Below are 115,343 nucleotides of genomic sequence, written 5' to 3' on the forward strand. Positions count from 1 at the left end.
GGAAACGGGCAACTGGTATCCCGAACTGTTGGATAACGTGGAACCCAGCTTTGTCTGGGCGAATGACTCCTGGACATTTTATTATGTTCGCAAGCATCCAGTGACGTTGTTGCCGTATCAGGTCTGGCGGCATGCCATTGGCACTCCAGCATCTGAAGACAAACTGATTTACGAAGAAAAAGACGATACCTTTTACGTCAGCCTACATAAAACGACGTCGAAACACTATGTGGTTATTCATCTTGCCAGCGCCACTACCAGCGAAGTTCGGCTGCTGGATGCAGAGCTGGCCGATGCCGAGCCGTTTGTCTTTTTACCGCGTCGCAAAGATCACGAATACAGTCTTGATCACTACCAGCATCGGTTTTATCTGCGCTCCAACCGCAACGGCAAAAATTTTGGCTTATACCGTACCCGTATGCGTGATGAGCAAGAGTGGGAAGAGTTAATCCCACCGCGCGATAACATCATGCTCGAAGGCTTTACGCTGTTTACTGACTGGTTGGTGGTTGAAGAGCGTCAGCGTGGGTTAACCAGTCTGCGGCAAATCAACCGCAAAACGCGGGAGGTTATCGGCATTGCCTTTGATGATCCGGCTTACGTTACCTGGATTGCCTATAACCCGGAACCTGAAACCTCACGATTGCGTTATGGCTATTCCTCCATGACTACGCCAGATACATTGTTTGAACTGGATATGGATACTGGAGAGCGTCGGGTATTAAAACAAACGGAAGTCCCCGGTTTCGATGCGGCGAATTATCGCAGCGAACACTTGTGGATCACTGCCCGTGATGGCGTCGAAGTGCCTGTTTCGCTGGTCTATCATCGCAAGCATTTCCAGAAAGGCCACAACCCGCTGCTGGTATATGGATATGGCTCTTACGGCGCAAGCATTGATGCCGATTTTAGTTTTAGCCGCCTAAGTTTGTTGGATCGCGGTTTTGTCTACGCCATTGTCCATGTCCGTGGCGGCGGTGAGCTGGGGCAGCAATGGTACGAAGACGGTAAATTCCTGAAAAAGAAAAATACCTTTAATGACTATCTCGATGCCTGCGACGCATTGTTAAAACTGGGCTACGGTTCACCTTCACTCTGTTATGCGATGGGGGGCAGTGCTGGCGGTATGTTGATGGGCGTTGCAATTAATAAGCGCCCCGAGTTATTCCACGGCGTGATTGCCCAGGTACCGTTTGTTGATGTTGTTACAACGATGCTTGATGAGTCGATTCCTCTTACTACCGGCGAATTTGAAGAGTGGGGAAATCCGCAGGATCCGCAATATTATGAGTATATGAAAAGCTACAGCCCGTATGACAATGTCACGGCTCAGGCTTATCCGCATCTGCTGGTAACGACCGGATTACACGATTCACAGGTGCAATACTGGGAACCGGCAAAATGGGTGGCTAAGCTGCGCGAGCTTAAAACTGATAACCATCTATTATTGCTTTGTACCGACATGGATTCAGGGCATGGCGGTAAATCCGGACGTTTTAAATCCTACGAAGGTGTGGCGATGGAATATGCTTTTCTGATAGCCCTGGCGCAGGGGACATTACCAGGCCAATCAGCGGGTTAAACACTCTCCAGATAATGCTTCAAGGTTAAACGTAACTCCGGGCTCATACTGTCAAGGTTGTTAAACAACCAGCGCAGATAGCCCGGATCGCGCTTTGCAACGTCTGATACGGCTTTACCGCGATACTTGCCAAACGTGAACGTCGTCAACAACGACGGCCGCCCGGTGATATCCGCCATCTGCTCCGCCGTCCAGCCTGATGTGTTCATAATATCGATAAGCAGGGCTGCGGTAATATAGCAATCATACAGCGCGCGGTGGTGATGCAGACCCGATGGTGTCTGGACATTCAGCTTGCGTGATTTATACAGTGCCATATTGCTGTACTTGATTCCTGGCCACAAACGACGAGCCAGTTTCATGGTGCAAATCCACTCACCGGGCATTTCTGGCAACACCCGGCGGTCAAAGCTGGCATTGTGGGCGACATACCATTCGCTACCGTAATAGTGCGGGATAACTTCTTCAATCCACGGTTTGTCAGCAACCATGGACTCTGTAATACGGTGAATCGCCATGGCTTGTGGACTGATGGGGCGGTCGGGACGCACTAGGTGGCTCATAGGGTTGACGATTTTCCCGTTAACAACATCAACAGAGGCAATTTCAACGATCCCTCCCTGCAAACCGCAGGTTTCTGTATCGATAATGCGCAACATGGTCATGCTCCAGGAAGAAAACGCCTAGCGTAATGGAATGATATCGCCTTGCCAACCCTGCGAAGAGCGCTGACCAACCAACAAAAGAGAACCGCGATCGGCGCGAACAATAAGACGGCCATGTTCATCCCACAGTGCGCTGTTACCACGGGCGTTCGCCATTAGCACAGCGATGGAGTATTGATGTGAGAAAAACTCTAAGCGTCGGGTCGAAGCCAACAGGTCAGGTTCACCGATGCATTGCCCGGTTGTAAAGAGTGAACAACTCGGGTCCATATCAATACCTTCCGGTTGGCCATCCACTACAGTGATGGTTTCGGAACGTTGACCCAGGCATGCACCATGACTTTGATGATAAATTCCTGGCGTTTTCATCCAGGGGGCGAATACTGCAATACCGCGAATAAACCGCTCATTATATTCAACGGGAAGGCCAGCAATAATGGTCATTCGCGAGGTTGTTGCTGCATAACAAAGCGGGTCTAAAAGCGAGAGATCGGGCGGAGACGGAAGCGGACGACGTTTGTAATCGCATCCCAGTAGAGAAAGTGAGGGAAAAACCAACAGTTCGCACTGGTGCTTGGCGGCAGCCCTCACGAACTCCAGATGACGGGCTACCTGTTCAGTGAGTGAAGCATTACGAGGCTCATATTGTGCTGCTGCAACTTTCCAGTACGACATGATGACTTCCTTTTCATAGTGTCTGCGAATAATGGCGTGTATGAGAAAATACTTATAATTTAGCAGGCACCATGTAAGAAAGTGTAACTTAATATAAGGTTTATTTAAGTTTTGGCTCGTAAGGTAAACGTGACAGATTTACAGAGGCGAGACGGTGGGCGATAAGGCGCTCACGAAACCAGCCACGCAAGTGCTCCGGTTGTTCACGTTCAACCGCTTCAGCAATCACCGGCATATTGTACCGTTCTTTAAATGCCACTCCGGCAGCGGCCAGATCGACATTTACTTTATCCATTTCAGTTTGATCCAGTTTGGCCAGATTCTTCAGCATACGGTGTCTCCTCGTTAATTGCGGGCAAAAGTTACTAAGAGTCAGCCAGGATGGCAAGCCTGAATTGATGATCCTCGACTCTCTCATTAGACAAGGTTATGCTCTGTAAAAAACTCATTACAAAAAGGAATAGATAATATGGTTTCAACTGCGCGTTCTCTTCGTTATACACTGGCAATAATTGCCGGTTCGCTGGCGGCCCCTTCCGTCTGGGCTCATGCGCACCTGACTCACCAGTATCCTGCGGCGAATGCGGCGGTCACCGCTGCCCCACAGGCCATTACTTTAAATTTCTCTGAAGGTATTGAACCTGGATTCAGTGGGGCCAAAATCATCGGCCCGAAGAATGAAAATGTTAAAACATTACCCGCGAAACGTAATGAACAAGACAAAAAGCAATTGATCGTTCCGCTTGCCGATGCCCTGAATCCCGGAAGTTATACCGTTGACTGGCATGTTGTTTCGGTGGACGGACATAAAACCAAAGGGCAGTACACCTTTACAGTGAAATAAAGCATGCTAGCGCTTACCTGGGTCACACTGCGATTTATCCATTTTATCTCTCTGATGCTGGTTTTTGGCTTCGCGATGTACGGGGCATGGTTGGCACCAGTGACGATTCGTCGATTATTGACGAAGCGTTTTTTGCGTTTACAACAGCACGTAGCCGCATGGAGTTTGATCAGTGCCGCAGCGATGTTCGCCGTTCAGGGTGGGTTGATGGGCGCGGGATGGCCAGATGTCGTTTCGCTGAGCATCTGGCAGTCGGTGTTACAAACGCACTTCGGAGGCGTCTGGATCTGGCAAATCGTTCTCGCTCTCGTTACGTTGACCGTCGTTCTGATGCAACCACGGAATATGTTGCGGTTACTGTTCATGCTGACTACCGCGCAATTTATCCTGATGGCGGGTATGGGACACGCGACATTAAATGAAGGATTAACCGCAAAAATTCATCAGACCAATCATGCCGTACATCTTATCTGTGCTGCAGCATGGTTTGGAGGGCTACTGCCGGTTGTCTGGTGTATGCGGCTGGTGAAAGGGCGCTGGAGACGTCCGGCCATTCATGCGCTGATGCGTTTTTCCTGGTGCGGACATTTTGCTGTCATTGGCGTGCTAGTAAGTGGTGTGCTCAATGCATTACTAATCACGGGATTTCCCCCCACGCTTGCCACTTACTGGGGCCAGCTCTTATTGCTCAAAGTCATACTGGTAATGATTATGGTGGTTATCGCGCTGGCAAATCGTTATGTTCTGGTCCCGAGAATGCGGCATGATGAAGTCCGGGCTGTTCCCTGGTTTGTATGGATGACTCAACTCGAATGGGCGATAGGCGCGGTGGTACTGGTGATTATCAGCCTGCTAGCGACTCTGGAACCGTTTTGATGGATTACGATAAATGATGAAAAAAAGTATATTGGCGTTTTTGTTGCTCACCAGTTCCACTGCGGCGCTGGCGGCTCCTCAGGTGATTACCGTCAGCCGTTTTGAAATTGGCAAAGACAAATGGGCGTTTAATCGCGAAGAAGTGATGTTGACATGCCGACCAGGTAATGCGCTGTATGTCATTAACCCCAGCACCCTGGTGCAATACCCTTTGAACGATGTTGCGCAAAAAGAGGTTTCCAGTGGGAAGACTAAGGCCCAGCCTATTTCAGTGATCCAGATTGAAGATCCCAACAAACCCGGTGAAAAAATGAGCCTGATGCCATTTATAGAACGAGCTGAAAAACTTTGCTGATTACCTGAATTAGTCTTTTGATTTGCCAAAAAAAAACGCCCAGGATCTTTTATCAGATTGGGCGTTTTTTTTATTTTTAAAACGATGATTAAGACGCTTTTTTCTGACCACTTTTCGTGTGGACTGGAAAACCTGGCGTCGTCATCTATTCTTAAAGGGCTAGGCAACTAAGCCTGCATTAATGCCAACTTTTAGCGCACGGCTCTCTCCCAAGAGCCATTTCCCTGGACCGAATACAGGAATCGTATTCGGTCTCTTTTTATCTATTAAGCCAGCGGATGAATACATCACTGTTTTCCCTGTGCTGACTTCACAATCAACCATAACACACACTCTACTGCTTCAGTCCAGCCTTTTTTAACATTTATGTTAAAATAATGTGACCTTCTGCGCGGGAGTAAAAAATTGATGAAAGAGGCAGGCCGCACCTATCAGAAAATTGATGGCAGCCATTGGCGACATATCTGGTTGGTGGGGGATATTCATGGCTGCCTTGGGCTACTGCGTATCAAATTATGGCATTGCCGTTTTGACCCGTGGCAAGACTTATTGATCTCGGTAGGTGATGTTATTGATCGTGGTCCGGAGAGTTTACGTTGTCTTCAACTACTGGAGAAACGCTGGGTCAGAGCGGTAAGAGGCAATCATGAGCAGATGGCGATAGATGCGCTGGCCGCGCAGCAGATGTCTTTATGGTATATGAACGGTGGCGACTGGTTTGCTGCGCTGGCAGATAAGCAACAGAAGCAAGCAGAAAGGGCGCTCAGCAAATGCCAGCATTTGCCTTTTATTCTTGAATTAAACAGTCGCACTGGCAAACACGTTATTGCCCATGCTGATTATCCTGACGACGTTTATCAATGGCAAAAGGACGTCGATTTGCACCAGGTATTGTGGAGTCGTTCGCGATTACGTGAAGGCCAAAAAGGGCAGGGAATTACCGGTGCTGACCATTTCTGGTTTGGACATACGCCGTTACCTCATCGAGTAGATATTGGAAACTTGCATTATATAGACACCGGCGCCGTCTTCGGAGGGACACTCACAATGGAACAACTCCAGTAATTAAAAGTCACTGTACTCCTGCGCGGGCCGCCAGAACCCATCAATAAAATCCTCAACAGGAAAGCAGCCGCCGTGGCGGATCCGTTGATCGTCCATTGAGTAGACGCACTGCTGTTCCGTGTTGTAAACATCAACAACAATATCTTCACAGCCAGCGTCCAGATAGCAAACAAAAAGTACCAGCGCGAACATTTCATCCTCGAAGTGTGGTGCCGTACCGTTAAGTTTAGGAGAGGATTTTACTTCGGGGAAATAACCAGAATAAATAACCCGTCATGCCGACGGGTTCTTTTTGGATCAGGCAAGACGCATAATCCAGGCATCAGACTTTTGATCGTAGCGGGTACGGTACAGGACAGAGTGTTCGCCGTTTAGTAGAGCTGGAATGCTGGTTTCGGCGTCCCAGGCATCAAGTTGCATACACAAATCGGGGTCAGATTTACAAGGAATTGTTAATGTTCGATCACCTGGCGATTCGCCGTGTAACTCGCCGTCATCGATTTCAAAAGCGCCTATGCGCACACTGGTTTTCATCTTCGTGCTCTCCATTTATCTGCCGGTTGTGGTACGACCAGTCCGATCGCACCATTTTTCAGCGTAGTTGAGGCAGGCGAATGTGCCAGTCAAAAAGTGCGCTTTTTTTGTGCGCTATCAGGCGTTACCGGTAAAAAGTTTCCCATCGCGCACCAGTTCACGCGGGTAACTGTTTTTCAGTCGCGAGCCAATACGTTTGGCTAAACCTATTGGCTGATGCTGGAAGGTTACCAGCACATCATCCGTAGTTGGCACGGTTTGCGGGTAAACATCGCGCCCGCGATACCACTCTTCCGCTTCCTGAGGCGTCAGTTCGAAAGCGTTCGTATGGTTGGGGGAGGCCAGGGCAATAACCGCTTCATGCTGCCAGCGATAACCTTTGTTATGCGTTTCAGCAAGCTTAATTCCCAGACGGGAAAATCGGACTTTACCGATCAGGGCTTCAATACCCGCAGGGAACAGCCAGAGTTCTTTATCGCGCTGCCAGAGGCGCAGATTTTCATCCCACTGTAAGCCAACGGCAGTCGCCGCCTGGCGAATTTGTGCGGCTTCGCGATCTTTGATTGGGCTAAACGGGAAATTACCCACTTTGTATTTCGGTGCGGGTAAGGCGGGAATCGACTGTGTTTTGCGTAACCGGGCAACGAAGAAGCCTTCGCAGTCGTAAATTTGCGGGAAAACGTGCAAAAAGCCTTCTTCGGTGAGTGCCTTGTCCGCACCAGGGAAGAGATCGCCCAGCGGTAAAAACTCTACTGCATCGGGGTAAGTCTCTTTCAGCCACAAGCAAACGGCTTCGTTTTCTTCCTTGTTTAAGGTACAGGTCGAGTAAACCAGCGTACCGCCAGGGCGTAATGCATGAAAGGCACTGTCGATCAGTTCCCGTTGGGTGGCAGCAATTTCCTGATTGCTTTCTGGTGACCAGTTTTTCAGTGCGTCGGGATCTTTACGCACCACCCCTTCGCCAGAGCAGGGGGCGTCCAGTAAAATGGCATCGAACATTTCTGGTAACGCCGCACCAAAGACGCGGCCATCAAAATGAGTCAGAGAGACGTTACGGATACCGCAGCGACTGATATTGGCATGTAACACTTTTACCCGGCTGGCGGAAAATTCATTGGCAAGAATCGCCCCTTCGTTATTCATGCGAGCGGCAATTTGTGTGGTTTTTGAACCAGGCGCGGCGGCGACATCCATCACCCGCTGTGGGGTATTATCGTCGGCAAACAATGCGGCAACGGGCAACATTGAACTGGCTTCCTGAATATAAAACAGGCCGCTTAAATGCTCGGCGGTACTGCCCAACGGCAAGGTTTCTTCATCATCGCGTTCAATCCAGAAACCTTCTTCACACCACGGAATCGGCGTTAGCGTCCAGCCGTAAGGGGCGGTTAATTGCAGGAAATCAGCAACGGAGATTTTCAGGGTATTTACGCGAATGCTGCGGCGCAACGGGCGCTGACAGGCGGCGAGAAAATCATCAAAAGAGAGCGTCGAAGGCATGGCTTCGCGCATTTGTGTCAGAAAGGCGTCCGGGAAATAAACGGTGTGTTGGGCCACGAGCATGTACCACTGGCAAAAAAACAGGCGCGCAGTTTAGCATAAACGCTCCGGCGCAGGCACGCCGGAGCAATGTGGCTTATCGGGGGAGTGCTGTTCCCCATTCACGCCACTCTTTCGGTTCACTTTCCTGCAACAGGAAGTGTTTGCCTTCCTGGGCTTTCGGTGCCAGCGGTGTACCTGGAGGCGTGGCGAAGGCGATACCCCCACGGATAAACTGGTTAAAGGTACCGGTTTTCACCACGCCGCCCGTCAGACCGAAGTCCAGACTGTAGCCCGAAGCTAGCCAGAAGACGGAATTGTTACGTACCAGGTGCTGGTAACGTTTACTGATGCGCATCGCAATCATCACGCGATCTGACAATGTCCCCAGCGTCATTCCGGTGACTGTACCTACTTCCAGACCACGGAACAGTACTGGCGTACCAACACCTAACGAACCGGCTTCCGGCGCTTCAACAATAATGCTTAAGCCATCAAGGTAACGCGAATCAGTAATGGTAGCTTCTTGCAATTCAAAGTCACGGCGAGGATTACCCCGACCTGGTTCGACGTTGATATACGGCTGGAGGATCGTATCAAGATGCTCAACGCCTGCTGCCGAAATTTGCGGTGTGACCACTGAGAAGCGTGTACCACCGCGCGCAAAGGTCTGGACATATTCAGGATAGAGCACCGCCTTTGCCTGTACTTCATTGCGCGCGGTGATCAGATCCAGAGTCTGGATTTGCCCGATATCAATACCGAGATAGCGAATTGGCATACCGACCGCCAGTTTTCCGGCATCGAAAGCGTGGAGCGTAATCTGCCCGCCAACCGCACGAGCCGCTGTTTCGGAAGCATACAAAATCCGCTTATCGCCTTTACGTTGGCTGGCGCTGGCACCGCTGAGATTATCGAAGCTGATGGCTCCCTTTAACGCCCGCGAAAGCGGTGACGCCTGAACGGTCAGGCCGCTGCCGTTAAGTTGAACTTTCGCGCCACCTTCAGCCCAGAACACGCTGTTGCTGGTCAGCAGGTTGCGATATTCCGGTTTAATGTGCAGATCGATATCGAACGCATTGGCCCGTGGACGTACGGTAATCACTTCACCGACCTCAAATTTACGGTACAGCACTACCGACCCTGCCTGCACATCCGGCAGTGTCTCCGCACTTAAACTCACGGTCGTGGTAGGTAAATCGCTAAGACTATTTTCGAGGGCTTTTTCCAGATTGGCGTACAGTGGGTAACTGGTTTTCATCTCACCTTTGTCGCCTGGCAGAATACGGATCCCGCCGTTGAGCCATTCTGAGGCGCTGGCACCGAGAAACTCGACACCATCCAGACCCACTTTCACGTCGACACGACTATTAACGACAAATTTGCTGTCGCCTTTTACCAGTTCGCGATGCTGGGGTTCGATAGCGACGGTAAATGTCACGCCTTTGCTGGTGAGTTTACGGTCGATAACCTGACCTACCTGTACGCCGTGAAGAATGAGCGGCTGACCGGCATCAATTCCATAGCTTTCTGGTGCTGTCAGGGTTAGCGTCAGAACATCGGGTTCATGCAGTAAAGCTTTCTCGCCAGGCACAACGACAAACTCTTTGCGTGGTTCGCCATCACCCGGTACCAGTTCGAACGTTTTGCCGGTCAGCAGGGCGCTGAGATTGGCGTCGCTGAGGGATAACTTCGGGTTACGTAATTCGATGCGGGTGTTTTCACGAAGCAGAGTGACGACGCTGGGATCAACGGTCATTTCTCCGGTGACTTTGCCACCTGGGTTTAAATTCAGTTTGGTCAGTTGCCCGACTTCCAGTCCCTGGTACATGAGCGGCGTTGAATCGGCGTTTAATCCGGCTCCACCTGGTAGATCCAGCTTTATGATCACCCCACGCTGGCTGTGGGCGAGATCCTCATACAGACCAAAGGTATCTTCCGGATCGGCAGGTTTCGACTCTTCTGGTGAATCGAAGGCAATCGCACCGTTAACCAGGGCAGCCAGACTTTCCAGTTTTACCTTCGCGCCACTGATACTGACATTGGCATCAACGCCGGAAACGTTCCAGAAGCGGCTGCCTTTTTTCACCAAATCGGTGAAACGCCGCTCAATCAGGACATCAATCACCACGCCTTGCTTATTGGGATTGATCGCATAGTCATAGACGCGTCCCACCGGAATTTTACGGAAATAGACCAGCGAACCGCTGTTCAATGAACCGAGATCGGGGGCTTGCAGGTGGATCATCAGATCACCATTATCCAGCCGATACTTTGGCTGGGTATCGAGCGCCACAAAATGATCTTGCTCTTTACCTTTGCCCGGCATCATGCCGATATAGTTACCGCCGACCAGCGCATCCAGCCCGGAAACACCTGCCAGTGAGGCTTTCGGCGTCACCAGCCAGAACTGCGTCTCTTCGCGCAGCGCATCTTTCATATCGGACTTGATGCTGACCTTGACTTCAATCTTTCGTAGATCGTCGCTGAGGCTGACATCCTGCACCGTGCCGACTTCAACGCCCTGATAACGAACAGGCGTGCGACCCGGAACAATGCCATCTGCCGACATAAAGTCGATGGTGACGGTATTGCCTCTATCCTGATAACTACCCCAAATCAGCCAACCGGCAATCATTAGCGCGATGAACGGCAACAGCCAGAAAGGTGAGATACGGCGTTTAGTTTTAATTTGCGCTTCAGTCGTCGAAGCGGGCGTTTCCTGACTCATGTGCATCCCAAAGTAAGCGGCTGTCCAGCCATTCCACAGCAAGAATAGTCAAAATAACCGCTGCGCCGAAATAAAACGCAGCGGGTCCCATAGTAAAAGCGAGGATCTGATCGCGATTAATCAGCGACATGGTTAATGAAATGACAAATAGATCGAGCATCGACCAACGGCCAATCCAGGTCACCATCCGCAATAGCAAAATCCGCGTGCGTAAGCCTTGCTGGCAGTTAAAATGAATGCTTACCAGTAAAGTAAACATGACGATCACTTTGGTGAACGGCACCAGGATACTGGCGATAAAAACAATTCCGGCAACTGCAATATTGCTGTTCGCCAGCGACATAATTCCGGAAAGAATCGTATCTTCTTGTCGTCCACCGTTCAGGTAGATGATCGAAATAGGCAGCAGGTTGGCAGGTAACAATAAGACAATTGAAGCCAAAAGCGCCGCCCAGCATTTTTGAATACTATGATGGCGACGCAAGCGAAGTGGGATATGGCAACGGGGACAACGACCGCGCGGATCGGGATAGCCGGTAAAGTGACAACCCATGCAAACGCGTAATTTCTCGTCCCTACGCGTGGCAGGGTGCTGCGGATAAAATCGCTCCCACAGCTGTTCAACATTAAGATGTGACAATGTCACTGTTGTTAAAATCACCAGCGCGAAAAAAGAGAATAGCCCGACGCCCGCCTGGATATGGGCGTAATCCTGTACCTTTATAGAAGCAACGCCAATGCCGACCAGATAGATATCCAGCATTACCCACTCTTTTAGTCGCTCCAGCATCAGCAATACCGGGCGTAAATTCATTCCCAGCCGATTGCCAAACCATAAATAAGCAATAGAGGTCACCAGTATGAGAGGTGCACCTATAACGCAGAAAAACACCATTGCGCCGGTTATCGCATCGCCCTGTTTGGTCATTTGCCAGATGCCTTGCATTACATTGGCGTCGATACGGATACCTAACAGCCAGATATGTAATAGAGGTTCGCCCCAGGCAAACGGCATAAGCAACAACATAGTAAAAGCCATTGCAGCCAGCCTTGTGAGCGACCAGTCACGCCCATCGCGAATTTTCGCCTGACAGCGCGGGCAATAGGCACTCTGGTGAGAATTTATCTCGGGCAGGCTAAACAGCATGTCACATTGCGGGCAACGCTGATAATCACCACACGGTAGTGCCTCGCCAATTGCGCTCACTGTTATCTTTTTTGTCGGCGTAATTTGTGGGGTGTTAAGAGCCATGACATGCCAAATGTAATAAGAATTAACATTTATCTTAACCCATGATGGGAATGATCTTGAGCATTAACGCATTTAATGCTTATTTTAATAGGCTGGCAGTTCCAGGTAAGACAACCAAGTGATTATATAATGAACAAAACAGAATTTTACGCGGACTTAAACCGTGACTTTAATGCGTTGATGGCGGGAGAAACCAGCTTTCTGGCAACGCTGGCGAATACCAGTGCTTTGTTATACGAGCGTCTGACTGACGTAAACTGGGCTGGGTTTTATTTACTTGAGGACGATACGCTGGTACTCGGGCCGTTTCAGGGCAAAATTGCCTGCGTACGGATCCCGGTAGGGCGTGGCGTGTGTGGGACTGCAGTTGCCCGCAATGAAGTACAGCGAATCGAGGATGTTCACGCCTTTGATGGGCATATCGCCTGTGATGCGGCGAGTAATTCTGAAATCGTTCTGCCGTTGGTGGTGAAAAATCAGATTATTGGCGTTCTCGATATCGACAGTACTGTCTTCGGTCGCTTTACAGACGAGGACGAGCAAGGCTTACGTCAGCTTGTGGCACAGCTTGAAAAGGTGCTTGCAACGACGGATTACAAAAAATTCTTTGCGAGCGTCGCAGGATAATCAACGGATAACGTAGCATTTACTGATGACGTCATTATAATGACGCCTGTTCATGCCTGCGCTTGTTGGCTACGTCCGTTGTAATCAGGAAATTTCATGGAAAATCAACCTAAGTTGAATAGCAGTAAAGAAGTAATCGCGTTTCTGGCCGAACGTTTTCCCCACTGTTTCAGTGCGGAAGGTGAAGCGCGTCCGCTGAAAATCGGTATTTTTCAGGATTTGGTCGATCGCGTTGCTGGGGAAATGAACCTTAGCAAAACGCAACTGCGATCCGCTTTACGTCTCTACACTTCAAGCTGGCGCTATCTGTATGGCGTTAAACCAGGCGCGACGCGTGTCGATCTCGACGGCAACCCATGCGGTGAGCTGGACGAGCAGCATGTAGAACATGCTCGCAAGCAGCTTGAAGAAGCGAAAGCGCGCGTCCAGGCGCAGCGTGCCGAACAGCAGGCGAAAAAACGCGAAGCTGCCGCAGCTGCAGGTGAGAAAGAAGACGCACCACGCCGCGAACGCAAGCCACGTCCTGCCGCGCAACGCCGTAAAGAAGGCGCCGAGCGCAAACCTCGCGCGCAGAAACCGGCTGAGAAAGCGCCAAAAACAGTAAAAGCACCTCGCGAAGAACAGCACACCCCAGTTTCTGACATTTCAGCTCTGACTGTCGGACAAGCCCTGAAGGTGAAAGCTGGTCAAAATGCGATGGATGCCACCGTATTAGAAATCACCAAAGACGGCGTCCGCGTCCAGCTGAATTCGGGTATGTCTTTGATTGTGCGCGCAGAACACCTGGTGTTCTGAAACGGAGGCCGGGCCAGGCATGAACATGTTTTTTAGGCTTACCGCGTTAGCTGGCCTGCTTGCAATAGCAGGCCAGACCTTCGCAGTAGAAGATATTACGCGTGCTGATCAGATTCCGGTATTAAAGGAAGAGACGCAGCATGCGACGGTGAGTGAGCGCGTAACGTCGCGCTTTACCCGCTCCCATTATCGCCAGTTCGACCTCGATCAGGCATTCTCGGCCAAAATCTTTGACCGCTACCTGAACCTGCTTGATTACAGCCACAATGTGCTGCTGGCAAGCGATGTTGAACAGTTCGCGAAAAAGAAAAATGAGCTGGGCGATGAACTGCGCTCCGGTAAACTTGACGTTTTCTACGATCTTTACAATCTGGCGCAAAAACGCCGTTTTGAACGTTACCAGTACGCCTTATCGGTACTGGAAAAACCGATGGATTTTACCGGCAACGACACTTATAACCTGGACCGCAGCAAAGCGCCCTGGCCGAAAAACGAGGCCGAGTTGAACGCGCTGTGGGACAGCAAAGTCAAATTCGACGAGTTAAGTCTGAAGCTGACAGGAAAAACGGATAAAGAAATTCGTGAAACCCTGACTCGTCGCTATAAATTTGCCATTCGTCGTCTGGCGCAAACTAACAGCGAAGATGTGTTCTCGCTGGCAATGACGGCGTTTGCGCGCGAAATTGATCCGCATACCAACTACCTTTCCCCGCGTAATACCGAACAGTTCAATACTGAAATGAGCTTGTCGTTGGAAGGTATTGGAGCGGTGCTGCAAATGGATGATGACTACACCGTTATCAATTCGATGGTGGCAGGTGGCCCGGCTGCGAAGAGTAAGGCTATCAGCGTTGGTGACAAAATTGTCGGTGTTGGTCAAACCGGCAAGCCGATGGTTGACGTGATTGGCTGGCGTCTTGATGATGTCGTTGCCTTAATCAAAGGGCCGAAAGGCAGTAAAGTTCGTTTAGAAATTTTACCAGCCGGTAAAGGGACTAAAACCCGTACGGTAACACTGACGCGTGAACGCATTCGTCTGGAAGACCGCGCAGTTAAAATGTCCGTGAAGACTGTCGGCAAAGAAAAAGTGGGCGTACTGGATATTCCCGGCTTCTATGTTGGCTTGACAGACGATGTCAAAGTTCAGTTGCAGAAGCTGGAAAAACAGAATGTCAGCAGCGTCGTCATCGACCTGCGTAGCAATGGCGGCGGGGCGCTGACCGAGGCAGTATCGCTCTCTGGTTTGTTCATTCCTTCCGGTCCGATTGTTCAGGTCCGTGATAACAATGGTAAAGTCCGCGAGGACAGTGATACCGACGGCCAGGTGTTCTATAAAGGCCCGCTGGTGGTATTGGTTGACCGATTCAGTGCTTCGGCTTCAGAAATCTTTGCCGCCGCGATGCAGGATTACGGTCGCGCGCTGGTTGTGGGCGAACCAACATTCGGCAAAGGCACTGTCCAGCAGTATCGTTCTCTGAATCGTATCTACGATCAGATGTTACGTCCTGAATGGCCGGCGCTGGGGTCAGTGCAGTATACAATCCAGAAATTCTATCGCGTTAACGGTGGCAGTACCCAACGTAAGGGGGTGACGCCTGATATCATCATGCCGACGGGCAATGAAGAGACGGAAACGGGAGAGAAATTCGAAGATAACGCGCTGCCGTGGGATAGCATTGATGCTGCAACTTATGTGAAATTTGGCGATTTATCGGCGTTTGAGCCGGAATTGCTGAAGGAACATAATGCGCGCATCGCGAAGGATCCTGAATTCCAGAACATCATGAAGGATATTGCTCGTTTCAATGCCATGAAGGACAAACGCAATATTGTTTCTCTGAATTACGCTGTGCGTGAGAAAGAGAACAATGAAGATGATGCGATGCGTCTGGCGCGCTTGAACGATCGCTTTAAACGCGAAGGAAAACCGGAGTTGAAGAAACTGGATGATTTGCCAAAAGATTACAAGGAGCCAGATCCGTATCTGGACGAGACAGTGAATATCGCACTCGATCTGGCGAAGCTGGAAAAATCCAGACCAGCGGAACAGCCCGCTCCCGTCAAGTAACATCAATCAGGCACAAGAAATTGTGCCTGATTTTTTAACAGTGGCAAGATGCCGTAAATCAGATGCTACAAAATGTAAAGTTGTGTCTTTCTGGTGACTTACGCTCTATCCAGACTTGAAAATAGTCGCGTAACCCATACGATGTGGGTATCGCATATTGCGTTTTGTTAAACTGAGGTAAAAAGAAAATTATGATGCGAATCGCGCTCTTCCTGCTAACGAACCTGGCCGTTATGGTCGTTTTCGGGCTGGTACTGAGCCTGACAGGGATACAGTCGAGCAGCGTTCAGGGGCTGATGATTATGGCCTTGCTGTTCGGTTTTGGTGGTTCCTTCGTTTCGCTTCTGATGTCCAAATGGATGGCATTACGATCTGTTGGCGGGGAAGTGATCGAGCAACCGCGTAACGAAAGGGAACGTTGGCTGGTCAATACTGTAGCAACCCAGGCCCGTCAGGCGGGGATTGCTATGCCGCAAGTAGCTATCTACCATGCGCCGGATATCAACGCCTTTGCGACAGGTGCTCGTCGTGATGCCTCTCTGGTTGCTGTCAGCACCGGTTTGCTGCAGAACATGAGCCCGGATGAAGCCGAGGCGGTAATTGCCCACGAAATTAGCCATATTGCGAATGGTGACATGGTTACCATGACGCTGATTCAGGGCGTGGTAAACACCTTCGTTATCTTTATTTCACGTATTCTGGCGCAGCTTGCCGCGGGCTTTATGGGCGGTAACCGTGATGAAGGTGAAGAGAGCAACGGTAACCCGCTGATCTACTTTGCGGTTGCGACGGTTCTGGAGCTGGTATTTGGTATTCTGGCGAGCATTATCACCATGTGGTTCTCGCGTCACCGTGAATTCCATGCCGATGCAGGTTCAGCCAAACTGGTTGGTCGTGAGAAAATGATTGCTGCGCTGCAGCGTCTGAAAACCAGCTATGAGCCGCAGGAAGCAACCAGCATGATGGCTTTTTGTATCAATGGTAAGTCCAAATCGCTGAGTGAGCTGTTCATGACTCACCCGCCGCTGGATAAACGTATTGAAGCCCTGCGTACCGGTGAATACCTGAAGTAATTTGCAGTAAATTATAAAAAAGCGCGTCCTGGTTGACGCGCTTTTTTTTTAGCCTTGTGCGCGCGGTTGGGTAATGCGTAAACCACTGACACAGGCGGCGATCACTGCCAGAATAGCCGCAGCCGTCAGCGAGACGTGCGTACCATTATCACCAAACTGATTCAACATCAGCGCCACCAGAGCTGCACCGCTACTCTGACCAAGCAGACGCGCTGTACCCAACATTCCACTGGCACCACCGCTACGCTCACGCGGGGCGGAGGTAATAATGGTGTGATTATTGGGGGACTGGAATAACCCAAAGCCTGCACCGCATAAGATCATCGGCCAGATGATATTGATATCGGCAGGCGAAGCTGGCAACAGGACCAGAGAAAAAAGTCCCGCGGCCATGATGAACAGCCCTAAAGCACCAAGCAATCCTGCATGGACGCGCTCTATCAAATAACCTGCCAGCGGAGCCATTACCATCGTTGCCAACGGCCACGGGGTCAGGAGCAAACCTGTCTCAACTTCACTACGTCCAAGTACGGTTTGCAAATAAAAAGGCAGGGAAACCATCGCCAGCATTTGCGCGCAGAAAGAACAAATGGAGGTACAAATTGATAGTGTAAACAGCGGAATACGCAGTAAATCCACCGGTAGCAGTGGAACAGGAAGGGAAAGCTGGCGGCGAATAAAGAAAATACCAACAATAATCATTACTGCCAGTTCAGCACCGATCAGCGTCAGTGATTGCCCCTGAGCAAAACCACTCAATGCAGTAATAAGCAGGCCAAATGTCAGCGCATTCATCACGGCGCTGGGCAGGTCAAACCGCGGCTTACTGGCACGAGAACCATTTGGCGGCAGAAAACGCATTGCCAGGAGTAGGGCGATAATACCCAACGGTACATTAATTAAAAATAACCACTTCCAGGACGCAATTGAAAGGATTGCGGCGGCGATCGTCGGCCCGGCAGCGGAGGAGACGGCGACGATAAAAGAGTTAATTCCCATCCCTCGCCCCAGAAAACGTTGTGGGTAGATTAAGCGGATGAGTGCAGTATTGACGCTCATTAACGCCGCGCCGCCAAAACCTTGTATTACACGCGCCAGGGTTAGCATTTGCAGTGAATCAGAAAGAGCGCAGAACAACGATGAGAGCAGAAAAACCACCAGACCGAATTTATAAATTCGTCGATAGCCAAACATATCGCCCAAAAAAGAGAACGAGAGTAAGGAGATAACAATCGCGATTTGGTAGGCATTCACCACCCAGATGGAACTGGCTGGTGTGGCGTGGAGATCGGTTGCAATGGTTGGCAAGGCGACATTAGCGATAGCGCCGTCGAGAACCGCCATCGAAATACCAATAATAATGGTTAATATTGCGCCGTACCGCTGAGGCAACGGCAGGCCATCGGCCTGAACTTTTGGCATAGGAATTTTATATCTTTTGGTAATAATCAACAGGGGTATGATTTTAGCACTGATATTCACGGTGAATGTCGCAGAATTGTAACTAACCGGCAAAAGATGGATTGCGACCACCCTGGCGCGAAATTATAATAAAAAACAGTTCTAATTTTTATAAAACACTCGCAATGAGGTGATAAATGGCTAACGCAGATCTGGATAAACAACCTGATTCTGTATCTTCCGTACTGAAGGTTTTTGGCATTTTGCAGGCGCTGGGCGAAGAGCGCGAAATAGGGATAACCGAGCTGTCACAGCGCGTCATGATGTCAAAAAGCACCGTTTATCGCTTTTTACAGACCATGAAAACCTTGGGCTATGTCGCGCAGGAAGGGGAGTCGGAGAAATACTCTCTGACCCTGAAATTATTTGAGCTGGGCGCTCGTGCGCTACAAAACGTCGATCTTATTCGCAGTGCTGATATCCAGATGCGTGAGATCTCCCGTTTGACCAAAGAAACCATTCATCTTGGCGCACTGGATGAAGACAGTATCGTTTACATCCACAAAATTGACTCTATGTACAATTTGCGCATGTATTCACGGATTGGCCGTCGTAATCCGCTGTACAGCACTGCGATTGGTAAGGTGCTGCTGGCATGGCGCGATCGCGATGAAGTGAAGCAAATCCTTGAAGGCGTGGAATATAAACGCAGCACCGATCGGACCATCACTAGCACAGAGGCTTTATTACCCGTGTTAGATCAGGTCCGTGAGCAGGGATACGGCGAAGATAACGAAGAACAGGAAGAAGGACTGCGCTGCATCGCCGTTCCGGTGTTTGACCGCTTTGGCGTGGTGATTGCCGGCTTGAGTATTTCCTTCCCGACGCTGCGTTTTTCTGAAGAACGTTTGCAGGAGTATGTGGCTATGTTGCATACGGCAGCGCGCAAAATATCCGCACAAATGGGGTATCACGACTATCCATTCTGATTAAAATAAGAACCTGTCTGCATAAAATTCAGACAGGTTCTTCATTTAGCGTGGATTAAATAATGTTAATAGTGATATCGTTCGGGCAGAAGATGAAAGTACTTTATATCCATTAGTTTTGATGTGGATATTTGTACCGTTATCTATCAATCATTATCGACGACGATATTGCTTTTACGTAGCAGCGGGCAATCTGTAATCCCCAAAAATCCACTTTTAGTATGCAGATATTGCACCGTGTTTGTGCTTCGGGCGGTGAGATATGTGCATTGCAGCCCTAACCCGGCAGCATTTTCCTTGCTTCCAATCAGAACGCCATATCCGCTGAGTAATAATCCTGTCCATACCAGTGCTATCAAGATAATTGTGCGAATGATGAATCGCATTACGACCTCTTCTCTTTTTGTTTGCTTAATCGTAGCGGCAATATGGACTGAAGCAAGCGTATCATTCCGAAAAAGCACGAATATCGACATGGTTAGACGTTGTTTAACTAACGCATGATAGTTTAAAGGCAGAAGATAGGTTAAACGGAGATTGGAGTGAAAAAGTTTCGATGGGTCGTTCTGGTTGCCGCTGTGCTGGCTTTCTTGCTGCTATGGATGCAGGTATTCAACATAATGTGCGATCAGGATGTGCAATTTTTCAGCGGAATTTGTGCCATCAATCAGTTCATCCCATGGTGATATCATTTTTTCATCAGTAGATTTCCTTCCTGCGTAGCAGTGGTAAAATGGCGCCTCTACTTAGAGGTGGTTAAATGAACGAAGTTGTAAATTCAGGCGTGATGAACATTGCGTCTTTGGTCGTATCGGTAGTAGTTCTTATTATTGGGCCCATCTTGTGGTTTTTCATCAACCGAGCCAGTTCCCGGACTAACGAACAGATTGAACTGCTTGAGGCATTACTGGATCAGCAAAAACGGCAGAATGTACTGTTACGCCGCTTGTGCGAAGCTAACGCACCTGAAAAAGCCGATGAAAAGGTTACTGAGAACCAAAAAATGGGTGAAGATGAAGATATTATTCGTCTGGTAGCAGAACGGTAATCCTTCCTGCAATTTGAGTAACCCTGTGTTGATGGGTTACTCATCTCATCATTCTTACATGCACTATAATGATGCAATTGATTAAAATTAATCCTTTATTGGATTTTGATTATTTTCACTGTTATTTATTCATTTATTTTGACATCAGAAAAAGTTATTTTTTATACTTGCTGATTGGGATGTTTGCATCGGAATATTGATTAATTACAGCATTGTTTATAAGCGAAACGTTTCTCTTCTCATTTTTTTATCATTCATCATTTTTTCTTATTTTACATTATTAACATGCTTTGAATATGGCATCGGCATTGCATCTATGTATGTTGTTAACTGACTGTTTTATGAGATAAAGTTATATAACACTTTATCATTACATAGTATAAAAAGTGATATCACACACATTGTGGAATTAAATTGTATTTCTGAACTGGAAGATTAGAACTTATTGAACTATGTTAGAAACCACATCAGTTCAGGCATCTGTTTGTACTGGTATGCTTAAGTGTCTCGATATATCGACACGCAGTTCGTTGCATAAATGTGCAAAAAAAGTGGAAGGCGCATCGAGATTTGTGCAGCTGATCGAGACATGTTTAAAAATGGCTTGCCATAATTAACGTTGTATGTGATAACAGCTTTGGGTTAAACGAGGTACAGTTCTGTTTATGTGTGGCATTTTCAGTAAAGAAGTCCTGAGTAAACACGTTGTCGTTGAATACCGCTTCTCTGCCGAACCTTATATTAGTGCCTCAAGCAGTAATGTGTCAGTTTTATCTCTGTAATGCCTGCGGGCGAAGAAAACAATCTAAGGAATTTTTCAAATGGCAAAGATTAAAGGTCAGGTTAAGTGGTTCAACGAGTCTAAAGGTTTTGGCTTCATTACTCCGGCTGATGGCAGCAAAGATGTGTTCGTACACTTCTCCGCTATCCAGGGTAATGGCTTCAAAACTCTGGCCGAAGGCCAGAACGTTGAGTTCGAAATTCAGGACGGCCAGAAAGGTCCGGCAGCTGTTAACGTAACCGCTATCTGATCGAATTCACTGATCTGAAGTGTTAACGCACTTCAATCTCGCTATAAAGCCTCGTCGAAAAAGCGAGGCTTTTTACTTTGTTTAATGCTCCCTTACGATCTTCGAATATTTGCCCGCAGCGCGATTCGCGTTACACTTGCGGCATTTAGTATCCCGCCGGAGTTTTCATGTCGTTTTCCTGTCCACTTTGCCACCAGCCTCTATCTCTTGAAAAAAATAGCTATATCTGTCCGCAGCGGCATCAATTTGATATGGCGAAAGAGGGATATGTCAATCTGCTACCCGTTCAATATAAACGATCCCGCGATCCTGGAGACAGCGCGGAAATGATGCAGGCGCGACGTGCGTTTTTAGATGCCGGTCATTACCAGCCGCTTCGTGATGCGATAGTCGCTCAATTGCGTGGATGTCTTAATGAGCACGCAACAGCGGTACTGGATATTGGCTGTGGGGAAGGGTATTACACTCATGCTTTTGCCGATGCCTTGCCAGTAGTGACAACCTTTGGTCTTGATGTCTCTAAGGTCGCAATTAAAGCTGCGGCGAAACGCTATAAGCAGGTTACCTTTTGTGTCGCTTCCAGCCACCGTCTGCCTTTTGCCGATGCCAGTATGGATGCCATTATTCGCATCTACGCGCCATGCAAAGCAGAAGAGTTAGCGCGTGTCGTCAAACCGGGAGGGTGGGTAATTACCGTTACTCCAGGGCCACGACATTTAATGGAGTTGAAAGGGCTGATTTACGACGAAGTACTTCTGCATGCCCCCCATACTGAACAACTGGAAGGTTTTGCATTACAGCAGAGCGATGAACTGCGGTATCCGATGCGTCTTCGCGGCGATGAAGCTGTTGCATTGTTGCAGATGACGCCGTTTGCCTGGCGTGCGAAGCCTGATGTCTGGCAAACGTTGGCGGCAAAAGAAGTATTCGACTGCCAGACGGACTTTAATATTCACCTCTGGCAGCGAACAAATTAACCGTGGTAGTGCGTCCAGAGGATCTGGACGCCGATGCCGATCAGTACCAGCCCGCCGAGAATTTCCGCTTTTTTCCCAATAATTGAGCCGATAAAGCGACCAACCATCATCCCTAATGTCGACATAATCAAGGTTGCACAACCAATGGCCAATGCGGTCGCGATAATGTTGACCTGCAGGAAGGCAAGACCTACACCAACAGCCATGGCATCCAGGCTGGTGGCAATCGCGGTGGTTACCAGTAGCCAGAAACCGTGTCGACGGCGCGGTTCTTCATCTTCATCATCTGCGCCACGAAAACCCTCAATAATCATTCGCCCGCCGAGGAATATCAGCAGCACAAACGCAATCCAGTGGTTCCATTCGAGGACAAAGCGGCTGGCTAACATGCCCATACCCCAGCCGATCAGCGGCGTCAGGGTTTCGACGGCACCAAAAATAAGGCCGGTTCGCAACGCTTCAGAAAATTTCGGTTTATGGAGGGTGGCACCTTTACCGATTGATGCAGCAAATGCATCCATCGACATACCAAACGCAAGAAGAACAGTAGCAGTGATATTCATGACAACGTCCTGACCGGGGTATCCATAAAACACATCTTCGCCCCCCGCAAACATGCACACATGAACGACAAGAGGCGCTCATGCAGGCATAGCGATTGATGTGCATATGGTCTCGCCTGACTGAAAATGTTCAGTCCGTACGTGCCACGTTTTGCAACGAGTATGTTGACACGTACATTTCCGGAGTCTGGAAATCGGCTACTCCCCAAATGAGGGCGCAACCTTAACATATTTTGAGAATATAAAACAACTGTTGGAATATATTATTTCATTACTTCATTGATAACGATTTTCATTTAGATTTATATATAAATGAAACGTTAAAATAAATAACAAATGATCGAAGAGATAATATAGCCTAAGCTATGTCTGGTTATTAAAAACACACTTAACATAGCTTTGGCTAAAGATATAACCTATTGAGTTGAAACAAGAAGTTTATAAATCTTTTCCAGATCGTCGATATTTCGAACGCGGATTAACAACCGACGCTGTTCTAATTGCATAACCAGGACACCATCTTCCGATAAGTTCATTGCTTTTATCCGGCTATATTCAATCCAGACATTGGCGAAGAAAAAACCTTTCTGTTTAAAGATGATCTTCGGAACGCGGATCCAGAATATATAAAAACCCATCAGCGCTAGAGCACTTAATAACCAGGTGGTAATTTGTGCGCCATGACTGGTCACATTATTGTAGATAAGAATGACAATCAGCCCGACGAAGATAACGCTGTCGATGCGACCGCGCCGCAGCAAAGGAATTGCCAGCAGGGTGGGGCCATTGCGGCGGGGCATAATGAACTGATCGTATATCGCAAAGGCAAGCAGTGCGGCGATGAACAGAATCAGCACCAGTTCCGTGATTGTCATTAATCCTCCAGATAAAAAAACGGGGCCAAAAGGCCCCGGTAGTGTACAACAGTCTTACAGTCCAAGCAGGCCGCAAGCGTAACCAGCGATACCGATGACGAAGAAGCCAACGATGATCCACAGCGGGTTCACTTTTTTGCGCAGCAGCCACATACAGGCGAAGGTCAGCAGCAGCGGTACCAGGCCCGGCATTAACTGGTCAAGAATGGTCTGTACAGTGGTAACGTGCTCTTTACCCGTCTGGTCAGTGATGCGTGAGACGACCAGCGGGATATTGACATGTGTCCACTTGTTAACCAATGCCCCCATGACAAACAGGCCGAGAATAGACGCCCCTTCCGTCAGTTTTTGCAGGAAGCCGCCGCCCATATCTTTAACGATATCGATGCCCTTGGAGTAACCATATGCTACGCCGTAGTAACGCGTTGCCAGACGTACCAGGTTAAACAGGATAAAGAACAGCAACGGACCTAACAGGCTGCCGCTCATCGCGATACCGGCGCCCAGCGCTGCAAATACGGGACGTACCGTACCCCAGAAGATTGGGTCGCCTACACCTGCCAGCGGACCCATCAGACCTACTTTGATACCGTTGATTGCACCATCGTCGATCTCTGCACCGTTAGCACGCTGTTCTTCCAGCGCCAGGGTTACGCCCAGAATTGGCGCCGCCACGAACGGTTGGGTGTTAAAGAATTCGAGGTGACGTTTAATCGCCTGTTTACGGGCATCGTTATTTTCCGGGTAGAGGCGACGAATCGCCGGCACCATAGAGAAGCAGAAGCCCAGCGCCTGCATACGCTCGAAGTTCCATGAACCCTGGAAAAGGTTAGAACGCAGGAAGACGCCACGAATATCACTCTTAGTGAGTTTTTTCTCAGTGGTAGTTTGAGTTGTATCAACCATTTCGCTCACCTGTTAGTCCAGTTCGTTGTCGAGATCGTTGTTACCAGCAGCCTGAACTGGCGCACCGGCGACACGGTTATATTTCGGGCTCAGCTGAATGTAGAGCACCGCCATAACGGTACCGATGACACCCAGAGCAACCAGGTTAAAGTTGGTGAATGCTGCGGTTACGAAGCCGAGGTAGAAGAACGGCATCAGGTAGCCAGCACGCATCATGTTGATAACCATCGCATAACCAACTACCACGATCATGCCACCGGCAATGTTCAGACCATTGGTCACCACTTCCGGAATGGCGTTCAGCATGTTTTGAACTTCACTGGTACCAACAGAAAGCGCAACGATAACGGCCGGAATAGCCACACGCATAGCTTGCAGGAACAGAGACGAAACGTGGATCCATGAAATCGCCGTCAGGTTACCGTTTTCAGCTGCTTTATCCGCAGCGTGCTGGAAGGCAACGGTAATAGTACGAACGATAATGGTCAGCACCTGGCCTGCTGCTGCCAGAGGGATTGCCAGCGCGATACCGGCACCGATGCTCTGATGACCAGCAATAACCAGAATGGTAGAAATAATAGAAGCCAGGGCGGCGTCAGGTGCAACAGCGGCACCGATGTTCATCCAACCCAGCGCGATCATTTCAAGGGTACCACCGATAATAATACCGGTTTTCATATCCCCAAGAACGATACCCACCAGGGTACACGCGATTAGCGGACGGTGAAACTGAAATTCATCGAGGATTGATCCCATACCTGCGATACAGGCTACGATAAATACCAGCACAATTTGAAGAGCGGTAATCTCCATTGTACTTCTCCTGTTTACGTAAGACTTAAGTGTGAAAACTGAGTGATAATCAACACAATACGTTACTTATCGATTTTGCTGATCAGATCCATCATTTTCAGTTTCTGGTCGGTGGAAACCTTACGGACTTCCAGCTCGATACCGCGCGCATTCAGTTTCTTGAACGCTTCGATATCTTTTTCATCAACCGAAACCGCGTTATTCACCTGAGTTTTGCCCTGACGGAATGCCATACCACCGACGTTGACTGAGGTGATTTTCACGCCGCCTTCAACGAGACGCTCAACATCTGTCGGGTTGGTAAATAACAGCATCACGCGTTCGCCCGCATATTTCGGGTTGTTGTAGACGCGAATCATTTTGGCGACATCAACTACATGCGCTGTTACGCCGGGAGGTGCAACCTGGGTGAGCAGTGTCTTACGAACGGTATCCGCAGCCACTTCGTCACTAACTACGATGATACGGGAGACATTAGTTTCTTTGGTCCAGCGGGTAGCAACCTGACCGTGAATCAAACGATCGTCGATACGCGCGAGGCCAATTACCATATAGTCGTTTGGTCCCATCGGTTTTGCTGGTGCAGGAGCCGCTTTAGGTGCCGCTGCGACGGGGGCAGGTGCTGCTTTTTCAACTGGTTTCGCTTTCAGTGCTTTCACACCTTCGCGGCCTGTTTCTAGGGCCAGTGCTACCAGTTCGTCAAAGCTTGGGTCATCATCACGAGCCATTAACGTTTCCACTAACATTGGAATGTTAACGCCTGCGATCACTTCATAATGCTCTTTGTCGACGACAATGCGGCTGGCAGCATTGAACGGACTGCCTCCCCATGTATCAACGAGAAACAGCACGCCTTTAGTGGTGTCGAGTTTTGCCAACTGAGCGTTGTACTTTTCGATTAGCGTTTCGGCATTTTCGCCAGGAACAAAATCGATCCAGCCAACGTTTTCCTGCTCGCCTAACAGCATCTCTGCCGTTTTAAGCAACTGCTCTGCAGCCCAACCATGTGTGCCTATAACAATAGCAATGGTCACTTGCTACCTCCTTATTATTGTTAACATCTCAACGTGCCAGATGTATTTTTGAATCGTCGTCCACAATCGAATCGATTCAGATAAGGGCTACAACCAGAAACCCCCTGTGCCTCGCGATTTATTTTAGATATCGAAAAAAATATTTTATGTGATGAAGATCCGTAAATTAACTTTGAATTGACAAAATTCCGAAAGAGTAAAAAATGTTGTCACATTCATTTGCAAAGGAAGGTAAATCTTTGCCAAATCAGAGATCTCTCTGATATGTTTAACTCCCGTTTAACAACCAAGGAGTATAGGGCTGCAGCCCGCAGTATGGATCGTCACCGACGTCACTTCAGCATCAGGCCATATAGCGCCTGCCTTCCTGGCATTTTTTGCCGCACCTTTTGTTTGTATTTTCTCGTTTCGCCTGCATTATTTCTGGCGCCGATTAGCTATTCCTTAAGCAGGAGCTTGTCATGGAATTCTTAATGGATCCCTCGATTTGGGCGGGGCTGCTCACGCTTGTCGTCCTTGAAATCGTGCTGGGTATCGATAACCTGGTTTTTATCGCCATCCTTGCCGATAAACTGCCGCCGAAACAACGTGATAAAGCGCGTTTGTTGGGGCTGTCACTGGCGTTGATTATGCGCCTGGGGCTGTTATCGCTGATTTCATGGATGGTCACGCTGACCAAACCACTATTTACCGTAATGGATTTTTCTTTCTCCGGGCGCGATCTGATTATGCTGTTCGGGGGGATATTCTTGCTGTTCAAAGCGACAACCGAGTTGCATGAGCGGCTGGAAAACCGCGATCATGACTCTGGTCACGGTAAAGGTTATGCCAGTTTCTGGGTGGTCGTCACACAGATTGTCATCCTTGACGCTGTCTTCTCGCTGGATGCAGTGATTACTGCCGTAGGGATGGTCAACCATCTACCGGTAATGATGGCTGCGGTAGTGATTGCGATGGCAGTTATGTTGCTGGCATCGAAACCGCTGACGCGATTCGTTAACCAGCATCCAACAGTTGTAGTGCTCTGTTTGAGCTTCCTGTTGATGATTGGTCTGAGTCTCGTAGCTGAAGGTTTTGGTTTCCATATTCCAAAAGGCTACCTGTATGCAGCAATTGGTTTCTCGATCATCATCGAAGTGTTTAACCAGATTGCGCGGCGTAACTTTATTCGCCATCAGTCGACTTTACCGCTGCGTGCGCGTACCGCCGATGCCATTCTGCGTTTGATGGGGGGTAAACGTCAGGCAAATATTCAACACGATGCTGATAACCCGGTGCCAATTCCGGTTCCAGAAGGTGCCTTTGCCGAAGAAGAGCGTTATATGATTAACGGCGTACTGACTTTGGCGTCACGCTCTCTGCGCGGCATTATGACGCCACGCGGTGAGATCAGTTGGGTAGATGCTAACCTTGGCGTTGATGAAATCCGCCAGCAACTGCTTTCTTCACCGCACAGCCTGTTTCCGGTATGTCGTGGTGAACTGGATGAAATCATCGGTATCGTGCGTGCCAAAGAACTGCTGGTGGCACTGGAAGTCGGTGTCGACGTGACGGCAATTGCTTCTGCTTCTCCGGCGATAATCGTTCCGGAAACCCTCGACCCGATCAACCTGCTGGGCGTGTTGCGTCGTGCTCGCGGTAGTTTTGTTATCGTCACCAACGAGTTTGGTGTGGTGCAAGGTCTGGTTACGCCGCTGGATGTACTGGAAGCCATTGCTGGTGAGTTCCCTGATGCAGATGAAACGCCGGAAATTGTTATCGATGGCGACGGTTGGCTGGTAAAAGGTGGTACAGACTTACATGCCTTACAGCAGGCGCTTGATGTTGAGCACCTTACCGATGATGATGATATTGCGACGGTTGCAGGTCTGGTAATTTCGGCAAATGGTCACATTCCACGCGCAGGCGACGTGATCGATGTTGGACCGCTGCATATCACCATCGTAGAAGCCAATGATTATCGTGTTGATCTGGTTCGCATTGTTAAAGAGCAACCGGCGCACGATGAAGACGAGTAAGCGTTAACGTAACGGTATAATGGGTGTGATGCGCCCATTATGCCGGGTGGGCGGCGGTTGGCTGCCCGCCAGCCATTTCGGGAAATCACGCAGCGGCATGGGCTGCGCGTACAAATACCCTTGTAAAATATGCACGCCATGACGGCGCAAATACTTCGCTTGTTCTTGCGTTTCCACACCTTCTGCCACCAGTTCAATATTCAGTCTTTGCCCCAGCGCGATGATGATATCGGTCACCGTTGAGTTAACCGCGTCAGAACCGATAGCTGCGGTAAATGACTTATCAATTTTCAGCACGTCAGGACGTAACGTTTCCAGCCAGGAAAACGAACTGTTGCCGGTGCCGAAGTCATCAATCGCCAGTTTGACGTTTTTACGATGCAGTTCGCGGGCAATCCGATAATCAACATCCAGTAAGGCATCGCGCTCGGTAATTTCGAGGATTAGTGGCTGAATCGGGTTAGCACTAAACCAGTAACGATTGAGATCTTTTAACAATACGCCACGGCGAAAATGGCTGGGGGCGACGTTAATGCCGATGTGGAACTGACTGCTCATTGGAAAAACGTGGAGTTGACGGATGGTTTCCATCATCACATAACGGGTAAGCGGCACTATCAGGTGATGTTCTTCCGCAATGGGGATAAAAACATCCGGCGAGATCCATCCCTGACGCGGATTATTCCAGCGCAGCAATATCTCTACACCAATACATTGCTGCGAGCGCGCGTTGAGTAGAGGCTGACAAAATAACTCAAATTCGCGCTGCGCCAGCCCGAGATTTATCTCGCGTGAAAAGCTCATTCTATGGGCCGTGGCCAACCATGCGATGTACCCCACCAGTAAACTCAACAGTACCGCTAGTGGAAACTGGCTGGGAAGATATTGCAACGCCAGCGCTGTCGCACCAGGTCCACTAACGCTGATGATAAAAGGAAAATTCTGCGATGAAACCTGGTAACGTTCATTGCCATTAAGCGGAGGTAAAGAATCAACCAGACCATCATCATAGAGTAAATGGCGATCGGCTACCGTCAGGCTGGCCGTTCTTATTTGCGGTAATTGCGGCTCCAGCAACATTGCCATCAACAGGTCGATGTTGATCATCTCCATCACGCCATCTCGACCATTGCCCGGTAAAGGTGTCCACTGAATCAATACCGGGCTGTCTTTAATTAATACGCGGTCGGTAGTTAAGCGTAAAAGGGGCTGCGGCGCGGGTAAATCAGCCTGGATATCTTCAGCAGGAACATTGCGATAACCAAAAATGCTGGAACAATAAAGCGTGCCGTCTTGCACCAGGCCAATTGACCGTACAGTTTGCAGTTTTGCCGCCTGTTTGCGTAAGGGGAGATGGGCGACTGAGCAGGGGAGTCCAATCAGGGGAAGCAGTACGTTGTTACCCGCCTGAAGTGGAAGCAGGACTTTGTCTAATTCCTCAACGGCGTGATTGGCAAAGAGCACTACCCGCTGCTGATTTAAGTTCCGCTGTGAAATAAATCGCACGCTCAGTGTTGCCACAAACGTAAAGAGTGCGCAAATCGTACAAACAATCATTCGATTACGGCGATAGGTTTTAATGATCCGTTGTGCTTTTTGCATGCGGGCCACCCGGTAAGCGTATGGCGACAAACGCCTGACGCAACAGTGGAAGTGTAGTGGGGAAAATTACAGCAGACGAGAAAGCGAGGATAAATTCGCCCATCCGTTGCAGATGGGCGAGGATAAAGTATTAGTCACACTGGACTTTAATCGCCAGACCACCGCGTGAGGTTTCGCGATATTTAGCGTTCATATCCTTTCCTGTTTCGTACATCGTTTCGATGACTTTATCCAGTGAGACGCGTGGTGCACTAGTACGACGCAGAGCCATCCGCGCGGCGTTAATCGCCTTCACTGATGCAATAGCGTTACGTTCAATGCACGGAACCTGAACCTGACCCGCAACCGGGTCGCAAGTCAGACCAAGATTGTGTTCCATGCCAATTTCCGCCGCCACGCAAACCTGTTCAGGGCTACCGCCCAACAGTTCTGCAAGACCCGCCGCAGCCATTGAACAGGCAACGCCCACTTCGCCCTGGCAACCGACTTCCGCACCGGAAATAGACGCGTTCATTTTGTACAGTGCGCCAATCGCTCCGGCCGCCATAAAGTAGCGGGTATAAATATCAGGGCTGACCGATTCAATGAAGTGGTCATAGTATGCCAGCACTGCCGGAACGATGCCGCAAGCACCGTTAGTCGGTGCAGTTACCACACGCCCCCCCGCTGCGTTTTCTTCGTTAACTGCCAGCGCAAACATGTTTACCCAGTCGATGACATTCATCGGATCGTTAGACAGTTTATCGCTGGAAACCAGCATACGGCGCAGGGCAGACGCACGGCGCGGAACACGCAGCGGGCCAGGCAATACGCCTTCGGTGTTCATGCCGCGATCGATACATGCCTGCATGGTTTGCCAGACATGAGCGAAATACTCGTCGATCTCTTTCTTACTGTGCAGCGCCAGTTCGTTCTGCATTGCCAGACCGGAAAGGGAATAACCGGTTTCATTACAGTATGCCAGCAGCTCGGTGGCGGATTTAAACGGATACGGCACACTGACTTCGTTGGCGGCATCGTGACCAAAATGTTCTTCATCGACGATAAAACCGCCGCCGATGGAATAATAAGTTTTGCTGTAAACAACTGTATCGCCGTTATAGGCGTGGATTTGCATGCCGTTTTCATGCAGCGGCAGGTTACCGTTATGAAAACGCATCCCGTTGTCGCGTGGGAAATCCACTTCATGCCGTCCCTGTGCCAGCAGCAGACGTTCGCGCTCTTCTACGTCGCGAATAAAACCGGGAATACTGTCGATATCCACGGTGGCAGGTTCGTTACCTGCAAGACCCATAATAATGGCGATATCGGTGTGGTGGCCTTTACCCGTCAGCGACAGTGAACCATAAACGTCCACGGCAACGCGGGTAACGCTATCCAGTAAGCCTTTTTCGACCAGATCATCGACGAACTGTTTACCCGCCTTCATAGGCCCTACAGTATGGGAAGATGAGGGACCAATCCCCACCTTAAACATGTCGAATAGACTAATCACGATAATACTCCTGACAAGGTGACTGGACTTCCAGTAACGAACGAATAACAGCGCATAGTGTAAGAGGGAACGCGGCGACAGGCTTAACTATTCACATGAATTAAACTAATCAAAAACCGCGATTTAACTAATATTGCGATGATTGTCTCAAGTAGTGTTTTGTAGATGTAAAGATAAGTATAGTCAGGGTTTCACACCAATTTGCAGCGCCAGTTCACGAATTATGCCTGCGGTCATTCCCCATACAAAATACTGTTCGTACCAGGAAAGCCATACCCGATGCGAATCGCCACGGCGGTAGATATCCAAAGGATGATAACGGCCCAAATGTAACGCCTGGGCGAGCGGCATTTCAAATACTGCGGAGACTTCATCTTCACTGGCGCGATACGGTAAATCAGGCGGGATAATGCCGACCACGGGAGTGACCTGGTAGCCCGTTACGCTATCGACAGGGGGTAACACGCCGATAACCTCAACGGCTGAAGGCGGTATGGCGACCTCTTCTTCGGCTTCACGCAGCGCAGCGGCGATAACTGACGCGTCCGTGTCATCGACTGCACCTCCAGGGAATGCGACTTGTCCAGCATGTTTGCGCAGATGAATGGAACGCTGAGTCAGCAGCAAGCCCGGTTGCGGTCGGCGGACAATGGGGATTAACACGGCAGCCTGACGATGATTTAAGGTTTCCCGGTTAATTTGCGGACGCAATAGTTGAAATCGCGATAAAAAATCATCAAGCGTCAGGCCACGGTATTCCACGTCTTATTTCTCCAGTTGCTTCAGGATACGATTAACTTTATCAAAAGTTTCCTGATATTCCGCTTCTTCCTGGCTATCAGCAACGATGCCGCCACCAGCGGAACAGTAAATCTGCCCGTTAACCGCCGTTAGCGTGCGGATGGTGATGCTGGTATCCATATTGCCGCAGAAACTTAAATAGCCAATGCTGCCGCACCAGGCATTGCGTCGCTGCGGTTCCAGTTCATCAATAATCTCCATTGCCCGCACTTTCGGCGCGCCGGTGATTGAGCCTCCGGGAAAAGCCGCGCGCAGCAGATCGCTGGCGTGTAACTGTTCTGGTAGTCGCGCCGTTATGGTGCTGACCAGATGATGCACGGCAGGGAAGGGTTCTACTACAAACAGTTCAGGCACTTTTACTGAGCCTGGTACAGCAACGCGACCGATGTCATTGCGCATTAAATCGACAATCATCAGGTTTTCGGCGCGATCTTTCGGTGAGTTCGCCAGTTTTTCAGCTTGTTTGCTATCTTCCTGAGGATCGGACAAGCGTGGGAGCGTGCCTTTAATCGGGCGGGTCTGGATCTCACCACCATCACAAAGAATAAACCGTTCTGGTGAAAGGCTTAAAATCACACCTTGTTCCAGACGCAGGAAGGCACTGAACGGTGCGCGGTTGGCCTGATTAAGCTGAACGAACGCCTGCCATTCATCGCCAGAATAGGTCGCGTGAAAACGCTGGGCGAGATTCACCTGATAGCAATCGCCGCTGTGCAGATATTCCTGCACCTGGCGAAATTTCTCGCCATACTGCTCGCGGTTCATATTGGATTGCCAAGCGGATGTTAACTGGAAATCTTGCTGTGGTGCTATTTGCTGGCTGTCCAGCCACGCCAGACGGGCATTGACATCACGATGGCTGAGTAGCGAAATACGCTGGCGCTGGTGATCGACGATCAGCGCCCAGTCGTAGATACCAACCGCCATATCAGGCAGGTCGATATCTCTCAGCGCCACTTCCGGCAGTGACTCAAAACGGCGGCCCAGATCGTAGCCAAACAGCCCCAGTGCGCCGCCCTGAAATGGCAAATCACCATTATGCGACGGGTGAATGTTTGCTCGGTCCAGTGCCTGCTGGAGCGCTTTGAGCGGATCGTCAGTGGTCGTTGTGCTGATTTCTCCTTCACATACCACGGTTTCATTATCGTGAGTGGTTAAAGTGCAAACGGGGTCAGCCACCACAATATCAAAGCGACTATGCGGATGGTCGGCATAGCCGGAGTGCAACAACATCGCCCACGGCAGGTGGCTTAAGCGGGAGAAATAAAATTCAGCGGCGTCCTGACGCCAGGGTAAAGTAATCACAGCGGGAGATAACGTCTTCATCAGTCCTGACTCTACTGGCTATGTGCCGGGTAGCATGAAATAATTAGCGCCAACAATTTAGCAGGAGTTAACAATGTTTGCAGGTTTACCTTCACTCACCCATGAACAGCAGCAAAAAGCCGTTGAGCGTATTCAGGAACTGATGGCACAGGGGATGAGCAGTGGTCAGGCCATCGCGCTGGTGGCAGAAGAGTTGCGTGCCAACCATTCCGGTGAGCGGATTGTGGCGCGTTTTGAGGATGAAGACGAGTAACACAAAATGATCCGTATCGATTTCGTCACGGATGACGTCCTGTATCTTGATACGGATAGCCTCATCGGCTGGGATTTTTCCGGCATGAACTTACATCGTGCCATTTTTGACGGTCTGTGCCTGGACGGCGCGCGTTATGACAATGGTCCGCTGTGTTGAAACAAAAATCACGGGGCCATATCTGTTGATTAATTTTGGCTGTGTTTATGATGATGAGAAAAAAGGACGCTTTTCTGAGGTCAATGAAAGCGTCCGGATTGATTTTTAAAGCTGGAGTTTTAACTCACACAAGGGCTTTAAGTTCTTCCTGCATATAAGACGAGAAGTATTCAGGGTTTTTAATCACCACGCGTTCGCCAGAATCCATCTTTTTTGCCCATCCCACCATTTTTTCCGTGAATCCAGGATTCCAGCCTTCCTGTTCAGCTCGCGCAGTAATATCGGCGGTACTCGCGGGGACTCCCAGGTCATGCAAATATTTAAATATTCCTTTCGCCGTACTTTCATTCATCGAGCTTGGTGTTGATGCTGATACATCCATGGCACTAATGAAATCCAGGGCTTTATCTATTGCAGCAGGCATATTCTTGTCCTTAAATTAACCACGTTTTCGATAAGGCTATATATGACCTTAAATTGCATCTAATATCAAAGGGATTATAACGATATCTCATTAGTTAACCTGTTGACATTCAGGTATTTTAAAGGTAGCAGGTCATGGCGGGTTTTCTAGTGATATGGCAAAAAATTAACGGTAAATCGCCGCGCTCCAGCCAGATTGTTAAGGGCAGAAAAGTCAGAGTAAACGGCTCAGGGAGTTAACAGAATGGTTTAATTTGGGTGATTAATATCATTTTTGTATAGATGCAGTTGAAATCATAAAAATAAGTTACCTGACGGATTTCATTATTTATCTAAAGTATCCTCTTAAACACTGGCCGATTTGTTTATAACCGACCAGTATTTTCGAACAATTATCGTCTGATTTTTACTTTGATAGAACTCTTTTTCAGGAATTAAACCGCAGCGATAATCTTAATTTCAACCTTGTACTGCGGATTCATCAACCCCGCCTGCACCGTGCAGCGCACCGGCGCGTGACCCGCTACAACCCAGGCATCCCATGCTTTATTCATTGCCGCAAAGTCGTTTTTATCGGCAAGGAAAATGGTGGCATCCAGAATGCTCGATTTATTGCTGCCCTGTTTTTCCAGCACGGCGTCAATTTGCGCCAGCGTGTTGGCGGTTTGTTCAAAAGCATCGGCATCGAGGTTTTCTGGTACGCCAGTGTAGTAGAGCGTGTTGTTGTGGATCACCACATCAGACCAGCGGGCTTCAGCGTCGATACGAACGATAGTCATCATTATGTCCTCATTAACTTTCCATTTTTGTGCTGCAAAGACTGCCACAATGTGAGGTCGCCGTCACCACTTCAACTGGCGAAAACCAGCCTGGCCTGACATAATCCCTGTTCAAATCAACAGGGGGTAGTGTGACGGACGATTTTGCACCAGACGGTCAACTGGCGAAAGCGATACCAGGCTTTAAGCCGCGTGAACCACAGCGACAGATGGCAGTCGCTGTGACCCAGGCGATAGAAAAAAGCCAGCCACTGGTGGTGGAAGCGGGAACCGGTACGGGTAAAACCTATGCCTACCTTGCTCCTGCACTGCGGGCGAAAAAGAAAGTCATAATCTCAACTGGCTCAAAAGCGTTGCAGGATCAGCTCTACAGCCGCGATTTGCCGACGGTGGCAAAGGCGCTGAAATACACTGGCAACGTGGCGTTGCTGAAAGGGCGCTCAAACTACCTCTGCCTCGAACGACTGGAACAGCAGGCACTGGCGGGCGGAGATTTGCCAGTACAAACCTTAAGCGATGTGATCCTCCTGCGTTCATGGTCAAATCAGACGGTAGATGGCGATATCAGCACCTGCGTTAGCGTGGCGGAAGACTCGCAGGCGTGGCCGCTGGTCACCAGCACCAACGACAACTGTCTTGGCAGCGACTGCCCGATGTATAAAGATTGCTTTGTGGTCAAAGCGCGTAAAAAAGCGATGGATGCTGATGTGGTTGTGGTGAACCATCATCTGTTTCTGGCGGATATGGTGGTTAAAGAAAGTGGATTTGGCGAACTGATCCCGGAAGCAGACGTGATGATCTTCGACGAAGCCCACCAGCTGCCGGACATTGCCAGCCAGTACTTTGGACAGTCGCTCTCCAGCCGACAACTGCTCGATCTGGCAAAAGACATCACCATCGCCTATCGCACCGAATTAAAAGACACTCAACAGTTACAAAAATGCGCCGACCGTCTTGCCCAGAGCGCGCAGGATTTTCGTCTGCAACTCGGCGAGCCAGGTTATCGCGGTAATCTGCGCGAACTGTTAGCCAACCCACAAATTCAGCGGGCGTTTTTACTGCTCGATGACACCCTTGAACTCTGTTACGACGTGGCGAAACTGTCTTTGGGGCGTTCCGCCTTGCTGGATGCGGCATTTGAACGCGCCACGTTATATCGTACACGTCTGAAGCGGTTGAAAGAGATCAACCAACCAGGCTACAGCTACTGGTACGAATGCACTTCGCGCCATTTTACTTTGGCGCTCACGCCGCTCAGCGTGGCGGATAAATTTAAAGAGCTAATGGCGCAAAAGCCCGGAAGCTGGATCTTTACCTCGGCAACGTTGTCGGTGAATGACGATCTGCATCATTTCACCTCGCGGCTTGGCATCGAACAGGCCGAGTCGTTGCTGTTACCCAGCCCCTTTGATTACAGCCGCCAGGCGTTACTCTGTGTGCCGCGCAACCTGCCGCAAACCAACCAGCCAGGTTCCGCACGGCAACTGGCAGCAATGCTGCGACCGATCATCGAAGCCAACAACGGTCGTTGTTTTATGCTTTGCACCTCGCACGCCATGATGCGCGATCTGGCTGAGCAGTTCCGCGCCACCATGACGCTTCCCGTATTGTTGCAGGGGGAAACCAGCAAAGGGCAATTGTTGCAGCAATTTGTCAGTGCCGGTAACGCGCTTCTTGTGGCAACCAGCAGCTTCTGGGAAGGGGTGGACGTGCGTGGCGATACATTGTCATTGGTGATTATCGACAAATTGCCATTTACCTCGCCGGATGACCCACTGTTAAAAGCGCGCATGGAAGATTGCCGTTTGCGTGGTGGTGACCCGTTCGATGAAGTGCAACTACCAGATGCCGTCATTACTCTCAAACAGGGAGTAGGGCGACTGATTCGCGACGCCGACGATCGCGGCGTGCTGGTGATTTGCGACTATCGGTTGGTGATGCGCCCTTATGGCGCTACTTTCCTTGCCAGCCTGCCGCCCGCGCCGCGTACCCGTGATATTGCCCGTGCGGTTCGTTTCCTTGCGATACCATCCTCCAGGTAATTTGTGATGGAGTATGGTATGATGCGCGCCTTTTTATTGATCTAAGCACGAAGACCCATGCGAATTCTGGCTATCGATACCGCGACAGAGGCCTGCTCTGTCGCCCTGTGGAACGACGGTACTGTCAATGCTCATTTCGAGCTTTGCCCACGTGAACATACTCAACGAATCTTACCGATGGTGCAGGATATCCTGACCGCCAGCGGAACCTCCCTGACTGACATTAACGCTCTGGCTTACGGGCGCGGCCCCGGTAGTTTCACCGGCGTACGCATCGGTATTGGCATCGCGCAAGGACTGGCACTTGGTGCGGAGCTACCGATGATTGGCGTCTCCACGCTAATGACGATGGCGCAAGGGGCGTGGCGCAAAAACGGCGCAACCCGCGTGCTGGCAGCCATTGACGCGCGAATGGGCGAAGTTTACTGGGCCGAATATCAGCGTGATGAAAACGGTGTCTGGCACGGTGAAGAAACCGAAGCCGTACTCAAACCAGAACTCGTTCATGAACGGATGCAACAGCTTTCCGGTGAATGGGCGACCGTGGGTACAGGCTGGCAAGCCTGGCCGGATCTCGGTAAAGAAAGCGGTCTGGTTTTACGCGACGGAGAAGTATTACTGCCCGCTGCAGAAGATATGCTGCCGATTGCCTGTCAGATGTTTGTCGAGGGTAAAACGGTGGCGGTGGAACATGCCGAGCCGGTTTATTTGCGTAACAACGTCGCATGGAAGAAACTTCCGGGCAAAGAATGAATCTTAAGAGTATGCCCTGAGAAAAAAGGAGTCGCATCATGGCGGTTCAAAACAATGTTATCAAAGGCATACTGGCAGGTACGTTTGCGCTAATACTGAGCGGTTGTGTCACTGTGCCGGACGCCATTAAAGGCAGTAGCCCAACGCCGCAACAAGATTTAGTTCGGGTGATGAATGCGCCGCAGCTGTACGTTGGTCAGGAAGCGCGATTTGGCGGTAAAGTGGTTGCGGTGCAAAACCAGCAAGGGAAAACCCGCCTGGAGATTGCCACTGTACCACTCGACAGCGGAGCAAGACCGACGCTGGGAGAACCGTCGCGTGGGCGCATTTATGCCGATGTGAATGGTTTTCTTGATCCGGTCGATTTCCGAGGCCAGCTGGTGACAGTTGTCGGGCCAATCACCGGTACGGTTGACGGAAAAATCGGCAACACGCCATATAAATTTATGGTAATGCAGGCAACGGGTTACAAACGTTGGCATTTAACCCAGCAGGTGATTATGCCGCCACAGCCGATTGATCCCTGGTTTTATGGTGGGCGAGGCTGGCCCTATGGCTACGGCGGATGGGGCTGGTATAATCCCGGCCCCGCGAGAGTACAAACAGTTGTAACTGAATAATTGCTTGTTTTTAAAGAAAAAGAAACAGCGGCTGGTCCGCTGTTTCTGCATTCTTACGGTAAAGATAAAAATAAATAGTGACGCGCTTCGCAACCTTTTCGTTGGGTAATTATCAAGCTGGTAAGATGAGTTAATATTATGTTAACAACATGTTTATCACTTGGGGTTGCGATGACGACGAACACGCATTTTAGAGGTGAAGAATTGAAGAAGGTTTGGCTTAACCGTTATCCCGCGGACGTTCCGACGGAGATCAACCCTGACCGTTATCAATCTCTGGTAGATATGTTTGAGCAGTCGGTCACGCGCTACGCCGATCAGCCCGCGTTTATGAATATGGGGGAGGTAATGACCTTCCGCAAGCTGGAAGAACGCAGTCGCGCGTTTGCCGCTTATTTGCAACAAGGGTTGGGGCTGAAGAAAGGCGATCGCGTTGCGCTGATGATGCCTAACTTATTGCAATATCCAGTGGCGCTGTTCGGCATTTTGCGCGCCGGGATGATTGTCGTAAACGTCAACCCGTTGTATACCCCGCGCGAGCTTGAGCATCAGCTTAACGATAGTGGCGCATCGGCGATTGTTATCGTGTCTAACTTTGCTCACACCCTGGAAAAAGTGGTTGATAAAACTGCAGTCCAGCACGTTATTCTGACTCGTATGGGCGATCAACTTTCTACGGCAAAAGGCACGGTAGTCAATTTCGTTGTTAAATACATCAAGCGTCTGGTGCCGAAATACCATCTGCCAGATGCCATTTCATTTCGTAGCGCCCTGCATAACGGCTACCGGATGCAGTACGTCAAACCCGAACTGGTGCCGGAAGATTTAGCCTTCCTGCAATATACCGGCGGCACCACAGGCGTGGCGAAAGGCGCGATGCTGACTCACCGCAATATGCTGGCGAACCTGGAACAGGTCAACGCCACCTATGGGCCGTTGCTGCATCCAGGTAAAGAACTGGTAGTAACGGCACTGCCGCTCTATCACATTTTTGCACTGACCATTAACTGTCTGCTGTTTATTGAACTGGGCGGGCAGAACCTGCTTATTACTAACCCACGTGATATTCCGGGGCTGGTGAAAGAGCTGGCGAAATATCCGTTTACCGCTATCACCGGCGTAAACACCTTGTTCAATGCGTTGCTGAACAATAAAGAGTTCCAGCAACTGGATTTCTCCAGTCTGCACCTTTCTGCTGGCGGTGGGATGCCTGTTCAACAAGTGGTGGCAGAACGCTGGGTGAAACTGACCGGACAGTATCTGCTGGAAGGTTATGGCCTGACCGAGTGCGCGCCGCTGGTCAGCGTTAACCCGTATGATATTGATTATCATAGCGGTAGCATCGGTTTGCCGGTACCGTCGACGGAAGCCAAACTGGTGGATGACGACGACAACGAAGTACCACCGGGTCAACCGGGTGAGCTTTGTGTCAAAGGACCGCAGGTGATGCTGGGGTACTGGCAGCGTCCGGATGCTACCGATGAGATCATCAAAAATGGCTGGTTACACACTGGCGACATCGCGGTGATGGATGAAGAAGGATTCCTGCGCATTGTCGATCGTAAAAAAGACATGATTCTGGTTTCCGGTTTTAACGTTTATCCCAACGAGATTGAAGATGTCGTCATGCAGCACCCTGGCGTACAGGAAGTCGCGGCTGTTGGCGTACCTTCCGGCTCCAGTGGCGAAGCGGTGAAAATCTTCGTAGTGAAAAAAGATCCATCGCTTACCGAAGAGTCACTGGTGACCTTTTGTCGCCGTCAGCTCACGGGCTACAAAGTACCGAAGCTGGTGGAGTTTCGTGATGAGTTACCGAAATCTAACGTCGGAAAAATTTTGCGACGAGAATTACGTGACGAAGCGCGCGGCAAAGTGGACAATAAAGCCTGAGCGTTAAGTCAGTCGTCAGACGCCGGTTAATCCGGCGTTTTTTTTGACGCCCACTAAAGAGAATACAATTTGAATTACCAAATGATTACCACGGACGATGCGCTGGCTTCTTTGTGTGAAGCCGTCCGTGCCTTTCCGGCGATAGCCCTGGATACTGAATTTGTTCGTACGCGCACTTATTACCCGCAGCTGGGGTTGATTCAACTTTTCGATGGCGAGCATCTGGCGCTAATCGATCCGCTCGGGATCACCGACTGGTCACCGCTGAAAGCGATCCTGCGTGATCCGTCCATTACCAAATTTCTCCATGCGGGCAGTGAGGATCTGGAAGTGTTCCTCAATGTCTTTGGCGAATTACCACAACCCCTGATTGACACGCAAATCCTCGCTGCTTTCTGCGGACGCCCGATGTCGTGGGGATTTGCTTCCATGGTGGAAGAGTACACCGGCGTTACGCTCGACAAGAGTGAATCGCGCACCGACTGGGTGGCAAGACCGCTAACCGAACGTCAATGCGAATACGCGGCAGCGGACGTCTGGTATTTGTTACCGATCACCGCAAAGCTAATGGTAGAAACGGAAGCCTCTGGCTGGTTACCTGCGGCACTGGATGAATGCCGCCTGATGCAAATGCGTCGTCAGGAAGTCGTTGCGCCGGAAGATGCCTGGCGTGATATCACCAATGCCTGGCAGTTACGCACACGCCAACTGGCCTGTCTGCAACTGTTAGCCGACTGGCGCCTGCGTAAAGCGCGGGAGCGCGATCTGGCGGTTAACTTTGTCGTGCGTGAAGAGCATTTGTGGTCGGTGGCGCGTTATATGCCGGGGAGTTTGGGCGAGCTGGGCAGTCTGGGTTTATCCGGTAGCGAAATCCGCTTTCACGGTAAAACGCTGCTGGCGCTGGTGGAAAAAGCGCAGGCATTGCCGGAAGAGGCCTTACCGCAGCCGATGCTTAACCTGATGGATATGCCCGGTTATCGCAAAGCGTTTAAAGCGATTAAGTCGCTGATCACTGACGTGAGCGAAATACACAAGATCAGCGTCGAATTGCTGGCATCGCGTCGGCAAATCAACCAACTGCTGAATTGGCACTGGAAACTGAAACCGCAGAACAATTTGCCGGAGCTGATTTCCGGCTGGCGCGGTGAGCTGATGGCGGAAGCATTACACAATTTATTGCAGGAATATCCGCAATAAAACCTCCCTGAGCCGGACAGGTGCGTCCGGCTTCAGGCAAACTACAAATCCAACACCAGGCGTTTACCCTTCGCGCGTGAACAACAGATCAACATACTTTGCTGGCTGGCGCGTTCTTCATCGCTAAAATACTGGTCCCGATGGTCAGCTTCACCTTCCAGAATCGCCGTTTCGCAGGTCCCGCATACCCCTTCACGACATAAACATTCCACTTTTGCCGCTTTATTATTTTCAATAACCTGCAAAATGCTCATCTCTTCCGGCACCACAAACTCTTTACCGGAACGGGCGAGCACTAGTGTAAACGCATCGCCGGTTTTGTCTTCAATAGCAAACTGCTCAAAATGCAGCGTATCGGCGGCGATGTCCAGACGTGCAGCTTCACTTCTTACCGCTTCATTTAGCGCCTCGGGGCCACAGGTATAAACGTGTGTGCCAGGTTCGATATCCGCCAATAATCGCGCTAATTCAAGTCGCGTTCCGATCGATGAGTGATGAAAATGGATTTTATCAGTCTGCGGATGCTGGACTAGCTCATCACGAAATGCGCAACTTTCTGGATTTCGCGAGCAGTAATGTAGCTGCCAGTCGACGTCGCTGTGTTGCAACTCTGCCATATGCGACAGGAAAGGGGTGATACCAATACCGCCCGCGATAAACAGATGCTTTCTGGCCGAGGGAATTAGCGCAAACAGATTATTAGGCGTCGAAATGGTCAACTGATCGCCAGCTTTCACCTGCTGATGCAAAAAGCGCGAACCACCGCGCGAGTTTTCTTCCAGTCGAACGGCAATCTGATAATGAGTTGTATCAAGCGGCGAACTCAGCAGCGAATACGCATTGCTGTACTGGTTATCACCATCGCTCATCTGCACAATGACGTGACTTCCTCCGGTGAACGCAGGTAATGGTTTGCCATCGGTTGTCACCAGCGTGAAGCGTTTCACCTGCTCGGTAAGCGGTTCCACCTGACTCACCTGTACTTCAAACATTTGATAGTCTGACATTGCTGTACTCCATCAAAAATCAGCCCGGCGGCGGAATAGACCGCCGCCGATGTCATTAGTCCTTAAATACCTGCGCCAGCAGATTATGGAAATGGGCGATACCGTGTTCGGAAATCCCGCTACCGCTACTGTCGGCCATGATGCGCCCCTGACCACGATAGCCACGCGATTTCAGCCCTTTCTGTACGCTTTCAACCAGACGTAAATCCTCCGGACGGAACACATCGCGATACCACTCAATCAGCGATTTTTGCTCGTCGGTTAACTCTTCATTGGTGAAGTAAATATCGTAGTTTTGCAGGGTGGTTTCAGAATCCACCGGGAATTCATAAATGACCGTCATCATCCCTTTGATCGGTGTGACGTTCAGCATAGTGCACGGCCACAGCCAGAAACCGTGGAATGCCGCATCCGTACCCTCTTCAAATTTAAACGACTGTTCTGATGGTTTGGCGAAACCGTATTGCAGTGTCCAGTTACCGTGCATGGTGTGCCAGTAACGATCAACCTGAACGGAGTCGGAGAAACCTGGATGCGCCGGACCACAGTGATAGCACTCGAGATAGTTATCGACAATGTTCTTCCAGTTGGCAGGCGTGCGGGTGGTAAAGCGGGCCGCCAGTTTCAGGTCGTGGACTTCCGGGCAGGCTTCCAGCACTTTCGCGCCCAGACCGGGTAACTGATCTTCAACGCTGGTGGCGTTGGGGTCCATGTTGATGAAGACGAATCCGGCATATTCTTCCAGACGCACCGGGACCAGTTGCGCTTTGTCGCTGTCGAAATTAGCGACGTTTTCACAGTTACGTGCGTGGGCCAGGTTGCCATCGAGTTTGAATGCCCATGCGTGATACGGACAGGTAATCACATTTTTTGCTTTTCCTTCACCGCTCAACAACTGATGACCACGGTGCGGACACACGTTATAGAACGCGCGCAAAACCTTATCACGACCGCGTACCAACACGATGCTTTCGCCAATGATCTCACGCGTCACGTAATCATTAGCATTCGCCAGTTCGCTACTGTGGGCGACGCAAATCCAGCTTTTGGCGAAGACGTTCTCTTTTTCGTGTTCAAAGGCGTTCTGATCGGTATAGAAACGGGCCGGAATAGTCCATGCCTCTTGCGGGTTAGCGCAAAAATTTTCGGGTAGTACTAAGTCAGGGCTCAGATTGCTCATAGGGATACCTTTATCGTTAGGATGATGGCGTTCAGTTGTCGCCTTTGAATACCGTTCCTGCCGGGATCAGCGGATCTTTTTCCGATGCTTCTACCGGTGTCTGCGGGAGATAATGTTCAACTTGATGAGCCGGAATGTCGGCGTAATCCTGTTTCAGCCAGCGAAGAAATCCGCCGACTTTCACCAGTAAAATGACGAGGAAGGGAAGGGCTGTGAGCACGACGGTGGTTTTCATTGTTTCCAGCGACGCGCCGGTGAACAGAATTGAAAGCGGGATCAGTGTGATCACCACGCACCAGAAAAGACGCAGCCCACGGTCAGGATCGTCACCTTCCTGGAGATTTCGCGTACTGGTCGCCGCCATAGTGTAGGCCACCGCATCCATATGCGAGGCAAGGAAAATAATCATCACGCCCAGGTATGCGGCGAGGAACAATTTACCGGCTGGCAACGACATCAGAACTTGTTGAACGGCAGTTTCACCGCCCAGTGTTTCCAGCACCTGTGGGACGTTGATTACGCCATTGATAAACTGATGAATGGCATAGCTTTCCATTACACCGAAGAAGAACCAGCAACCGACGGTGCTGCCGAGGATCAAGCCCCAGATAACTTCTTTAATCTTACGACCGCGGGAAACGCGAGTGACAAACATTGCTACGCCAGGGGTGTATGAGATCCACCACAGCCAGTAGAAAACGGTCCAGTTGCGGGTAAATGAACCATCGCCAAGCGGATCGGTAAATAAGCTCATTTGCAGGAAGTTTTGCGTGGTCAGGCCGATGGCATTGATGATGCTGTTGGTAATAAATTCGGTTGGGCCGACAATCAGAACCAGCAATGGCAGCAGGAAGGCGCCCCAGCCAACCATTTTGCTCAGACGTTGCAAACCGTTGTTGATACCAATCCACGAGCTAAGGCAAAAAATGCCGCCGGAAAGCAGGATCACAAATGCCTGCACGGTGAAGTTATCCGGTAAACCGGTCAGCGCGGAAAGCCCACGGGTAAAGGTTGCGGCGGTGACGACCAGGGAAATGGTCAGTGCGCCGACAGTGGCGATCAGGAACATCAAATCGACCAGTTTTCCCCACGGACCTTGCGGGCGAACGCCGGTAATAGCAGCAATAATGCCGGAAAGGCTCAGCCCTTTATTTTTCCGCACATGAAAGTGGTAAGCCATGATTAATGAGGCCAGCGTATAAGTTGCCCAGGCGCTGATGCCCCAATGGAAGAAGGAGTAGGGAACGCTAAATTCGAGTGCCTGTTGTGAACGCGGCGCGATATTTAAACCAGGCGTTTGATAATAATAGGCCCACTCAGCAACCCCCCAATAAAGCGTAGAAGAACCTAAACCGGCACAAATAAACATAAACAGCCAGGAGAGCGTGCTGTATTCCGGTTTTCCTTCGCCAAGACGAATATTGCCGTATTTACTGGTGGCTAAATAAATCACCAGTCCCATTGCCAGCAAAACCAATACCTGTACGGCGGAACCTAACGTACGCGTGACAAAAGTGAATATTGCGTTGGCCGCGTCGGCCGATTGTTGTGGGAAAAGGCTTAATGCAGCTGCGATGAAAAGAATGGCCACCAGGCTGATGCTTATCAGCGGCACATCTTTTTTCTTAACATTGCTCATCATGAGTCATCTCCTGGGCATAAAAGCCCGTCTCTGGCTTTTGCCAGTTGTAATTATGTGCAGGGTAATGAATTGCATGTTGTGTTTAACAAATTGATTATTTGCATGTTACATAAATTAAACAATTAAGAATACGGAAAGCCATAAAACACGAAACGGAAACAATAAAAGGTGAAATGACGCAGGTTATTTACTGAAGAGAATGAATAAAAAAACCGCGTCAGTGACGCGGTTCAAATAAACTGGTTTGACCTTAACGCAAAATAATTTTGCAAATCGCGTCGGCAACCTGTGGCGTGGTGGCATTGCCTTTCATATCGGGTGTTTTCGGCCCGTGAGCAATCACTTCTTCAATCGCTGCCAGAATAGCGTTATGCGCTTGCTGGAAACGCTCATCGCCATTGCCGAGGAAATCGAGCATCATTGCACCGGCCCAAATCGTGGCGATAGGGTTAGCAATATTTTTCCCGTAGATATCCGGCGCGGAACCGTGGACAGGCTCGAAGAGCGACGGGAAAGTACGTTCCGGATTCAGGTTGGCGGATGGGGCAATGCCGATGGTGCCGGTGCAGGCCGGGCCAAGGTCGGAAAGAATATCGCCAAACAAATTGGATGCCACCACCACGTCAAAACGTTCTGGTTGCATCACAAAGCGCGCGCAGAGAATATCAATATGCTGCTTGTCCCAGCGGATCGCCGGGTAATTTTCTGCCATTGCTTCCACGCGTTCGTCCCAGTACGGCATGCTGATGGCTAAACCGTTCGATTTAGTGGCAGAAGTTAGCGTCTTACGTGGGCGGCTTTGTGCAAGTTCAAAGGCATAACGCAAAATACGGTCGACGCCACGGCGGGTAAATACCGATTCCTGGATGACAACCTCATGCTCCGTTCCTTCGTTTAGCCGTCCACCCAGAGACGAGTATTCGCCTTCCGTGTTCTCGCGCACTACGTAAAAATCGATATCGCCAGGTTGTTTCCCCGCCAGTGGGCAAGGTACGCCAGGAAAGAGGCGGACCGGACGCAGGTTAACGTATTGGTCAAATTCACGGCGAAATTTCAGCAGCGATCCCCATAACGAAATATGGTCCGGAACGGTATCCGGCCAGCCGACGGCACCAAAGTAGATAGCGTCGAAACTGCTGAGTTGTTCATGCCAGTCGTCCGGCATCATTTTGCCGTGATGGCTGTAATATTCGCAACTTGCCCATTCCATCTGCTCAAAGCTTAAGGCAAAGCCCCAGCGTTCAGCGGCAGCCTGTAACACACGAATCCCTTCAGGAAGGACTTCTTTGCCGATTCCATCCCCGGGTATTGCAGCGATCCGAAACGTTTTCATCATTGGGTTCTCACTTCCTGACCATCAAAATTGACAATACCCTCATCCTATAATTGACTGAAAAGGAATTAATCCCCGCAACTGGTGAAACATAAAACACGAATCATGAATAATTTACCGCTGCTGAACGATTTGCGCGTCTTTATGCTGGTGGCTCGCCGGGCTGGTTTTGCTGCTGTAGCAGAAGAAATGGGTGTTTCTCCGGCTTTCGTTAGCAAGCGTATCGCCTTACTGGAACAAACGCTGAACGTGGTGTTATTACACCGCACCACTCGTCGCGTGACGATCACCGAAGAAGGTGAGCGGATTTATGAGTGGGCGCAGCGCATATTGCAGGATGTCGGGCAGATGATGGATGAACTCTCCGACGTGCGCCTCGTGCCACAAGGGATGTTGCGTGTTATCAGTAGTTTTGGGTTTGGACGGCGAGTTGTAGCTCCGGCATTATCGGCGCTGGCAAAGGCTTATCCGCAACTGGAATTACGCTTTGACGTGGAAGACAGACTGGTCGACCTGGTCAATGAAGGCGTCGATCTCGATATTCGTATTGGTGATGACATTGCACCTAACTTAATCGCCCGCAAACTGGCGACCAATTACCGTATCCTCTGCGCGTCGCCGGAATTTATTGCACAACATGGTGCGCCGAAACATTTCACGGACCTTTCAGCGTTACCTTGTCTGGTTATAAAAGAGCGCGATCATCCATTTGGCGTCTGGCAATTGCGCAATAAAGAAGGAAACCACGCCATTAAAGTCACTGGCCCGCTAGCGTCTAATCATGGTGAAATAGTGCATCAATGGTGTCTCGATGGTCAGGGTATTGCGCTGCGCTCCTGGTGGGATGTCAGCGAAAATATTGCCAGTGGCCATTTGGTGCAGGTACTACCGGAGTATTATCAGCCCGCGAATGTCTGGGCGGTGTATGTATCCAGGCTGGCAACATCAGCGAAGGTGCGGATAACGGTAGAGTTTTTACGCCAGTATTTTGCCGAGCACTACCCGAATTTTTCACTGGATCACGCCTGATTAATGATTCAATTATCGGGTTATTATCAGGTTAAAACCTGATTTTCTCCTTTCTAAGCCACTACAGATTGGTTAGCATATTCACCTTTAATCGCGCATTTCCCAAAGAAAATTAAAGAGGTTAACGTGTTCGCTGAATATGGGGTTCTGAATTACTGGACCTATCTGGTTGGGGCCATTTTTATCGTGCTGGTGCCTGGGCCGAATACTTTGTTTGTGCTTAAAAATAGCGTCAGCAGTGGAGTGAAAGGTGGTTATCTTGCAGCCTGCGGCGTATTTATTGGTGATGCGGTATTAATGTTTCTGGCGTGGGCAGGTGTGGCAACGTTGATTAAGACCACACCGATATTATTCAACATCGTACGTTATCTTGGCGCGTTTTATTTGCTCTATCTTGGGGGTAAAATTCTTTACGCCACCCTGAAGGGCAACAATAGCGAGGCCAAATCGGATGAACCGCAATATGGCGCTATTTTCAAGCGCGCCTTAATATTGAGCCTGACCAACCCGAAAGCTATTTTATTCTACGTGTCATTTTTCGTGCAATTTATCGACGTTAATGCGCCACATACGGGTATTTCGTTCTTTATTCTGGCGATGACACTTGAGATAGTCAGCTTCTGTTATTTGAGCTTCCTGATTATTTCCGGCGCCTTTGTCACGCAGTACATTCGCACTAAAAAGAAACTGGCAAAACTAGGCAACTCTCTGATTGGTTTGATGTTTGTCGGTTTTGCCGCTCGACTGGCGACGCTGCAATCTTAATGCTTTCCGCCCGCGATGCCGCGGGCTTCCCTCCTGAACGCTACCGCGACTGGGCGTTGACGCAGTGCTAAAAAGTAACCAATAAATGGTATTTAAAATGCAAATTATCAGGCGTACCCTGAAACGGCTGGAATAAACGGTTTTCAGCGCATTTACCGAAGGAGGGAGAAGGATGCTACAAATCCCACAGAATTACATTCATACACGCTCAACACCTTTCTGGAATAAACAAACCGCACCTGCCGGAATATTCGAACGTCATCTTGATAAAGGAACTCGTCCCGGGGTTTACCCTCGATTGTCCGTTATGCATGGGGCGGTCAAATATCTCGGCTATGCTGATGAACACAGCACAGAACCTGATCAGGTGATCCTTATCGAAGCGGGGCAATTTGCGGTGTTCCCGCCGGAAAAATGGCACAACATTGAAGCCATGACAGACGATACTTATTTCAACATCGACTTCTTCGTTGCCCCTGAAGTCCTGATGGAAGGCGCAAAACAACGGAAAGTCATTCATACCGGGAGATGAATTATGGGCAAAGCAACGTATACCGTAACCGTCACCAATAACAGTAATGGTGTCTCTGTTGATTACGAAACAGAGACACCGATGACATTGCTGGTGCCAGAAGTTGCGGCGGAAGTGTTAAAAGATCTTGTTAACACGGTGCGCTCTTATGACACAGAAAACGAACATGATGTTTGTGGCTGGTAATTTTACCTGATAGAAAAATTCGCCATTTTATGCGCCATCGCAAAAAAAATATGCGTGATGCTCATCACAATTTTTACTTCTTTGATGTTGTGCTATGCTTTTTATTAGCGGCCAACTCGCTAATACAAAACAGATAAGGAAGGATAAAATGGGCATTCTGTCATGGATTATTTTTGGGCTTATTGCTGGTATTCTGGCGAAGTGGATTATGCCAGGTAAAGATGGTGGTGGATTCTTCATGACTATCCTGTTGGGGATTGTCGGCGCCGTGGTCGGCGGATGGATCAGTACACTGTTTGGTTTTGGTAAAGTCGATGGCTTTAACTTTGGCAGCTTCGTGGTTGCGGTGATCGGTGCGCTTGTCGTGCTGTTTATCTACAGAAAAGTCAAAAGCTAACGCTCAAATAAAACAAAGGCTGCTTTTTCGCAGCCTTTGCTATTTTTACAGGTGCTGTGTTACCACCACCCTAGCTCGGTACCAAGGACGACAATAATCGCAACACCCATCATAATAATCGTTGTTTTTTTCATCTTTATGCTCCCGGGGCAGCATAGCCGCCAATAAAAAACCACGCTAAAAATACGACTGCCGTAATAAAGATTACGACAGGGAAAATAATACCGATTCGCATGTTATCACCAATCAAAAGGATGTGAATACGCCTCAGGAATCCAGAGCTGAATGCGCGACAAAAGGTTTTTTCTCTTTGTGTTTTTTCTCCTGGTACATTGCAATATCGGCGGCATGCAGGGCGCTGTCGGCATCAGTTGTTTCAGGATCCACTTCAATAATGCCGAGGCTGGCGCCAGGATAAAACAAGTCAACATCACCTAAGTGATATTCACCGCGTATTTGCTGCTGAATACGCTCACGCAATGACGGGATATCGGCATTTTCATCGGCCAGCGACGCGACCAAAAATTCATCACCGCCGAGACGACCAATAATCTCGCTATTCTGATGTAGTGTGTTAAGGCGCTGGCCAACCTGAATAAGAAACAGATCGCCGCTATTATGACCAAAACGGTCATTGATTAATTTGAAGTTATCCAGATCGATAAAGGCAATAATGGCTTTACGTTTCAGATGCCGCGCGAGAGAAAACAGTGTCGTCAGATTATCAAAAATTGCCCTTCGATTCGGCAGTCCCGTCAAAGAGTCAGTATAAGATTGCGCAATCAACGCCGCATTAGCTTCACGCAATTGCTCAACCAGCGCCTCTTTTTGGATGTATTGTGTAATAAGCCCGGCGAATAACTGCAAAACTTGCTCCGCGCGTTCGCTCCACGGGCGTTTCTCGCTGCTGGCGGCGCAAAGCGTGCCGTAGAATGAGCCATCCGGTAAGTGAATCGGCGTGCTCAGAAATGTCGTGATCCCAAGATTGCGTGCCGCAATGCAGTCGCCCCAACGGTCAGGGACTTCATCGCTGAAAAAACAGTTCTCATCAATTGCGCGTTTGCACAATGAGTGATCCCAGGAAACGGTAAAATTCTCCGGGATGTGCATTTTCTGGCTATTACGGGCATACAAAATGTGTTGCAGGCGCGCGTCAATATCCACTTTTGTCAGATACGTCGACTCCATGTCGGTAACCATTTCTAGCATCTCCAGAAGTTGCCGGACCAGACTTTCCAGAGACTGTTCCGAGACGAGTGACTGCGAGACGCGGGCAATGATCTGATCTGACACGAAAGAACTCCAGGAGGTGGTAGGTAAAATGCTGAATATTTAATCTTTGCAGGCATGATAAAACATCATCAACGAAGATGAAACCAGACGTAATGTATTTTGAATGAATGTAAAAGAAATAGTGCTGCAAAACATAACGATACCGCGATACTCTAAAGAGTAGATAAACGAGTGAGATCACTATATGAAAATTATCCGTTTTGCTTTGCCTTGCCTGTTAGTCCTGGCGGGGTGTTCAACTGCTTCTCAACCCGATGCGCCTAAACCGCCACATGTTGGAATGGCTAATCCTGCATCGGTCTACTGCCAGCAAAAGGGAGGTACGCTTATTCCGGTACAAACAGCGCAAGGGGTCAGCAACAATTGCAAATTACCGGGCGGCGAAACGATTGATGAATGGGCATTATGGCGCAGGGATCATCCGGCTGATAGAAAATAACAACCGGATGCTGGGCGAGAATTACAAACTGCGTAGCCAATCGGCCAGCACCAGAGCATGGTTTTGCGTGGTATTTTTTGCCGAATAGAGTAGGGTTAGTGTCTGCTGGCGGGCAATATCCGCCAGTCGTTTCCCTTCTTGCTCATGCTGCGCCAGTTCTGCAAGATATTGTTCGCGAAAGGTTTCAAAATCGATCACTTCGCCGTGAAAGGCTTTGCGTAATTCCGTTGAAGGCGTGATGGTTTTGTCCCATTCATCAAGTGCTAAATCTGTTTTTTTGATACCACGCGGCCAGAGACGATCGACCAGTACGCGATAACCATCGCCTTGTTCAGCCGGATCATAGACGCGTTTACACTGAATATTCATCGTGTTTGTTCTCCCTTTCACGCAACATTGCCACGCCACTATAGCACTTTGTTTTTATGCTTATGGCGGCTGCGGCAAAAACTACTGCTTACCAATAATCAGCGAAACCAGGCCAGCAGCAATAAGCGGGCCGACGGGCACACCGCGAAAAAGCGCTACGCCTAAAACCGTACCCATCAGCAATCCGGCTACCAGTTGTGGCTGACTACCCATTAACGTGACGCCGCGTCCGCCAAGCCAGGAAACAATCACGCCTACGGCAATAGCGACTAATGATTTCCAGTTCAGAAACGAGTGAACAAGTGTTGATGGTGGCAGCGTCCCGCTGGCGATTGGCGCCATAACACCGATGGTGAGAATAATTATCCCGATACTCAACCCTTGTTTTTCAATCCAGGGGAAAAAGGTGCTCAACGGTGTGACGCGGACAATGATCAACACCAGAATTGAAACGGCGACAGTGGTGTTGTGGCTGACAAAGCCCAGCGCAGCTAATCCGAGGAGGATTAACAAAGTGACATCAAACATCGTGGTTTCCTTGCCAAAAAATAATTATCCCCCGTACTTTACGCTTGCTGAGGGCAGGAATCAGACATTAATTACACTTTTTGCATAAAAAATAGGGAGAATTGTCATCAAACTGCCATTCGCGTACGCTAACAATAACGTGAAAACAGTTATCTCCAGGGGTAAAACCATGAACGATCAAATGTTCATTGAGACACTGATTATCACGTCATCGTTTTTTGCCATTGCGGTTGTGCTGGTACTGTCAGTTTTGCTACTTGAACGGACCAGCTAGTTATACAGTACGGCGGAAATGGACCAGCTCTGGTTGCGCAATGCGTAAATAATCTGCGGTGTTAAGAATAACTGATTTATCCAGCATGCCTGCGTTGAAGGCAATTTCATCGAATCGCTCGAAGAGTAGTGGGTCAGCGACCAGTTTGAGTTTGGGGTGGAAGCTGAAAGGCGGGATGGCGCCAAAAACGCAGCCCGTGAGTTCATCGACCTCCGCCGGGCTGGCAAGCGAGGCGCGTAACCCGCCAATGTGACTGGCGAGTTGGCTCAGATCGGCCTGTTGATCGGCAGGAAGTATCGCTAATACATGTTGATTAACGCCATTACCTTTGACTTTACATACCAGCGCCTTAGCGCCCTGACCTAAAGCGGTGCCGCGAATTTCTGACACCGCTTCACATTTGCCCACCGCTTCATGGGTGACAATGCGGAAGTTAGCGCCTTCTTGTGATAATAAAGCGATTAAGCGCTGATGCGTCACGCTTCCTTTAGCCATTTCAGTCATTTCACGCTCCTGGATTTATAACTAAACAACCACAGAAGATTATCATGAACTGCTGTTTTTGTTCTGTTTATTGACATACAGACGTTCGTCGGACGCTTTATAAGCATCGTGAATCGTATCGGTTTCTTTCATCGCGTAAATACCGGAAGAGAAGCCGATCTCTTTTTGCGGCGCGATATGTTGCAGGCGTTTTTCGATACGGTCAGGCAATTGCGCAGCAATTTGTGGCGTCGAATCGACCAGGATAATGCAAAATTCATCACCGCCGAGACGGATAGCATAATCGCTTTTACGAATCGACTGTTTAATCGCCTGTGCCAATAAAGTAATCGCTAAATCACCTTCCTGGTGGCCGAGTGTGTCATTAATTTGCTTTAACTTGTCCATGTCAATAGCAATAAACATGACTGCAGAACCTGCCTGAACCAGGCGCTGCAAGCGTTGCTGCAACTCAGGAGTCAATATTTTGCGGTTATACAATCCGGTCATCGCATCGCTAATATTTTCGCGAGTCACGTTTTGGTACAAGCGGAAGTGCATGCGCACCATATTCAGTAATATCAATGCGGTCAGCAGCCAGAAGACAACGCTTTTCCATGAAGATGTAATAAAGTAAAGAATATCAATGGATAATGTAACGCGAATTCCGCCAGGTAAGTCATGGACGTAACTGACATACTGAAACAGATTGTCTTCACTCTGGTTGATAATAATGTCCCGACCCGAATCTACATCGGTAAGCGTAACATTGAGAAAACGCCAGAGGAGAGGGCGGTCATGAGTGTAAAAGATATTCCGCAGGTTGTTTTTATTGATATCCAGCAGCACTATCCCTTTAAGTTGACCTGCGAGATAAACCGGCGTCAGCAGGCTCATCACATTCTGTTTGGTACGCTGATCCTGGTAAATGCTCGATAATACGGTTCGACCGGTAAACACCTTTTCAATGTCTTTACGGTTAATGCCAATGCTTCCTGATTGCAAAAACGACCAGTTATTCATGGCGAAGTATTCAACATTGACCGGCTCATAAAAATAGACATAGCGGTCATTGAGATCGAGATAATAGTGAAATTTCTCTTCGGCCATCCCAAGACCGGAACCATATTCATCTTGATGGCGATTGCCTTCCACCGCTTGATCAAATGCGGGTAATAGCGCCGCTGCTTCCACAATTGTGTCACAGTCATCGGATGCGCTCTGTAATGTCCCGCGCAAGCCAGAATAAGTATGGGCCGTCAGATTTAATCCATGAGTATTATTGGCCGTTTCAAAAGCCTCGCAGATAGCACGTCGCTGTTCTGGCGACACCTCTGACTGCTCAGCAGCAAGTGCGCGCATGACATGTGCGGCAATACTCTGATTTTGATACTTATCATAGAGAAAGGAGGAATCCGCTTTCTGGACGATATAGCGCAAGTAGGCGCTCATCGCTCTGTCGCTGGCGACAAGTTCAAAAATAAGGAAGGAAGATGTCAGCACAATGACACTTGCGGCGATAAAATGCCGGAGCATTCTATGGTGCAATTTCATGATAAATGGCACTCCTTCGGTTAGTGAAATGAGAAAACCAGTTAAAGTTCGATTGCGGCCTGGCACAGGGGCGCTAATTATACTCATCTCTGTGCCGTTGGGGAGGAGAAATTTAGTGGTATTAGATATTAATTGTATGCAAAAGCCACGCAAAAAGCATGGCGGTGAATATTTTTGCACTCAAAGACGATGAATAATCACTTTGTTGCCTCCCTCGCTTTTCGCCTCACGTAAGGCTTTATCTGCTTCTGTCATGACAAGTGAAAGATTGTGCGTATCTCCGGTGGAAAAAACACTGCCAATGCTGATAGTCATTGGTTCAGGAACAGCATATCTGTTACTAAAGCCGGTCAGGAGTTCGACATTTTTACGCACACGTTCAGCAATAATTTTTGCCTGGGCAGCATTGAGTTCGGTAAATAGCAGGCCAAATACTTCACCCTCAAGACGGGCTAAAATGTCATCGGGGCGGATACTTTGCTGGATAATATCGACAATTGAAACCAGCACTTTATCACCCACATGATGCCCCCATTGGTCATTGATGCGTTTGAACTGGTTAATATCTACCAGCATGATACAAAAATCCTTCACAACAGGTCGCGACAATAATGACTCTACGCTGTTGAAAAAGTAACGGCGATTATAAATATTGGTCAACACATCATGAACCGCCAGTTTGCTGGAGAGTTGCAGTTCCTGAAAAATGTTATAAATCAGAAAAGCAACAACAAACAGTTTGCTGGAAACTTCGATACCACGACTGATGTACCAAATGGTGTAATTGTATTCATCCAGAGTCAGCAGAAGTAAGTTACAGCAGAGCGATGCCAGACATAATAACGCTATTGACGGCCAAAGTTCGCTTGCTAGTCGTGTGCGCATGATAATAAAGAACAGCAAAAATGCCCACAGACAAACCAAAATTTTTGTGTAGTTAATTCCCCAGCTCGCAGAATGGCTATCCGGACAGTAATCTACGACGTATAAGGAATAGTCAGGATTATAACTGCTCAGGTTGTGTGCCAGTAAGGGAAACAACATGAAAGGTATCAGCGCCAACAACAGGATGCAGGTTTTTTTCTTGTTGTTCGTTAGAATACTGTTTCGGTCATAACAGAAGAGAGCTAACGCTGTTAAGCAAATGAAACTTAGCTGGCGAAACAGATATAATATGGAAACATCATTTGATTTAGCCTGAATAAGCGTACTGTCACTGATAGGTTTATGAATAATGACAATGGTTTCAGTTAAATAGAAAATGCCACTTAAAAATGCAAGGCTTAAAATGAGTGTTGGTAAAATTTCACGGTTAGTGAAATATTTCATTAGCATGAATAGAAAAATGACGGCGTTAAGGAAAAACAAAGCCACAACAACCATCAGGTAATTCATCTGCGGGATGAGTTTTACATTGGTGTTTTCGTTATATAAGGTGGTGATGCAAAATAAAATCAATGTCAGCAGTAAACTGAAAATAAAAAAGCTTTGTGCTTTTAGCTTTTGTGTACACATAGAAATCATAAAAAGGAGAGCAATGTGAGTGCTGGATTTTATTGATGCTCGAGATATATAGTTTTGACCAGGATCAATTTTCACTATCAATAAAAAATAATTAAAGAATAACCCCGGGAAAATACGTGTTAACCGAATCATTTTTCCGAATGATTGTTTTCTGGAACTAAATTGTGTAAAGGTTGCGCTGTCATATTTAAAGCAATTGTAAGCTAACGTATGTAGTAAATTAAATAATTTACAGCAAGCTAAAAATCAGCCAGGTAATAATGACCTGGCTGATGGTATTAGTCTTTAGTAGTTGCGTTTTGCTTATGAAACAGTTCACGGAATACCGGATAAATATCATCCTGATCGCGGATATGCTGCATCGCAAAGTTTTCGAAAGTAGATTGCAGGTGCTCATATTCTCGCCACAATGTCTGATGCGCACGGCGGGTAATTTCGATATAGCTGTAATAACGAACAACTGGCAGTAATTTCTTCGCCAGTATCTCATGGCACAGCGGAGAGTCATCAGCCCAGTTGTCGCCGTCCGATGCTTGCGCAGCATAGATATTCCACTGCGCCGGGTTATAACGCTCTTTTACCACATCATCCATCAGTTTCAGTGCGCTGGAAACAATGGTGCCGCCCGTTTCCTGTGAGTAGAAAAACTCATGTTCATCAACTTCTTTCGCCTGGGTATGATGGCGAATGTAAACGACTTCTACGTTCTTGTATGTTCTGCTCAGGAACAGATACAGAAGAATGTAAAAACGTTTGGCCATATCTTTGGTGGACTGATCCATCGAGCCAGAAACGTCCATCAGGCAGAACATTACTGCCTGGCTGGAGGGATCGGGCCGTTTCTCATAATTTTTGTAGCGTAAATCGAAAGTGTCGATGAAAGGAACACGTTCAATTTTAGCTCGCAGTTCGGCAATTTCTTTGCGCAAGCGTTCCTCTTCCAGCAGTTGCGCAGGTTCAGTGTTGCTGATTATCGCTAAATCTTCTTCCAGCGCGTGCAGTTCCCGCCGCTTGCCCGCGGTCATCGCGGTACGTCGCGCCAGCGAATTTTGCAATGAGCGTACCACGCTAATATTGGCCGGAACGCCGTTAGCGGTATAACCCGCGCGATGCGTTTTAAATTCGGTCAACTGGCGTTGCTGGTTTTGTTTCAGATTTGGTAAAGCCAAATCTTCAAACAGCAGATCGAGATACTCATCTTTCGAAATCTGAAAGACGAATTCATCCTGACCTTCACCGTCCTGGCTGGCCTGGCCCTGACCGCTACCAGAACCACCGCCGCCGCCTTGAGGCCGCTCAATACGGTCGTTCTGTACGAAATGGTCGTTGCCCGGATGAACGCGATGGCGCAAGCCGCCACGCCCCTGATGAAACATTGGTTCGCTGATATCTTCCGTTGGAATGGAAACGGACTCGCCGCTGTCGACATCGGTCACCGAACGCTTATTAATGGCCTCGGAGATCGACTGTTTAATTTGCGCTTTATAACGGCGTAAAAAACGCTGGCGATTCACCATGCTTTTATTTTTGCCGTTCAGACGCCGGTCAATAAACCAGGTCATATGCCCCCCGTACTGCATTTGCCAACTGTATGCTACGCCTGTGTTGCCGCCTGTCTGGCCCACGGTTCGCTGTCGTTGTAGGCCCGGCGCATGCGCACCGGGCCGTTGTTGTTAAGACGATTTACGTACGCGCAAATACCATTCGCACAGTAAACGTACCTGTTTACGGGTGTAGCCTTTTTCCATCATACGGTCGACAAAATCGTCGTGTTTCTTCTGCTCGTCGGTTGAGGTTTTGGCGTTAAACGAAATGACCGGCAACAACTCTTCGGTATTGGAGAACATTTTCTTCTCAATGACCGTGCGCAGTTTTTCGTAACTGGTCCAGTTCGGATTGCGCCCACTGTTATTCGCTCTGGCACGCAGTACAAAGTTGACGATCTCGTTACGGAAATCTTTCGGATTGCTGATCCCCGCTGGTTTTTCGATTTTCTCCAGCTCGGCGTTCAGCGACTCGCGATCAAACAATTGACCAGTATCCGGGTCGCGATACTCCTGATCCTGAATCCAGAAATCCGCATAGGTGACATAACGGTCGAAAATGTTCTGCCCATATTCAGAATAGGATTCAAGGTAGGCCGTCTGAATCTCTTTGCCGATAAACTCGGCATATTTCGGGATCAGATAGCCTTTCAGGAACTCCAGATAGCGTTCGGCCTGTTCTTGCGGGAACTGCTCGCGTTCAATCTGCTGTTCAAGAACGTAGAACAGATGAACCGGGTTAGCCGCCACTTCCACGTGATCGAAGTTGAACACGCGGGAGAGGATCTTAAACGCGAAACGCGTAGACAGACCGTTCATCCCTTCATCGACGCCCGCGTAATCACGATATTCCTGATATGACTTGGCTTTCGGATCGGTATCTTTCAGGCTTTCGCCATCATAAACGCGCATCTTCGAATAAATGCTGGAGTTTTCTGGCTCTTTCAGGCGCGAAAGAATGGAAAAACGTGACAATGTTTCCAGCGTGCCTGGCGCGCATGGCGCGTGGGTCAATTCACTATGATTAAGTAATTTCTCGTAGATTTTGATCTCTTCGGAAATACGCAAGCAATACGGCACCTTCACGATATAGACACGGTCGAGGAAGGCTTCGTTGTTTTTATTATTACGGAAAGTCACCCATTCAGATTCGTTCGAGTGGGCGAGAATAATCCCGTTGAACGGCAGGGCGGAGATACCTTCCGTCCCGTTGTAGTTACCTTCCTGAGTGGCGGTTAACAGGGGATGCAGCACTTTAATCGGTGCTTTGAACATCTCAACAAATTCCATGATCCCCTGGTTGGCGCGGCACAGCGCACCGGAATAGCCGTAGGCATCCGGATCGTTCTGGGCGTGGTGTTCGAGTTTACGAATATCCACTTTCCCCACTAGCGCGGAAATATCCTGGTTGTTCTCATCGCCCGGTTCCGTTTTGGCAATGGCAATCTGTTGCAGAATAGACGGCCACACTTTGACCACGCGGAATTTAGTGATGTCGCCACCAAATTCATGCAGACGTTTTGCCGCCCACGGCGACATAATGGTGCCAAGGTAGCGGCGTGGAATGCCGTACTCTTTTTCAAGGATCTGCGCATCTTCCTGTGGATTGAACAGACAGAACGGATGATCGTTAACCGGGCTTCGCTCACCGTTGGCGCTCAATACATAAATAGGCACGCGTTGCATTAATGATTTCAGTCGTTCAGCAAGTGACGACTTACCCCCACCCACAGGCCCCAGCAGATACAGGATTTGTTTCTTCTCTTCCAGCCCCTGAGCCGCGTGTTTCAGATAAGAGACAATCTGTTCAATCGCGTCTTCCATGCCGTAAAACTCTTCAAATGCCGGATAACGTGCGATGACCCGGTTAGAAAAGAGTCGAGAAAGTCTGGGCTCCTGGGCTGTATCGACCATGACAGGCTCACCAATAGCCATCAATAGCCGCTCTGCCGCGTTGGCATAAGCACTGCGATCTTGCCGACAAATGGTAAGAAACTCCTGCAGTGTGAACTCTTCGTCCTTGGCAGCTTCATATCGCTGGCGATAGTGATCGAATATATTCATGGTATGCCGTCCTTTCGTTTTTTAGCACAGGTTAAGAGCCGTTCATATGAATAGTAGAGGCTCCCGGAAGAGGTAAACTGAACGACGTCTCTTGCTAAAACACAGCAACTCTCATGCCATCCTGCCGACCATGAGAACAACGTGCCCGGTGATACACCTTCAAAATTAAGCGTAGATGGCAATTGAGAAACTTGCCTGCACGGCTTTCTGAATTTCAATGGCATATCAACAACTCATCCATAAAAATTGCATAACTAATGTAAAGAATAATGCCTCCATTAACGCAAAATTCATTCAGCTGTAAGCGCCGCGTCATCAGCGTCAGGAAAATTAAACAGTTACCTTTTGAAATGAAAACGCAAAAAGTTTGGGTTTCGTTGTATTGACGGGTAAACTTTGTCGCCCGCTAAACATTTGTTTAAGGAATAATTAATTGTGACCAAACTCAAACTTCTGGCACTTGGAGTGCTTATCGCAACGTCTGCAGGCGTAGCACACGCTGAAGGTAATTTTTCCCTGGGCGCAGGCGTAGGTGTCGTTGAACACCCTTATAAAGATTACGATACCGATGTTTACCCAGTACCAGTAATCAACTACGAAGGCGATAACTTCTGGTTCCGTGGCTTAGGTGGTGGTTACTACCTGTGGAATGATGCAACGGATAAACTTTCGATTACCGCTTACTGGTCGCCGCTCTACTTCAAAGCCAAAGACAGTGGCGATCACCAAATGCGTCACCTGGATGACCGTAAGAGCACCATGATGGCTGGTCTGTCTTACGCTCACTTTACCCAGTATGGTTACCTGCGTACCACCCTGGCTGGCGATACCCTGGATAACAGCAACGGCATTGTCTGGGATACTGCCTGGTTATACCGTTACACCAATGGTGGTCTGACTCTGACCCCGGGTATCGGTGTTCAGTGGAACAGCGAAAACCATAACGAATACTATTATGGCGTATCGCGTAAAGAGTCCGCTCGCAGCGGCCTGCGTGGCTATAACCCGAATGACAGCTGGAGCCCGTATCTGGAGCTGAGCGCCAGCTACAACTTCCTCGGCGACTGGAACGTTTATGGCACCGCGCGCTATACCCGCCTGTCTGACGAAGTTACCGACAGCCCGATGGTGGATAAATCCTGGACTGGCCTGATTTCTACCGGGATCACCTACAAATTCTGATAATGCATCTTTCCAGGGCATTTTGTGCATAAAAACAGGGCGTAATGCCCTGTTTTGCATTACGGTGGTGCAAAAACTGGGAGGAAGCGATGCAACAGAAAACGATTCAATTTAGTGGCGATGTCTCACTGCCAGCCATAGGGCAGGGAACATGGTATATGGGCGAAGAGGTCAGTCAGCGTAAAACCGAAGTTGATGCACTGCGTGCGGGCATTGATCTTGGTTTAACTCTCATTGATACCGCTGAAATGTATGCCGAAGGCGGTGCCGAAAAGGTGGTTGGTGAAGCATTATCCGGCCTGCGTGATAAGGTTTTCCTCGTCTCCAAAGTCTATCCGTGGAATGCCGGCGGGCAAAAAGCCATTAACGCTTGCGAAGCCAGTTTACGTCGTCTCAATACCGATTATCTCGATCTCTACTTATTGCACTGGTCTGGCAGTTTCGCGTTTGAAGAGACTGTTGCGGCAATGGAAAAACTGATCGCCCAGGGCAAAATTCGTCGCTGGGGCGTTTCTAATCTTGATTATGCCGACATGCAGGAACTCTGGCAGGTGCCAGGGGGAAATCAATGCGCTACCAATCAGGTGCTTTATCATCTCGGCTCGCGCGGTATTGAATATGATCTGCTACCCTGGTGTCAGCAACAACATATGCCAGTGATGGCATACAGTCCATTGGCGCAGGCCGGGCGCTTACGTAATGGCTTGCTAAAAAACGCAGTGGTCAACGAAATTGCTCATGCTCACAATGTCACTGCGGCGCAAGTTCTGCTGGCGTGGGTGATCAGCCATCAGGGCGTGATGGCGATTCCGAAAGCGGCAACTGTCGCACATGTCCAACAAAATGCGGCAGTGTTGGAATTGACGCTTTCAGGGGAAGAACTGGCGATGCTGGAAAAAGCGTACCCGGCACCAAAAGGAAAAACTGCGCTGGATATGGTGTGATTTGCTGCAAGGCCGGATGCATGCATCCGGCACAGTGACTAACGCAAATTAACGTTTGGCAACGCGAATGGATTGCGCCAGATGTGAAGGTTTCTCTTTGGTGACTTTTTGAGTTTCTGAAGCGTAAGCTGTTTCCACACAAACAAATGTTTTGTAGCCATCATCCGGCATATCGCCCATGCTGACAGAAAGCGCCGGTCCTGGGTTCCAGCCAACGACGTTCAGATGATGCTGGTGGCCTACGGCGATAATACGATTTAACGCCTCGTCATTAATCACACTGCAATCCTGGGCATTCAGATACACGCGGTCGGTACGATCCGGGAATGTCTGGACCCCGTCAGTTAGTGCACCTTCTTTTGCATCATTCACTTTATCAATGTAGCGATCGCCCAGACCACTGACGCTCACCCCGGCAATATCGCCAACATTAAAGTAGGTATGCAGGGCAGAGGTGGTTTCAAATTCGCCATGTGATTCAAGATCGATTTCACAGGTTTTACCCACGCGGAAATGCGCTAATAGCGTAAAGTCGTGTGGCCAGTATTTTTTCGTCTCTTCGCTTTGTGTCAATTCGAAAGTCAGCGCCACGCCATCGGCATCTTCACTATGTGATTTCAGCGTCCACGGCAGGTTACGGGCAAAACCGTGCGCAGGCAGACCTTGTTGTGCAGCCGGACCAAACCACGGCCAGCAAACCGGTACGCCGCCGCGAATGGCGACACCATTTTTAAACGGGGTATTGTTGCTCAACCACAGAACTTCTTCCTCAGCCGCAGGTTTCCACGAGAGAAGATGAGCGCCCTGTACTGCAAAAGAGGCTTTTACCTGGGGATGATCGACCACAATAAGGTCCAGTTCATCCAGTTTACGACGGGAGAGGACAGGGGTAATTTGTTCGATGACCGGAAGGGCAAAAATTTTCTTAATCATGACGCAGTCCTTTAACTTCATTTCATCAGGTAAAAAAAAGAGCGACCGAAGTCGCTCTTTATAGATCACCGTATCATCTCAACTTATTTGGAGATGTGAGCGATCAGGTCCAGAACTTTGTTGGAGTAACCGGTTTCGTTGTCGTACCAGGATACCAGTTTCACGAAGTTGTCGTTCAGAGCGATACCTGCTTTAGCATCGAACACGGAAGTGCAAACTTCGCCGTTGAAATCGGTAGATACTACGTCATCTTCGGTGTAGCCCAGAACGCCTTTCATTTCGCCTTCAGCAGCAGCTTTAACGGCAGCTTTGATCTGCTCGTAAGTTGCAGCTTTTTCCAGACGAACGGTCAGGTCAACTACGGATACGTTCGGAGTCGGAACGCGGAACGCCATACCAGTCAGTTTGCCATTCAGTTCTGGCAGTACTTTACCTACAGCTTTAGCAGCACCGGTAGAGGACGGGATGATGTTCTGAGAAGCGCCACGGCCGCCGCGCCAGTCTTTGTGAGACGGGCCGTCAACGGTTTTCTGAGTAGCGGTGGTAGCGTGAACGGTGGTCATCAGACCTTCGATGATACCGAAGTTATCGTTGATAACTTTAGCCAGCGGAGCCAGGCAGTTGGTGGTGCAGGAAGCGTTGGAAACGATGTCCTGGCCAGCATATTTGTCGAAGTTAGCGCCTTTAACGAACATCGGAGTGTTGTCTTTAGACGGACCAGTCATAACCACTTTTTTCGCACCAGCGGTGATGTGTTTACGAGCAGTTTCGTCAGTCAGGAACAGACCAGTTGCTTCAGCGACAACGTCAACACCAACTTCGTCCCATTTCAGGTTAGCCGGATCACGTTCAGCGGTAACACGGATTTTTTTACCGTTAACGATCAGATGACCGTCTTTCACTTCAACGGTGCCGTCGAAACGACCGTGAGTGGAGTCATATTTCAGCATGTATGCCATGTAATCAGCGTCTAACAGGTCGTTGATTGCAACGATCTCGATGTCAGAACGTTTCTGAGCAGCACGGAAAACAATGCGACCGATACGGCCAAAACCGTTGATACCTACTTTGATAGTCATATATTCCACCAGCTATTTGTTAGTGAATAAAAGGTTGCCTGTAAAATTACAAAAACCTTACGCAGCGTCAAGCGGAATCGTGTCAATCATTGCGACAAATCAATCCTCTGCCTAAGCATTACGCGACTGACTTGCCTCACTCTTCCTTTGTGCCTGAAACCACATGAGGGCGGCGCCGAGAATTTTAAAGGGCAATTATGATAAAAATGTGATTTTCATCACGATTTGGGCGCTGCCATTTCGCTGAGATCAAGTTTAGGACAAATTTTTGCCAGTTGGTGTTAATGTTTTGTTAGAATTGGTCGCGTAATGTGAGCGTGATTAAAGTGAGATGTGAGCAAATGGCTAACAAACCTTCGGCAGACGAACTGAAAAAGAAATTGTCCGAGATGCAGTTTTACGTGACACAGAATCACGGGACCGAGCCGCCATTTACTGGCCGTTTACTGCACAATAAGCGTGACGGCCTTTACCACTGTTTGATCTGCGATGCCCCTCTGTTTCACTCCCAGTCTAAATATGATTCAGGTTGTGGCTGGCCGAGCTTTTACGAACCGGTGAGTGAAGATTCAATTCGTTATATCAAAGACTTGTCACATGGAATGCAGCGCATCGAGATTCGTTGCGGTAACTGTGATGCCCATCTTGGACATGTCTTTCCTGATGGGCCGCAGCCCACAGGCGAACGTTATTGTGTTAACTCAGCCTCTTTACGTTTCACTGATGGTGAAAATGGCGAAGAAATCAACGGTTGAAAAAACGATTCAGCAACTTATTCCACAGGAGCGGAAAAATCATGAATCTTGATGAAATGATCAACAGCATGACGCCTGAGGTTTATCAGCGTTTATCGACCGCTGTTGAACTGGGAAAATGGCCAGATGGCGTTGCGCTGACCGAACAACAAAAAGAGAACTGCCTGCAACTGGTCATGCTTTGGCAAGCTCGAAACAATACCGACGCGCAGCATATGACCATCGACACCAACGGTCAGATGGTGATGAAGAGCAAGCAGCAACTGAAAGAAGATTTTGGTATTACGGCGAAACCGATTGCTATGTTTAAGTGATGGAGTTATCCCCTTTACAGGTAATTAATAAAGGGGATTGCCTGAAATTAATTGTCCAATCCCTCGTCGATTTCGTTTGTAGCTTTAAACCTTTCCGGAGCTTCACGTTTGTATTAACCCCCTGAATTTTTCATCCCTGAATCCTTTCTTTCGTAAGTAGGGATCACTGCTGAATTTCCCTCTTTTGCGTACCGCCTTCCATCAATCTGTAACCCATTCTCAGGTTTTCTGCGTATTTGTGATCTAAGTTGTAAATCGCAGATCATTATCTGTGTTTTGAAGATTTAATGTTGACCTCAAAAATCATGTGGGTAAGTATGATGGTCATCTAAGCAAAACAAAACACAAAGGATGACGCAATGAAAGCACTGGCTCGGTTTGGCAAGGCCTTTGGCGGCTACAAGATGATTGATGTCCCACAGCCCATTTGTGGTCCGGAAGATGTGGTGATTGAAATTAAAGCCGCAGCTATCTGTGGCGCAGACATGAAACACTACAACGTTGATAGCGGTTCTGATGAGTTTAACTCTATCCGCGGCCATGAGTTCGCAGGTTGTATTGCGCAGGTTGGTGAAAAAGTCAAAGACTGGAAAGTGGGGCAACGCGTCGTGTCGGATAACAGCGGTCACGTTTGCGGCGTTTGTCCGGCCTGTGAACAAGGTGATTTTCTGTGTTGTACAGAAAAAGTAAACCTTGGTCTGGATAACAATACCTGGGGCGGTGGTTTTTCCAAATATTGTCTGGTTCCTGGTGAAATTCTCAAAATTCATCGTCATGCGTTGTGGGAAATCCCTGATGGTGTTGATTATGAGGACGCAGCCGTACTTGACCCTATTTGTAATGCCTACAAATCCATCGCGCAGCAATCGAAATTCCTTCCTGGTCAGGATGTGGTCGTCATCGGCACTGGCCCACTCGGGCTGTTTTCCGTACAAATGGCGCGGATTATGGGGGCGGTAAATATCGTCGTCGTTGGTCTGCAAGAAGATGTGGCGGTCCGCTTCCCGGTTGCAAAAGAACTGGGGGCAACGGCAGTAGTAAATGGTTCTACCGAAGATGTGGTGGCGCGCTGCCAGCAAATTTGTGGCAAAGACAATTTGGGACTGGTGATTGAATGCTCCGGTGCCAATATCGCATTGAAACAAGCCATCGAAATGCTCCGCCCGAATGGGGAAGTGGTACGCGTTGGAATGGGCTTCAAACCTCTTGATTTCTCGATTAATGACATTACCGCCTGGAACAAAAGCATCATTGGACATATGGCCTATGACTCCACCTCCTGGCGTAACGCTATCCGGCTATTAGCCAGCGGTGCTATCAACGTCAAACCGATGATCACGCATCGTATTGGCCTTTCGCAATGGCGCGAAGGGTTTGATGCGATGGTCGATAAAACCGCAATCAAAGTGATCATGACTTACGACTTTGATGAATAACTACTCTCCTGAAGGAACGTTATCGCATGGAACAGATAACAAAACCGCATTGTGGTGCACGGCTGGATCGCTTACCGGATTGCCGCTGGCATTCGTCAATGTTTGCCATCGTCGCGTTTGGCTTGCTTGTCTGCTGGAGTAATGCCGTTGGTGGCTTGATCCTCGCGCAGCTGAAAGAGTTGGGCTGGACAGATAATTCCACCACCGCCACATTTTCGGCAATTACGACTGCCGGAATGTTTCTCGGTGCGCTGGTGGGCGGCATTATCGGAGACAAAACCGGACGCAGAAACGCGTTCATCCTCTATGAGGCCATTCATATTGCCTCGATGGTTGTCGGTGCTTTCTCACCGAATATGGATTTCCTTATTGCCTGCCGTTTTGTGATGGGCGTTGGGTTGGGAGCTTTATTGGTTACACTGTTTGCTGGTTTCACCGAATATATGCCCGGTAGAAATCGTGGAACGTGGTCCAGTCGGGTTTCCTTTATTGGCAACTGGTCATATCCGCTCTGTTCATTGATAGCGATGGGACTCACGCCGTTGATCAGCGCAGAGTGGAACTGGCGGGTACAACTGCTTATTCCTGCAATATTGTCGCTTATCGCTACGGCGCTGGCCTGGCGCTACTTTCCTGAATCCCCGCGCTGGCTGGAATCGCGCGGACGGTATCAGGAAGCCGAGAAAGTCATGCGGAGTATAGAAGAAGGCGTCATACGCCAGACGGGTAAACCCTTACCGCCAGTGGTTATTACTGATGACGGTAAAGCGCCACAAGCGGTGCCGTATTCTGCCTTACTGACGGGAGTATTACTAAGACGCGTTATTTTAGGTTCTTGTGTACTTATTGCCATGAACGTTGTGCAGTACACGTTAATTAACTGGTTGCCAACGATATTCATGACCCAGGGAATTAATTTAAAAGACTCCATTGTCTTAAATACTATGAGTATGTTTGGCGCGCCGTTTGGCATTTTTATTGCTATGTTGGTGATGGATAAAATTCCGCGCAAAACAATGGGTGTTGGGCTATTAATTCTGATTGCGGTGCTCGGATATATCTATTCACTGCAAACCAGTATGTTGCTCATAACGTTGATTGGTTTCTTCCTGATTACTTTCGTCTATATGTACGTTTGCTATGCCTCAGCAGTGTATGTCCCTGAGATCTGGCCGACAGAGGCCAAACTCCGTGGCTCCGGTCTGGCGAATGCGGTAGGGCGAATCAGTGGTATTGCCGCACCTTATGCCGTTGCAGTGCTGCTCAGTAGTTATGGCGTAACGGGTGTCTTTATTCTTCTGGGGGCGGTTTCAATTATTGTCGCAATTGCTATCGCCACCATTGGAATTGAAACCAAAGGTGTCTCCGTTGAAAGTTTAAGTATTGATGCAGTAGCCAATAAATAATACTGGTGGATTCAAAATGAAAAATTCAAAAGCAATATTGCAGGTGCCGGGCACAATGAAAATTATTTCAGCGGAAATACCTGTGCCTAAAGAAGATGAAGTTTTGATTAAAGTAGAATATGTCGGTATTTGTGGTTCAGATGTACATGGTTTTGAATCAGGCCCGTTTATTCCGCCTAAAGACCCAAATCAAGAAATTGGCCTTGGTCATGAATGCGCCGGGACGGTTGTGGCTGTGGGAAGCCGCGTGCGCAAATTTAAACCGGGGGATCGGGTAAATATTGAACCTGGCGTTCCTTGCGGTCACTGTCGTTACTGTCTGGAAGGCAAATATAACATCTGCCCGGACGTTGATTTTATGGCGACACAACCCAACTACCGCGGCGCATTAACGCACTATCTGTGTCATCCGGAGAGCTTTACTTACAAACTGCCCGACAATATGGACACGATGGAAGGGGCGCTGGTGGAGCCTGCGGCGGTCGGGATGCACGCCGCCATGCTGGCAGATGTTAAACCGGGTAAGAAGATAATTATTCTGGGAGCAGGTTGTATTGGTTTGATGACGTTGCAAGCGTGCAAATGCCTCGGGGCAACAGAAATTGCCGTCGTTGATGTGCTGGAAAAACGTCTGGCAATGGCGGAACAGCTTGGCGCGGCAATGGTCATCAATGGCGCTAAACAAGACACTATTGCGTGCTGTCAGCAATTTACCGAAGACATGGGCGCAGATATTGTTTTTGAAACTGCGGGTTCTGCGGTAACGGTAAAACAAGCTCCCTATCTGGTGATGCGCGGTGGAAAAATTATGATTGTCGGCACAGTACCCGGCGATTCGGCCATCAACTTTCTCAAAATCAATCGGGAAGTCACCATCCAGACGGTTTTCCGCTATGCCAACCGTTATCCGGTCACGATTGAAGCTATTTCATCAGGGCGATTCGATGTGAAATCGATGGTAACGCATATTTACGATTACCAGGATGTACAACAGGCATTTGAAGAGTCGGTTAACAACAAATGCGACATTATTAAAGGCGTTATTAAACTTAGCGATTAATTACTACGGGAGAACGGAATATGCTAGCAGATATCAGATTTTGGGAAAATGATGCCACCAATAAACATTATGCTATTGCCCATTTTAATGTATGGAATGCTGAAATGTTAATGGGGGTTATCGACGCAGCAGAAGAAGCAAAATCACCGGTTATTATTTCTTTTGGTACGGGATTTGTCGGAAATACCTCATTCGAAGATTTCTCGCATATGATGGTATCAATGGCACAAAAAGCAACGGTACCGGTAATTACCCACTGGGATCATGGCCGGAGTATGGAAATTATCCATAACGCCTGGACTCATGGAATGAACTCCTTAATGCGCGATGCATCCGCGTTTGATTTCGAAGAAAATATTCGTTTAACCAAAGAGGCTGTTGATTTCTTCCATCCGCTGGGTATTCCGGTAGAGGCGGAATTAGGACATGTCGGTAATGAAACCGTTTATGAGGAAGCGCTGGCGGGCTATCACTATACCGATCCTGACCAGGCCGCAGAATTTGTTGAACGCACGGGCTGTGACTCACTGGCTGTCGCCATTGGCAACCAGCATGGGGTTTATACGTCAGAGCCACAATTGAACTTTGAGGTCGTCAAACGCGTGCGCGATGCCGTTTCTGTTCCGCTGGTTTTACATGGCGCATCGGGGATCAGTGATGCTGATATTAAAACCGCGATTTCATTGGGTATAGCGAAAATCAATATTCATACTGAACTGTGCCAGGCCGCAATGGTGGCAGTGAAAGAAAATCAGGATCAGCCTTTCTTGCACCTGGAGCGAGAAGTCCGTAAATCAGTTAAAGAAAGGGCATTAGAAAAAATCAAATTATTTGGTTCAGACGGCAAGGCGGAATAATGTAATGGACAATCTTGAAGTTATATGTATAGGTGGCGCTATCGTTGATATTCCATTACAGCCGGTCAGTAAAAAAATTTTTGACGTAGATTCTTATCCGCTTGAAAGAATAGCAATGACCACGGGAGGCGACGCAATCAATGAAGCAACGATTATTTCTCGCCTGGGGCATCGCACGGCATTAATGAGCCGCATTGGTAAAGATGCCGCAGGACAATTTATTCTCGACCATTGTTGCAAAGAGAATATTGATATTCAAAGCCTGAAACAGGACGTCAGCGTAGATACCTCTATTAACGTTGGACTTGTAACGGAGGATGGCGAGCGGACATTTGTCACTAATCGCAACGGCAGTTTGTGGAAATTGAATATTAATGATGTCGACTTTGTACGGTTTTCTCAGGCAAAGTTATTATCGCTAGCAAGTATATTCAACAGTCCACTATTGGATGGTAAAGCGCTAACTGAAATTTTTACGCAAGCGAAAGCCCGGCAGATGATCATTTGTGCCGATATGATCAAGCCTCGTCTGAATGAAACACTGGATGATATTCGCGAAGCATTGAGTTATGTCGATTATCTGTTTCCAAATTTTGCCGAGGCAAAATTACTCACCGGAAAAGAGACGTTGGATGAAATTGCTGACTGCTTTCTTGAGTGCGGTGTAAAAACGGTAGTAATTAAGACGGGTAAAAACGGCTGCTTTATCAAGCGTGGTGAAATGACGATGACGGTACCAGCAGTAGCGGGAATTACGGCCATCGACACCATTGGCGCGGGCGATAACTTTGCTTCTGGTTTTATTGCGGCACTGCTGGAAGGTAAAGAGCTGCGTGAATGCGCGCGCTTTGCCAATGCAACGGCAGCTATATCGGTACTGAGTGTTGGTGCCACCACCGGTGTGAAAAACAGAAAGCTGGTCGAACAATTGCTGGAAGAATATGAAGGGTAATGAAGGCAAATGAAAATGATACCTTTAGGCACAACGGATATAACGCTTTCACGGATGGGGTTGGGGACATGGGCCATTGGCGGTGGTCCTGCATGGAATGGCGATCTCGATCGGCAAATTTGTATTGATACGATTATTGAAGCTCATCGTTGCGGTATTAACCTGATTGATACTGCGCCAGGATATAACTTTGGCAATAGTGAAGTTATTGTCGGCCAGGCGTTAAAACAATTGCCTCGCGAACAAATTGTCGTCGAAACGAAATGCGGTATTGTCTGGGAACGAGAAGGCAGTTTATTCAACAAAGTCGGCGATCGTCAGTTGTACAAAAACCTCTCTCCTGAATCTATCCGCGAAGAAGTCGATGCCAGCTTGCAACGTCTCGGCATTGACTACATCGATATTTACATGACGCACTGGCAGTCGGTGCCGCCTTGTTTTACGCCGATTGCAGAAACCGTAGCAGTACTTAATGAGCTGAAGGCTGAGGGGAAGATTCGTTCGATAGGCGCTGCTAATGTCGAAGCTGATCATATACGCGAATATCTGCGATATGGTGAGCTGGATATTATTCAGGCGAAATATAGCATCCTCGATCGGGCAATGGAAAACGAACTGCTGCCGCTATGTCGGGATAACGGCATTGTGGTTCAGGTCTATTCACCGTTAGAGCAGGGGCTGCTGACAGGTACCATCACTCGCGATTATATTCCAGGCGGCGCACGGGCAAATAAAGTTTGGTTCCAGCGTGAAAACATGCTCAAAGTGATTGATATGCTTGAACAGTGGCGGCCACTTTGTGCGCGTTATCAGTGCACAATTCCTACTCTGGCGCTGGCGTGGATATTAAAACAGAGCGATTTAATCTCCATTCTTAGCGGAGCAACTGCGCCTGAACAGGTACGTGAAAATGTGGCTGCGCTGAATATCAACTTATCGGATGCAGACGCAATATTGATGAGGGAAATGGCAGAGGCCCTGGAGCGTTAACTACCCCACACGATCCACCTCTGTTTCTGTGAAAACTGTGATGAAAATCTGTGATTCAAACAGGTTATTTTGAAAGTAAACATCGCTTATGCGATAATCGCGCTAATGTGATGTAAAAAGAGACAGGGGTGTAATCGTGGCGGCAAAAGACAGGATTCAGGCAATTAAACAGATGGTTGCCAACGATAAAAAAGTAACGGTTTCGAATTTGAGCTCGATTTTTCAGGTAACCGAAGAAACTATTCGCCGCGATCTTGAGAAGCTGGAAGATGAAGGCTTTTTGACCAGAACTTATGGTGGCGCTGTTTTAAATACAGCGATGCTGACGGAAAATATCCATTTCTATAAGCGAGCTTCGTCGTTTTATGAAGAGAAGCAGCTTATTGCTCGCAAGGCGCTGCCGTTTATCGACAATAAAACGACGATGGCAGCCGATTCCAGTAGTACCGTTATGGAATTGCTCAAATTGTTGCAGGACCGTAGTGATCTGACGTTGCTAACCAACTCGGCAGAAGCTATTCATGTTCTGGCTCAGTCAGAAATTAAAGTTGTTTCAACCGGTGGGGAACTGAACAAAAACACGCTTTCTCTGCAAGGACGAATTACTAAAGAGATCATCAGTCGTTATCACGTCGATATTATGGTAATGAGTTGTAAAGGTCTTGATATTAACAGCGGCGCACTGGACTCGAACGAAGCTGAAGCTGAAATCAAAAAGACAATGATCCGCCAGGCGACAGAAGTTGCGTTATTAGTCGATCACTCCAAGTTTGATCGCAAAGCTTTTGTTCAGTTAGCTGACTTTAGTCATATTAATTACATAATAACTGATAAATCACCGGGGGCAGAATGGGAAGAGTTTTGCAAAGACAATAATATCCAGCTTGTGTGGTAGCTTAAACACACGTTGTCAATGTTATTTGTTCCAGCGCCCGTGAAATAAAATGATGATAAAAATGCGGCAAGTGAGTTTGCCGCAATTGCTACCTTTTTTAGCAAAATTCGAGGCACCAAATGGAACAATATGATCAAATTGGCGCAAGACTGGACCGCCTGCCTTTGGCCCGGTTTCATTATCGTATATTTGGCATAATCAGCTTTAGTCTGTTATTAACTGGTTTTTTAAGTTATTCAGGTAATGTTGTTTTAGCAAAGCTGGTAAGCAATGGATGGTCAAATAATTTCCTCAATGCTGCTTTTACGTCGGCATTGATGTTTGGTTATTTCATCGGTTCGCTTGCTGGTGGATTCATTGGTGATTACTGTGGACGGCGCCGGGCATTCCGCATGAACCTTCTGATTGTCGGTATTGCGGCGACAGGCGCTGCTTTCGTCCCTGATATGTACTGGCTCATCTTCTTTCGCTTCCTGATGGGGACAGGAATGGGGGCGCTGATTATGGTTGGCTATGCTTCATTTACTGAGTTTATTCCCGCTCTGGTTCGTGGAAAATGGTCCGCGCGACTCTCATTTGTCGGCAACTGGTCGCCCATGTTGTCAGCGGCGATTGGCGTTGTCGTTATCGCTTTCTTCAGTTGGCGCATAATGTTTCTGCTGGGCGGTATTGGGATAATATTAGCATGGTTACTCTCTGGTAAATATTTTATTGAGTCGCCTCGTTGGCTGGCGGGTATTGGACAATTACCGGGAGCAGAAAGGCAACTTCGTGAAGTAGAGCAGCAAATCGAAAAAGAGAAGGGTATTCATCTACCACCACTTGCTTTGAGGCAAAGCGAAAGTCGGAGTCATGAAATCAGTGGTACTTTTTGGTTGCTATTTAAAGGCGAGATGTTGCGGCGCACGTTAGTCGCGATTACGGTTTTAATTGCAATGAATATTTCGCTTTATACTATCACCGTATGGATACCTACCATATTTGTTAATTCTGGTATTGATGTTGATAAATCGATATTAATGACCGCTGTTATTATGATTGGTGCTCCGGTTGGAATATTCATTGCTGCGTTAGTTATTGATCACTTTCCTCGCCGATTATTTGGCTCGTCTTTGCTTATAATTATTGCTGTGTTGGGATATATATATTCAATACAAACTACAGAATGGGCTATTTTAGGCTATGGCCTGGTGATGATCTTCTTTCTTTATATGTATGTTTGTTTCGCGTCGGCGGTGTATATCCCGGAACTTTGGCCAACCCATTTACGCCTGCGCGGCTCGGGATTTGTTAATGCAGTAGGACGAATCGTCGCGGTCTTCACTCCGTATGGCGTCGCGGCGTTATTAACGCATTATGGTTCGATAACGGTCTTTATGGTGCTTGGTGTCATGTTGGTGTTATGTGCGCTGGTCCTCTCCATTTTTGGCATCGAAACGCGAAAGGTGTCGCTGGAACGAATTTCTGGTGTGAATTGAATTTTCGCTGATTGTGTCAATTGCCAGACGCAGCTGGCGTGTTTATCTGGCCTACGATGTAATTAAGGAATTGTAGGCCAGAGATGGATCTGACTAATTTTATCCCTGCGTCTCTTCCCAGTCTGTCAGCGTGTACAATGTTGCCCCGGCAACTGACATCTCCATAAACGCGTGCGCACTGTCCTGCGGCTGGATATTCACGCCACGACAGCCATCGGTAATCACGTTAACCTTGTAACCTAACTGCAACGCGTCCAGGACGGTAAACTTCACGCAATAGTCCGTAGCCAGCCCCATAATGATCAGTTCATTGATTTCATGGTCGCGCAACCAACCATCGAGCTCGGTTTTCTGCCGCCGCCCGTTATCAAAAAAGGCACTGTAACTGTCGACTAAAGGATTTTCGCCTTTGTGAAACACGGCATCAATCGACTTTTGCGCCAGCAGAGAGTGCAACGCTGCACCTTCGCTGTGTTGCACACAGTGATCGGGCCAGAAGGTTTGCGGTAGGCCATCAAGCTGACCCTGTGTATAAGGCTCTACACCTTGCTGGCTGGCGAAGCTGCCGTGATTGGCCGGATGCCAGTCCTGACTGGCGACGACCGCTTCACCGCGTGCTTTGCACCAACTTATCAGGGCATTAGCAACATCAACCGTGCTATCGCCTTCGGCAACAGCCAGCGCACCGCCAGCGCAGAAATCATTTTGTAAATCGACCAGTAACAGAGCGCGTTGGGGCATTACAGTCTCCTTAATCATCCGGCGTCAGTTCGCCGCGCAGGTTTTGGCTCATGGCCTTGCGAATGGTTTCGGTATCCAGTCCCTGGCTGAGCAGGTAGTGCAGTTTGGTTAGCGTGGCTTCTACGGTCATATCCGCACCGCCAATAACACCGGCATGGGCGAGGGCGTTACCGGTGGCATAACCGCCCATATTGACTTTACCGGACATGCATTGTGTCAGGTTAACCACCACAATTCCGCGATCGCTGGCTTCTTGTAATTCTTGCAGGAATGCTTTGTTTTGCGGCGCATTACCCACGCCATAAGAGCGCAGAATCAACGCCTTAACCGGTTGACGCAGGAAGTTACGTACGACGTCGGCAGAAATCCCCGGATAAATCGTCACTACGCCGATCGGCTGTGGTGTAATCGGATGAACGATCAGCTCACCAGTGCCGTGTGGGGCGGGCGGTGTATTTAAACGGCGAATATGAATACCCGCTTCCAGTAACGGTGGAAGGTTTGGTGACGCGAAGGCATCAAAACCATCGGCATGGGCTTTGGTGGTGCGGTTGCCGCGATACAGGCGATTATTAAAAAAGAGTGTGACTTCGTTGATGGGATAGTTCGCCGCAACGTACAACGCATTCAGCAAATTGATTTGTCCGTCAGAGCGTAACTCGGCTAATGGGATTTGTGACCCTGTCACAATAACCGGTTTTCCGAGGTTCTCCAGCATGAACGACAGCGCAGAGGCGGTATACGCCATCGTGTCGGTGCCGTGCAGAATGACAAAACCATCGTACTCGTCATAGTGCGCTTTAATATCTTCAGCAATATGCTGCCAGTCCTCTGGCGTCATATCAGAAGAATCCATCAGCGGCGTGTATTCATGAATGGTGAAATCCGGCATCTCCGGGCGATGGAACTCTGGCATCAGCGCCAGCTGGCGTTGTAGATGGCCCGACACCGGAATATATCCCTGCTCGGAACGCTGCATCCCGATGGTCCCGCCCGTGTAGGCAACGTAAATTGATTTCTTTTGCATGATATTGATATGAATGATACCGAAAGAGCAAAAGTATATACGTGAGGGGCAGCAAGCGCACCTGGATACTCTGTGGATATGAGAAAAGCCCGGCGGAACAGAGGGATTAGCGTTCCGCCGGAGAAAAATGGTTAATCCTGCAACGCATAGGTTACGGTCGTGACTACACGCACCGTTTTGTTTATCGCCGAGGGATCATCTTCATCACTGCCACTGGCGAAAATCTGGAACACGCCTTGTGACGCATCGCTAATGGACCCCACCTGGCTACCTGAATCCGTCGCAAACTGTAATGCTGCGTTACGTGCGTCTTTCGTTGCGGCAGCAATCATCTCCGCGCGAACTGCGCCAATACCATTAAAGCGGTAGGCGATTTTGCTATCAGCGATCGCGCCATCTGTGGCGATTTGCAGGTCGTTTAATTTAGCGACGACTTTTTCGACGGCAGCAACGTTATGCGTTTTTATCGTAACAGACCCGTCAGCGTTATAGCGTGGCATCGTCGGATCATCTTTGAGGTAAAAGGCATCCGTTCGCTTACTTGTCCATTGACCCACGTTGATCTCTTTGTCGTTAATCCCCTGAGCGTGGAATTCGGCAACAATCTTTTTCTGCGCATCTTCAAGTTTCGGGAACAGTTCGCCAGGAACATTACCCTTAAAGTTGATAGCAATTGTTAATTCAGCCGTATCTGCGCGAACTTCTTTTTCTGAAAGCCCCCGCACGTTCACATAACGGTTGTTGGTTTTTAGATGTTTAACACCATCGCCAACAAAATAACCACAGGCGCTGATCCCCAGTCCGAGGACAATAGCGGCAATTAAAGAGGGTGCCTTATTCACTGATGACTCCATAACAGATGCTAAATGAGCAAGGGAATGTAGTGGAGAGAGGGAGTGAAAGACAGTCCGGTTCAGGAGTGTGGCCGACAGCATATCGGCCACATATTTGCAGGAATTAACGCACGTTGGCGCAGGTCAGGCAAAACGCGTAACGGTTTTGCGGATCGTTAAAGGCCGCCAGCTTGTCGCTTTCGCTTTTAACGGTTGAAGCGACCGAGGCCAGCGGCGCAGGCAGCATGGCCTGGAGCGTATCTGGCAGCATTGCCCGTACTGAACCTGACATATTGTCCATCACCTTGTCGAAGAAGGTCGGTTCATCGACGTAATATTCCAGATGCCATTGTTTCAGTTTTGCCAGTTCAGCCGCTTTGGCAACCGCATCATCGAAATCACCGAGACTATCGACCAGCCCATTCGCTTTTGCATCCTGACCGGTCCAGACATGACCCTGGGCGATTTTATCAATCTGCTCTGGCGTCGAATTACGCGAATCAGCAACCAGCGTGATAAAGCGTTTATAGCCGTTCTCAATGCTCAATTGCATCATCTGCTGCACTTCTGGCGGCAGTGATTTAGTGATGGAAACATCTGCCAATGGTGATGTAGACACGCCATCGGTATGTACACCAATCGAATCAAGGCTGTTTTCTACAGTGGTGATCACGCCGAAGATCCCGATAGAACCGGTCAGGGTGCTCGGGTTAGCCACAATGTAATTGGCCGGCGTGGAGATCCAGTAACCACCGGATGCTGCCATACCGCCCATTGACACAACCACAGGCTTGCCAGCGGCTCTGGCAGCTGCCAGTTCAGAGCGAATCACTTCAGAAGCCGTTACGCTTCCGCCAGGGCTGTTTACGCGCAGAACGATCGCTTTCACTTTCGGATCAAGGCGAGCGTCACGGATTTGTGCCGCAGTCGTATCGCCGCCAACATTCCCCTGAGTTTCTTCGCCATCCATAATCGCGCCATTAGCGAAGACGACACCGATGCTGTCGCCGGTATCTGCCGGAGTTTTCAGTGCGTAATCGTAATAACTGATGGCGCGATAATTTTTATCAGCCTTGCTCCAGCCAAACTCTTTGGTCAGGGCTTTTTCAATTTCGGCATTCGTTGCCAGCGCGTCGACCAGTTTGTTGTCCAGCGCGTACTTCGCAGTATCGCCGCCCGTTTCGGTTAAGCCAGCAAGTAGCCCTTGCGCCCCAGGGAATACCTGCTGGGCAGAGATCTGGCGGTTAGCGGCAACGGTGTTGAGATAGTTTTGCCACAGTTCGCCAATCCAACGGCTATCGGCTTCGCGAGCCGCCGGGGACATATCATCACGAATAAACGGTTCAACGGCAGATTTATACGTACCCACGCGGAACACATGGGTGGAAACTTTCAGCTTATCCAGCAACGATTTGTAGTACAGACCGTTGGTGGCAAAACCGTGCAGATCAACCACGCCTTGCGGGGACAGCCAAATTTTGTTGGCGAAACTGGCGAGGTAATATTGCCCCTGGCTATAGTTCTCACCAATGGCATAAACCGGTTTACCGCTGTCACGAAACTCTTTCAGAGCCTTACCAATATATTGCATGGAAGGTTGATCGCCGCCCGCAAAGTTTTTCAGATCCATCACGATACCGGTGATATTCCGGTCATCTTTAGCCTGGCGAATCGTGTTCACGATATCAAACAGCGAATTTTCCTGCAGACGATCGGAACTGGCGCCAAGCAGCTGGCGGCTTAACTTACTAAACCGCTGCGAACTGTCGGGCTTATCGACGATCACGCCTGAAATATCGAGCAGTAATGCGCCACGACCGGCGGTTTCTTTGGTATCGCTACTACTGACCTGCATCCAGATCCCCACGCCAACCAGCACGAGGAAAATAAAGAACAGGTTAAGTACCATTTCACGGACAAAATTGAGCAGACGCCACGTCCATTTAAAAAATCCGGCAATAAATCGCCAAAGGGTTCGCATGTATTCTCCCAGACTAAAGGTCACACCTGTTGCAGGTGCAATAGATGTGGTTATCGTAATGACCCAACCGGCACTTGTCAGCAGGAATCGCGGACTGTGCTGTAACAAAATCCACTCTCGTGTTAATTTTGTGAATAAACATCATGACAGGAGTTAATCAAATGGATGCACTCGAACTATTGATCAACCGCCGAAGCGCCTCACGTCTGGCTGAACCTGCGCCGACTGGCGAACAACTGCAAAATATCCTGCGTGCCGGAATGCGTGCACCGGACCATAAGTCCATGCAACCGTGGCATTTTTTTGTGATTGAAGGGGAAGGCCGCGAACGTTTCAGTACCGTGCTGCAACAGGGGGCAATTGCTGCGGATAGTGATGATAAAGCTATCGACAAAGCCCGTAATGCCCCATTCCGTGCGCCGCTCATCATCACCGTGGTGGCGAAATGTGAAGAAAATCATAAAGTCCCGCGTTGGGAGCAGGAGATGTCTGCGGGTTGCGCGGTTATGGCGATGCAAATGGCGGCGGTTGCCCAGGGCTTTGGCGGCATCTGGCGTAGTGGCGGGTTAACCGAAAGTCCGGTGGTGCGCGAGGCGTTCGGTTGTCGGGAGCAGGATAAAATTGTCGGCTTTCTCTATCTCGGCACGCCGCAATTGAAAGCGTCAACGTCGATTAACGTTCCGGATCCGACGCCGTTTGTGACTTATTTTTGATAATTTTCGCAAAACTGTCTGGATTATGAGCAAAGGCGCAGGAATTCAGACACTCTCACTTATCACTTCACGGAATGAAGGTTACCATACCCGGATTGCATTGACAGGAGATGTCCATGAGCGAGAACTCGATTCGTTTGACCCAATACAGCCACGGAGCAGGTTGCGGCTGTAAAATTTCCCCAAAAGTGTTGGAAACCATTCTGCACAGCGAGCAGGCGAAGTTTGTTGATCCGAATTTGCTCGTGGGAAACGAAACCCGCGACGATGCGGCAGTATACGATCTTGGTAATGGCACCAGTGTCATCAGCACCACCGATTTCTTTATGCCGATCGTTGATAATCCTTTCGATTTTGGTCGCATTGCGGCGACTAACGCCATCAGCGATATCTTCGCGATGGGCGGCAAACCGATTATGGCCATTGCGATCCTTGGCTGGCCGATTAATAAACTTTCCCCGGAAATTGCCCGCGAAGTGACCGAAGGTGGCCGCTATGCGTGCCGTCAGGCGGGGATTGCGCTGGCAGGTGGTCACTCCATCGATGCGCCGGAGCCGATTTTTGGTCTGGCGGTTACGGGGATCGTACCGACCGAGCGAGTGAAGAAAAACAGTACCGCACAAGCCGGATGCAAACTGTTCCTGACGAAACCTCTGGGGATTGGCGTTCTCACCACGGCTGAGAAAAAATCACTGCTCAAACCAGAGCATCAGGGGCTGGCGACGGAAGTGATGTGCCGGATGAATATCGCAGGTGCGTCATTTGCCAACATTGAAGGCGTAAAAGCGATGACCGACGTCACCGGTTTTGGTCTGCTGGGCCATTTGAGCGAAATGTGCCAGGGGGCAGGCGTGCAGGCTCGCGTCGACTATGAAGCGATCCCGAAACTGCCGGGCGTGGAAGAGTACATTAAACTGGGCGCTGTGCCGGGCGGCACCGAACGCAACTTTGCCAGCTACGGACATTTGATGGGCGAAATGCCGCGTGAAGTACGCGATCTGTTGTGCGATCCGCAAACTTCAGGTGGCCTGCTGCTGGCGGTTATGCCGGAAGCCGAAAATGAAGTCAAAGCTACCGCAGCCGAGTTTGGCATTGAACTGACGGCGATTGGCGAGCTGGTGCCTGCGCGTGGCGGTCGTGCCATGGTTGAGATCCGTTAATTCAATGCGGTTGTTTATAGCCGAAAAACCGAGTCTGGCACGCGCTATTGCTGATGTCCTGCCCAAACCGCACCGTAAAGGCGATGGCTTTATCGAGTGCGGCAATGGTCAGGTGGTGACCTGGTGTATCGGTCACCTGCTTGAGCAGGCGCAGCCAGACGTCTACGACAGCCGCTATGCGCGCTGGAATCTGGCGGATTTGCCGATTGTCCCGGAAAAGTGGCAACTGCAACCGCGCCCCTCCGTAACCAAACAACTTAACGTCATTAAACGCTTTCTGCATGAAGCCAGCGAAATTGTTCATGCCGGTGACCCGGATCGTGAAGGGCAATTGCTGGTGGATGAAGTGCTGGACTACCTGCAACTGGCACCGGAAAAGCGCCAGCAAGTTCAGCGTTGCTTGATCAACGACCTGAACCCGCAGGCGGTTGAGCGGGCGATTGATCGTCTTCGCTCCAATAGCGAGTTTGTACCGCTATGCGTTTCTGCACTGGCGCGAGCGCGTGCCGATTGGCTATACGGTATCAATATGACCCGCGCGTATACCATTCTCGGTCGCAATGCTGGCTATCAGGGTGTGCTTTCTGTTGGGCGCGTACAGACTCCCGTTCTTGGGCTGGTGGTGCGGCGCGATGAAGAAATAGAAAACTTCGTGGCAAAAGATTTCTTTGAAGTCAAAGCGCACATCGTGACGCCTTCCGATGAACGATTTACTGCCATCTGGCAGCCGAGTGAAGCGTGCGAGCCGTACCAGGATGAAGAAGGGCGCTTATTGCATCGCCCGCTGGCGGAGCATGTGGTTAACCGCATCAGCGGTCAACCGGCTATTGTCACCAGCTATAACGATAAACGGGAATCAGAATCCGCGCCGCTGCCGTTTTCGCTTTCGGCGTTGCAGATTGAAGCGGCAAAACGCTTTGGTCTGAGTGCGCAGAACGTGCTTGATATCTGCCAGAAGCTATACGAAACGCACAAGCTAATCACTTATCCGCGTTCCGATTGTCGTTATTTGCCAGAAGAACATTTTGCCGGACGCCACGCGGTGATGAATGCCATCAGCGTTCATGCGCCGGGACTATTGCCGCAGCCGGTGGTTGACCCGAATTTACGCAACCGCTGCTGGGATGACAAAAAGGTCGATGCTCACCACGCCATTATCCCGACCGCGCGTAGTTCTGCCATCAACCTGACGGAGAACGAATCGAAGGTCTATAACCTGATTGCTCGTCAATACCTGATGCAGTTCTGCCCGGATGCGGTGTTCCGCAAGTGTGTTATCGAACTGGAAATAGCCAAAGGCAAATTTGTCGCTAAAGCCCGTTTTCTTGCCGAAGCAGGCTGGCGCACGCTGTTAGGCAGCAAAGAGCGCGATGAAGAAAACGACGGCACACCACTGCCTGTAGTCGCGAAAGGCGATGAGTTGCTGTGTGAAAAAGGTGAAGTGGTAGAGCGGCAAACCCAGCCGCCACGTCATTTCACCGATGCGACCTTGCTCTCCGCGATGACCGGGATTGCGCGCTTTGTTCAGGATAAAGATCTGAAAAAGATCCTTCGTGCGACCGATGGTCTGGGGACAGAAGCGACCCGAGCAGGGATTATTGAACTGTTGTTCAAGCGTGGTTTCCTGAGCAAAAAAGGGCGCTATATCCACTCCACCGACGCCGGAAAAGCGTTATTCCATTCGCTGCCAGAAATGGCTACGCGACCGGACATGACCGCACACTGGGAATCGGTGCTGACGCAAATCAGCGAAAAGCAGTGTCGCTACCAGGACTTTATGCAGCCGCTGGTGGGGACGCTATATCAGCTAATTGATCAAGCCAAACGTACGCCGGTGCGGCAGTTTCGCGGCATAGTGGCTCCGGGCAGTGGTGGCAGTGCTGATAAGAAAAAGGCTGCTCCGCGTAAACGTAGTGCGAAAAAAAGTCCGCCAGCAGATGAAGCGGGCAGTGGAGTGATAACATAAAGGTCGGATGCCTGAATCCCAACTCACTGATACAGCACCTTTCGTAGGCCGGATAAGGCGTTCACGCCGCATCCGGCAGATGCCTGATGCGGCGCTAATGATTTAAATCACACCTTGCGCCAGCATCGCATCGGCAACCTTCACAAAACCGGCAATGTTCGCGCCCTGTACGTAGTTGGTTTGCTCACCTTCACCACCATGCTCAACACAGGCATGGTGGATATCCAGCATGATGTGATGCAAACGGGCGTCAACTTTCTCGGCTTTCCAGCCCAGACGCGCAGCGTTTTGCGCCATTTCCAGGCCCGATGTTGCTACACCGCCAGCATTAGCCGCTTTACCCGGAGCAAACAGTACGCCTGCCTGCTGGAACAGTTCAGTCGCTTCGATGGTGGTTGGCATATTTGCCCCTTCGGCGACGGCTTTAACGCCATTGGCGATAAGCTGATGCGCAGCGTCTACATCCAGTTCGTTCTGGGTGGCGCAAGGCAGGGCGATATCAACCGGCACGGACCACGGCTGTTGGCCTTCGAGATAGACCAGGCCAAATTCTTTGGCGTAATCTGCCACTCGACCATCGCGGCTGGCTTTGATTTCGATAAGACGCGCCAGTTTCTCTTTTGTGAATCCGCTTTCATCAACCACTGTGCCGCTGGAGTCTGATGCCGTGACCACGCGAGCGCCAAATTCCATCGCTTTTTCGATAGCGTACTGGGCGACGTTGCCGGAGCCAGAAACGGAAACGCGCATTCCTTCAAAACCCATACCGTGGCGTTTCAGCATCGCTTCTGTGAAATAAACCAGACCGTAACCGGTGGCTTCCGGGCGAATAAGACTGCCGCCAAAAGAAAGACCCTTACCGGTGAAGACGCAGGCGGTATTGTTAGACAGCTTTTTCATCATCCCTGCCATAAAGCCCACTTCACGACCACCAACGCCGATATCACCTGCCGGAACGTCGGTATCCGCGCCCAGGTGGCGATACAGTTCGGTCATCAGTGCCTGGCAGAAACGCATCACTTCGCCTTCGCTTTTCCCTTTCGGGTCGAAATCGCTGCCGCCTTTACCACCGCCCATCGGCAGGGTAGTCAGGGCATTTTTGAAGGTTTGCTCGAAGCCAAGGAATTTAAGAATGGAGAGGTTAACTGAGGGATGGAATCGCATACCGCCTTTGTACGGGCCGATGGCGGAGCTGAACTGCACGCGCCATGCGCGGTTGACCTGCACCTGGTTGCGATCGTCAACCCATACCACGCGAAACTGGATCACGCGCTCCGGTTCAACCAGGCGCTCCAGTAACGACATCTGGCGATATTGGGGATTTTGTTCAAGAAAAGGCCAGAGTGTGGTCATTACTTCACGAACGGCCTGCGCGAACTCGGTTTGATTCGGGTCGCGCTTTTGTACATGGTTGAGGAATGACTCCAGAGAATATGTCTGATCCATAGATATAAAACCCTTATATATTAAGACGATTGTGCGTATGTTGTTTGTTTTGCAGTTTTCGACTATACCATCAAGAATGTGACGGTAAGCAAGTAAAAAATGGCACCGGAAAGCAAATTAATAATGTGAGGAATTTATAAACGCCGCCTAATGTCGGATACATCTTCTTCGGCCTACCAAAATGGGGACATTTGGTGGATAAGGCATTCACGCCGCATCCGGCAACCAGACGCTAAAGTTTTCCCGCCAGGTTACCGTTATCAGTGGCAGAGACAACGAAATATAAGGAGTTTCCTGTGAATCGAGCATTGCTCGCTGTAGCGTTGGTATTCCCGTTTTTTGCGCTGGCTAATCAGCATTATCGTCCGGATGTGCAGGTAAATGTGCCGCCGGAAGTGTTTAGTTCTGGTGGGCAGTCGGCGCAGCCCTGTAACCAGTGCTGCGTTTATCAGGATCAAAACTATTCTGAAGGGGCAGTGATTAAAGCAGAGGGAATACTGTTGCAATGCCAGCGGGATGATAAAACCATTAGCACTAATCCGCTGGTCTGGCGGCGCGTAAAGCCATAAACGCCTTTAATAGTGGAATGTCAGCAGGGGCCAGCGGATATTGCATCGCCTCTTCAGGTGAGCACCAGACCAAAGCCTGATGCTCATGTGCCTGTAACGTCCCGTGGAAGTCGGGTACGTGCCAGGCATGAAGATTGATAATACGCCCTGAAACTTCCCGCTGGTGGCTGGCTACATATTTCCCGATGATAGCATCGATACCGAGCTCTTCACGCAGCTCGCGTATCAGCGCCTGCGGCTGGCTTTCCCCTGGTTCGACTTTACCACCAGCAAATTCCCATAATCCCGCTTGATCGCTATGCGCTGGGCGTTGCGCGATTAAAATTTTGCCATCCCGTTCGATAATGGCGGCAACAACATCAATCATTTCCATAAATTACACACGGTCGAATACAGGAAAAATGCCATAATATCCGCAGTGTTGCCCGAGCTGAAGGGTTTTATTTCTTAAGGAGTACCCGTGTTAGACCGCCATCTTCATCCCCGAATTAAGCCTTTGTTGCATCAGTGCGTGCGGGTTCTGGATAAACCTGGCATTACACCTGATGGTTTAACGTTAGTGGGATTTGCCATCGGCGTGCTGGCACTGCCGTTTCTGGCACTGGACTGGTATTTGGCGGCGCTGATTGCCATTTTACTGAACAGGTTGCTTGATGGTCTGGACGGTGCGCTGGCGCGGCGCAGAGGGTTAACCGACGCGGGGGGCTTTCTCGATATTTCGTTGGATTTTCTTTTTTACGCGCTGGTACCGTTCGGGTTTATTCTCGCCGCACCGGAACAAAATGCGCTGGCGGGCGGCTGGCTGCTGTTTGCGTTTATCGGCACGGGCAGCAGTTTTCTCGCATTTGCTGCACTGGCGGCGAAACATCAGATTGATAATCCCGGTTATGCGCACAAATCGTTTTACTATCTGGGCGGGTTAACAGAAGGCAGCGAGACGATTTTGCTATTTGTTTTAAGTTGTCTCTTTCCGGAATATTTCCCGTGGTTTGCATGGATATTTGGCGCGCTTTGTTGGATGACAACATTTACGCGGATTTGGAGTGGATATCTGACGCTGAAGTCGCTTCAGCGTCAGTAATTGCCGTGTTATTGGCTACTGTCCGGGCCGCGTTCACCGGTTGCTACCGGATTTTTTGGATCGCTGCTCCATTCGTACCAGCCACCGTCATAAACGGAGACGTTATTCCAGCCCATGGCGCGTGCGTACATAAAGGTTTCAGACGCGCGCCAGCCGGTGCCGCAGTAGAATGAAACTTGCTGATCTGGTTTGATATTCCACGCTTTCCACATAGCGGCAATATCATCGGCGCTGCGCATGGTGCCATCTGGGTTATGGAAATCTTCCATATGGGTCGAGTCGCTGCCTGCGTGTCCCCAACGTGCCCCGGCTATTTCACCTTTTGGTTTAATGTAGCTGTAACCGCTGGTCGTACCGATAAATTCTGGCCACGAACGAATGCTCACCAGCGATGCATCCCGGCGATGCAGCAGCCCGCGAGCCTGCTCCATATCAAGCATCAGTTGTGGTTGCGCCGGGATCTTCACGCCGAAGTCTGGTTCCGCTTTCACTTTCGGTGGCGTACCGCGCTCAACGGGCAGACCTGCGTCGGACCAGGTTTGCCAACCGCCGTCCAGAAGGCGGACATCTTTCACGCCAGCGTAGAGCATAATTTGCGCCACGCGCGCTGCGGCGTAAACATCACGCCCGTACAGAATGACCGTGGTGTCATGACGAATGCCGTGCTTCGCCAGCATTGCTTTAAGCTGTTCGTCAGAGACTTTATTCCACAGTGGTTCGCTTTCCACTTCGTTGGTATCGATGTAGTCAGCGCCGGGAATATGGCTGATAAGGTAAAGCTTAGGTGCGCCCCAGGCCGCTTCGATCACTTTCCAGTCACCCGCAGGTTTCGCCGTAACTTCTTTACCTTGTTGCAGGTCATGCAGCCACTGCGGATATACCAGCTGTTCAAAGTGAGGCAGTTTTTGCAGTCGGGAAGGTTCGCTTAGTGCATCACTCAAGATAGAGATATGCGTAAAGCCTGCTTTTTGTAGTCGCGTTTTGACGGCATCGACATCTTTGTCATTACCGTACAGCGCCACCGGGGCATCCGTTTTCAGGTTATGTAGCTTGATCCACTTGTTGAGCTGCTCAGTGCTCATTTTGTCGAGCCAGCTTGCAGAAAGGTTTAAGGCGGCAGGTTCATGACCGGAAGGGCCATTTAGGGTTTGTGGCCAGCCGTTATAAAACGCGCTGGGGCGAGTATCAATCGCTTTGCCATTTTGTTGTTGAAGCTGGTCAAGTGTAAGAGGCTTCGCCAGTTCAGCGGCCCACGAAGAAGCGCAAGCCAGCCCTAAAGCCATTGCCAGCGCGGTCATTTGAGAAACACGTTTCATCGAAAATCCCGACATTGTAGTTTTGAGTGCGCCATTCTGAACTGACACATCGGGAAAAACTTTGCGTTATCGCAGTTTGTTGTAATTTTCTGACCACTGCGTCATATCCATAACGGGACTATCGGCAGGAACATCCTGAAGATCGTGGGTTACCTGAACGACGGGGATCGCCAGCTCGCGAACTTCATTGAATACCCACTGACGAAAATTATCGCGCAGAGCTACGTCAAGACGGCTGAACGGTTCATCAAGCAATAATGCCTTTGGCTGTGCGAGAAGGGCGCGCAGCAGGGCCACCCGCGCTCGCTGACCGCCTGATAATGTCGCAGGATCCTGGTGATAAGTTTCAGCCAGTCCCGCTCGCTCAAGCGCGTCTTTCACGGCATTGCGCCTGTCAGTCCCCTTGAGCGTCGACGGTAGCGCCAGCAGTAAATTTTGTCCGACGCTGAACTGGTCAAATAACAGTGCATCCTGGAAAAGAATGCCAATCTGACGCCGGGCGGTGGGCAGGGTATCGATACGTTGATCATTGAGCCATAGCTCACCTGTACAAGAAAATTGCCCGGCCAGCGCACCAATCATCCATGAAAACAGCGTAGATTTACCGCAGCCTGAGGGACCCATTAACGTGACAATGTCACCTTTATTGACTGTAAAGTTAACGTTTGTCAGCAAGCGGCTTTCTGGTAAACGCAGCGAAACATTTTTCACGCAGAGCATTAGCGGAGTCCTTGTCTGACATAACCTACCCATTTTGCGACTAACGCGGTCAGGGCAAAAATAATAAGCGGCAATAGCAGTTGCCATAAAGCCTGGGCGGCGAGAATACCGTTGCTGCCGCCGCTGCTTAGTGCCACCGCTTCGGTGGTGAGCGTCGAGAAACGTCCGGCTCCCAGCCACAGCGTTGGCATATACTGCGCAATACTGACTGAAAATCCGACAGCGAAGGCAATCAGCGCAGGGCGTAACATCAGCGGACATTTCACGTAAAAGAAGATTTTGACACGCGACCAGCCCAGTGTTTGCGCAATCAAAATTAACCGTGAATCAATGCGCTGCCAGGCGGGTTGCAGGATAAACAGCATCCACGGAATTACCCACAGCAGATGCCCCCACACCACCGCCGTCCAGCTACCATCCAGGTTGAGCCATAGCACCAGCGTGTACTGGCCTGCCACCAGTGGCAAGGCGGGTAATAAGATGGGCAACCATAGCCACAACTGGCGACGTTGTGGCCCCCATTCCAGCCACAGCAGCAACAGAACCAAAGCGATGAGTGTCGCCACCAGTCCCATTGTCAGGCTATTGAGCAGCGCCTCGTGATTGATCGTTGATTGATCCGCGAGGATCGCCAGCAGAATCACACACAGCACGCCAGTTAAGGGTAACAACTTCGCCAGCATCTTCCCTGGCAATAAAGGCGTGGATGGCATGCGAATGCCATCTTCCCGGGGGAGCGTGCATCGCCAGGCGCGCCATAACAGATAACCAAGCAAAACGTAGGCGGCGAGTAACAGCATCAGCAGCAGGCTGGCAAGTGCGCCTTTCGTTTGTTGATCGGCGTCGCCCTGGGTTAACCACTGCCAGCTAATTACCGCCAGCGTCGGTGGATTACCAGGCCCAAGAATAATCGCTACATCCACGACCGAAAGCGACCAGGCGACAATCGCCAGCATCGCCATTGCCAGCGCAGGCGCGACGAAGGGCAACAACAACCAGTTCAGACATTGCCAGCGGCTGTAGCCCAGCGAATCCAGTACAATAACTTGCTGCACCAGGCGTTTTTCACTCAGTGCTGCCGATAAGATCCACAGCAGAAATGCGCTTTCTTTCACCGCAAGGGTGAGGCCCAGACCGATACCCAATTTGTCCATCGGCGGAATGAGAAAAGGGAAAAACTGATAAACCAGGCCGCCGTCAGCAAACAGCAGCAGGGCGCTGGTGGCAAAAGCCACGTGGGGGATGGCGAGTAGCCACGGCAGACGGGCGCACATACGCTGCCATTTCGGCCCAGGCCATAGCGCTACTATCACCAGCAGGGCAATAAACAAAGCGCCGACCGCCGCGATGGTTGTCGACACCAGCGTTGCCAGTAATGCCTGTGGTAGCTGCGGATCGGCAAATAACATCTGCCAGTGCGTCAGCGACATGGCAGGTGTTATCAGCGTGAAAGCCGACGGAACCAGCGGTGCGTAAATCACCGCCATCACCACCCACAGCAAAAAAATTAATGCGTACCGTAACGGCGTAGCCATTCTTGTTCCAGCGCATTTACCCAACCAGCATGCGGTTCCGCCAGTACCGGCGGCAGATTCTGCGGCATTCTTGATTGCAATGTTTCACGCTGCCCGGCAGGTAGTTTTTGCGGATCGAGAACCGAAGGATCGCCCCAGACAGCGGGATCCGCTTTACGCAGTTGTGCTTCAGGTGACAACAGGAAGTTGGCGACGACTTTTGCCGCAGCACTGGCAGTTGCGTTGGCTGGAATGGTGACGAAATGCACGTTGCCAATCATTCCCTCGCTAAAGCCAAAGCTGTAACTGCTGGTGGGTAAATCGCCGCTGGATATTTTTTGCTGCGCATGTGCGGGGTTAAAGGTCAGCGACAGGCGCAATGTGCCGGCTTTCAGCAGAGCATCCATCCGCGCGGGCGAAGGCGGGAAATCCTTTCCTTCGCGCCACAAATACGGATGCAGTGCATCAAGATATTGCCACAATGGCGCAGTGACGCGGGCGAAAGTGGCATCGTCCGGCGCTTTTTTTAATGCAGCGGGATCGGGCGTCAGCATAATCAGCAGCTGTTCAAGAAACGCGGTGCCGGTAAAGTCCGGTGGGCGCGGATAGGTAACCGTACCAGGGGTGGCTTTGGCAAATTCCAGCAAGGATTGTGGCGTTTTCGGTGGCTGTGGTGTCTGATCGCGTCGGGCGATAAATGTCAGCTGTGCGCCGCCCCAGGGCGATTCCGCACCTTGTGTCGGCACAGAAAAATCTTCCCGCACTGGCAGCTGTGTGTCGATATAGCGCCAGTTGGGTAGCGTTTCCGCCCAGTCAGTTTGCAGTAAATTAGCCTCTTTTAAGGTACGGAAGTTTTCGCCGTTCACCCAGAGCAGATCCACCGAGCCGCCCGTTTTACGTCCGGCAGCAGCTTCGGTCTGAATGCGCTTCACCGCGTCTGCGGCATCCGCCAGACGAACAATCTTCAGGTTTATAGCGTAATGGGTTTTCATCTCGCCGCTAACCCAGTCGAGATAGCGGTTAATCGCGGTGTCGCCGCCCCAGGCGTTAAACCAGACGGTTTGCCCTTTGGCCTTATTTTTAATTTCCTGCCAGTCACTGGCATGTGTTGCCAAAGAAAACAGCGATAACAATCCCAGCAACCATACACAATGGCGCATCATCTCTCCTTAAGAACGTTTGTCAGGAATACGGCACAGCCCCTGAGCGGGAATGTCCATGGCAGAATTAAAACGGGCTGACAGATTTTGCAAGCCGATCAATGCCGTCAGCTCGGTGAGCGCCTGGGCGTCAAAATGCGTAGTCAGTCGGGTGCGCAGGGCATCATCGACCGTTGGCGGCGTAACGCTTGCCGCTTCGGCGTATTCCAGCGCCAGCCGTTCTTCGTCGCTGAAGAGCGGGCTTTGTCGCCAGTCAGCTACCGCCAGCAATTTATCGGTGCTGCCGGTACGCTCGGCGACTTTCATACTGGTGATATCCACGCAAAACTCACACAGACACATTTGCGCGATACGCGCGCTGACAAGCGATCGCACTACTGGATCGAGCGGTGAGCGTTTGCGCTCCAGCCAGCCAACAAACATCGACACCAGATAAAAGATAAACGGGATCCGCCCCCACCAGCGGATGGGGCTTAGCACCTCGCCGTAATGGCGACGATGCAGCCACGCCTGTGGACGTAAAATTAAAGGGATTTTGCTAAGCGGTGGTAACCCCATTAGGCATTCCTCTTCTGGCGCTCAAGCCATATTTTTTTCGCCATAAAAATCACCACGGTCAGAGCAAACAGAATAAACAGTCCGGTGACAAACCAGAAAGTACCGCCTGTTAACATGCTGCCCGCCCAAGAATAGACAATGGTTGCCGGTAACTGACCAAGCCCGGTGGCGATAAAAAACGAGCGAAAACGTATTGAAGTCAAACCGGCAGCATAGCTGATTGGATCAAAAGGGACAAAAGGCAATAACCGACATACCAGGATGGTGTGTTTGCCGTAGCGAGTGAAAAAGCCGTCCATACTGTCAAGCACGGTTTTGCCGGTTAACTTTTCCACCACTTCGCGGCCCATCACTCTGGCGATAAAAAAGCACAGTGCCGCGCCTGCCATCGAACTGGTCCACGACAGCAAGCCGCCCCAGAACGCGCCAAACAGCGACGCATTGGCAAAGGTGATCAAAAACGCAGGTAGCGGTGCAGCAATGGCCTGAAAAATCATCAACAAGAACGAGACAACTGCCGCTAGTGCGCCGTAAGACTGAATAAAGCGTTCTATACCCTGTTGGTCCACGGCGGCAAACGCCGCAACGCTGCGATTGATAAAATCATGGACGCCGGGAAGCAGCGCCCATGCCAGCAGCATCGCGAACAACAGGATGATGAGGGTTATGCGGTAGTACCAGATTTTACGCGATTGCATTTTCATCATCCTTTATCCTGGTTTTATTCGGCGATTTTAAAGGTAACCGTTGCCAGCGTGTTATCTGCCGGGAGAACCGAGGCATTGCCTTTGAATTTCACTTCGCTGCGTTTTTCCACCGCACCATAAGTGTATGTCGCATTGCTGACAATACCGACCGGGCAACTATCCAGACATACCAGGCAGCCCGTTTTTTTCTCTTCAGCTGCCGTTAAATTACCGCCAAAGCGCATGTCCAGTTTCTTGCCATTACTGTCAACAATCACGTCATCGAAGGAATACGCTTTTGCCGCCCCTTGCCAGTTAACTGAAATATCCAGTTTGCTGCCTGTGACATGAGTCGTTTCTTTATTATCCATCGTCATGTTTTCGCCCGGCATACCACCTGCCTCTTTCAGGGCTTCATAAAATGCTTTCGGCGTGGCATAACCTATAAACAGCGATTTATGTCCGTTGGAGCCATCTTTAAACACAATACCGTGGCGGGTATCGTCGGTGAGGAAACGCCCATTAATTTGTACCAGCATGGTTACCGTATGGTTATTTGCATCGACACGCAGCGGCTGGCTGTCCGAAAGCCCGTCGTATTCCACTTTTGCCGCCGTATTCTCTTTTTGATCACAGCCACTAAGCCCCGCAACGGCCAGTAAACACAGCGCAGCCAGTCCTTTTTTCCATGACACTGAATAATGTTGCAACATCGTTCTATCCTTCATTTTTTGTGTGAGTAAGTGGGCTGCGGCGCGAAGCAGACAGATCCACATGTTTGTGTCGGGCGTAGAGTTTGGCGAGCTGGACGAGAATAAACAGCGCCAGGCCCGCCAGACAGAGTTGTAAAATAAAGCGCAGCGTAATGCCTTCACTGGCAAGATCGCTGGCCATCACGGTATAAATCACTATTCCAGGCAGAGTGGTTAATGCCGAAATAAGGGTATAAGGCCAGAAGGCGATGGCGGTTAATCCGTAAGCGTAATTTTGAATATTGTATGGAAATAGCGGGATTAAGCGGGTCAGAATAAGAAAATCGATACCGTTACGCGTAATGCCTTTTTCAATAGCCTGAAAAGTGTGGCAATGACCGACGTATTTCAACAGTAAATCACGCCCCAGAAAGCGCGCCAACAGGAATGAGCACGACGAGGCCAGCGTGGCGGCAATTAACGAAAGTAGCGTTCCTGTTAGCGGGCCAAAAACTATTCCTCCAGCGATCACCAGTACGCTGCCCGGTAGCAGAAAGAGGGTGGCGATGATGAATAACAGAATATAGAGGCTATAACCGAACAATCCGCTCTGGCGAATGAGTGTCTGTAAGTGGGGTAAATCGGTGAGTAGATCGAATAAACCGAAAGCATGGATAGCGTAAATTATCAGCGCAAAAAACAGACAGGCAAAAAGAAATTTACGCTCAGCGTTCATCGTGGAGTTTCCTATATCAAACTTGATAATAGAGAAGTGGTCAGACAACTAAAAAACGCAGTGACGGTATAACAAAGGACGGCGGGCAACAAATCATTACTGACAGTTTGTTGATTTTTCTCAAGGTTAATTCTCCTGACCCAGTGCGAGCCAGGAGAACGGAGAAATTAGCGGCGGAAGGTGGCCCAGACAGGTGCGTGATCTGACGGTTTTTCCATACTGCGGATTTCATAGTCGATGCCGGTTTCTACGCAGCATTCGGCCAGTGGCTGGCTGGCAAGCAGCAGGTCGATACGCAGACCACGGTTATCGTCAAAACCTTTTGAGCGGTAATCAAACCACGAGAAGCGATCTGCCGTTTCTGGGTTCGCATGGCGGAAGGTATCGACCAGCCCCCAACTTATCAGCCTGTCCATCCATTCGCGTTCTTCCGGCAGGAAAGAACATTTACCAGTACGCAGCCAGCGTTTGCGGTTCTCTTCGCCAATGCCGATATCCAGGTCGGTGGGGCTGATATTCATATCGCCCATAATCAGCACCGGATTATCACGTTTGAGTTCGGTTTCCAGGTAGTTTTGCAGGTTCTGGTAAAACTGTGCTTTAGCCGGGAATTTTATGGGATGGTCGCGGCTTTCGCCCTGCGGGAAGTAGCCGTTGATCACGGTGACATTGCCTAGCGGTGAGGGGATTTCCGCCATAATAATCCGCCGTTGTGCCTCTTCGCCGTCGCCTGGGAAGCCACGACGCACGGCAATCGGCGTCTCTTTGGTCAACAGCGCCACGCCGTAATGGCCTTTCTGCCCGTGATAAAACACGTTGTAGCCGAGCTTTGCCACATCTTCGAGCGGAAACATATCATCATGAACTTTTGTCTCCTGCAGGCCAATCACATCAGGCTGGTGCTTGTCGACGATAGCTTCAAGCTGGTGTGGTCTGGCGCGCAGGCCGTTGATATTAAAAGAGACAAATTTCATAGTCGCTGCCATTTATTCTGATAATGAGTGCGTGGATGTTAGCAGAAATTCGTCTGACTTACTGCCTGTTGTTAAGTGATTTGATCGATGGTTGTTAATGATGTCAACGATGGCGCAGAAAATGCCCGCTTTTGGTGCGAGTTGCGTCAGAATGGCGCAGTAATTTCCAGTAAATTTCGCCAATGATCACAATTCCAGAATTAAATTTTACTTCTGCATAACATTGCGTTTTTTATTCTATTTATTCATCCACATGGCAAACATATTCACTTTATATGCACTTAAGGTGCATATCGTTCGGTTGTAACACATTGATTTCCAGTTAGTGACCGTCATTTATGCACTTTTCCCCCTGGCTGGCATGAACCCTGCAATCTACATTTACAGCACAAACATTACTTATTATTAACATATAAATAACGAACTATTTACTGTAGAGGTCGCTATGTCTCAGCCAATTACGCGTGAAAACTTTGATGAATGGATGATACCTGTTTACGCTCCGGCACCGTTTATACCGGTACGTGGCGAAGGTTCGCGCTTGTGGGATCAGCAGGGGAAAGAGTATATCGACTTCGCAGGTGGCATTGCGGTGAACGCGCTGGGCCATGCGCATCCCGAACTGCGCGAGGCGCTGAACGAACAGGCGAGTAAGTTCTGGCATACCGGCAACGGTTACACCAACGAGCCGGTACTGCGACTGGCGAAAAAATTAATCGACGCCACGTTTGCCGATCGCGTCTTCTTTTGTAACTCCGGTGCGGAAGCCAACGAAGCGGCGCTAAAACTGGCGCGTAAATTCGCTCACGACCGCTACGGCAGCCATAAGAGCGGCATCGTGGCGTTCAAAAATGCGTTTCATGGTCGCACGCTGTTTACCGTCAGCGCAGGCGGGCAGCCAGCCTATTCACAGGATTTTGCGCCACTGCCGCCGGATATTCGTCATGCTGCATATAACGATATTAACTCTGCCAGCGCGCTGATTGACGACTCTACCTGTGCGGTGATTGTCGAGCCCATCCAGGGGGAAGGCGGTGTGGTACCCGCCAGCAACGCGTTTTTACAAGGTCTGCGTGAATTGTGTGACCGCCACAATGCTTTGCTGATTTTTGATGAAGTACAAACGGGCGTCGGGCGCACCGGGGAACTGTATGCCTATATGCACTACGGCGTGACGCCCGATCTGTTAACCACCGCCAAAGCGCTGGGCGGCGGTTTCCCGGTCGGTGCGTTGTTGGCAACCGAAGAATGCGCCAGCGTGATGACCGTTGGCACCCACGGCACCACCTATGGCGGCAATCCACTGGCCTCGACGGTAGCAGGCAAAGTGCTGGATCTCATCAACACGCCAGAAATACTTAACGGGGTTAAACAGCGTCACGACTGGTTTGTTGAGCGTCTTCATACCATTAATCACCGCTGCGGTTTGTTCAGTGAAATTCGCGGCTTAGGTCTGCTGATTGGCTGTGTGCTGAATGCCGATTACGCCGGGCAAGCGAAACAGATCTCTCAGGAAGCGGCGAAAGCGGGCGTGATGGTACTGATTGCGGGTGGCAACGTGGTGCGTTTTGCGCCTGCACTGAATGTCAGCGAAGAAGAGGTGACGACCGGACTGGATCGCTTTGCAGCTGCTTGCGAACACTTTGTTAGCCGAGGTTCATCATGATGGTCATCCGTCCCGTTGAGCGATCAGATGTCTCAGCACTGATGCAGCTTGCCAGCAAAACGGGCGGCGGCCTGACGTCGCTTCCCGCCAATGAAGCCACGCTTTCGGCACGTATCGAAAGGGCAATCAAAACCTGGCAGGGCGAACTGCCCAAAAGCGAGCAGGGCTATGTGTTTGTGCTGGAAGAGAGTGAAACAGGTACTGTGGCGGGAATTTGCGCCATAGAGGTGGCAGTTGGGCTGAACGATCCCTGGTACAACTATCGCGTCGGCACGCTGGTCCACGCCTCAAAAGAGCTGAATGTCTATAACGCGTTGCCGACGCTGTTTCTCAGTAACGATCACACCGGCAGCAGCGAGCTGTGCACGCTGTTTCTCGACCCGGACTGGCGCAAAGAGGGCAACGGCTATTTGCTGTCGAAATCGCGCTTTATGTTTATGGCGGCTTTTCGCGACAAGTTTAATGACAAAGTGGTCGCGGAAATGCGCGGGGTGATTGACGAACACGGCTATTCACCGTTCTGGCAAAGCCTCGGTAAACGCTTCTTTTCGATGGATTTTAGCCGCGCCGATTTTCTCTGCGGCACCGGGCAAAAGGCATTTATTGCAGAACTGATGCCGAAACATCCGATCTATACGGACTTTTTATCCCAGGAAGCCCAGGACGTCATCGGTCAGGTTCATCCGCAAACTGCGCCCGCGCGGGCGGTGCTGGAAAAAGAGGGCTTTCGCTACCGCAACTATATCGACATTTTCGACGGCGGGCCGACGCTGGAGTGTGACATTGACCGCGTTCGCGCTATCCGCAAAAGTCGGCTGGTTGAAGTAGCGGAAGGACAACCTGCACAGGGCGATTTTCCGGCTTGCCTGGTCGCCAATGAAAATTATCACCATTTCCGCGTGTTGCTGGTGCGAGCCGATCCGGCGACCGAACGTTTGATTTTAACCGCCGCACAACTGGATGCCCTCAAATGCCACGCCGGGGATCGCGTTCGTCTGGTGCGCCTGTGTGCAGAGGAGAAAACAGCATGACTTTATGGATCAACGGTGACTGGGTGACGGGCCAGGGCGCACAGCGCGTGAAGCGTAATCCGGTATCGGGCGAGGTGTTATGGCAGGGCAATGATGCCGATGCTGCTCAGGTTGAGCAGGCTTGTCGGGCCGCTCGTGCAGCGTTTCCGCGTTGGGCGCGGCTCTCTTTTGGCGATCGTCAGGTAAGAGTTGAACGATTTGCTGTACTGCTGGAAAGCAACAAAGCCGAATTAACGGCGATTATTGCCAGAGAAACCGGCAAACCGCGTTGGGAAGCGGCAACCGAAGTGACGGCGATGATCAATAAGATCGCGATATCAATCAAGGCGTATCACGCTCGCACGGGCGAGCAGCGCAGCGAAATGCCGGATGGAGCGGCGAGCTTGCGGCATCGTCCACATGGCGTGCTGGCGGTGTTTGGACCGTACAATTTCCCCGGGCATCTGCCTAACGGGCATATCGTTCCGGCGCTGCTGGCAGGTAACACGATAATCTTTAAACCCAGCGAACTAACCCCCTGGAGCGGCGAGGCAGTCATGCGTTTATGGCAGCAGGCAGGCTTGCCGTCGGGCGTGCTGAACCTGGTGCAAGGTGGGCGCGAAACCGGTCAGGCACTCAGTGCGCTGGAGGATCTCGACGGCTTGCTGTTTACCGGCAGCGCCAATACCGGCTACCAGTTACATCGCCAGCTTTCCGGTCAGCCGGAAAAAATTCTTGCCCTCGAAATGGGCGGCAATAACCCGCTGATTATTGATGACGTGGTGGATATCGACGCCGCTGTCCATCTGACTATCCAGTCGGCATTTGTCACTGCCGGGCAACGCTGCACCTGCGCCCGCCGTTTATTGGTGAAAAGCGGGGCGCAGGGCGATGCGTTTCTTGCTCGCCTTGTTGCCGTCAGCCAGCGGTTAACGCCGGGGAAATGGGATGACGAACCGCAGCCGTTTATTGGTGGGCTGATTTCTGAACAGGCCGCACAGCAGGTTGTTACTGCCTGGCAGGAACTGGAAGCATTGGGCGGGCAAACGCTGCTTGCGCCACGTTTGCTCCAAGCGGGAACATCGCTGCTGACGCCGGGGATCGTTGAAATGACGGGCGTTTCAGGCGTGCCGGATGAAGAAGTGTTTGGGCCGCTACTTCGCGTATGGCGTTATGACACTTTTGATGGGGCGATAAAGATGGCGAATAACACCCGCTTTGGCCTCTCTTGTGGGCTGGTTTCCCCAAAACGGGAAAAGTTTGAGCAACTGTTACTGGAAGCGCGGGCAGGGATTGTTAACTGGAATAAACCGCTTACCGGAGCCGCCAGTACAGCACCATTCGGCGGCATTGGCGCTTCCGGCAACCATCGCCCCAGCGCCTGGTATGCGGCGGATTATTGTGCCTGGCCGATGGCGAGCCTGGAGTCGGACTCGTTAACGTTGCCCGCAACGCTTAACCCCGGGCTGGATTTTTCCGATGAGGTGGCGCGATGAATGCCTGGGAAGTCAATTTCGATGGATTGGTGGGGCTGACGCACCATTACGCTGGCCTGTCGTTTGGTAATGAAGCCTCCACCAGTCATCGTTTTCAGGTATCGAATCCACGACTGGCGGCGAAGCAAGGCTTACTGAAAATGAAAGCCCTTGCCGATGCGGGATTTCCCCAGGCGGTGATCCCGCCGCACGAGCGACCGTTTATTCCGGTGCTGCGTCAGTTGGGATTCAGCGGCAGCGATGAGCAGGTACTGGAAAAGGTTGCCCGCCAGGCACCACACTGGCTTTCCAGCGTCAGTTCAGCATCGCCAATGTGGGTAGCTAATGCGGCCACGGTAGCGCCATCCGCCGATACGCTGGATGGCAAAGTACATTTCACGGTCGCCAACCTGAACAATAAATTTCACCGTTCGCTGGAAGCCCCCGTCACCGAATCGCTGTTAAACGCCATTTTTAACGATAAAGAGAAATTCACCATCCATTCGGCGTTGCCACAGGTGGCGATGCTCGGTGACGAAGGGGCGGCAAACCACAATCGCCTCGGCGGTCATTACGGCGAACCGGGCATGCAGATTTTTGTTTACGGGCGAGAAGAGGGTAACGGTACGCGGCCTTCCCGATATCCGGCGCGGCAGACCCGCGAAGCCAGCGAGGCGGTAGCCAGGCTGAATCAGGTTAATCCGCAGCAGGTGATTTTCGCCCAGCAAAACCCGGACGTTATCGACCAGGGCGTTTTTCATAATGACGTGATTGCCGTGAGTAACCGTCAGGTGCTGTTTTGCCATCAACAGGCGTTCGCTCGCCAGGCGCAATTACTGGCAAACCTGCGTTCGCGGGTCAACGGCTTTATGGCGATAGAAGTACCGACGTCGCAGGTTTCCGTTCCGGATGCTGTCTCGACCTATCTGTTTAACAGCCAGTTGTTGAGTCGCGATGATGGTTCGATGATGCTGGTGCTGCCACAGGAGTGTCGGGAACACGCCGGAGTATGGCGTTATCTCAATGAACTCCTTGCTGCGGATAACCCGATAAGCTCACTAAAAGTTTTTGATTTGCGCGAAAGCATGGCGAACGGCGGAGGCCCTGCGTGCCTGCGTTTGCGCGTTGTGTTGACGGATGAAGAACGTCAGGCGGTGAATCCGGCGGTGATGATGAACGATACGCTGTTTAATGCGCTCAATGACTGGGTGGATCGTTACTACCGCGATCGTCTGAGTGCTGCCGATCTGGCCGACCCGCAATTGCTGCGCGAAGGGCGGGAAGCACTGGATGCGTTGACTCAATTATTGAATCTCGGTTCGGTTTATCCGTTCCAGCGTGAGGGAGGGGAGAATGGATAATTTTCTCACTCTGACATTAGAGGGTAAAAAACCTGTCATCACCGAGAGAGAAATCAACGGTATTCGCTGGCGCTGGCTGGGGGATGGCGTGCTGGAACTGACGCCATTAATCCCACCGCAAGGCGCGTTGGTAATTTCGGCGGGGATCCACGGTAATGAAACGGCGCCTGTAGAAATGCTGGACGCCTTACTTGGCGCAATTTATCACGGTGAAATTAAGTTACGCTGGCGCTTGTTGGCAATCCTCGGAAATCCCCCTGCGCTCAAGCAAGGAAAGCGTTATTGCCATAGCGATATGAACCGGATGTTTGGCGGACGCTGGCAGCAATTTGCCGAAAGCAGCGAAACCTGCCGCGCCCGCGAGCTGGAACAGTGCCTGGAAGATTTTTATCAGCAGGGGAAGGAGTCAGTTCGCTGGCATCTTGATCTGCATACAGCCATCCGCGGCTCGTACCACCAGCGGTTTGGTGTTTTACCGCAACGAGAAAATCCCTGGGACGAAAGTTTTCTGACATGGCTGGGCGCGGCAGGGCTAGAGGCGTTGGTATTTCATCAGGCGCCCGGCGGCACGTTTACCCATTTCAGCTGCCAACATTTTGGCGCACTGGCGTGTACGCTGGAGCTAGGCAAAGCACTGCCGTTTGGGCAAAACGATCTTCGTCAGTTTGCGCCAACCACCAATGCAATTGCTGCGCTGTTAGCAGGGGCAAGTGTCGGTATAGAGAGAAAACTGCCCCAGCGTTACCGGGTGGTTTCGCAGATTACCCGTCACACTGCTGCCTTCGAGTTGCATATGGCGAGCGAGACGCTGAATTTCACGCCGTTTAAGAAAGGAACGTTATTGGCGCAGGATGATGAGGAACGTTTTACCGTGACTCATGATATTGAATATGTGCTATTCCCCAATCCATTGGTGGCGTTGGGATTACGCGCGGGATTAATGCTGGAAAAAATAACCTAACACTTGCCCGCAGAAAGGTTTCTGCGGGTATTTAATAACGACTTTCGGAATAATACGGATTAATCCTGGATGTTTGCTTTATTTATCGCCATTTATCAGGTATAGTCCTTCATAATTTCTGCAAAATCATTGTGTTGTAATATTTATTCATCAATTTCCTTCAATTTTTCTTTTTTTCTCCATAATTGGCGAAAAAATGTTTTTTATACTTTCATTGATTTACCGTTGCTCTGATTAATTGACGCTAAACTCAGTAAAGTTAATCTCGTCAACACGGCACGTTACTTAAGAAAGCCGTAACAAATAACTGAAAGGAAGGATATAGAATATGCGTAAATTAACTGCACTGTTTGTTGCCTCTACCCTGGCTCTTGGCGCGGCTAACCTGGCCCACGCCGCTGACACCACTACCGCAGCACCGGCTGACGCGAAGCCGATGATGCACCATAAAGGCAAGTTCGGTCCGCATCAGGACATGATGTTCAAAGACCTGAACCTGACCGACGCGCAGAAACAGCAGATTCGTGAAATTATGAAAGGCCAGCGTGACCAGATGAAACGTCCGCCGCTGGAAGAACGCCGCGCAATGCATGACATCATCGCCAGCGATACTTTCGACAAAGCAAAAGCTGAAGCGCAGATTGCTAAAATGGAAGAACAGCGCAAAGCTAACATGCTGGCGCATATGGAAACCCAGAACAAGATTTACAACATCCTGACGCCGGAGCAGAAAAAGCAATTTAATGCTAATTTTGAGAAGCGTCTGACAGAACGCCCAGCGGGAAAAGGTAAAATGCCTGCAACTGCTGAATAATCTTTCAGCCAAAAAACTTAAGACCGCCGGTCTTGTCCACTACCTTGCAGTAAGGCGGTGGACAGGATCGGCGGTTTTCTTTTATGCGCCTGTGCCTGTCATTTTTGCGAAAACGTTAAGGTAAATCATACGAGTTGCCGATAACAATCCACGGTTGCCTGAGCGATAACAATGAAAAGAGCATGCCCGGAGCGAGTATGGAATACTTTGATATGCGTAAAATGTCGGTGAACCTGTGGCGAAACGCTGCCGGTGAAACTCGTGAGATCTGTAGTTTTCCCCCTGCGAAACGTGATTTTTACTGGCGTGCCAGCATTGCGTCCATTGCGGCCAATGGTGAATTTTCTTTATTTCCTGGGATGGAAAGAAGTGTGACTCTGCTGGAAGGCGGTGAGATGCTTCTTGAAAGCGCAGACCGTTTTAGCCATACCTTAAAGCCGTTACAGCCTTTTGCTTTTGCGGCGGACCAGGTGGTAAAAGCGAAACTGACGGAAGGGCAGATGTCGATGGATTTCAACATTATGACGCGCATGGATGCCTGTAAGGCTAAAGTCAGAATTGCCGATCGCACGTTCACCACTTTTGGCTCACGCGGCGGGGTGGTGTTTGTGATTAGCGGGGCATGGCAACTGGGCGAAAAATTGTTAACCACCGACCAGGGCGCGTGCTGGTACGATGGCAAACACACCCTGCGGCTTTTGCAACCGCAAGGCAAACTGCTGTTCAGTGAAATTAACTGGCTTGCAGGCCATTCACCGGATCAAGTTCAGTAATTTCATAGCGACCGGAAAGTAGTGGTTTACAAAGAATTTTATAACCATCGTGATCGAATCCGGCAGGCGTACGGATCAACGTTGCCGCCTCTTCCAGCGAATTAACTGCCCCCAGCCACAGCCAGTTATGAATAATATGGTATTGGGTCATTTCCGGGTGCTGTTCTTTCAACGCAACCGCCCCTTGCCACGGCCAGCAGATCACCCGCAAACGTTCCAGCGACTGGAGCAGACGTTGAGCATGATCTTCATGGCTCTCTTTTCCGCAGCACGCTCCGGCGCAACGTTTTAGCGCCGACCGAAAGCAAGCACGGCCGCGGCTTAACGGTTCCAGCCCGAGCAGGCCATAACAGAGCTTTTGTTCATCGGCGATTGTCTGTAATGCCTGTAATGCCGAGCGGCGATTGGCAAACAGGCCAAACAGGTTTGGCGCAGTAGAAAAATCCACGTCTTTGGCGTACACCACATCTACGCGTTTTTCATTCAGTTGCAGGGCGCAGAGCTGACGATTGCGGCGCAACCGTTTATTAAACAAAGGCTGTTGCTCTTTGATTAGACGCGCTTCAAGGAGCAGAGCGCCGATTTCGCCCGCGGTACATATCCAGCTAATGCGTCGGGATTGTCGCAGCATGGCCGCTTCATCCGGGGTACGTAAATGGGAAAGGACGCGGCTGCGGATGTTAACGCTTTTGCCGATATAGAGCGGCATAGTGTTACTTTCGCCATGAAACAGATACACACCGGGTCGGGTGGGTAAGTCAGTAAGAAATGAACGTAAATGTTCGGGATATTCATAAATTGCCGCCGCTTCAAATTCGAGCCGCGGGGAAGTTAAACGCCGTACCACTGTTTACTCCGAGTGCTGGTCATTTATCCAGTATAGCGGGTGGGTGGCGATTAAAAAAGAGGCAAGGCCGATGACAAATTTAAACTGCCAGATGCGCTACGCTTATCAGGCCTACTCGATTCCTGCAATGTATTGAATTTGCAAAGTTTTGCAGGCCGGATAAGGCGGTTACGCCACATCCGGCATGAATAAAGTATTTGGTGTCGACAATCTCAGGCGGGGAGGCCGCACTGTTTATTTTTTCCAGAAATCATCGAAAACCGTAATGGGTGGGCGGCGTTTATGCTCGGTTTTCAGATACCAGTTCTCAATCGTTCTGGCGACCTGTTCCGGGACATTTTTCCCTTCCAGATAGTCATCGATATTTTCATACGTTACGCCGAGCGCGACTTCATCTGGCAGTGACGGGCGGTCATCTTCCAGGTCGGCTGTTGGGGCCTTCTTATAGAGATGCTCAGGGCAACCTAACGCCGCCAGTAACTGTTTACCCTGACGTTTGTTCAGACGATACAGAGGGTTAATGTCTGTGCCACCATCACCATATTTAGTGAAGAATCCAGTAATGGCTTCTGCCGCATGATCGGTGCCAACTACGACGCCATTAGTCATACCCGCAATGCTGTATTGCGCTTTCATCCGCTCACGTGCTTTTTCATTGCCACGCACAAAATCGCTCAGTTCGATACCCGCTTCCCGCAATGCCTGTTCACTGGCGAGTACCGCGCCCTTGATATTGACGGTTAATACGCGATCCGGCTGAATAAAGGCAATGGCGTCCTGGCAATCTTGTTCGTCGGCCTGAACACCGTAGGGCAGGCGCACGGCGATAAATTGCAGTGATTCATTACCGGTTTCCTGGCGCAGTTCATTAATTGCCATCTGACACAACTTACCGGCAAGGGTAGAGTCCTGACCACCGCTAATGCCGAGTACCAGTGATTTAATGAACGGGTAGGTTTGTAGATAGCTTTTCAGAAAATCGACGCTACGACGAATTTCCTCTTCAGCATTAATCTGCGGTTTTGCGCCCAGCGCCTTTATTATTTGTTGCTGCAATGTCATTGAACCCCTCCAGACAGAAAAATAAAACTTCCTTAAAGCTAACCCGTTGCTACAGAAACGACAAGCGACAGCAGGTTGAATGGTGGTTAAAACGTCATACAGGAATCCTCTGAAAGCGAAACCGTTTCGCTCTCAGGCTTGAAAAAGCCCCCGATGTATTCCAGGCTTATCTAACACGCTGATAAACAAGAGGACGGAATATGAACAAGAATATGGCAGGAATTCTGGGTGCAGCGGCGGTATTAACCATGCTGGCAGGTTGTACGGCGTATGATCGTACCAAAGACCAGTTTGTACAGCCTGTGGTGAAAGACGTCAAAAAAGGCATGAGCCGGGCGCAGGTTGCACAAATTGCGGGTAAACCTTCGTCTGAAGTGAGCATGATCCATGCTCGTGGTACTTGCCAGACCTACATTCTGGGTCAACGTGATGGTAAAGCAGAAACCTATTTTGTCGCGTTAGATGATACCGGGCATGTGATCAATACCGGCTATCAGACCTGTGCCGAATACGACACTGATCCGCAGGCTGCGAAGTAATTCCTTCATCTGAAAGCTTGAGTCACAACGAAAACCGGCCATTGTGCCGGTTTTTTTATGCGCGTGTTCTTATTTGTTGACGCGAATTATTTAACCGAAATGTGAAGGTGGTCATAACAGCAGGTCAAGGAGAGACAATTTGTATAGTCAAAGAAATACTATTGCTCAGGTCAATACCGTATACTCTTTTCAGCCACCAAAAAAAGTCATGTTGGTTTCGCAAGTTACCCAGAGCATGGAAGCAGGTGAAGGCTTGCGGAGTGTCTGGCTGACAGATAATCGTTGATGAGGGCAGTTTTATGGAAAAGAAACACATTTATCTGTTTTGTTCTGCGGGCATGTCTACCTCTTTACTGGTATCAAAAATGCGCGCTCAGGCAGAAAAATATGAAGTTCCGGTCATTATTGAAGCATTTCCAGAAACGCTGGCTGGTGAAAAAGGGCTGAATGCCGATGTCGTTTTATTAGGGCCACAGATTGCTTATATGTTGCCCGAAATTCAGCGTTTGTTACCCAATAAACCGGTGGAAGTAATTGACTCGCTGTTATATGGCAAAGTCGATGGTTTAGGCGTGCTTAAGGCTGCAGTTGCAGCAATTAAAAAAGCCGCAGCAAATTAATTTTTAAATTTTCCCGTCAAAGAGTTATTTCATAAATCTATACCGCGATATTTAATTTGCGGTTTTTAAGGGTATTTTTCTATGAGTAATGTTATTGCATCGCTTGAAAAGGTACTCCTCCCTTTTGCAGTTAAAATAGGAAAGCAGCCGCACGTTAATGCAATCAAAAACGGTTTTATTCGCTTAATGCCGTTAACCCTCGCAGGGGCGATGTTTGTATTAATTAATAACGTTTTCCTTAGCTTTGGGGAGGGGTCGTTTTTTTATTCCTTAGGTATTCGCCTCGACGCCTCGACCATTGAAACACTCAATGGTCTGAAAGGTATTGGCGGAAATGTTTATAACGGAACATTGGGGATTATGTCTTTAATGGCACCGTTCTTTATCGGCATGGCGTTGGCAGAAGAGCGTAAAGTCGATGCGCTGGCAGCGGGATTGTTATCCGTTGCGGCGTTTATGACCGTCACGCCTTATAGCGTCGGCGAGGCTTATGCCGTCGGCGCTAATTGGTTAGGCGGCGCGAATATCATCTCCGGGATTATTATCGGCCTGGTGGTGGCAGAAATGTTTACCTTTATTGTCCGCCGCAACTGGGTAATTCGACTGCCCGATAGCGTACCTGCGTCGGTATCGCGTTCTTTCTCTGCATTGATTCCCGGCTTTATTATTCTTTCCGTGATGGGGATTATTGCCTGGGCGCTGACGACCTGGGGCACAAACTTCCATCAGATCATTATGGATACTATCTCGACGCCGCTGGCATCGTTGGGCAGTGTGGTCGGCTGGGCGTATGTGATTTTTGTTCCACTGCTGTGGTTCTTCGGTATTCACGGCGCGCTGGCGCTGACTGCACTGGACAACGGCATCATGACGCCGTGGGCGTTGGAAAACATTGCGACCTACCAGCAATATGGTTCCGTCGAAGCGGCATTAGCTGCCGGTAAGACCTTCCATATCTGGGCCAAGCCGATGCTGGACTCCTTTATTTTCCTCGGTGGTAGTGGCGCGACCCTGGGCCTGATTTTGGCTATCTTTATTGCTTCTCGCCGTGCTGATTATCGTCAGGTGGCAAAACTGGCTCTGCCGTCCGGCATCTTCCAGATTAACGAACCGATTCTGTTTGGTCTGCCGATTATTATGAACCCGGTGATGTTTATCCCGTTTGTGCTGGTACAACCGATTCTGGCGGCAATTACCCTGGCGGCATATTACATGGGCATTATTCCACCAGTGACCAACATTGCGCCGTGGACCATGCCAACCGGTCTGGGAGCCTTCTTTAACACCAACGGTAGCGTCGCCGCCTTACTGGTCGCACTCTTCAACCTCGGTATCGCCACGCTGATTTATCTGCCATTTGTTGTGGTGGCTAACAAAGCACAAAACGTGATTGATAAAGAAGAGAGTGAAGAAGATATTGCTAACGCGCTGAAATTTTAATCGATATCGGCACAGGTAACGCTGTGCCGGGTAAGGAAAGTGAGGAACTGAGTATGATGGATCTCGACAATATCCCGGATACGCAAACCGAAGCCGAAGAACTGGAAGAAGTGGTGATGGGGCTTATCATCAACTCCGGGCAGGCGCGTAGTCTGGCGTATGCGGCGCTGAAACAGGCAAAGCAGGGCGATTTTGCGGCAGCAAAAGCGATGATGGATCAGTCACGAATGGCGTTGAATGAAGCGCATCTGGTACAGACGAAACTGATTGAAGGCGATGCGGGCGAAGGTAAGATGAAAGTGAGTCTGGTGCTGGTCCACGCTCAGGATCATTTAATGACCTCAATGCTTGCACGTGAACTGATTAGCGAATTAATTGAGCTTCATGAAAAATTGAAGGCATAAGGAGTTGATGATGCAGTCAGTGATTAACGCGCCGGAAATTGCCACAGCCCGTGAACAACAACTGTTTAATGGCAAAAACTTCCATGTGTTTATCTACAACAAAACTGAGAGTATCAGTGGGCTGCATCAACACGACTATTATGAATTCACCCTGGTGTTAACTGGTCGTTATTACCAGGAGATAAACGGTAAACGCGTGTTGCTGGAGCGGGGCGATTTTGTCTTTATTCCGTTGGGCTCGCACCATCAAAGTTTTTATGAGTTTGGCGCCACGCGTATATTAAATGTTGGGATCAGCAAACGTTTTTTTGAGCAGCATTATCTGCCGTTGTTGCCTTATTGCTTTGTCGCATCACAGGTATACCGGACCAATAGCGCTTTTCTCACCTATGTGGAAACGGTCATCTCTTCACTGAATTTCCGTGAAACCGGGCTGGAAGAGTTTGTTGAGACAGTGACTTTTTATGTTATCAACCGCTTACGTCATTACCGTGAAGAACAGGTAATTGATGATGTGCCTCAGTGGCTGAAAAGCACGGTTGAAAAGATGCATGATAAAGAGCAGTTTAGTGAAAATGCGTTGGAAAATATGGTGATACTGTCGGCGAAATCGCAGGAATATTTGACGCGTGCGACCCAGCGATATTATGGCAAAACGCCAATGCAAATTATTAATGAAATTCGCATTAATTTTGCCAAAAAACAACTGGAAATGACCAACTATTCGGTAACAGATATTGCATTTGAAGCCGGTTATAGTAGCCCCAGTCTGTTTATTAAAACGTTTAAGAAATTGACCTCGTTTACACCCAATAGCTATCGTAAAAAATTGACTGAATTTAATCAGTAGCCATTGTATCAGAACACTAAATTTACATGCTTGCTCTGTATAACCTGGTGTTTCCGGGTTATTCCTGACTTAGCGGCAGGCACGACGAATATCAGTATTTCCTAATGAAGGGAGAAATTATGAGCCAGAAATTAAAAGTCGTCACTATTGGTGGCGGGAGCAGCTATACCCCGGAATTACTGGAAGGGTTTATTAAACGTTATCACGAATTGCCGGTGAGTGAATTATGGCTGGTGGACATCGAAGAGGGTAAAGCGAAGCTGGATATTATTTTCGATCTCTGCCAGCGGATGATTGATAACGCTGGTGTACCAATGAAGCTTTATAAAACGCTTGATCGCCGCGAAGCATTGAAAGATGCCGATTTCGTCACCACCCAGCTGCGCGTAGGTCAATTACCAGCACGCGAACTCGATGAACGTATTCCGTTAAGTCATGGTTATCTCGGCCAGGAAACCAACGGTGCAGGTGGCCTGTTTAAAGGTCTGCGTACTATTCCGGTGATTTTTGACATAGTCAAAGATGTTGAAGAACTCTGCCCCAATGCCTGGGTGATTAACTTTACGAACCCAGCGGGAATGGTCACCGAAGCCGTTTATCGTCATACCGGATTTAAACGCTTTATCGGCGTGTGTAATATTCCGATTGGCATGAAGATGTTTATCAGCGATGTTTTAGCGTTGAATGAGAACGATGATTTATCTATCGATCTGTTCGGGCTGAACCACATGGTGTTTATTAAAGATGTTCTGGTAAATGGCAAGTCTCGCTTTGCCGAATTGCTTGATGGTGTGGCATCCGGGCAGTTAAAAGCGTCTGGCGTAAAAAATATTTTCGATCTGCCGTTTAGCGAAGGCTTAATTCGCTCACTGAATCTGTTGCCGTGCTCGTATCTGCTTTATTACTTCAAGCAAAAAGAGATGCTGGCGATTGAAATGGGTGAGTATTATAAAGGCGGCGCACGTGCACAGGTGGTACAGAAAGTCGAGAAACAACTCTTTGACCTGTATAAAAATCCGGACCTGAAAGTTAAGCCGAAAGAACTGGAACAGCGCGGCGGGGCATATTACTCAGATGCGGCGTGTGAAGTGATTAATGCTATCTACAACGACAAGCAAGCGGAACATTACGTTAATATCCCGCATCATGGGCATATTGATAATATTCCGGCAGACTGGGCGGTAGAAATGACCTGTACACTGGGGCGCGATGGCGCGACGCCACATCCACGCATTACACACTTCGATGACAAAGTGATGGGCTTGATTCATACCATCAAAGGTTTTGAGATTGCCGCCAGTCACGCAGCCCTTAGCGGTGAATTTAACGATGTGTTACTGGCGCTCAACCTTAGCCCGCTGGTGCATTCCGATCGTGACGCGGAACTGCTGGCAAGAGAGATGATTCTGGCGCATGAGAAGTGGTTGCCAAACTTTGCTGACTGCATTGCAGAACTCAAAAAAGCACATTAACTGAGGCTGATTATGGAACGCTTACTGATTGTTAATGCCGATGACTTTGGCTTAAGTAAAGGCCAGAACTACGGCATTATCGAGGCCTGTCGTAATGGTATTGTCACCTCAACGACGGCGCTGGTGAATGGGGAAGCTATCGACCATGCGGTGCGGTTAAGTCGTGATGAGCCGAGTCTGGCAGTTGGGATGCACTTTGTCCTTACACTGGGTAAGCCGCTGACTGAGATGCCTGGGCTTACCCGGCAAGGTGTGTTGGGGAAATGGATCTGGCAGCTGGCAGAAGATGATGCCTTACCACTGGCAGAAATTTCCCAGGAACTCGCCAGCCAGTATCTGCGATTCATTGAATTGTTTGGCCGCAAACCAACACATCTTGATAGTCATCATCATGTGCATATGTTCCCGCAGATTTTCCCGATTGTGGCGAAGTTTGCGGCTGAAGAGGAGATTGCGTTGCGTATTGATCGCCAGCCAGTATTTAACGACGGTGATTTACCCGCAAATCTGCGCAGTTCACAGGGTTTCAGTAGTGCATTCTATGGTGAAGAGATCAGTGAATCACTGTTCCTGCAAGTGTTGGATGATTCCAGTCATCGCGGTGAACGCTCACTGGAAGTGATGTGCCATCCTGCGTTTGTCGATAATACAATTCGCCAGAGTGCTTACTGTTTCCCACGGTTAGCGGAACTGGATGTGTTAACGTCGGCGTCGTTGAAGTATGCCATTGCCGAGCGTGGTTATCGGTTGGGTAGTTATCTGGATGTGTAGGTAAGGCTGTTTTGCCGGATGCGGCGTAAACACCTTGTTCGGCATACAATATATTGAAATTTCAAAGCATTATGAGCATCCGGTAAGCCTGATAAACGCAGCGCGTCAGGCAAAGGTGGCGCAATTGCGCCACCCATATTTACGCCGGAATTTTGTCAATCTTAGGCATACGTGACCAGACGCGGTGCGCCGCCATTAGCGTTAACAGTTCATCCATAAAACTACCGTCGGCGCTGTCGGCTTCCACAACCCCTTCTTCACTTTTGTCATCCACCTTAATTGTCGCTTTGAACTTGCGGGCGTCTCCCGCCAGCGCAATCGGTTTAAGGTGTTTGTAGGCTTCCATCAGGTAATAGTTCGCATCGCCGTTGTCTGCGATATCCGCAATATTACCGCAAGGGACAATGACCGCATCCACCGTCAGCGAAGGCGCTCCGGCAAAGGTAGCAGCAATTGGCAATACCGTGCCGTCATCGGCGGTTACTTCGCCCATCCGTGAATAAAGCAGCTTGGCATGAACGCCTCTGGCTTTCAGCGCCTTGAGAATGGCCAGCAGGTCTGCCGATCTCACTTCATCATTAAGCAAAATCGCTACCACACGGCCTTTGACATCACCGTCAGGAATGGCATACAGGCTTAATGTTGGGGCATTTTTCAGACCGTTGATGTCTGGTGGCGGGGTAATATTCAGTTGTTCATCAGTTAGTTCAATACCGAGATTTTCCGCCACAGCCTGCGCCAGAGCGAGATCGATATGTGCCAGTTGATCAACGACGCGTTCACGAATATACGGACGAGCAACTTTGCTCAATTCAAAGCTGAAGGCGTCGATAATGTGGCGCTGTTCAAACGGCGTCTGGCTTAGCCAGAACAGACGCGGATGGGAATAATATTCGCCAAACGATGGGCTGCGTTCGCGGACTTTGTTGCCTTCAACACGTTCCTGGTATGATTCAAATCCGCCGCGTTTCGGCCCCGGCGGTGTTTCGCGCGGCCAGTTGTCGTTGATCGAGTTTGGTTCGTAGTTTGCCGGATTGGTGTCGATTCCCATGCGGTGCATGCCGTCACGCTGGAAATTATGGTAAGGGCAGATCGGGCGGTTAATCGGAATTTCATGGAAATTTGGCCCACCAAGACGACTAATTTGTGTATCGGTATAAGAGAACAAACGCCCCTGCAATAACGGGTCGTTGGTGAAATCCAGACCGGGGACAATATGCCCTGGATGGAAAGCTACCTGTTCGTTTTCGGCAAAGAAGTTATCCGGGTTGCGGTTAAGCACCATTTTGCCGACGCGCTGTACTGGCACCAGTTCTTCCGGAATAAGTTTGGTTGGATCGAGAAGGTCGAAATCAAACTTGAATTCGTCTTCTTCCGGGATTAACTGGAAGCCCAGTTCGTATTCCGGGAAATCGCCTGCTTCAATGGCTTCCCACAGCTCACGGCGGTGGAAGTCCGGGTCACGTCCGGTGAGTTTCTGCGCTTCATCCCATACCAGCGAGGCTTTACCTGCCAGCGGTTTCCAGTGGAAACGCACAAACGTCGCTTTCCCTTCGGCGTTAATCAGGCGGAAAGTGTGGATGCCGAAACCTTCCATCGTACGGTAGCTGCGCGGGATCCCGCGATCCGACATCGCCCATATCACGTTATGCAGCGTTTCCGGTTGCAGGGAAACATAATCCCAGAATGTGTCGTGGGCGCTACCTCCCTGTGGGATCGCCCAGTGCGGTTCCGGTTTTACCGCATGAACAAAATCGGGGAATTTATGCGCATCCTGAATAAAGAAGATCGGCGTGTTGTTGCCGACAAGGTCAAAAATACCCTCTTCAGTATAGAATTTGGTGGCAAAACCGCGGATATCACGCACGGTATCTGCCGAGCCAGCACCACCCTGAACGGTAGAGAAACGGACAAATACTGGGGTGATTTTGTTCGGGTCAGACAGGAAGTCGGCTTTGGTAATATCGCTTAAGTTTTTATACGGCTGGAAATAACCATGAGCCGCAGATCCTCGCGCATGAACAATACGTTCCGGGATACGCTCATGGTCAAAGTGAGTGATCTTCTCGCGCAGAATAAAATCTTCCAGCAGCGTTGGACCACGGCTACCGGCACGCAGTGAGTTTTGATCGTCAGCGATGCGCACGCCCTGATTGGTGGTCAGCGCATAATTTTCACTACCTTTACGTACATCTTGCAGGGAATTGAGTTTTTCATTACGCGTATCAGGGGCTTTCAGACTGCCTGGCGCGGTCGGCTGCGCGCCTGGCGGGGTCGGTTCAGCCGCTGGGCGATGAGAGCCGTCCTCAGGTGCCAGTGAGTCCATTCCTGGTTTCGCTTCGTTCGAGTCGTGCAGGGGGGACTGGTGCTGATGTGGGGTCTTTTCGTTATGTTGCGACATTGAACTCGTCTCCTTATTTCATTGCTGAAAGGGCCGCTTTTTTGGTCAAAAAACCCTCTAACTATAGACCATCGGGGATGTCTCGATCTGGAGGTGGTGTCGGCGAAAGTATTTGAAGATGTACGCAAAGCAGGACGGACGTGGGCTAAATCGGCTAAACTACATTTTTTCTGATTTTTAATATGCGTTTAGTGAAGCCAGTAATGAAGAAACCGCTACGTCAGCAAAACCGCCCGATTATTAGCTATGTCCCGCGCACGGAACCTGCGCCGCCGGAGCATGCGATTAAAATGGATTCGTTTCGTGATGTCTGGATATTACGTGGCAAATATGTAGCGTTTGTTCTGGTGGGGGAGTCATTCTTGCGCTCACCGGCGTTTAGTGTGCCGGAGGCGGCCCAGCGCTGGGCGAATCAGATTCGACAAGAGAATGAGGTCGAAGAGTAAAAAAACGCCTGTCGGGATGACAGGCGTTTTGCGTTATAAGCAAGGGTTAACGGTGAGCCAGTTCGGCATCATCTTCGCTATCCAGAATGGATTTATCGGTCTGCTTCAGCCACTGGCTGGTCAGTGTACCTGCGGTCATAGAACCGCTGACGTTCAGTGCCGTACGGCCCATATCGATAAGTGGTTCAACGGAAATTAACAATGCCACCAGCGTTACCGGCAAGCCCATTGCAGGGAGTACAATCAGTGCGGCGAATGTTGCACCGCCACCAACGCCTGCAACACCTGCTGAACTCACAGTGACGATACCAACGAGTGTCGCAATCCACATTGGGTCTAGCGGATTAATGCCAACCGTAGGCGCAACCATCACTGCCAGCATTGCCGGATACAGCCCGGCACAGCCGTTTTGACCAATGGTCGCGCCGAAAGAAGCGGCGAAACTGGCGATGGATTCAGGAACACCCAGACGACGCGTTTGTGCTTCTACATTCAGCGGAATAGACGCAGCACTGGAGCGACTGGTGAAGGCAAACGTCAGCACTGGCCAGACTTTACGGAAGTATTTCAGTGGGCTTACGCCATTAATACCCAGCAGAATGCCATGCACTGCAAACATAATGATAAGACCGAGGTAGGACGCGACAACGAAGCTACCCAGTTTAATGATGTCTTGCAGGTTGGAGCCAGCAACGACTTTGGTCATCAGTGCCAGAACGCCGTATGGCGTCAGTTGCATGACCAGGCGAACCAGTTTCATCACCCAGCTTTGCAGCGTATCGATAGCGGTTAAGACTCGTTCACCTTTCGGCGCATCATCTTTCAGCAGTTTCAGTGCTGCAACGCCCAGGAAAGCCGCAAAAATTACCACGCTGATAATTGACGTCGGATTGGCACCGGTCAGATCGGCAAACGGGTTTTTCGGGATAAAGGACAAGACAAGCTGCGGAACGCTCAGGTCAGAGACTTTACCGACATAGTTGCTTTCGATAGCGTTCAGACGCGCAGTTTCAGCGCCACCCTGAACCAGCCCCTCAGCTGTCAGACCAAACAGATTAGTGACCAGTACACCGACCAGCGCCGCAATCAGCGTGGTAAACAGTAGCGTACCAATAGTCAGAAAACTGATTTTGCCTAGTTGAGACGCGTTATGCAGACGGGCAACCGCACTTAAAATGGAGGCAAATACCAGCGGCATGACGATCATTTGCAGTAGCTGAACATAGCCGTTACCGACAATGTTAAACCACTGAACAGAATCTTTAAGTACCTGGCTGTCAGAACCATAAATGGTATGCAGGGCAAGGCCAAAAACCACACCCATCACCAGACCTACCAGCACTTTTTTGGCCAGACTCCACTGTTTGTGGCGGGTTTGGGCCAGCGCAAACAGCAGCACAACGAACACTATGATGTTCGCAATTAATGGAAAGTTCATCCCCGTTCTCCTGATCTTATTATTTCTATCGCTACGCAGTAGCCATAGTGTTGAAGCAAGATTAACAGAACTGTGAGCTGGCTCTTATATTCAAATGGAATGGCTTATTCCAGAAAAGCGATTTTTGTTTTTTTAGTATTCAACCTGATGCTTAATAAGGCGATGAAACTCGATCTGCAAGGTATTAATCATTTGCGATGACCAACGCACGGCACTGTTTTCGGGCAGTGAATGGGGCATCCACACTGACCAGACAAACAACGCCATGCAGAGAAAACGTTCTAACTGGTTGCCTTTTTGTGGAACCAGAATTGGCAGACGGAAACGCCATCGGCACGGCCAGAGTAGGGGAACGCCAGCAGGGGTCAGCATATCAGCAAGGATATGACTCAAATAACCGAGAACCATACCTTGCAGAGCATCAGCTGGAATAAACCAGCTTTCCGGAACTTTCAGATAAAAGGTCGCCAGTAGAGCAAACACCGCCAGCAGACTGTGGGTAAAGCCACGGTGACCAAAAGCGCGGGCAATGGGTTTTGATATCCACTTTAATCGCTGCCCAAGAAACGACTTTGGATGGTCAATATCCGGTAACAGACAAGTTAATATTGCGGAAGGGACAATATGCCACCAGTCACCCTGTGCCAGCACGGGTGTAAGCTCGGCATTTTTAGCAAACACCGCACAAGCAATAGAAAAGAGGAGGTGACCTTCCGCCGTCATGATAAAACTCACTAAACTGTCGATACGTACAGTATAGGGTTTTTGTACAGTGCGCGGAAGTGGTGACGGTGTAACTCTTCATCATAATATGATGATAAAATCATCAGTTGAACGTGATTTCAGATAAGCAACCAGGGGCCGTGTCACCACGCCCCTTTTTATTAGCCGAGGAGGTCCTTCGTGGTGAGTTCTGTCAAGGATGAAAGTTTTACATTCGCCAACACAAAACGTGGATCATTTTGCGCTTCTGGTGCTGGAACGACGATGGAGCGCATTCGAGCTGCCTTCGAGGCGATC

The 115,343-nt window shown here is 49.7% G+C and carries 121 protein-coding genes (2 of these 121 only partly in view); 63 read left to right on the forward strand and 58 right to left on the reverse strand.

What is annotated here, in order from left to right:
- On the forward strand, positions 1-1,582 hold the 3' portion of the coding sequence (ptrB, locus tag FEK66_RS09750; protein ID WP_135494053.1) for an oligopeptidase B. It extends 479 nt beyond the left edge of the window; the window shows 1,582 of its 2,061 coding nt (coding positions 480-2,061); its start codon lies off the left edge, out of view; the stop codon is at positions 1,580-1,582.
- On the opposite strand, the gene exoX is transcribed toward ptrB, so the two are convergent.
- The 3 genes from exoX to holE all read right to left on the reverse strand — a co-directional run bounded on the left by exoX (position 1,579) and on the right by holE (position 3,253).
- Entirely contained in the window at positions 1,579-2,241 is a 663-nt protein-coding gene (exoX, locus tag FEK66_RS09755) for an exodeoxyribonuclease X (protein ID WP_130208475.1), read from the reverse strand. The two genes, ptrB and exoX, sit on opposite strands and share 4 nt — an antisense overlap.
- Positions 2,242-2,265: 24 nt before the next feature.
- Positions 2,266-2,922, reverse strand: a complete 657-nt coding sequence (gene yobB / locus FEK66_RS09760; protein ID WP_135494051.1) for a carbon-nitrogen hydrolase family protein YobB — start codon at positions 2,920-2,922, stop codon at positions 2,266-2,268.
- A 100-nt stretch (positions 2,923-3,022) separates the two neighbouring features.
- Positions 3,023-3,253, reverse strand: a complete 231-nt coding sequence (gene holE, locus FEK66_RS09765; protein WP_000916758.1) for a DNA polymerase III subunit theta — start codon at positions 3,251-3,253, stop codon at positions 3,023-3,025.
- 138 nt (positions 3,254-3,391) lie between these two features.
- Between holE and yobA the strand changes: the two genes are divergently transcribed.
- The 4 genes from yobA to pphA all read left to right on the forward strand — a co-directional run bounded on the left by yobA (position 3,392) and on the right by pphA (position 6,062).
- Positions 3,392-3,766 carry a CopC domain-containing protein YobA gene (yobA, locus tag FEK66_RS09770; RefSeq protein WP_130208471.1) on the forward strand — a complete coding sequence of 125 codons (375 nt, stop codon included), beginning with the start codon at positions 3,392-3,394 and terminating at the stop codon, positions 3,764-3,766.
- Positions 3,767-3,769: 3 nt separating this feature from the next.
- The gene (copD, locus tag FEK66_RS09775) at positions 3,770-4,642 is read left to right on the forward strand and encodes a copper homeostasis membrane protein CopD (protein WP_130208469.1); all 873 of its coding nucleotides are present in this window, start codon (positions 3,770-3,772) and stop codon (positions 4,640-4,642) included.
- Positions 4,643-4,655: 13 nt separating this feature from the next.
- On the forward strand, positions 4,656-4,997 hold the full coding sequence (locus FEK66_RS09780; RefSeq protein ID WP_130208467.1) for a YebY family protein: 342 nt from the start codon (positions 4,656-4,658) through the stop codon (positions 4,995-4,997).
- Between the two features lie 408 nt (positions 4,998-5,405).
- The gene (pphA, locus tag FEK66_RS09785; RefSeq protein ID WP_135494049.1) at positions 5,406-6,062 is read left to right on the forward strand and encodes a protein-serine/threonine phosphatase; all 657 of its coding nucleotides are present in this window, start codon (positions 5,406-5,408) and stop codon (positions 6,060-6,062) included.
- On the opposite strand, the gene FEK66_RS09790 is transcribed toward pphA, so the two are convergent.
- From FEK66_RS09790 to yebS, 5 genes are all read right to left on the reverse strand, one after another.
- Positions 6,063-6,254: a YebW family protein gene (locus tag FEK66_RS09790; RefSeq protein ID WP_130208463.1), complete on the reverse strand. Its 192-nt coding sequence runs from the start codon at positions 6,252-6,254 to the stop codon at positions 6,063-6,065.
- A gap of 105 nt (positions 6,255-6,359) precedes the next feature.
- The gene (locus tag FEK66_RS09795; protein WP_002431586.1) at positions 6,360-6,596 is read right to left on the reverse strand and encodes a YebV family protein; all 237 of its coding nucleotides are present in this window, start codon (positions 6,594-6,596) and stop codon (positions 6,360-6,362) included.
- Between the two features lie 117 nt (positions 6,597-6,713).
- Entirely contained in the window at positions 6,714-8,153 is a 1,440-nt protein-coding gene (gene rsmF / locus FEK66_RS09800) for a 16S rRNA (cytosine(1407)-C(5))-methyltransferase RsmF (RefSeq protein WP_130208461.1), read from the reverse strand.
- Between the two features lie 79 nt (positions 8,154-8,232).
- Positions 8,233-10,866 (reverse strand): lipid-binding membrane homeostasis protein YebT, encoded by a 2,634-nt coding sequence (gene yebT / locus FEK66_RS09805; RefSeq protein WP_131161133.1) that lies wholly within the window; start codon positions 10,864-10,866, stop codon positions 8,233-8,235.
- Complete coding sequence (gene yebS / locus FEK66_RS09810) at positions 10,835-12,118, reverse strand: membrane integrity lipid transport subunit YebS (protein ID WP_135494047.1); 1,284 nt, start codon at positions 12,116-12,118, stop codon at positions 10,835-10,837. The genes yebT and yebS overlap by 32 nt, the downstream gene beginning before the upstream one ends.
- 129 nt (positions 12,119-12,247) lie before the next feature.
- Between yebS and msrC the strand changes: the two genes are divergently transcribed.
- The 4 genes from msrC to htpX all read left to right on the forward strand — a co-directional run bounded on the left by msrC (position 12,248) and on the right by htpX (position 16,681).
- Positions 12,248-12,745, forward strand: coding sequence for an L-methionine (R)-S-oxide reductase (msrC, locus tag FEK66_RS09815; protein WP_130208455.1), 498 nt, complete (start codon positions 12,248-12,250; stop codon positions 12,743-12,745).
- A gap of 96 nt (positions 12,746-12,841) precedes the next feature.
- Positions 12,842-13,540: an RNA chaperone ProQ gene (proQ, locus tag FEK66_RS09820; protein WP_000431365.1), complete on the forward strand. Its 699-nt coding sequence runs from the start codon at positions 12,842-12,844 to the stop codon at positions 13,538-13,540.
- 19 nt (positions 13,541-13,559) lie between these two features.
- Positions 13,560-15,608: a carboxy terminal-processing peptidase gene (prc, locus tag FEK66_RS09825; RefSeq protein WP_135494045.1), complete on the forward strand. Its 2,049-nt coding sequence runs from the start codon at positions 13,560-13,562 to the stop codon at positions 15,606-15,608.
- A gap of 191 nt (positions 15,609-15,799) precedes the next feature.
- Positions 15,800-16,681: a protease HtpX gene (gene htpX / locus FEK66_RS09830; protein WP_000984517.1), complete on the forward strand. Its 882-nt coding sequence runs from the start codon at positions 15,800-15,802 to the stop codon at positions 16,679-16,681.
- Between the two features lie 48 nt (positions 16,682-16,729).
- Here htpX and FEK66_RS09835 read toward each other — a convergent pair whose 3' ends face one another.
- Positions 16,730-18,103, reverse strand: coding sequence for an MFS transporter (locus FEK66_RS09835; RefSeq protein ID WP_130208451.1), 1,374 nt, complete (start codon positions 18,101-18,103; stop codon positions 16,730-16,732).
- Positions 18,104-18,279: 176 nt separating this feature from the next.
- On the opposite strand from FEK66_RS09835, the gene kdgR reads away from it, so the two are divergent.
- Entirely contained in the window at positions 18,280-19,071 is a 792-nt protein-coding gene (gene kdgR / locus FEK66_RS09840; RefSeq protein ID WP_096849880.1) for a DNA-binding transcriptional regulator KdgR, read from the forward strand.
- Between the two features lie 146 nt (positions 19,072-19,217).
- Here kdgR and FEK66_RS09845 read toward each other — a convergent pair whose 3' ends face one another.
- On the reverse strand, positions 19,218-19,457 hold the full coding sequence (locus tag FEK66_RS09845) for a YobH family protein (RefSeq protein ID WP_135494041.1): 240 nt from the start codon (positions 19,455-19,457) through the stop codon (positions 19,218-19,220).
- Positions 19,458-19,613: 156 nt separating this feature from the next.
- Between FEK66_RS09845 and mgrB the strand changes: the two genes are divergently transcribed.
- From mgrB to rlmA, 5 genes are all read left to right on the forward strand, one after another.
- The gene (gene mgrB / locus FEK66_RS09850) at positions 19,614-19,757 is read left to right on the forward strand and encodes a PhoP/PhoQ regulator MgrB (RefSeq protein ID WP_130208449.1); all 144 of its coding nucleotides are present in this window, start codon (positions 19,614-19,616) and stop codon (positions 19,755-19,757) included.
- Between the two features lie 74 nt (positions 19,758-19,831).
- Positions 19,832-20,119 carry a YebO family protein gene (locus FEK66_RS09855; protein ID WP_135494039.1) on the forward strand — a complete coding sequence of 96 codons (288 nt, stop codon included), beginning with the start codon at positions 19,832-19,834 and terminating at the stop codon, positions 20,117-20,119.
- Between the two features lie 665 nt (positions 20,120-20,784).
- Positions 20,785-20,901 carry a DUF2627 domain-containing protein gene (locus FEK66_RS09860; RefSeq protein WP_064529246.1) on the forward strand — a complete coding sequence of 39 codons (117 nt, stop codon included), beginning with the start codon at positions 20,785-20,787 and terminating at the stop codon, positions 20,899-20,901.
- A 39-nt stretch (positions 20,902-20,940) separates the two neighbouring features.
- A complete protein-coding gene (gene cspE / locus FEK66_RS09865; protein WP_001062678.1) occupies positions 20,941-21,150 on the forward strand; it encodes a transcription antiterminator/RNA stability regulator CspE in 210 nt (69 codons plus the stop codon).
- 167 nt (positions 21,151-21,317) lie between these two features.
- Positions 21,318-22,127 carry a 23S rRNA (guanine(745)-N(1))-methyltransferase gene (gene rlmA, locus FEK66_RS09870; protein ID WP_130208445.1) on the forward strand — a complete coding sequence of 270 codons (810 nt, stop codon included), beginning with the start codon at positions 21,318-21,320 and terminating at the stop codon, positions 22,125-22,127.
- Here the strand turns inward: rlmA and mntP are convergent.
- The 5 genes from mntP to manX all read right to left on the reverse strand — a co-directional run bounded on the left by mntP (position 22,124) and on the right by manX (position 26,318).
- Positions 22,124-22,690: a manganese efflux pump MntP gene (gene mntP, locus FEK66_RS09875; protein WP_001353153.1), complete on the reverse strand. Its 567-nt coding sequence runs from the start codon at positions 22,688-22,690 to the stop codon at positions 22,124-22,126. The genes rlmA and mntP overlap by 4 nt on opposite strands.
- 416 nt (positions 22,691-23,106) lie before the next feature.
- Positions 23,107-23,565, reverse strand: a complete 459-nt coding sequence (locus FEK66_RS09880) for a DUF986 family protein (RefSeq protein WP_130208443.1) — start codon at positions 23,563-23,565, stop codon at positions 23,107-23,109.
- A gap of 54 nt (positions 23,566-23,619) precedes the next feature.
- Positions 23,620-24,471, reverse strand: coding sequence for a PTS mannose transporter subunit IID (manZ, locus tag FEK66_RS09885; RefSeq protein WP_130208438.1), 852 nt, complete (start codon positions 24,469-24,471; stop codon positions 23,620-23,622).
- Between the two features lie 12 nt (positions 24,472-24,483).
- Complete coding sequence (gene manY / locus FEK66_RS09890) at positions 24,484-25,284, reverse strand: PTS mannose transporter subunit IIC (protein WP_064529241.1); 801 nt, start codon at positions 25,282-25,284, stop codon at positions 24,484-24,486.
- 62 nt (positions 25,285-25,346) lie between these two features.
- Entirely contained in the window at positions 25,347-26,318 is a 972-nt protein-coding gene (gene manX / locus FEK66_RS09895; RefSeq protein ID WP_135494037.1) for a PTS mannose transporter subunit IIAB, read from the reverse strand.
- 315 nt (positions 26,319-26,633) lie between these two features.
- Here manX and FEK66_RS26200 point away from each other — a divergent pair, with 315 nt between their 5' ends.
- Positions 26,634-26,792 (forward strand): hypothetical protein, encoded by a 159-nt coding sequence (locus FEK66_RS26200; protein ID WP_276320326.1) that lies wholly within the window; start codon positions 26,634-26,636, stop codon positions 26,790-26,792.
- The gene (gene yoaE, locus FEK66_RS09900; RefSeq protein WP_131161137.1) at positions 26,780-28,336 is read left to right on the forward strand and encodes a CNNM family cation transport protein YoaE; all 1,557 of its coding nucleotides are present in this window, start codon (positions 26,780-26,782) and stop codon (positions 28,334-28,336) included. Before FEK66_RS26200 ends, yoaE begins: the two co-directional genes overlap by 13 nt.
- Before the next feature lie 3 nt (positions 28,337-28,339).
- On the opposite strand, the gene FEK66_RS09905 is transcribed toward yoaE, so the two are convergent.
- From FEK66_RS09905 to pabB, 4 genes are all read right to left on the reverse strand, one after another.
- On the reverse strand, positions 28,340-29,938 hold the full coding sequence (locus FEK66_RS09905) for a cyclic diguanylate phosphodiesterase (RefSeq protein ID WP_130259894.1): 1,599 nt from the start codon (positions 29,936-29,938) through the stop codon (positions 28,340-28,342).
- A gap of 130 nt (positions 29,939-30,068) precedes the next feature.
- The gene (gene sdaA, locus FEK66_RS09910; protein ID WP_130208430.1) at positions 30,069-31,433 is read right to left on the reverse strand and encodes an L-serine ammonia-lyase; all 1,365 of its coding nucleotides are present in this window, start codon (positions 31,431-31,433) and stop codon (positions 30,069-30,071) included.
- Positions 31,434-31,616: 183 nt separating this feature from the next.
- Positions 31,617-32,195, reverse strand: a complete 579-nt coding sequence (locus FEK66_RS09915) for a CoA pyrophosphatase (protein WP_064529235.1) — start codon at positions 32,193-32,195, stop codon at positions 31,617-31,619.
- A 3-nt stretch (positions 32,196-32,198) separates the two neighbouring features.
- Entirely contained in the window at positions 32,199-33,560 is a 1,362-nt protein-coding gene (gene pabB, locus FEK66_RS09920; protein WP_135494035.1) for an aminodeoxychorismate synthase component 1, read from the reverse strand.
- Positions 33,561-33,633: 73 nt separating this feature from the next.
- On the opposite strand from pabB, the gene FEK66_RS09925 reads away from it, so the two are divergent.
- A complete protein-coding gene (locus FEK66_RS09925; RefSeq protein ID WP_000457334.1) occupies positions 33,634-33,813 on the forward strand; it encodes a YoaH family protein in 180 nt (59 codons plus the stop codon).
- 6 nt (positions 33,814-33,819) lie between these two features.
- Positions 33,820-33,972, forward strand: coding sequence for a hypothetical protein (locus FEK66_RS09930; protein WP_240725813.1), 153 nt, complete (start codon positions 33,820-33,822; stop codon positions 33,970-33,972).
- A gap of 124 nt (positions 33,973-34,096) precedes the next feature.
- Here FEK66_RS09930 and FEK66_RS09935 read toward each other — a convergent pair whose 3' ends face one another.
- Together FEK66_RS09935 and FEK66_RS09940 are read right to left on the reverse strand one after the other, a co-directional pair.
- Positions 34,097-34,396, reverse strand: coding sequence for a DUF1889 family protein (locus FEK66_RS09935; protein WP_130208426.1), 300 nt, complete (start codon positions 34,394-34,396; stop codon positions 34,097-34,099).
- A gap of 433 nt (positions 34,397-34,829) precedes the next feature.
- Complete coding sequence (locus FEK66_RS09940; RefSeq protein WP_010376144.1) at positions 34,830-35,174, reverse strand: RidA family protein; 345 nt, start codon at positions 35,172-35,174, stop codon at positions 34,830-34,832.
- Between the two features lie 131 nt (positions 35,175-35,305).
- Between FEK66_RS09940 and FEK66_RS09945 the strand changes: the two genes are divergently transcribed.
- From FEK66_RS09945 to rnd, 5 genes are all read left to right on the forward strand, one after another.
- Positions 35,306-37,216 carry an ATP-dependent DNA helicase gene (locus FEK66_RS09945; protein ID WP_135494033.1) on the forward strand — a complete coding sequence of 637 codons (1,911 nt, stop codon included), beginning with the start codon at positions 35,306-35,308 and terminating at the stop codon, positions 37,214-37,216.
- 57 nt (positions 37,217-37,273) lie between these two features.
- Complete coding sequence (gene tsaB / locus FEK66_RS09950; RefSeq protein WP_130259890.1) at positions 37,274-37,969, forward strand: tRNA (adenosine(37)-N6)-threonylcarbamoyltransferase complex dimerization subunit type 1 TsaB; 696 nt, start codon at positions 37,274-37,276, stop codon at positions 37,967-37,969.
- 38 nt (positions 37,970-38,007) lie between these two features.
- Complete coding sequence (yeaY, locus tag FEK66_RS09955) at positions 38,008-38,589, forward strand: Slp family lipoprotein YeaY (protein WP_130218769.1); 582 nt, start codon at positions 38,008-38,010, stop codon at positions 38,587-38,589.
- Positions 38,590-38,793: 204 nt separating this feature from the next.
- Positions 38,794-40,479, forward strand: a complete 1,686-nt coding sequence (gene fadD / locus FEK66_RS09960; protein ID WP_130259889.1) for a long-chain-fatty-acid--CoA ligase FadD — start codon at positions 38,794-38,796, stop codon at positions 40,477-40,479.
- A gap of 81 nt (positions 40,480-40,560) precedes the next feature.
- Entirely contained in the window at positions 40,561-41,676 is a 1,116-nt protein-coding gene (gene rnd, locus FEK66_RS09965; RefSeq protein WP_130208416.1) for a ribonuclease D, read from the forward strand.
- Between the two features lie 41 nt (positions 41,677-41,717).
- On the opposite strand, the gene yeaX is transcribed toward rnd, so the two are convergent.
- From yeaX to dmlA, 4 genes are all read right to left on the reverse strand, one after another.
- The gene (gene yeaX, locus FEK66_RS09970) at positions 41,718-42,683 is read right to left on the reverse strand and encodes a carnitine monooxygenase reductase subunit YeaX (protein WP_131161142.1); all 966 of its coding nucleotides are present in this window, start codon (positions 42,681-42,683) and stop codon (positions 41,718-41,720) included.
- Between the two features lie 55 nt (positions 42,684-42,738).
- Positions 42,739-43,863, reverse strand: a complete 1,125-nt coding sequence (yeaW, locus tag FEK66_RS09975) for a carnitine monooxygenase, oxygenase subunit YeaW (RefSeq protein WP_033869918.1) — start codon at positions 43,861-43,863, stop codon at positions 42,739-42,741.
- Between the two features lie 31 nt (positions 43,864-43,894).
- The gene (yeaV, locus tag FEK66_RS09980; RefSeq protein WP_130259886.1) at positions 43,895-45,505 is read right to left on the reverse strand and encodes a BCCT family transporter YeaV; all 1,611 of its coding nucleotides are present in this window, start codon (positions 45,503-45,505) and stop codon (positions 43,895-43,897) included.
- A 250-nt stretch (positions 45,506-45,755) separates the two neighbouring features.
- Positions 45,756-46,841: a multifunctional D-malate/3-isopropylmalate/tartarate dehydrogenase gene (gene dmlA, locus FEK66_RS09985; RefSeq protein WP_131161143.1), complete on the reverse strand. Its 1,086-nt coding sequence runs from the start codon at positions 46,839-46,841 to the stop codon at positions 45,756-45,758.
- Between the two features lie 102 nt (positions 46,842-46,943).
- Here dmlA and dmlR point away from each other — a divergent pair, with 102 nt between their 5' ends.
- The 5 genes from dmlR to FEK66_RS10010 all read left to right on the forward strand — a co-directional run bounded on the left by dmlR (position 46,944) and on the right by FEK66_RS10010 (position 49,747).
- Positions 46,944-47,867 carry a DNA-binding transcriptional regulator DmlR gene (dmlR, locus tag FEK66_RS09990; protein WP_130223483.1) on the forward strand — a complete coding sequence of 308 codons (924 nt, stop codon included), beginning with the start codon at positions 46,944-46,946 and terminating at the stop codon, positions 47,865-47,867.
- A 126-nt stretch (positions 47,868-47,993) separates the two neighbouring features.
- The gene (gene leuE, locus FEK66_RS09995) at positions 47,994-48,632 is read left to right on the forward strand and encodes a leucine efflux protein LeuE (protein ID WP_130208404.1); all 639 of its coding nucleotides are present in this window, start codon (positions 47,994-47,996) and stop codon (positions 48,630-48,632) included.
- A 181-nt stretch (positions 48,633-48,813) separates the two neighbouring features.
- Complete coding sequence (yeaR, locus tag FEK66_RS10000) at positions 48,814-49,164, forward strand: DUF1971 domain-containing protein YeaR (protein ID WP_240725503.1); 351 nt, start codon at positions 48,814-48,816, stop codon at positions 49,162-49,164.
- Positions 49,165-49,167: 3 nt separating this feature from the next.
- Positions 49,168-49,350, forward strand: coding sequence for a DUF1869 domain-containing protein (locus tag FEK66_RS10005; RefSeq protein ID WP_064529220.1), 183 nt, complete (start codon positions 49,168-49,170; stop codon positions 49,348-49,350).
- A 148-nt stretch (positions 49,351-49,498) separates the two neighbouring features.
- Positions 49,499-49,747, forward strand: a complete 249-nt coding sequence (locus FEK66_RS10010; protein ID WP_064529219.1) for a GlsB/YeaQ/YmgE family stress response membrane protein — start codon at positions 49,499-49,501, stop codon at positions 49,745-49,747.
- Positions 49,748-49,806: 59 nt separating this feature from the next.
- On the opposite strand, the gene yoaJ is transcribed toward FEK66_RS10010, so the two are convergent.
- From yoaJ to FEK66_RS10025, 3 genes are read right to left on the reverse strand one after another with little or no spacing between them, the layout of a single operon-like run.
- On the reverse strand, positions 49,807-49,881 hold the full coding sequence (gene yoaJ / locus FEK66_RS10015; RefSeq protein ID WP_001386836.1) for a protein YoaJ: 75 nt from the start codon (positions 49,879-49,881) through the stop codon (positions 49,807-49,809).
- A 2-nt stretch (positions 49,882-49,883) separates the two neighbouring features.
- Positions 49,884-49,982 carry a YoaK family small membrane protein gene (locus FEK66_RS10020; RefSeq protein WP_001219350.1) on the reverse strand — a complete coding sequence of 33 codons (99 nt, stop codon included), beginning with the start codon at positions 49,980-49,982 and terminating at the stop codon, positions 49,884-49,886.
- A 32-nt stretch (positions 49,983-50,014) separates the two neighbouring features.
- Positions 50,015-51,040: a sensor domain-containing diguanylate cyclase gene (locus FEK66_RS10025; protein ID WP_130259884.1), complete on the reverse strand. Its 1,026-nt coding sequence runs from the start codon at positions 51,038-51,040 to the stop codon at positions 50,015-50,017.
- Positions 51,041-51,224: 184 nt separating this feature from the next.
- Here FEK66_RS10025 and FEK66_RS10030 point away from each other — a divergent pair, with 184 nt between their 5' ends.
- Positions 51,225-51,479 (forward strand): DUF333 domain-containing protein, encoded by a 255-nt coding sequence (locus FEK66_RS10030; protein ID WP_130257684.1) that lies wholly within the window; start codon positions 51,225-51,227, stop codon positions 51,477-51,479.
- A 21-nt stretch (positions 51,480-51,500) separates the two neighbouring features.
- Here the strand turns inward: FEK66_RS10030 and FEK66_RS10035 are convergent, their stop codons facing one another.
- Both FEK66_RS10035 and FEK66_RS10040 read right to left on the reverse strand, forming a co-directional pair.
- On the reverse strand, positions 51,501-51,848 hold the full coding sequence (locus FEK66_RS10035; protein ID WP_064529217.1) for a DUF488 domain-containing protein: 348 nt from the start codon (positions 51,846-51,848) through the stop codon (positions 51,501-51,503).
- Between the two features lie 81 nt (positions 51,849-51,929).
- Complete coding sequence (locus FEK66_RS10040) at positions 51,930-52,376, reverse strand: DUF441 domain-containing protein (protein WP_130208396.1); 447 nt, start codon at positions 52,374-52,376, stop codon at positions 51,930-51,932.
- Positions 52,377-52,545: 169 nt separating this feature from the next.
- Here FEK66_RS10040 and yoaI point away from each other — a divergent pair, with 169 nt between their 5' ends.
- Entirely contained in the window at positions 52,546-52,650 is a 105-nt protein-coding gene (gene yoaI, locus FEK66_RS10045) for a small membrane protein YoaI (protein ID WP_130218789.1), read from the forward strand.
- Here yoaI and yeaK read toward each other — a convergent pair whose 3' ends face one another.
- From yeaK to yeaG, 5 genes are all read right to left on the reverse strand, one after another.
- A complete protein-coding gene (yeaK, locus tag FEK66_RS10050) occupies positions 52,651-53,154 on the reverse strand; it encodes a mischarged aminoacyl-tRNA deacylase (RefSeq protein WP_135407018.1) in 504 nt (167 codons plus the stop codon).
- Between the two features lie 42 nt (positions 53,155-53,196).
- Positions 53,197-54,687: a diguanylate cyclase DgcJ gene (gene dgcJ, locus FEK66_RS10055; protein WP_130257813.1), complete on the reverse strand. Its 1,491-nt coding sequence runs from the start codon at positions 54,685-54,687 to the stop codon at positions 53,197-53,199.
- 180 nt (positions 54,688-54,867) lie between these two features.
- Entirely contained in the window at positions 54,868-56,343 is a 1,476-nt protein-coding gene (locus FEK66_RS10060; protein WP_138158571.1) for a GGDEF domain-containing protein, read from the reverse strand.
- 146 nt (positions 56,344-56,489) lie between these two features.
- Complete coding sequence (locus FEK66_RS10065; RefSeq protein ID WP_138183777.1) at positions 56,490-57,773, reverse strand: YeaH/YhbH family protein; 1,284 nt, start codon at positions 57,771-57,773, stop codon at positions 56,490-56,492.
- A 111-nt stretch (positions 57,774-57,884) separates the two neighbouring features.
- Complete coding sequence (gene yeaG, locus FEK66_RS10070) at positions 57,885-59,819, reverse strand: protein kinase YeaG (protein ID WP_064529211.1); 1,935 nt, start codon at positions 59,817-59,819, stop codon at positions 57,885-57,887.
- A 435-nt stretch (positions 59,820-60,254) separates the two neighbouring features.
- Between yeaG and mipA the strand changes: the two genes are divergently transcribed.
- Positions 60,255-61,001: a scaffolding protein MipA gene (gene mipA, locus FEK66_RS10075; protein WP_130208388.1), complete on the forward strand. Its 747-nt coding sequence runs from the start codon at positions 60,255-60,257 to the stop codon at positions 60,999-61,001.
- An 89-nt stretch (positions 61,002-61,090) separates the two neighbouring features.
- Positions 61,091-61,945 (forward strand): aldo/keto reductase, encoded by an 855-nt coding sequence (locus tag FEK66_RS10080; protein ID WP_130259882.1) that lies wholly within the window; start codon positions 61,091-61,093, stop codon positions 61,943-61,945.
- Positions 61,946-61,993: 48 nt separating this feature from the next.
- Here FEK66_RS10080 and FEK66_RS10085 read toward each other — a convergent pair whose 3' ends face one another.
- Entirely contained in the window at positions 61,994-62,878 is an 885-nt protein-coding gene (locus FEK66_RS10085; RefSeq protein ID WP_135407016.1) for a D-hexose-6-phosphate mutarotase, read from the reverse strand.
- An 83-nt stretch (positions 62,879-62,961) separates the two neighbouring features.
- Positions 62,962-63,957, reverse strand: coding sequence for a glyceraldehyde-3-phosphate dehydrogenase (gene gapA / locus FEK66_RS10090; protein ID WP_000153502.1), 996 nt, complete (start codon positions 63,955-63,957; stop codon positions 62,962-62,964).
- Between the two features lie 341 nt (positions 63,958-64,298).
- On the opposite strand from gapA, the gene msrB reads away from it, so the two are divergent.
- From msrB to FEK66_RS10140, 10 genes are all read left to right on the forward strand, one after another.
- A complete protein-coding gene (gene msrB, locus FEK66_RS10095; protein ID WP_130259880.1) occupies positions 64,299-64,712 on the forward strand; it encodes a peptide-methionine (R)-S-oxide reductase MsrB in 414 nt (137 codons plus the stop codon).
- Between the two features lie 41 nt (positions 64,713-64,753).
- On the forward strand, positions 64,754-65,026 hold the full coding sequence (locus FEK66_RS10100; RefSeq protein WP_130208380.1) for a YeaC family protein: 273 nt from the start codon (positions 64,754-64,756) through the stop codon (positions 65,024-65,026).
- Positions 65,027-65,385: 359 nt separating this feature from the next.
- Complete coding sequence (locus FEK66_RS10105) at positions 65,386-66,462, forward strand: zinc-binding dehydrogenase (RefSeq protein ID WP_131161148.1); 1,077 nt, start codon at positions 65,386-65,388, stop codon at positions 66,460-66,462.
- 26 nt (positions 66,463-66,488) lie between these two features.
- Positions 66,489-67,868, forward strand: coding sequence for an MFS transporter (locus FEK66_RS10110; protein ID WP_135410029.1), 1,380 nt, complete (start codon positions 66,489-66,491; stop codon positions 67,866-67,868).
- A gap of 16 nt (positions 67,869-67,884) precedes the next feature.
- Positions 67,885-68,928, forward strand: coding sequence for an NAD(P)-dependent alcohol dehydrogenase (locus tag FEK66_RS10115; protein WP_131161150.1), 1,044 nt, complete (start codon positions 67,885-67,887; stop codon positions 68,926-68,928).
- Between the two features lie 20 nt (positions 68,929-68,948).
- The gene (locus FEK66_RS10120; RefSeq protein ID WP_135407009.1) at positions 68,949-69,785 is read left to right on the forward strand and encodes a ketose-bisphosphate aldolase; all 837 of its coding nucleotides are present in this window, start codon (positions 68,949-68,951) and stop codon (positions 69,783-69,785) included.
- A 4-nt stretch (positions 69,786-69,789) separates the two neighbouring features.
- Positions 69,790-70,737: a sugar kinase gene (locus FEK66_RS10125; protein ID WP_130208370.1), complete on the forward strand. Its 948-nt coding sequence runs from the start codon at positions 69,790-69,792 to the stop codon at positions 70,735-70,737.
- A 9-nt stretch (positions 70,738-70,746) separates the two neighbouring features.
- Positions 70,747-71,727, forward strand: a complete 981-nt coding sequence (gene ydjG / locus FEK66_RS10130; protein ID WP_135494031.1) for an NADH-dependent methylglyoxal reductase — start codon at positions 70,747-70,749, stop codon at positions 71,725-71,727.
- Positions 71,728-71,863: 136 nt separating this feature from the next.
- The gene (locus FEK66_RS10135) at positions 71,864-72,622 is read left to right on the forward strand and encodes a DeoR/GlpR family DNA-binding transcription regulator (RefSeq protein ID WP_130257697.1); all 759 of its coding nucleotides are present in this window, start codon (positions 71,864-71,866) and stop codon (positions 72,620-72,622) included.
- 119 nt (positions 72,623-72,741) lie between these two features.
- The gene (locus FEK66_RS10140; protein WP_135410027.1) at positions 72,742-74,100 is read left to right on the forward strand and encodes an MFS transporter; all 1,359 of its coding nucleotides are present in this window, start codon (positions 72,742-72,744) and stop codon (positions 74,098-74,100) included.
- Between the two features lie 99 nt (positions 74,101-74,199).
- On the opposite strand, the gene pncA is transcribed toward FEK66_RS10140, so the two are convergent.
- The 4 genes from pncA to sppA all read right to left on the reverse strand — a co-directional run bounded on the left by pncA (position 74,200) and on the right by sppA (position 78,682).
- Entirely contained in the window at positions 74,200-74,841 is a 642-nt protein-coding gene (gene pncA, locus FEK66_RS10145; RefSeq protein ID WP_135494029.1) for a bifunctional nicotinamidase/pyrazinamidase, read from the reverse strand.
- Between the two features lie 10 nt (positions 74,842-74,851).
- The gene (ansA, locus tag FEK66_RS10150; protein WP_130208360.1) at positions 74,852-75,868 is read right to left on the reverse strand and encodes an asparaginase; all 1,017 of its coding nucleotides are present in this window, start codon (positions 75,866-75,868) and stop codon (positions 74,852-74,854) included.
- A 131-nt stretch (positions 75,869-75,999) separates the two neighbouring features.
- Entirely contained in the window at positions 76,000-76,710 is a 711-nt protein-coding gene (locus FEK66_RS10155; RefSeq protein WP_130208358.1) for an SIMPL domain-containing protein, read from the reverse strand.
- 115 nt (positions 76,711-76,825) lie between these two features.
- Complete coding sequence (gene sppA / locus FEK66_RS10160; RefSeq protein WP_130259872.1) at positions 76,826-78,682, reverse strand: signal peptide peptidase SppA; 1,857 nt, start codon at positions 78,680-78,682, stop codon at positions 76,826-76,828.
- Between the two features lie 161 nt (positions 78,683-78,843).
- Here sppA and FEK66_RS10165 point away from each other — a divergent pair, with 161 nt between their 5' ends.
- From FEK66_RS10165 to topB, 3 genes are all read left to right on the forward strand, one after another.
- The gene (locus FEK66_RS10165; protein WP_135494027.1) at positions 78,844-79,395 is read left to right on the forward strand and encodes an NAD(P)H nitroreductase; all 552 of its coding nucleotides are present in this window, start codon (positions 78,844-78,846) and stop codon (positions 79,393-79,395) included.
- A 116-nt stretch (positions 79,396-79,511) separates the two neighbouring features.
- Entirely contained in the window at positions 79,512-80,555 is a 1,044-nt protein-coding gene (selD, locus tag FEK66_RS10170; protein WP_001295485.1) for a selenide, water dikinase SelD, read from the forward strand.
- A 4-nt stretch (positions 80,556-80,559) separates the two neighbouring features.
- Entirely contained in the window at positions 80,560-82,521 is a 1,962-nt protein-coding gene (gene topB / locus FEK66_RS10175) for a DNA topoisomerase III (protein WP_138211459.1), read from the forward strand.
- Positions 82,522-82,623: 102 nt separating this feature from the next.
- On the opposite strand, the gene gdhA is transcribed toward topB, so the two are convergent.
- Positions 82,624-83,967 (reverse strand): NADP-specific glutamate dehydrogenase, encoded by a 1,344-nt coding sequence (gene gdhA, locus FEK66_RS10180; RefSeq protein ID WP_130259869.1) that lies wholly within the window; start codon positions 83,965-83,967, stop codon positions 82,624-82,626.
- A gap of 296 nt (positions 83,968-84,263) precedes the next feature.
- On the opposite strand from gdhA, the gene FEK66_RS10185 reads away from it, so the two are divergent.
- Positions 84,264-84,536, forward strand: a complete 273-nt coding sequence (locus tag FEK66_RS10185; RefSeq protein WP_130208347.1) for a YnjH family protein — start codon at positions 84,264-84,266, stop codon at positions 84,534-84,536.
- Here FEK66_RS10185 and FEK66_RS10190 read toward each other — a convergent pair.
- Complete coding sequence (locus FEK66_RS10190) at positions 84,502-84,909, reverse strand: pyrimidine (deoxy)nucleoside triphosphate diphosphatase (protein ID WP_131161157.1); 408 nt, start codon at positions 84,907-84,909, stop codon at positions 84,502-84,504. The two genes, FEK66_RS10185 and FEK66_RS10190, sit on opposite strands and share 35 nt — an antisense overlap.
- Before the next feature lie 87 nt (positions 84,910-84,996).
- Here FEK66_RS10190 and FEK66_RS10195 point away from each other — a divergent pair, with 87 nt between their 5' ends.
- Entirely contained in the window at positions 84,997-85,617 is a 621-nt protein-coding gene (locus FEK66_RS10195; RefSeq protein WP_130208343.1) for a CDP-alcohol phosphatidyltransferase family protein, read from the forward strand.
- Between the two features lie 8 nt (positions 85,618-85,625).
- Here the strand turns inward: FEK66_RS10195 and ynjE are convergent, their stop codons facing one another.
- The 9 genes from ynjE to xthA all read right to left on the reverse strand — a co-directional run bounded on the left by ynjE (position 85,626) and on the right by xthA (position 93,973).
- Positions 85,626-86,933 (reverse strand): thiosulfate sulfurtransferase YnjE, encoded by a 1,308-nt coding sequence (gene ynjE, locus FEK66_RS10200; RefSeq protein ID WP_138211460.1) that lies wholly within the window; start codon positions 86,931-86,933, stop codon positions 85,626-85,628.
- A gap of 66 nt (positions 86,934-86,999) precedes the next feature.
- Positions 87,000-87,653 (reverse strand): ATP-binding cassette domain-containing protein, encoded by a 654-nt coding sequence (locus FEK66_RS10205; RefSeq protein ID WP_130208339.1) that lies wholly within the window; start codon positions 87,651-87,653, stop codon positions 87,000-87,002.
- Entirely contained in the window at positions 87,653-89,188 is a 1,536-nt protein-coding gene (locus tag FEK66_RS10210; RefSeq protein WP_135494022.1) for a thiamine ABC transporter permease, read from the reverse strand. The genes FEK66_RS10205 and FEK66_RS10210 overlap by 1 nt, the downstream gene beginning before the upstream one ends.
- Positions 89,161-90,327, reverse strand: a complete 1,167-nt coding sequence (locus tag FEK66_RS10215) for an ABC transporter substrate-binding protein (RefSeq protein WP_135494153.1) — start codon at positions 90,325-90,327, stop codon at positions 89,161-89,163. The genes FEK66_RS10210 and FEK66_RS10215 overlap by 28 nt, the downstream gene beginning before the upstream one ends.
- A gap of 9 nt (positions 90,328-90,336) precedes the next feature.
- Entirely contained in the window at positions 90,337-90,885 is a 549-nt protein-coding gene (locus FEK66_RS10220) for a carboxymuconolactone decarboxylase family protein (protein ID WP_130208335.1), read from the reverse strand.
- A complete protein-coding gene (locus FEK66_RS10225) occupies positions 90,885-91,592 on the reverse strand; it encodes a TVP38/TMEM64 family protein (protein ID WP_135494020.1) in 708 nt (235 codons plus the stop codon). Before FEK66_RS10225 ends, FEK66_RS10220 begins: the two co-directional genes overlap by 1 nt.
- 14 nt (positions 91,593-91,606) lie before the next feature.
- Positions 91,607-92,284, reverse strand: a complete 678-nt coding sequence (gene ydjY / locus FEK66_RS10230) for a lipoprotein YdjY (protein ID WP_135494018.1) — start codon at positions 92,282-92,284, stop codon at positions 91,607-91,609.
- Between the two features lie 4 nt (positions 92,285-92,288).
- On the reverse strand, positions 92,289-92,999 hold the full coding sequence (locus tag FEK66_RS10235) for a TVP38/TMEM64 family protein (protein WP_131161163.1): 711 nt from the start codon (positions 92,997-92,999) through the stop codon (positions 92,289-92,291).
- 167 nt (positions 93,000-93,166) lie between these two features.
- Complete coding sequence (gene xthA / locus FEK66_RS10240) at positions 93,167-93,973, reverse strand: exodeoxyribonuclease III (RefSeq protein WP_130259859.1); 807 nt, start codon at positions 93,971-93,973, stop codon at positions 93,167-93,169.
- Positions 93,974-94,418: 445 nt separating this feature from the next.
- Between xthA and astC the strand changes: the two genes are divergently transcribed.
- From astC to ves, 7 genes are all read left to right on the forward strand, one after another.
- Positions 94,419-95,639: a succinylornithine/acetylornithine transaminase gene (gene astC / locus FEK66_RS10245; protein ID WP_135494016.1), complete on the forward strand. Its 1,221-nt coding sequence runs from the start codon at positions 94,419-94,421 to the stop codon at positions 95,637-95,639.
- Positions 95,636-96,670, forward strand: coding sequence for an arginine N-succinyltransferase (astA, locus tag FEK66_RS10250; RefSeq protein ID WP_130208322.1), 1,035 nt, complete (start codon positions 95,636-95,638; stop codon positions 96,668-96,670). Before astC ends, astA begins: the two co-directional genes overlap by 4 nt.
- Complete coding sequence (astD, locus tag FEK66_RS10255) at positions 96,667-98,145, forward strand: succinylglutamate-semialdehyde dehydrogenase (protein ID WP_135494014.1); 1,479 nt, start codon at positions 96,667-96,669, stop codon at positions 98,143-98,145. Before astA ends, astD begins: the two co-directional genes overlap by 4 nt.
- Positions 98,142-99,485: an N-succinylarginine dihydrolase gene (astB, locus tag FEK66_RS10260; protein ID WP_130208318.1), complete on the forward strand. Its 1,344-nt coding sequence runs from the start codon at positions 98,142-98,144 to the stop codon at positions 99,483-99,485. The genes astD and astB overlap by 4 nt, the downstream gene beginning before the upstream one ends.
- Positions 99,478-100,446, forward strand: a complete 969-nt coding sequence (gene astE / locus FEK66_RS10265) for a succinylglutamate desuccinylase (RefSeq protein WP_135494012.1) — start codon at positions 99,478-99,480, stop codon at positions 100,444-100,446. The genes astB and astE overlap by 8 nt, the downstream gene beginning before the upstream one ends.
- 328 nt (positions 100,447-100,774) lie before the next feature.
- Positions 100,775-101,260, forward strand: coding sequence for an ATP-independent periplasmic protein-refolding chaperone Spy (gene spy / locus FEK66_RS10270; RefSeq protein WP_130208314.1), 486 nt, complete (start codon positions 100,775-100,777; stop codon positions 101,258-101,260).
- Between the two features lie 197 nt (positions 101,261-101,457).
- The gene (ves, locus tag FEK66_RS10275; protein ID WP_130208312.1) at positions 101,458-102,033 is read left to right on the forward strand and encodes an environmental stress-induced protein Ves; all 576 of its coding nucleotides are present in this window, start codon (positions 101,458-101,460) and stop codon (positions 102,031-102,033) included.
- Here the strand turns inward: ves and cho are convergent.
- Entirely contained in the window at positions 101,993-102,880 is an 888-nt protein-coding gene (gene cho / locus FEK66_RS10280; RefSeq protein ID WP_130208310.1) for an excinuclease Cho, read from the reverse strand. The genes ves and cho overlap by 41 nt on opposite strands.
- Positions 102,881-103,114: 234 nt before the next feature.
- Positions 103,115-103,942, reverse strand: a complete 828-nt coding sequence (gene nadE, locus FEK66_RS10285) for an ammonia-dependent NAD(+) synthetase (protein WP_064529168.1) — start codon at positions 103,940-103,942, stop codon at positions 103,115-103,117.
- A 200-nt stretch (positions 103,943-104,142) separates the two neighbouring features.
- Between nadE and osmE the strand changes: the two genes are divergently transcribed.
- The 7 genes from osmE (at position 104,143) to chbG (ending at position 110,038) form a co-directional block, all read left to right on the forward strand.
- The gene (gene osmE, locus FEK66_RS10290; RefSeq protein ID WP_064529167.1) at positions 104,143-104,481 is read left to right on the forward strand and encodes an osmotically-inducible lipoprotein OsmE; all 339 of its coding nucleotides are present in this window, start codon (positions 104,143-104,145) and stop codon (positions 104,479-104,481) included.
- 299 nt (positions 104,482-104,780) lie between these two features.
- On the forward strand, positions 104,781-105,101 hold the full coding sequence (gene chbB, locus FEK66_RS10295) for a PTS N,N'-diacetylchitobiose transporter subunit IIB (RefSeq protein WP_000412160.1): 321 nt from the start codon (positions 104,781-104,783) through the stop codon (positions 105,099-105,101).
- 81 nt (positions 105,102-105,182) lie between these two features.
- Positions 105,183-106,541 (forward strand): PTS N,N'-diacetylchitobiose transporter subunit IIC, encoded by a 1,359-nt coding sequence (gene chbC / locus FEK66_RS10300; RefSeq protein ID WP_130208308.1) that lies wholly within the window; start codon positions 105,183-105,185, stop codon positions 106,539-106,541.
- 53 nt (positions 106,542-106,594) lie between these two features.
- Positions 106,595-106,945, forward strand: a complete 351-nt coding sequence (gene chbA / locus FEK66_RS10305; protein WP_064529165.1) for a PTS N,N'-diacetylchitobiose transporter subunit IIA — start codon at positions 106,595-106,597, stop codon at positions 106,943-106,945.
- A gap of 7 nt (positions 106,946-106,952) precedes the next feature.
- Entirely contained in the window at positions 106,953-107,795 is an 843-nt protein-coding gene (chbR, locus tag FEK66_RS10310) for a transcriptional regulator ChbR (RefSeq protein WP_171021378.1), read from the forward strand.
- A 119-nt stretch (positions 107,796-107,914) separates the two neighbouring features.
- Entirely contained in the window at positions 107,915-109,267 is a 1,353-nt protein-coding gene (celF, locus tag FEK66_RS10315) for a 6-phospho-beta-glucosidase (RefSeq protein ID WP_130259850.1), read from the forward strand.
- 12 nt (positions 109,268-109,279) lie between these two features.
- On the forward strand, positions 109,280-110,038 hold the full coding sequence (chbG, locus tag FEK66_RS10320; protein WP_135494010.1) for a chitin disaccharide deacetylase: 759 nt from the start codon (positions 109,280-109,282) through the stop codon (positions 110,036-110,038).
- Positions 110,039-110,177: 139 nt separating this feature from the next.
- On the opposite strand, the gene katE is transcribed toward chbG, so the two are convergent.
- Entirely contained in the window at positions 110,178-112,439 is a 2,262-nt protein-coding gene (gene katE, locus FEK66_RS10325) for a catalase HPII (protein WP_135494008.1), read from the reverse strand.
- A gap of 182 nt (positions 112,440-112,621) precedes the next feature.
- Here katE and cedA point away from each other — a divergent pair, with 182 nt between their 5' ends.
- The gene (gene cedA, locus FEK66_RS10330) at positions 112,622-112,885 is read left to right on the forward strand and encodes a cell division activator CedA (RefSeq protein ID WP_130208300.1); all 264 of its coding nucleotides are present in this window, start codon (positions 112,622-112,624) and stop codon (positions 112,883-112,885) included.
- Positions 112,886-112,931: 46 nt separating this feature from the next.
- Here cedA and tcyP read toward each other — a convergent pair whose 3' ends face one another.
- From tcyP to hxpB, 3 genes are all read right to left on the reverse strand, one after another.
- Positions 112,932-114,323: a cystine/sulfocysteine:cation symporter gene (gene tcyP / locus FEK66_RS10335; RefSeq protein WP_064529160.1), complete on the reverse strand. Its 1,392-nt coding sequence runs from the start codon at positions 114,321-114,323 to the stop codon at positions 112,932-112,934.
- Between the two features lie 132 nt (positions 114,324-114,455).
- Positions 114,456-115,046: a metal-dependent hydrolase gene (locus FEK66_RS10340; protein WP_064529159.1), complete on the reverse strand. Its 591-nt coding sequence runs from the start codon at positions 115,044-115,046 to the stop codon at positions 114,456-114,458.
- Between the two features lie 161 nt (positions 115,047-115,207).
- On the reverse strand, positions 115,208-115,343 hold the end of the coding sequence (hxpB, locus tag FEK66_RS10345) for a hexitol phosphatase HxpB (protein ID WP_135494006.1). Its footprint extends 533 nt past the window's final position; the window shows 136 of its 669 coding nt (coding positions 534-669); its start codon lies beyond the right edge, outside the window; it ends in the stop codon at positions 115,208-115,210.

It is taken from the genome of Escherichia sp. E1130 (genome assembly GCF_005781065.1).
Classification (GTDB): domain Bacteria; phylum Pseudomonadota; class Gammaproteobacteria; order Enterobacterales; family Enterobacteriaceae; genus Escherichia.

Bases quoted from the DNA above. Each gene is read 5' to 3' on its own strand.
- yebS (WP_135494047.1), bottom strand. From the start codon at position 12,118: ATGGCTCTTAACACCCCACAAATTACGCCGACAAAAAAGATAACAGTG.
- FEK66_RS09880 (WP_130208443.1), bottom strand. From the start codon at position 23,565: ATGACAATCACGGAACTGGTGCTGATTCTGTTCATCGCCGCACTGCTT.
- FEK66_RS10010 (WP_064529219.1), top strand. From the start codon at position 49,499: ATGGGCATTCTGTCATGGATTATTTTTGGGCTTATTGCTGGTATTCTG.
- astB (WP_130208318.1), top strand. From the start codon at position 98,142: ATGAATGCCTGGGAAGTCAATTTCGATGGATTGGTGGGGCTGACGCAC.
- ydjY (WP_135494018.1), bottom strand. From the start codon at position 92,284: ATGTTGCAACATTATTCAGTGTCATGGAAAAAAGGACTGGCTGCGCTG.
- FEK66_RS10235 (WP_131161163.1), bottom strand. From the start codon at position 92,999: ATGAACGCTGAGCGTAAATTTCTTTTTGCCTGTCTGTTTTTTGCGCTG.
- rlmA (WP_130208445.1), top strand. From the start codon at position 21,318: ATGTCGTTTTCCTGTCCACTTTGCCACCAGCCTCTATCTCTTGAAAAA.
- yeaX (WP_131161142.1), bottom strand. From the start codon at position 42,683: ATGTCAGACTATCAAATGTTTGAAGTACAGGTGAGTCAGGTGGAACCG.
- selD (WP_001295485.1), top strand. From the start codon at position 79,512: ATGAGCGAGAACTCGATTCGTTTGACCCAATACAGCCACGGAGCAGGT.
- FEK66_RS10205 (WP_130208339.1), bottom strand. From the start codon at position 87,653: ATGCTCTGCGTGAAAAATGTTTCGCTGCGTTTACCAGAAAGCCGCTTG.
- FEK66_RS10115 (WP_131161150.1), top strand. From the start codon at position 67,885: ATGAAAAATTCAAAAGCAATATTGCAGGTGCCGGGCACAATGAAAATT.
- pabB (WP_135494035.1), bottom strand. From the start codon at position 33,560: ATGAAGACGTTATCTCCCGCTGTGATTACTTTACCCTGGCGTCAGGAC.
- nadE (WP_064529168.1), bottom strand. From the start codon at position 103,942: ATGACATTGCAGCAACAAATAATAAAGGCGCTGGGCGCAAAACCGCAG.
- FEK66_RS10020 (WP_001219350.1), bottom strand. From the start codon at position 49,982: ATGCGAATCGGTATTATTTTCCCTGTCGTAATCTTTATTACGGCAGTC.
- yobB (WP_135494051.1), bottom strand. From the start codon at position 2,922: ATGTCGTACTGGAAAGTTGCAGCAGCACAATATGAGCCTCGTAATGCT.
- katE (WP_135494008.1), bottom strand. From the start codon at position 112,439: ATGTCGCAACATAACGAAAAGACCCCACATCAGCACCAGTCCCCCCTG.
- FEK66_RS09780 (WP_130208467.1), top strand. From the start codon at position 4,656: ATGATGAAAAAAAGTATATTGGCGTTTTTGTTGCTCACCAGTTCCACT.
- ves (WP_130208312.1), top strand. From the start codon at position 101,458: ATGGAATACTTTGATATGCGTAAAATGTCGGTGAACCTGTGGCGAAAC.
- tsaB (WP_130259890.1), top strand. From the start codon at position 37,274: ATGCGAATTCTGGCTATCGATACCGCGACAGAGGCCTGCTCTGTCGCC.
- FEK66_RS09930 (WP_240725813.1), top strand. From the start codon at position 33,820: ATGATCCGTATCGATTTCGTCACGGATGACGTCCTGTATCTTGATACG.
- FEK66_RS09790 (WP_130208463.1), bottom strand. From the start codon at position 6,254: ATGTTCGCGCTGGTACTTTTTGTTTGCTATCTGGACGCTGGCTGTGAA.
- chbA (WP_064529165.1), top strand. From the start codon at position 106,595: ATGATGGATCTCGACAATATCCCGGATACGCAAACCGAAGCCGAAGAA.
- osmE (WP_064529167.1), top strand. From the start codon at position 104,143: ATGAACAAGAATATGGCAGGAATTCTGGGTGCAGCGGCGGTATTAACC.
- chbB (WP_000412160.1), top strand. From the start codon at position 104,781: ATGGAAAAGAAACACATTTATCTGTTTTGTTCTGCGGGCATGTCTACC.
- yeaW (WP_033869918.1), bottom strand. From the start codon at position 43,863: ATGAGCAATCTGAGCCCTGACTTAGTACTACCCGAAAATTTTTGCGCT.
- FEK66_RS10040 (WP_130208396.1), bottom strand. From the start codon at position 52,376: ATGTTTGATGTCACTTTGTTAATCCTCCTCGGATTAGCTGCGCTGGGC.
- prc (WP_135494045.1), top strand. From the start codon at position 13,560: ATGAACATGTTTTTTAGGCTTACCGCGTTAGCTGGCCTGCTTGCAATA.
- pphA (WP_135494049.1), top strand. From the start codon at position 5,406: ATGAAAGAGGCAGGCCGCACCTATCAGAAAATTGATGGCAGCCATTGG.
- sppA (WP_130259872.1), bottom strand. From the start codon at position 78,682: ATGCGAACCCTTTGGCGATTTATTGCCGGATTTTTTAAATGGACGTGG.
- gapA (WP_000153502.1), bottom strand. From the start codon at position 63,957: ATGACTATCAAAGTAGGTATCAACGGTTTTGGCCGTATCGGTCGCATT.
- exoX (WP_130208475.1), bottom strand. From the start codon at position 2,241: ATGTTGCGCATTATCGATACAGAAACCTGCGGTTTGCAGGGAGGGATC.
- FEK66_RS10100 (WP_130208380.1), top strand. From the start codon at position 64,754: ATGAATCTTGATGAAATGATCAACAGCATGACGCCTGAGGTTTATCAG.
- topB (WP_138211459.1), top strand. From the start codon at position 80,560: ATGCGGTTGTTTATAGCCGAAAAACCGAGTCTGGCACGCGCTATTGCT.
- yebT (WP_131161133.1), bottom strand. From the start codon at position 10,866: ATGAGTCAGGAAACGCCCGCTTCGACGACTGAAGCGCAAATTAAAACT.
- astC (WP_135494016.1), top strand. From the start codon at position 94,419: ATGTCTCAGCCAATTACGCGTGAAAACTTTGATGAATGGATGATACCT.
- FEK66_RS10125 (WP_130208370.1), top strand. From the start codon at position 69,790: ATGGACAATCTTGAAGTTATATGTATAGGTGGCGCTATCGTTGATATT.
- yoaE (WP_131161137.1), top strand. From the start codon at position 26,780: ATGGAATTCTTAATGGATCCCTCGATTTGGGCGGGGCTGCTCACGCTT.
- dgcJ (WP_130257813.1), bottom strand. From the start codon at position 54,687: ATGAAATTGCACCATAGAATGCTCCGGCATTTTATCGCCGCAAGTGTC.
- manY (WP_064529241.1), bottom strand. From the start codon at position 25,284: ATGGAGATTACCGCTCTTCAAATTGTGCTGGTATTTATCGTAGCCTGT.
- cspE (WP_001062678.1), top strand. From the start codon at position 20,941: ATGGCAAAGATTAAAGGTCAGGTTAAGTGGTTCAACGAGTCTAAAGGT.
- rnd (WP_130208416.1), top strand. From the start codon at position 40,561: ATGATTACCACGGACGATGCGCTGGCTTCTTTGTGTGAAGCCGTCCGT.
- chbG (WP_135494010.1), top strand. From the start codon at position 109,280: ATGGAACGCTTACTGATTGTTAATGCCGATGACTTTGGCTTAAGTAAA.
- FEK66_RS10190 (WP_131161157.1), bottom strand. From the start codon at position 84,909: ATGGAAATGATTGATGTTGTTGCCGCCATTATCGAACGGGATGGCAAA.
- proQ (WP_000431365.1), top strand. From the start codon at position 12,842: ATGGAAAATCAACCTAAGTTGAATAGCAGTAAAGAAGTAATCGCGTTT.
- FEK66_RS10210 (WP_135494022.1), bottom strand. From the start codon at position 89,188: ATGGCTACGCCGTTACGGTACGCATTAATTTTTTTGCTGTGGGTGGTG.
- astD (WP_135494014.1), top strand. From the start codon at position 96,667: ATGACTTTATGGATCAACGGTGACTGGGTGACGGGCCAGGGCGCACAG.
- FEK66_RS09795 (WP_002431586.1), bottom strand. From the start codon at position 6,596: ATGAAAACCAGTGTGCGCATAGGCGCTTTTGAAATCGATGACGGCGAG.
- FEK66_RS10035 (WP_064529217.1), bottom strand. From the start codon at position 51,848: ATGAATATTCAGTGTAAACGCGTCTATGATCCGGCTGAACAAGGCGAT.
- dmlA (WP_131161143.1), bottom strand. From the start codon at position 46,841: ATGATGAAAACGTTTCGGATCGCTGCAATACCCGGGGATGGAATCGGC.
- FEK66_RS09935 (WP_130208426.1), bottom strand. From the start codon at position 34,396: ATGCCTGCTGCAATAGATAAAGCCCTGGATTTCATTAGTGCCATGGAT.
- FEK66_RS09835 (WP_130208451.1), bottom strand. From the start codon at position 18,103: ATGCCAAAAGTTCAGGCCGATGGCCTGCCGTTGCCTCAGCGGTACGGC.
- manZ (WP_130208438.1), bottom strand. From the start codon at position 24,471: ATGGTTGATACAACTCAAACTACCACTGAGAAAAAACTCACTAAGAGT.
- msrC (WP_130208455.1), top strand. From the start codon at position 12,248: ATGAACAAAACAGAATTTTACGCGGACTTAAACCGTGACTTTAATGCG.
- xthA (WP_130259859.1), bottom strand. From the start codon at position 93,973: ATGAAATTTGTCTCTTTTAATATCAACGGCCTGCGCGCCAGACCACAC.
- FEK66_RS10120 (WP_135407009.1), top strand. From the start codon at position 68,949: ATGCTAGCAGATATCAGATTTTGGGAAAATGATGCCACCAATAAACAT.
- yeaK (WP_135407018.1), bottom strand. From the start codon at position 53,154: ATGACTGAAATGGCTAAAGGAAGCGTGACGCATCAGCGCTTAATCGCT.
- yoaI (WP_130218789.1), top strand. From the start codon at position 52,546: ATGAACGATCAAATGTTCATTGAGACACTGATTATCACGTCATCGTTT.
- cedA (WP_130208300.1), top strand. From the start codon at position 112,622: ATGCGTTTAGTGAAGCCAGTAATGAAGAAACCGCTACGTCAGCAAAAC.
- FEK66_RS10065 (WP_138183777.1), bottom strand. From the start codon at position 57,773: ATGACCTGGTTTATTGACCGGCGTCTGAACGGCAAAAATAAAAGCATG.
- FEK66_RS09905 (WP_130259894.1), bottom strand. From the start codon at position 29,938: ATGCAAAAAGCACAACGGATCATTAAAACCTATCGCCGTAATCGAATG.
- chbR (WP_171021378.1), top strand. From the start codon at position 106,953: ATGATGCAGTCAGTGATTAACGCGCCGGAAATTGCCACAGCCCGTGAA.
- FEK66_RS09860 (WP_064529246.1), top strand. From the start codon at position 20,785: ATGTGTGGCATTTTCAGTAAAGAAGTCCTGAGTAAACACGTTGTCGTT.
- msrB (WP_130259880.1), top strand. From the start codon at position 64,299: ATGGCTAACAAACCTTCGGCAGACGAACTGAAAAAGAAATTGTCCGAG.
- celF (WP_130259850.1), top strand. From the start codon at position 107,915: ATGAGCCAGAAATTAAAAGTCGTCACTATTGGTGGCGGGAGCAGCTAT.
- FEK66_RS10085 (WP_135407016.1), bottom strand. From the start codon at position 62,878: ATGATTAAGAAAATTTTTGCCCTTCCGGTCATCGAACAAATTACCCCT.
- FEK66_RS10215 (WP_135494153.1), bottom strand. From the start codon at position 90,327: ATGCGCCATTGTGTATGGTTGCTGGGATTGTTATCGCTGTTTTCTTTG.
- holE (WP_000916758.1), bottom strand. From the start codon at position 3,253: ATGCTGAAGAATCTGGCCAAACTGGATCAAACTGAAATGGATAAAGTA.
- FEK66_RS10080 (WP_130259882.1), top strand. From the start codon at position 61,091: ATGCAACAGAAAACGATTCAATTTAGTGGCGATGTCTCACTGCCAGCC.
- htpX (WP_000984517.1), top strand. From the start codon at position 15,800: ATGATGCGAATCGCGCTCTTCCTGCTAACGAACCTGGCCGTTATGGTC.
- FEK66_RS10030 (WP_130257684.1), top strand. From the start codon at position 51,225: ATGAAAATTATCCGTTTTGCTTTGCCTTGCCTGTTAGTCCTGGCGGGG.
- FEK66_RS10340 (WP_064529159.1), bottom strand. From the start codon at position 115,046: ATGACGGCGGAAGGTCACCTCCTCTTTTCTATTGCTTGTGCGGTGTTT.
- FEK66_RS10225 (WP_135494020.1), bottom strand. From the start codon at position 91,592: ATGATGAAAATGCAATCGCGTAAAATCTGGTACTACCGCATAACCCTC.
- FEK66_RS26200 (WP_276320326.1), top strand. From the start codon at position 26,634: ATGGATCGTCACCGACGTCACTTCAGCATCAGGCCATATAGCGCCTGC.
- FEK66_RS09925 (WP_000457334.1), top strand. From the start codon at position 33,634: ATGTTTGCAGGTTTACCTTCACTCACCCATGAACAGCAGCAAAAAGCC.
- FEK66_RS09845 (WP_135494041.1), bottom strand. From the start codon at position 19,457: ATGCGATTCATCATTCGCACAATTATCTTGATAGCACTGGTATGGACA.
- pncA (WP_135494029.1), bottom strand. From the start codon at position 74,841: ATGCCCCAACGCGCTCTGTTACTGGTCGATTTACAAAATGATTTCTGC.
- yeaY (WP_130218769.1), top strand. From the start codon at position 38,008: ATGGCGGTTCAAAACAATGTTATCAAAGGCATACTGGCAGGTACGTTT.
- FEK66_RS10060 (WP_138158571.1), bottom strand. From the start codon at position 56,343: ATGATTCGGTTAACACGTATTTTCCCGGGGTTATTCTTTAATTATTTT.
- ydjG (WP_135494031.1), top strand. From the start codon at position 70,747: ATGAAAATGATACCTTTAGGCACAACGGATATAACGCTTTCACGGATG.
- astA (WP_130208322.1), top strand. From the start codon at position 95,636: ATGATGGTCATCCGTCCCGTTGAGCGATCAGATGTCTCAGCACTGATG.
- FEK66_RS10105 (WP_131161148.1), top strand. From the start codon at position 65,386: ATGAAAGCACTGGCTCGGTTTGGCAAGGCCTTTGGCGGCTACAAGATG.
- FEK66_RS09940 (WP_010376144.1), bottom strand. From the start codon at position 35,174: ATGACTATCGTTCGTATCGACGCTGAAGCCCGCTGGTCTGATGTGGTG.
- spy (WP_130208314.1), top strand. From the start codon at position 100,775: ATGCGTAAATTAACTGCACTGTTTGTTGCCTCTACCCTGGCTCTTGGC.
- tcyP (WP_064529160.1), bottom strand. From the start codon at position 114,323: ATGAACTTTCCATTAATTGCGAACATCATAGTGTTCGTTGTGCTGCTG.
- FEK66_RS10220 (WP_130208335.1), bottom strand. From the start codon at position 90,885: ATGGGGTTACCACCGCTTAGCAAAATCCCTTTAATTTTACGTCCACAG.
- yeaV (WP_130259886.1), bottom strand. From the start codon at position 45,505: ATGATGAGCAATGTTAAGAAAAAAGATGTGCCGCTGATAAGCATCAGC.
- chbC (WP_130208308.1), top strand. From the start codon at position 105,183: ATGAGTAATGTTATTGCATCGCTTGAAAAGGTACTCCTCCCTTTTGCA.
- copD (WP_130208469.1), top strand. From the start codon at position 3,770: ATGCTAGCGCTTACCTGGGTCACACTGCGATTTATCCATTTTATCTCT.
- yeaG (WP_064529211.1), bottom strand. From the start codon at position 59,819: ATGAATATATTCGATCACTATCGCCAGCGATATGAAGCTGCCAAGGAC.
- FEK66_RS09855 (WP_135494039.1), top strand. From the start codon at position 19,832: ATGAACGAAGTTGTAAATTCAGGCGTGATGAACATTGCGTCTTTGGTC.
- FEK66_RS10005 (WP_064529220.1), top strand. From the start codon at position 49,168: ATGGGCAAAGCAACGTATACCGTAACCGTCACCAATAACAGTAATGGT.
- FEK66_RS10110 (WP_135410029.1), top strand. From the start codon at position 66,489: ATGGAACAGATAACAAAACCGCATTGTGGTGCACGGCTGGATCGCTTA.
- dmlR (WP_130223483.1), top strand. From the start codon at position 46,944: ATGAATAATTTACCGCTGCTGAACGATTTGCGCGTCTTTATGCTGGTG.
- kdgR (WP_096849880.1), top strand. From the start codon at position 18,280: ATGGCTAACGCAGATCTGGATAAACAACCTGATTCTGTATCTTCCGTA.
- yobA (WP_130208471.1), top strand. From the start codon at position 3,392: ATGGTTTCAACTGCGCGTTCTCTTCGTTATACACTGGCAATAATTGCC.
- astE (WP_135494012.1), top strand. From the start codon at position 99,478: ATGGATAATTTTCTCACTCTGACATTAGAGGGTAAAAAACCTGTCATC.
- FEK66_RS10140 (WP_135410027.1), top strand. From the start codon at position 72,742: ATGGAACAATATGATCAAATTGGCGCAAGACTGGACCGCCTGCCTTTG.
- gdhA (WP_130259869.1), bottom strand. From the start codon at position 83,967: ATGGATCAGACATATTCTCTGGAGTCATTCCTCAACCATGTACAAAAG.
- FEK66_RS10165 (WP_135494027.1), top strand. From the start codon at position 78,844: ATGGATGCACTCGAACTATTGATCAACCGCCGAAGCGCCTCACGTCTG.
- mntP (WP_001353153.1), bottom strand. From the start codon at position 22,690: ATGAATATCACTGCTACTGTTCTTCTTGCGTTTGGTATGTCGATGGAT.
- ansA (WP_130208360.1), bottom strand. From the start codon at position 75,868: ATGCAAAAGAAATCAATTTACGTTGCCTACACGGGCGGGACCATCGGG.
- ynjE (WP_138211460.1), bottom strand. From the start codon at position 86,933: ATGAAACGTGTTTCTCAAATGACCGCGCTGGCAATGGCTTTAGGGCTG.